Annotated in this window: 110 protein-coding genes (2 of these 110 only partly in view); 51 read left to right on the forward strand and 59 right to left on the reverse strand. The window is 66.7% G+C overall.

The window, feature by feature from the left end:
* On the reverse strand, positions 1-895 hold the beginning of the coding sequence (locus G5B40_RS17915) for a lytic transglycosylase domain-containing protein (RefSeq protein ID WP_165101547.1). The gene continues 1,046 nt to the left of window position 1, outside the view; the window shows 895 of its 1,941 coding nt (coding positions 1-895); it begins with the start codon at positions 893-895; its stop codon lies off the left edge, out of view.
* 194 nt (positions 896-1,089) lie between these two features.
* On the opposite strand from G5B40_RS17915, the gene dapA reads away from it, so the two are divergent.
* Genes dapA through G5B40_RS17940 form a run of 5 tightly spaced genes read left to right on the forward strand, consistent with a single transcriptional unit; the run spans position 1,090 to position 4,704 of the window.
* Positions 1,090-1,968, forward strand: coding sequence for a 4-hydroxy-tetrahydrodipicolinate synthase (dapA, locus tag G5B40_RS17920; RefSeq protein WP_165101550.1), 879 nt, complete (start codon positions 1,090-1,092; stop codon positions 1,966-1,968).
* Positions 1,968-2,441, forward strand: coding sequence for an SsrA-binding protein SmpB (smpB, locus tag G5B40_RS17925; protein WP_165101553.1), 474 nt, complete (start codon positions 1,968-1,970; stop codon positions 2,439-2,441). Before dapA ends, smpB begins: the two co-directional genes overlap by 1 nt.
* A complete protein-coding gene (locus G5B40_RS17930; RefSeq protein ID WP_165101557.1) occupies positions 2,438-3,169 on the forward strand; it encodes a GNAT family N-acetyltransferase in 732 nt (243 codons plus the stop codon). Before smpB ends, G5B40_RS17930 begins: the two co-directional genes overlap by 4 nt.
* A 24-nt stretch (positions 3,170-3,193) precedes the next feature.
* A complete protein-coding gene (locus tag G5B40_RS17935; RefSeq protein ID WP_165101560.1) occupies positions 3,194-3,763 on the forward strand; it encodes a peroxidase-related enzyme in 570 nt (189 codons plus the stop codon).
* Positions 3,760-4,704, forward strand: a complete 945-nt coding sequence (locus tag G5B40_RS17940) for an OmpA family protein (protein WP_165101563.1) — start codon at positions 3,760-3,762, stop codon at positions 4,702-4,704. The genes G5B40_RS17935 and G5B40_RS17940 overlap by 4 nt, the downstream gene beginning before the upstream one ends.
* An 84-nt stretch (positions 4,705-4,788) precedes the next feature.
* Here the strand turns inward: G5B40_RS17940 and G5B40_RS17945 are convergent, their stop codons facing one another.
* Positions 4,789-6,006 carry a class I SAM-dependent RNA methyltransferase gene (locus G5B40_RS17945; protein ID WP_165101566.1) on the reverse strand — a complete coding sequence of 406 codons (1,218 nt, stop codon included), beginning with the start codon at positions 6,004-6,006 and terminating at the stop codon, positions 4,789-4,791.
* A 117-nt stretch (positions 6,007-6,123) separates the two neighbouring features.
* On the opposite strand from G5B40_RS17945, the gene pgsA reads away from it, so the two are divergent.
* The 3 genes from pgsA to G5B40_RS17960 are packed head-to-tail and all read left to right on the forward strand — an operon-like array spanning position 6,124 to position 7,389.
* Positions 6,124-6,696: a CDP-diacylglycerol--glycerol-3-phosphate 3-phosphatidyltransferase gene (gene pgsA, locus G5B40_RS17950; RefSeq protein WP_165101569.1), complete on the forward strand. Its 573-nt coding sequence runs from the start codon at positions 6,124-6,126 to the stop codon at positions 6,694-6,696.
* The gene (gene moaD / locus G5B40_RS17955; protein ID WP_165101571.1) at positions 6,693-6,941 is read left to right on the forward strand and encodes a molybdopterin converting factor subunit 1; all 249 of its coding nucleotides are present in this window, start codon (positions 6,693-6,695) and stop codon (positions 6,939-6,941) included. The genes pgsA and moaD overlap by 4 nt, the downstream gene beginning before the upstream one ends.
* 10 nt (positions 6,942-6,951) lie before the next feature.
* Positions 6,952-7,389, forward strand: a complete 438-nt coding sequence (locus tag G5B40_RS17960) for a molybdenum cofactor biosynthesis protein MoaE (protein ID WP_165101574.1) — start codon at positions 6,952-6,954, stop codon at positions 7,387-7,389.
* Positions 7,390-7,402: 13 nt separating this feature from the next.
* Here G5B40_RS17960 and G5B40_RS17965 read toward each other — a convergent pair whose 3' ends face one another.
* The 5 genes from G5B40_RS17965 to dnaK form a co-directional block, all read right to left on the reverse strand.
* Entirely contained in the window at positions 7,403-10,429 is a 3,027-nt protein-coding gene (locus G5B40_RS17965; RefSeq protein ID WP_165101577.1) for a PAS domain-containing protein, read from the reverse strand.
* A gap of 261 nt (positions 10,430-10,690) precedes the next feature.
* On the reverse strand, positions 10,691-11,800 hold the full coding sequence (locus G5B40_RS17970) for a calcium-binding protein (RefSeq protein ID WP_165101580.1): 1,110 nt from the start codon (positions 11,798-11,800) through the stop codon (positions 10,691-10,693).
* Between the two features lie 97 nt (positions 11,801-11,897).
* The gene (locus G5B40_RS17975; protein ID WP_211907360.1) at positions 11,898-13,931 is read right to left on the reverse strand and encodes a M3 family metallopeptidase; all 2,034 of its coding nucleotides are present in this window, start codon (positions 13,929-13,931) and stop codon (positions 11,898-11,900) included.
* Between the two features lie 51 nt (positions 13,932-13,982).
* Positions 13,983-15,146, reverse strand: coding sequence for a molecular chaperone DnaJ (gene dnaJ, locus G5B40_RS17980; RefSeq protein ID WP_165101586.1), 1,164 nt, complete (start codon positions 15,144-15,146; stop codon positions 13,983-13,985).
* 111 nt (positions 15,147-15,257) lie between these two features.
* Entirely contained in the window at positions 15,258-17,180 is a 1,923-nt protein-coding gene (dnaK, locus tag G5B40_RS17985; protein ID WP_165101589.1) for a molecular chaperone DnaK, read from the reverse strand.
* 289 nt (positions 17,181-17,469) lie between these two features.
* Here dnaK and G5B40_RS17990 point away from each other — a divergent pair, with 289 nt between their 5' ends.
* Positions 17,470-18,066, forward strand: a complete 597-nt coding sequence (locus G5B40_RS17990) for an alpha-ketoglutarate-dependent dioxygenase AlkB (protein WP_165101592.1) — start codon at positions 17,470-17,472, stop codon at positions 18,064-18,066.
* 31 nt (positions 18,067-18,097) lie between these two features.
* Here G5B40_RS17990 and G5B40_RS17995 read toward each other — a convergent pair whose 3' ends face one another.
* From G5B40_RS17995 to G5B40_RS18010, 4 genes are all read right to left on the reverse strand, one after another.
* Positions 18,098-18,703, reverse strand: a complete 606-nt coding sequence (locus tag G5B40_RS17995; protein WP_165101595.1) for a pyridoxamine 5'-phosphate oxidase family protein — start codon at positions 18,701-18,703, stop codon at positions 18,098-18,100.
* A gap of 52 nt (positions 18,704-18,755) precedes the next feature.
* Complete coding sequence (locus G5B40_RS18000) at positions 18,756-19,424, reverse strand: nucleotide exchange factor GrpE (RefSeq protein ID WP_246209618.1); 669 nt, start codon at positions 19,422-19,424, stop codon at positions 18,756-18,758.
* Between the two features lie 22 nt (positions 19,425-19,446).
* Complete coding sequence (gene hrcA, locus G5B40_RS18005) at positions 19,447-20,520, reverse strand: heat-inducible transcriptional repressor HrcA (protein WP_165101598.1); 1,074 nt, start codon at positions 20,518-20,520, stop codon at positions 19,447-19,449.
* Positions 20,521-20,612: 92 nt separating this feature from the next.
* Positions 20,613-21,197, reverse strand: a complete 585-nt coding sequence (locus G5B40_RS18010) for a hypothetical protein (protein WP_165101601.1) — start codon at positions 21,195-21,197, stop codon at positions 20,613-20,615.
* A gap of 240 nt (positions 21,198-21,437) precedes the next feature.
* On the opposite strand from G5B40_RS18010, the gene G5B40_RS18015 reads away from it, so the two are divergent.
* The 5 genes from G5B40_RS18015 (at position 21,438) to G5B40_RS18035 (ending at position 25,353) form a co-directional block, all read left to right on the forward strand.
* Positions 21,438-21,596: a hypothetical protein gene (locus G5B40_RS18015; RefSeq protein WP_165101604.1), complete on the forward strand. Its 159-nt coding sequence runs from the start codon at positions 21,438-21,440 to the stop codon at positions 21,594-21,596.
* Positions 21,597-21,659: 63 nt separating this feature from the next.
* Positions 21,660-22,370: a ribonuclease PH gene (gene rph / locus G5B40_RS18020; protein WP_165101606.1), complete on the forward strand. Its 711-nt coding sequence runs from the start codon at positions 21,660-21,662 to the stop codon at positions 22,368-22,370.
* Positions 22,367-22,978: an RdgB/HAM1 family non-canonical purine NTP pyrophosphatase gene (gene rdgB / locus G5B40_RS18025; protein ID WP_165101610.1), complete on the forward strand. Its 612-nt coding sequence runs from the start codon at positions 22,367-22,369 to the stop codon at positions 22,976-22,978. The genes rph and rdgB overlap by 4 nt, the downstream gene beginning before the upstream one ends.
* Entirely contained in the window at positions 22,975-24,222 is a 1,248-nt protein-coding gene (gene hemW / locus G5B40_RS18030; protein WP_343040342.1) for a radical SAM family heme chaperone HemW, read from the forward strand. The genes rdgB and hemW overlap by 4 nt, the downstream gene beginning before the upstream one ends.
* 24 nt (positions 24,223-24,246) lie before the next feature.
* Positions 24,247-25,353 (forward strand): hypothetical protein, encoded by a 1,107-nt coding sequence (locus tag G5B40_RS18035; protein ID WP_165101613.1) that lies wholly within the window; start codon positions 24,247-24,249, stop codon positions 25,351-25,353.
* A 272-nt stretch (positions 25,354-25,625) separates the two neighbouring features.
* On the opposite strand, the gene G5B40_RS18040 is transcribed toward G5B40_RS18035, so the two are convergent.
* The 3 genes from G5B40_RS18040 to G5B40_RS18050 all read right to left on the reverse strand — a co-directional run bounded on the left by G5B40_RS18040 (position 25,626) and on the right by G5B40_RS18050 (position 26,895).
* Positions 25,626-25,805 carry a YdcH family protein gene (locus tag G5B40_RS18040; protein ID WP_165101616.1) on the reverse strand — a complete coding sequence of 60 codons (180 nt, stop codon included), beginning with the start codon at positions 25,803-25,805 and terminating at the stop codon, positions 25,626-25,628.
* 101 nt (positions 25,806-25,906) lie between these two features.
* A complete protein-coding gene (locus G5B40_RS18045) occupies positions 25,907-26,644 on the reverse strand; it encodes a tRNA1(Val) (adenine(37)-N6)-methyltransferase (protein ID WP_165101619.1) in 738 nt (245 codons plus the stop codon).
* 29 nt (positions 26,645-26,673) lie between these two features.
* Positions 26,674-26,895: a putative signal transducing protein gene (locus tag G5B40_RS18050; RefSeq protein WP_165101622.1), complete on the reverse strand. Its 222-nt coding sequence runs from the start codon at positions 26,893-26,895 to the stop codon at positions 26,674-26,676.
* Between the two features lie 67 nt (positions 26,896-26,962).
* On the opposite strand from G5B40_RS18050, the gene G5B40_RS18055 reads away from it, so the two are divergent.
* From G5B40_RS18055 to G5B40_RS18065, 3 genes are all read left to right on the forward strand, one after another.
* Entirely contained in the window at positions 26,963-27,988 is a 1,026-nt protein-coding gene (locus G5B40_RS18055) for a polyprenyl synthetase family protein (protein ID WP_246209619.1), read from the forward strand.
* A gap of 162 nt (positions 27,989-28,150) precedes the next feature.
* Positions 28,151-29,566 (forward strand): NADP-dependent phosphogluconate dehydrogenase, encoded by a 1,416-nt coding sequence (gndA, locus tag G5B40_RS18060; RefSeq protein ID WP_165101625.1) that lies wholly within the window; start codon positions 28,151-28,153, stop codon positions 29,564-29,566.
* Complete coding sequence (locus tag G5B40_RS18065; RefSeq protein WP_165101628.1) at positions 29,563-29,940, forward strand: VOC family protein; 378 nt, start codon at positions 29,563-29,565, stop codon at positions 29,938-29,940. The genes gndA and G5B40_RS18065 overlap by 4 nt, the downstream gene beginning before the upstream one ends.
* Here G5B40_RS18065 and G5B40_RS18070 read toward each other — a convergent pair.
* Genes G5B40_RS18070 through G5B40_RS18090 form a run of 5 tightly spaced genes read right to left on the reverse strand, consistent with a single transcriptional unit; the run spans position 29,924 to position 35,184 of the window.
* Positions 29,924-31,024: a glycosyltransferase family protein gene (locus G5B40_RS18070; protein WP_165101631.1), complete on the reverse strand. Its 1,101-nt coding sequence runs from the start codon at positions 31,022-31,024 to the stop codon at positions 29,924-29,926. The genes G5B40_RS18065 and G5B40_RS18070 overlap by 17 nt on opposite strands.
* Positions 31,021-31,614 carry a histidine phosphatase family protein gene (locus G5B40_RS18075; RefSeq protein ID WP_165101634.1) on the reverse strand — a complete coding sequence of 198 codons (594 nt, stop codon included), beginning with the start codon at positions 31,612-31,614 and terminating at the stop codon, positions 31,021-31,023. Before G5B40_RS18075 ends, G5B40_RS18070 begins: the two co-directional genes overlap by 4 nt.
* On the reverse strand, positions 31,611-32,711 hold the full coding sequence (locus G5B40_RS18080; RefSeq protein ID WP_165101638.1) for a glycosyltransferase family 4 protein: 1,101 nt from the start codon (positions 32,709-32,711) through the stop codon (positions 31,611-31,613). The genes G5B40_RS18075 and G5B40_RS18080 overlap by 4 nt, the downstream gene beginning before the upstream one ends.
* Complete coding sequence (locus G5B40_RS18085; protein WP_165101641.1) at positions 32,708-33,973, reverse strand: glycosyltransferase family 4 protein; 1,266 nt, start codon at positions 33,971-33,973, stop codon at positions 32,708-32,710. Before G5B40_RS18085 ends, G5B40_RS18080 begins: the two co-directional genes overlap by 4 nt.
* Entirely contained in the window at positions 33,970-35,184 is a 1,215-nt protein-coding gene (locus G5B40_RS18090; protein WP_165101644.1) for a glycosyltransferase family protein, read from the reverse strand. The genes G5B40_RS18085 and G5B40_RS18090 overlap by 4 nt, the downstream gene beginning before the upstream one ends.
* 206 nt (positions 35,185-35,390) lie before the next feature.
* On the opposite strand from G5B40_RS18090, the gene G5B40_RS18095 reads away from it, so the two are divergent.
* The gene (locus tag G5B40_RS18095) at positions 35,391-37,799 is read left to right on the forward strand and encodes a mechanosensitive ion channel family protein (protein WP_165101647.1); all 2,409 of its coding nucleotides are present in this window, start codon (positions 35,391-35,393) and stop codon (positions 37,797-37,799) included.
* Between the two features lie 112 nt (positions 37,800-37,911).
* Here the strand turns inward: G5B40_RS18095 and G5B40_RS18100 are convergent, their stop codons facing one another.
* Positions 37,912-39,015, reverse strand: a complete 1,104-nt coding sequence (locus G5B40_RS18100) for an alpha/beta fold hydrolase (protein WP_211907361.1) — start codon at positions 39,013-39,015, stop codon at positions 37,912-37,914.
* Between the two features lie 197 nt (positions 39,016-39,212).
* On the opposite strand from G5B40_RS18100, the gene G5B40_RS18105 reads away from it, so the two are divergent.
* The 4 genes from G5B40_RS18105 (at position 39,213) to G5B40_RS18120 (ending at position 42,649) form a co-directional block, all read left to right on the forward strand.
* Positions 39,213-40,130, forward strand: coding sequence for a sulfite exporter TauE/SafE family protein (locus tag G5B40_RS18105; protein ID WP_165101650.1), 918 nt, complete (start codon positions 39,213-39,215; stop codon positions 40,128-40,130).
* A complete protein-coding gene (locus G5B40_RS18110; RefSeq protein WP_165101652.1) occupies positions 40,127-40,912 on the forward strand; it encodes a TIGR02186 family protein in 786 nt (261 codons plus the stop codon). The genes G5B40_RS18105 and G5B40_RS18110 overlap by 4 nt, the downstream gene beginning before the upstream one ends.
* A gap of 79 nt (positions 40,913-40,991) precedes the next feature.
* Positions 40,992-41,888 (forward strand): fatty acid desaturase, encoded by an 897-nt coding sequence (locus G5B40_RS18115; RefSeq protein WP_165101655.1) that lies wholly within the window; start codon positions 40,992-40,994, stop codon positions 41,886-41,888.
* Between the two features lie 14 nt (positions 41,889-41,902).
* Positions 41,903-42,649 carry a phosphate/phosphite/phosphonate ABC transporter substrate-binding protein gene (locus tag G5B40_RS18120; RefSeq protein ID WP_165101658.1) on the forward strand — a complete coding sequence of 249 codons (747 nt, stop codon included), beginning with the start codon at positions 41,903-41,905 and terminating at the stop codon, positions 42,647-42,649.
* 47 nt (positions 42,650-42,696) lie between these two features.
* On the opposite strand, the gene G5B40_RS18125 is transcribed toward G5B40_RS18120, so the two are convergent.
* Positions 42,697-42,876 (reverse strand): hypothetical protein, encoded by a 180-nt coding sequence (locus G5B40_RS18125; RefSeq protein ID WP_165101661.1) that lies wholly within the window; start codon positions 42,874-42,876, stop codon positions 42,697-42,699.
* A 358-nt stretch (positions 42,877-43,234) separates the two neighbouring features.
* Here G5B40_RS18125 and G5B40_RS18130 point away from each other — a divergent pair, with 358 nt between their 5' ends.
* A complete protein-coding gene (locus G5B40_RS18130; protein ID WP_165101664.1) occupies positions 43,235-44,428 on the forward strand; it encodes a trans-sulfuration enzyme family protein in 1,194 nt (397 codons plus the stop codon).
* On the opposite strand, the gene G5B40_RS18135 is transcribed toward G5B40_RS18130, so the two are convergent.
* A complete protein-coding gene (locus G5B40_RS18135) occupies positions 44,425-45,183 on the reverse strand; it encodes a maleate cis-trans isomerase family protein (protein ID WP_165101666.1) in 759 nt (252 codons plus the stop codon). The genes G5B40_RS18130 and G5B40_RS18135 overlap by 4 nt on opposite strands.
* 11 nt (positions 45,184-45,194) lie before the next feature.
* Positions 45,195-46,313 carry a M24 family metallopeptidase gene (locus tag G5B40_RS18140; RefSeq protein WP_165101669.1) on the reverse strand — a complete coding sequence of 373 codons (1,119 nt, stop codon included), beginning with the start codon at positions 46,311-46,313 and terminating at the stop codon, positions 45,195-45,197.
* Positions 46,314-46,667: 354 nt separating this feature from the next.
* On the opposite strand from G5B40_RS18140, the gene G5B40_RS18145 reads away from it, so the two are divergent.
* Positions 46,668-47,456 carry an enoyl-CoA hydratase gene (locus G5B40_RS18145; RefSeq protein ID WP_165101672.1) on the forward strand — a complete coding sequence of 263 codons (789 nt, stop codon included), beginning with the start codon at positions 46,668-46,670 and terminating at the stop codon, positions 47,454-47,456.
* 12 nt (positions 47,457-47,468) lie between these two features.
* Here G5B40_RS18145 and G5B40_RS18150 read toward each other — a convergent pair whose 3' ends face one another.
* Entirely contained in the window at positions 47,469-48,632 is a 1,164-nt protein-coding gene (locus G5B40_RS18150; RefSeq protein WP_165101675.1) for an acyl-CoA dehydrogenase family protein, read from the reverse strand.
* A gap of 103 nt (positions 48,633-48,735) precedes the next feature.
* On the opposite strand from G5B40_RS18150, the gene G5B40_RS18155 reads away from it, so the two are divergent.
* The 3 genes from G5B40_RS18155 to G5B40_RS18165 are packed head-to-tail and all read left to right on the forward strand — an operon-like array spanning position 48,736 to position 51,139.
* Complete coding sequence (locus G5B40_RS18155) at positions 48,736-49,470, forward strand: TSUP family transporter (protein WP_165101678.1); 735 nt, start codon at positions 48,736-48,738, stop codon at positions 49,468-49,470.
* On the forward strand, positions 49,467-50,204 hold the full coding sequence (locus G5B40_RS18160) for a sulfite exporter TauE/SafE family protein (RefSeq protein WP_165101681.1): 738 nt from the start codon (positions 49,467-49,469) through the stop codon (positions 50,202-50,204). The genes G5B40_RS18155 and G5B40_RS18160 overlap by 4 nt, the downstream gene beginning before the upstream one ends.
* The gene (locus tag G5B40_RS18165) at positions 50,201-51,139 is read left to right on the forward strand and encodes a hypothetical protein (RefSeq protein ID WP_165101683.1); all 939 of its coding nucleotides are present in this window, start codon (positions 50,201-50,203) and stop codon (positions 51,137-51,139) included. The genes G5B40_RS18160 and G5B40_RS18165 overlap by 4 nt, the downstream gene beginning before the upstream one ends.
* Before the next feature lie 11 nt (positions 51,140-51,150).
* On the opposite strand, the gene G5B40_RS18170 is transcribed toward G5B40_RS18165, so the two are convergent.
* The gene (locus G5B40_RS18170; protein ID WP_165101686.1) at positions 51,151-51,774 is read right to left on the reverse strand and encodes a glutathione S-transferase family protein; all 624 of its coding nucleotides are present in this window, start codon (positions 51,772-51,774) and stop codon (positions 51,151-51,153) included.
* Between the two features lie 196 nt (positions 51,775-51,970).
* Between G5B40_RS18170 and xsc the strand changes: the two genes are divergently transcribed.
* A complete protein-coding gene (gene xsc, locus G5B40_RS18175) occupies positions 51,971-53,749 on the forward strand; it encodes a sulfoacetaldehyde acetyltransferase (protein WP_165101689.1) in 1,779 nt (592 codons plus the stop codon).
* On the opposite strand, the gene G5B40_RS18180 is transcribed toward xsc, so the two are convergent.
* A complete protein-coding gene (locus G5B40_RS18180; protein ID WP_246209620.1) occupies positions 53,750-54,628 on the reverse strand; it encodes a phosphate acyltransferase in 879 nt (292 codons plus the stop codon).
* Between the two features lie 36 nt (positions 54,629-54,664).
* Between G5B40_RS18180 and G5B40_RS18185 the strand changes: the two genes are divergently transcribed.
* The 9 genes from G5B40_RS18185 to G5B40_RS18225 all read left to right on the forward strand — a co-directional run bounded on the left by G5B40_RS18185 (position 54,665) and on the right by G5B40_RS18225 (position 64,828).
* Positions 54,665-55,798: a citrate/2-methylcitrate synthase gene (locus tag G5B40_RS18185; protein ID WP_165101692.1), complete on the forward strand. Its 1,134-nt coding sequence runs from the start codon at positions 54,665-54,667 to the stop codon at positions 55,796-55,798.
* Positions 55,799-56,557: a sulfite exporter TauE/SafE family protein gene (locus tag G5B40_RS18190; protein WP_165101694.1), complete on the forward strand. Its 759-nt coding sequence runs from the start codon at positions 55,799-55,801 to the stop codon at positions 56,555-56,557.
* Between the two features lie 185 nt (positions 56,558-56,742).
* A complete protein-coding gene (locus tag G5B40_RS18195) occupies positions 56,743-59,517 on the forward strand; it encodes a molybdopterin oxidoreductase family protein (RefSeq protein WP_246209873.1) in 2,775 nt (924 codons plus the stop codon).
* Positions 59,514-60,254: a 4Fe-4S dicluster domain-containing protein gene (locus tag G5B40_RS18200; RefSeq protein WP_165101698.1), complete on the forward strand. Its 741-nt coding sequence runs from the start codon at positions 59,514-59,516 to the stop codon at positions 60,252-60,254. The genes G5B40_RS18195 and G5B40_RS18200 overlap by 4 nt, the downstream gene beginning before the upstream one ends.
* Positions 60,255-61,190: a dimethyl sulfoxide reductase anchor subunit family protein gene (locus G5B40_RS18205; protein WP_165101700.1), complete on the forward strand. Its 936-nt coding sequence runs from the start codon at positions 60,255-60,257 to the stop codon at positions 61,188-61,190. It abuts the gene before it with no gap.
* Between the two features lie 160 nt (positions 61,191-61,350).
* Positions 61,351-62,352 (forward strand): DctP family TRAP transporter solute-binding subunit, encoded by a 1,002-nt coding sequence (locus G5B40_RS18210; protein WP_165101702.1) that lies wholly within the window; start codon positions 61,351-61,353, stop codon positions 62,350-62,352.
* 89 nt (positions 62,353-62,441) lie between these two features.
* A complete protein-coding gene (locus tag G5B40_RS18215) occupies positions 62,442-63,068 on the forward strand; it encodes a TRAP transporter small permease (protein ID WP_165101704.1) in 627 nt (208 codons plus the stop codon).
* A gap of 3 nt (positions 63,069-63,071) precedes the next feature.
* Positions 63,072-64,445, forward strand: coding sequence for a TRAP transporter large permease (locus tag G5B40_RS18220; protein ID WP_165101705.1), 1,374 nt, complete (start codon positions 63,072-63,074; stop codon positions 64,443-64,445).
* A 203-nt stretch (positions 64,446-64,648) separates the two neighbouring features.
* Positions 64,649-64,828, forward strand: coding sequence for a hypothetical protein (locus G5B40_RS18225; RefSeq protein WP_165101707.1), 180 nt, complete (start codon positions 64,649-64,651; stop codon positions 64,826-64,828).
* A gap of 11 nt (positions 64,829-64,839) precedes the next feature.
* Here G5B40_RS18225 and G5B40_RS18230 read toward each other — a convergent pair whose 3' ends face one another.
* The 4 genes from G5B40_RS18230 to G5B40_RS18245 all read right to left on the reverse strand — a co-directional run bounded on the left by G5B40_RS18230 (position 64,840) and on the right by G5B40_RS18245 (position 68,216).
* Positions 64,840-65,154: a helix-turn-helix domain-containing protein gene (locus G5B40_RS18230; protein WP_165101709.1), complete on the reverse strand. Its 315-nt coding sequence runs from the start codon at positions 65,152-65,154 to the stop codon at positions 64,840-64,842.
* Positions 65,155-65,868 carry a sigma 54-interacting transcriptional regulator gene (locus tag G5B40_RS18235; RefSeq protein ID WP_165101711.1) on the reverse strand — a complete coding sequence of 238 codons (714 nt, stop codon included), beginning with the start codon at positions 65,866-65,868 and terminating at the stop codon, positions 65,155-65,157.
* Positions 65,869-66,196: 328 nt separating this feature from the next.
* On the reverse strand, positions 66,197-66,817 hold the full coding sequence (locus G5B40_RS18240; protein ID WP_165097898.1) for a hypothetical protein: 621 nt from the start codon (positions 66,815-66,817) through the stop codon (positions 66,197-66,199).
* 481 nt (positions 66,818-67,298) lie between these two features.
* Positions 67,299-68,216, reverse strand: a complete 918-nt coding sequence (locus G5B40_RS18245) for a glutathione S-transferase (RefSeq protein WP_165101713.1) — start codon at positions 68,214-68,216, stop codon at positions 67,299-67,301.
* Positions 68,217-68,418: 202 nt separating this feature from the next.
* Between G5B40_RS18245 and G5B40_RS18250 the strand changes: the two genes are divergently transcribed.
* The 4 genes from G5B40_RS18250 to G5B40_RS18265 all read left to right on the forward strand — a co-directional run bounded on the left by G5B40_RS18250 (position 68,419) and on the right by G5B40_RS18265 (position 72,632).
* Positions 68,419-69,306, forward strand: a complete 888-nt coding sequence (locus G5B40_RS18250) for an RNA polymerase factor sigma-32 (RefSeq protein WP_165101715.1) — start codon at positions 68,419-68,421, stop codon at positions 69,304-69,306.
* 75 nt (positions 69,307-69,381) lie between these two features.
* Positions 69,382-70,767 (forward strand): threonine synthase, encoded by a 1,386-nt coding sequence (gene thrC, locus G5B40_RS18255; protein WP_165101717.1) that lies wholly within the window; start codon positions 69,382-69,384, stop codon positions 70,765-70,767.
* Entirely contained in the window at positions 70,764-72,017 is a 1,254-nt protein-coding gene (locus G5B40_RS18260; protein ID WP_165101719.1) for a M16 family metallopeptidase, read from the forward strand. The genes thrC and G5B40_RS18260 overlap by 4 nt, the downstream gene beginning before the upstream one ends.
* A gap of 12 nt (positions 72,018-72,029) precedes the next feature.
* Positions 72,030-72,632 carry a GNAT family N-acetyltransferase gene (locus G5B40_RS18265; RefSeq protein WP_165101721.1) on the forward strand — a complete coding sequence of 201 codons (603 nt, stop codon included), beginning with the start codon at positions 72,030-72,032 and terminating at the stop codon, positions 72,630-72,632.
* A 20-nt stretch (positions 72,633-72,652) separates the two neighbouring features.
* Here the strand turns inward: G5B40_RS18265 and G5B40_RS18270 are convergent, their stop codons facing one another.
* Positions 72,653-73,243, reverse strand: a complete 591-nt coding sequence (locus G5B40_RS18270) for a YqgE/AlgH family protein (RefSeq protein ID WP_165101723.1) — start codon at positions 73,241-73,243, stop codon at positions 72,653-72,655.
* A gap of 158 nt (positions 73,244-73,401) precedes the next feature.
* On the opposite strand from G5B40_RS18270, the gene G5B40_RS18275 reads away from it, so the two are divergent.
* Together G5B40_RS18275 and G5B40_RS18280 are read left to right on the forward strand one after the other, a co-directional pair.
* Complete coding sequence (locus tag G5B40_RS18275; protein ID WP_165101725.1) at positions 73,402-74,268, forward strand: protein-disulfide reductase DsbD domain-containing protein; 867 nt, start codon at positions 73,402-73,404, stop codon at positions 74,266-74,268.
* Between the two features lie 103 nt (positions 74,269-74,371).
* Entirely contained in the window at positions 74,372-75,547 is a 1,176-nt protein-coding gene (locus G5B40_RS18280; protein WP_165101727.1) for a DUF2333 family protein, read from the forward strand.
* 7 nt (positions 75,548-75,554) lie between these two features.
* Here the strand turns inward: G5B40_RS18280 and G5B40_RS18285 are convergent, their stop codons facing one another.
* The 15 genes from G5B40_RS18285 to G5B40_RS18355 all read right to left on the reverse strand — a co-directional run bounded on the left by G5B40_RS18285 (position 75,555) and on the right by G5B40_RS18355 (position 91,565).
* Positions 75,555-78,740 (reverse strand): efflux RND transporter permease subunit, encoded by a 3,186-nt coding sequence (locus tag G5B40_RS18285; protein WP_165101729.1) that lies wholly within the window; start codon positions 78,738-78,740, stop codon positions 75,555-75,557.
* Positions 78,737-80,194, reverse strand: coding sequence for an efflux RND transporter periplasmic adaptor subunit (locus G5B40_RS18290; RefSeq protein WP_165101731.1), 1,458 nt, complete (start codon positions 80,192-80,194; stop codon positions 78,737-78,739). Before G5B40_RS18290 ends, G5B40_RS18285 begins: the two co-directional genes overlap by 4 nt.
* A gap of 105 nt (positions 80,195-80,299) precedes the next feature.
* Positions 80,300-80,803, reverse strand: a complete 504-nt coding sequence (locus G5B40_RS18295; protein ID WP_165101733.1) for a prepilin peptidase — start codon at positions 80,801-80,803, stop codon at positions 80,300-80,302.
* A gap of 6 nt (positions 80,804-80,809) precedes the next feature.
* A complete protein-coding gene (locus tag G5B40_RS18300; protein WP_165101735.1) occupies positions 80,810-81,667 on the reverse strand; it encodes a tetratricopeptide repeat protein in 858 nt (285 codons plus the stop codon).
* The gene (locus G5B40_RS18305; protein ID WP_165101737.1) at positions 81,664-82,224 is read right to left on the reverse strand and encodes a tetratricopeptide repeat protein; all 561 of its coding nucleotides are present in this window, start codon (positions 82,222-82,224) and stop codon (positions 81,664-81,666) included. Before G5B40_RS18305 ends, G5B40_RS18300 begins: the two co-directional genes overlap by 4 nt.
* On the reverse strand, positions 82,221-83,210 hold the full coding sequence (locus tag G5B40_RS18310) for a type II secretion system F family protein (RefSeq protein ID WP_165101739.1): 990 nt from the start codon (positions 83,208-83,210) through the stop codon (positions 82,221-82,223). The genes G5B40_RS18305 and G5B40_RS18310 overlap by 4 nt, the downstream gene beginning before the upstream one ends.
* Position 83,211: 1 nt before the next feature.
* The gene (locus G5B40_RS18315; RefSeq protein WP_165101741.1) at positions 83,212-84,171 is read right to left on the reverse strand and encodes a type II secretion system F family protein; all 960 of its coding nucleotides are present in this window, start codon (positions 84,169-84,171) and stop codon (positions 83,212-83,214) included.
* Between the two features lie 6 nt (positions 84,172-84,177).
* Positions 84,178-85,587, reverse strand: a complete 1,410-nt coding sequence (locus G5B40_RS18320; RefSeq protein ID WP_165101743.1) for a TadA family conjugal transfer-associated ATPase — start codon at positions 85,585-85,587, stop codon at positions 84,178-84,180.
* A 2-nt stretch (positions 85,588-85,589) separates the two neighbouring features.
* On the reverse strand, positions 85,590-86,813 hold the full coding sequence (locus G5B40_RS18325; protein ID WP_165101745.1) for a CpaE/TadZ family protein: 1,224 nt from the start codon (positions 86,811-86,813) through the stop codon (positions 85,590-85,592).
* Positions 86,814-86,862: 49 nt separating this feature from the next.
* Complete coding sequence (locus tag G5B40_RS18330) at positions 86,863-87,462, reverse strand: TadE/TadG family type IV pilus assembly protein (RefSeq protein WP_165101747.1); 600 nt, start codon at positions 87,460-87,462, stop codon at positions 86,863-86,865.
* The gene (locus G5B40_RS18335; RefSeq protein ID WP_165101749.1) at positions 87,459-87,989 is read right to left on the reverse strand and encodes a TadE/TadG family type IV pilus assembly protein; all 531 of its coding nucleotides are present in this window, start codon (positions 87,987-87,989) and stop codon (positions 87,459-87,461) included. Before G5B40_RS18335 ends, G5B40_RS18330 begins: the two co-directional genes overlap by 4 nt.
* Positions 87,990-88,040: 51 nt before the next feature.
* On the reverse strand, positions 88,041-88,694 hold the full coding sequence (locus G5B40_RS18340) for an OmpA family protein (RefSeq protein ID WP_165101751.1): 654 nt from the start codon (positions 88,692-88,694) through the stop codon (positions 88,041-88,043).
* A gap of 5 nt (positions 88,695-88,699) precedes the next feature.
* Positions 88,700-90,109 (reverse strand): type II and III secretion system protein family protein, encoded by a 1,410-nt coding sequence (locus G5B40_RS18345; RefSeq protein WP_246209621.1) that lies wholly within the window; start codon positions 90,107-90,109, stop codon positions 88,700-88,702.
* Between the two features lie 110 nt (positions 90,110-90,219).
* Complete coding sequence (gene cpaB / locus G5B40_RS18350; protein ID WP_165101753.1) at positions 90,220-91,077, reverse strand: Flp pilus assembly protein CpaB; 858 nt, start codon at positions 91,075-91,077, stop codon at positions 90,220-90,222.
* Positions 91,078-91,292: 215 nt separating this feature from the next.
* Positions 91,293-91,565 carry a hypothetical protein gene (locus G5B40_RS18355; RefSeq protein ID WP_179961571.1) on the reverse strand — a complete coding sequence of 91 codons (273 nt, stop codon included), beginning with the start codon at positions 91,563-91,565 and terminating at the stop codon, positions 91,293-91,295.
* A gap of 411 nt (positions 91,566-91,976) precedes the next feature.
* On the opposite strand from G5B40_RS18355, the gene G5B40_RS18360 reads away from it, so the two are divergent.
* The gene (locus tag G5B40_RS18360) at positions 91,977-92,753 is read left to right on the forward strand and encodes a lytic transglycosylase domain-containing protein (RefSeq protein ID WP_165101755.1); all 777 of its coding nucleotides are present in this window, start codon (positions 91,977-91,979) and stop codon (positions 92,751-92,753) included.
* A 23-nt stretch (positions 92,754-92,776) separates the two neighbouring features.
* Here G5B40_RS18360 and G5B40_RS18365 read toward each other — a convergent pair whose 3' ends face one another.
* The 4 genes from G5B40_RS18365 to folK form a co-directional block, all read right to left on the reverse strand.
* The gene (locus G5B40_RS18365) at positions 92,777-93,403 is read right to left on the reverse strand and encodes a CoA transferase subunit B (RefSeq protein ID WP_165101758.1); all 627 of its coding nucleotides are present in this window, start codon (positions 93,401-93,403) and stop codon (positions 92,777-92,779) included.
* A gap of 3 nt (positions 93,404-93,406) precedes the next feature.
* A complete protein-coding gene (locus tag G5B40_RS18370) occupies positions 93,407-94,111 on the reverse strand; it encodes a CoA transferase subunit A (RefSeq protein ID WP_165101760.1) in 705 nt (234 codons plus the stop codon).
* 237 nt (positions 94,112-94,348) lie between these two features.
* Positions 94,349-95,173, reverse strand: coding sequence for a class I SAM-dependent DNA methyltransferase (locus G5B40_RS18375; RefSeq protein ID WP_165101763.1), 825 nt, complete (start codon positions 95,171-95,173; stop codon positions 94,349-94,351).
* Positions 95,170-95,748: a 2-amino-4-hydroxy-6-hydroxymethyldihydropteridine diphosphokinase gene (folK, locus tag G5B40_RS18380; protein ID WP_246209622.1), complete on the reverse strand. Its 579-nt coding sequence runs from the start codon at positions 95,746-95,748 to the stop codon at positions 95,170-95,172. The genes G5B40_RS18375 and folK overlap by 4 nt, the downstream gene beginning before the upstream one ends.
* 117 nt (positions 95,749-95,865) lie before the next feature.
* On the opposite strand from folK, the gene G5B40_RS18385 reads away from it, so the two are divergent.
* Together G5B40_RS18385 and G5B40_RS18390 are read left to right on the forward strand one after the other, a co-directional pair.
* Positions 95,866-96,453: a LabA-like NYN domain-containing protein gene (locus G5B40_RS18385; protein WP_165101769.1), complete on the forward strand. Its 588-nt coding sequence runs from the start codon at positions 95,866-95,868 to the stop codon at positions 96,451-96,453.
* Complete coding sequence (locus tag G5B40_RS18390) at positions 96,450-97,097, forward strand: uracil-DNA glycosylase (RefSeq protein ID WP_165101772.1); 648 nt, start codon at positions 96,450-96,452, stop codon at positions 97,095-97,097. The genes G5B40_RS18385 and G5B40_RS18390 overlap by 4 nt, the downstream gene beginning before the upstream one ends.
* A gap of 7 nt (positions 97,098-97,104) precedes the next feature.
* On the opposite strand, the gene aroB is transcribed toward G5B40_RS18390, so the two are convergent.
* Both aroB and G5B40_RS18400 read right to left on the reverse strand, forming a co-directional pair.
* Positions 97,105-98,235, reverse strand: coding sequence for a 3-dehydroquinate synthase (gene aroB, locus G5B40_RS18395; protein WP_165101775.1), 1,131 nt, complete (start codon positions 98,233-98,235; stop codon positions 97,105-97,107).
* Positions 98,232-98,816, reverse strand: a complete 585-nt coding sequence (locus G5B40_RS18400; protein ID WP_165101777.1) for a shikimate kinase — start codon at positions 98,814-98,816, stop codon at positions 98,232-98,234. Before G5B40_RS18400 ends, aroB begins: the two co-directional genes overlap by 4 nt.
* A gap of 136 nt (positions 98,817-98,952) precedes the next feature.
* On the opposite strand from G5B40_RS18400, the gene G5B40_RS18405 reads away from it, so the two are divergent.
* The 3 genes from G5B40_RS18405 to G5B40_RS18415 all read left to right on the forward strand — a co-directional run bounded on the left by G5B40_RS18405 (position 98,953) and on the right by G5B40_RS18415 (position 101,852).
* Positions 98,953-99,096: a hypothetical protein gene (locus tag G5B40_RS18405; protein WP_165093521.1), complete on the forward strand. Its 144-nt coding sequence runs from the start codon at positions 98,953-98,955 to the stop codon at positions 99,094-99,096.
* Positions 99,097-100,011 carry a site-specific tyrosine recombinase XerD gene (locus G5B40_RS18410; protein ID WP_165101780.1) on the forward strand — a complete coding sequence of 305 codons (915 nt, stop codon included), beginning with the start codon at positions 99,097-99,099 and terminating at the stop codon, positions 100,009-100,011. It abuts the gene before it with no gap.
* 62 nt (positions 100,012-100,073) lie between these two features.
* Positions 100,074-101,852 carry an SLC13 family permease gene (locus G5B40_RS18415; RefSeq protein ID WP_165101783.1) on the forward strand — a complete coding sequence of 593 codons (1,779 nt, stop codon included), beginning with the start codon at positions 100,074-100,076 and terminating at the stop codon, positions 101,850-101,852.
* Positions 101,853-102,709: 857 nt separating this feature from the next.
* Here G5B40_RS18415 and trmB read toward each other — a convergent pair.
* From trmB to G5B40_RS18450, 7 genes are all read right to left on the reverse strand, one after another.
* Positions 102,710-103,432: a tRNA (guanine(46)-N(7))-methyltransferase TrmB gene (gene trmB / locus G5B40_RS18420; protein ID WP_165101786.1), complete on the reverse strand. Its 723-nt coding sequence runs from the start codon at positions 103,430-103,432 to the stop codon at positions 102,710-102,712.
* A 30-nt stretch (positions 103,433-103,462) separates the two neighbouring features.
* A complete protein-coding gene (metK, locus tag G5B40_RS18425) occupies positions 103,463-104,629 on the reverse strand; it encodes a methionine adenosyltransferase (RefSeq protein WP_165101788.1) in 1,167 nt (388 codons plus the stop codon).
* Positions 104,630-104,730: 101 nt separating this feature from the next.
* Positions 104,731-105,147: a helix-turn-helix domain-containing protein gene (locus tag G5B40_RS18430; protein ID WP_165101791.1), complete on the reverse strand. Its 417-nt coding sequence runs from the start codon at positions 105,145-105,147 to the stop codon at positions 104,731-104,733.
* A 171-nt stretch (positions 105,148-105,318) separates the two neighbouring features.
* Positions 105,319-106,869 carry an apolipoprotein N-acyltransferase gene (lnt, locus tag G5B40_RS18435; RefSeq protein WP_165101794.1) on the reverse strand — a complete coding sequence of 517 codons (1,551 nt, stop codon included), beginning with the start codon at positions 106,867-106,869 and terminating at the stop codon, positions 105,319-105,321.
* Between the two features lie 8 nt (positions 106,870-106,877).
* Complete coding sequence (locus tag G5B40_RS18440) at positions 106,878-107,822, reverse strand: transporter associated domain-containing protein (RefSeq protein ID WP_165101797.1); 945 nt, start codon at positions 107,820-107,822, stop codon at positions 106,878-106,880.
* A 32-nt stretch (positions 107,823-107,854) separates the two neighbouring features.
* Entirely contained in the window at positions 107,855-108,361 is a 507-nt protein-coding gene (ybeY, locus tag G5B40_RS18445) for an rRNA maturation RNase YbeY (protein WP_246209624.1), read from the reverse strand.
* 7 nt (positions 108,362-108,368) lie between these two features.
* Positions 108,369-109,394, reverse strand: coding sequence for a PhoH family protein (locus G5B40_RS18450; protein ID WP_165101799.1), 1,026 nt, complete (start codon positions 109,392-109,394; stop codon positions 108,369-108,371).
* A 192-nt stretch (positions 109,395-109,586) separates the two neighbouring features.
* On the opposite strand from G5B40_RS18450, the gene aroA reads away from it, so the two are divergent.
* Positions 109,587-110,945, forward strand: coding sequence for a 3-phosphoshikimate 1-carboxyvinyltransferase (gene aroA / locus G5B40_RS18455; RefSeq protein ID WP_165101803.1), 1,359 nt, complete (start codon positions 109,587-109,589; stop codon positions 110,943-110,945).
* On the forward strand, positions 110,942-110,951 hold the start of the coding sequence (locus tag G5B40_RS18460) for a (d)CMP kinase (RefSeq protein WP_165101807.1). It continues 608 nt past the right edge of the window; the window shows 10 of its 618 coding nt (coding positions 1-10); it begins with the start codon at positions 110,942-110,944; its stop codon lies beyond the right edge, outside the window. Before aroA ends, G5B40_RS18460 begins: the two co-directional genes overlap by 4 nt.

The following is a 110,951-nucleotide window of genomic DNA, read 5'->3' on the forward strand; positions in this document are numbered from 1 at the left end:
CCATGTGGTTCTGATTGGCGAGGTTGTAGGCGTCGACAAAGCGCCCCTGCCGATAGAGCCTGCGCACCAGAAGCCGGCGGCGGTGGCCCCAGACCTCTGGGCGGCCGAGCGAGTCGACGCTTCCGGTGCGCGACTGGAGAAGAGAGCCGGCGCTGTCATAGAGATTCTTCTTCATCCGCCAGCGGAATCGCTCCCATGCGAGGCCGGGATCGTTTGCGAGTGACGCGGGCACCGCGGCGATGGCTTCGTCGACGCCATTGCCCATGGCGTGGACGCGGGCCCGGGCCTCTATCAGCGCCGCCCAATCCGCCGAGACCAGCGGCTTCATCGCCTGCGCTTCGCCGGTCAGGCCGCGCCACAACAGTTCGTCCGCCCGCGCGGCGTGATGCGGCCGGATCAGGCCGCTATGCTCCGCGCGGAACGCGGCGGTCTCGCCGGGCGTCAGCGAGAAGCTTCGCCATGCGCGAATGATCTCCTGGTCCGCTTCGGCGTTTCGGCCCGCCGCCGCGAGCGCCTCCGCCCGGCGGAGCGCGCCGGCGCCCGTTTGCGTTCCCTCGACGCCGAGGAAGGCGTCGATTTCGCCAAGCGAGGCGCCGGGCGGGATCAGCGCCTCGCCCTTCGCCCTGATCCGCGAGAGATTTGGCCAGTCGCCATTCGTCGCGACGAAATCGCGATAGGCGCGCCAGTCGCCGTCGCCGGCCGAAAGCAACCGCCATTGATAAAGGGTGAGCGCGACCGGATCGCCCGCGGCCGCGGCGCGGCTTCGCGCTTCGCCCCAGTCCCGTTTGTCCGCCGCAGCCATCGAGGCGGCGACCTCGCTCGCCGCGTCGGATCGCGCGGCTTCGGGCGAGGCGGTGATAAGCAGGATGGCGGCGAAGGCGGCGGGGCGAAACATTGGCGGCTCCGTTGCTGGTGCGGATCGTCGCGGCGGACCTTATCATCCCGTCCGCGCCGCGCCAGCCTCGTTTCGGGCCTTGCCGACGCCCGGGGACGGGCCGGGCGTTCTTGCGGAGGCGGCGCGCCGCGTATAATGTCCGCCCGCCGCAGCGGCGCGATGGTCGCACCGCCGGCCATCCTGAGGTCAGACCCATGTTCAGAGGCTCTCTTCCCGCGCTCGTCACCCCGTTTCGGGACGGAGCGGTGGACGAGAAAACCCTGATCGAACTCGTCGAATGGCATATCGACGAAGGTTCGCACGGCCTCGTCCCGGTTGGCACAACAGGGGAGAGCCCGACGCTGAGCCATCAGGAGCACGAGCACGTCATCGAACTGGTGGTGAAGACCGCTGCGAAGCGCGTTCCGGTGATCGCCGGCGCCGGCTCGAACAACACGGACGAGGCGATCCGCTTCGTCACCTTCGCGAAGAAGGTCGGTGCGGACGGCGCGCTCGTCGTGACGCCCTATTACAACAAGCCGACGCAGCGCGGGCTCTATGCGCATTTCAAGGCGCTGAACGACTGCGCCGACATTCCGATCATCATCTACAATATCCCGTCGCGCTCCGTCATCGACATGACCCCGGCGACGATGGGGGATCTGGCCAAGTTGAAGAACATCGTTGGCGTGAAGGACGCGACCGGGGATGTCTCGCGGGTCTCCGACCAGCGCGCGACCTGCGGCCATGACTTCATCCAGCTTACAGGCGAGGATCCGTCGGCGCTCGGCCACTGGTCGCAGGGCGGCGTCGGCTGCATCTCCGTCACCGCGAACGTCGCGCCGCGCGCCTGCGCAGAGTTTCAGGACGCGCTGGCGGCGGGCGAACGCGACCGGGCGCTGGCGATGCAGGATCGGCTTCTGCCTCTCCATCGTGCGATCTTCCTTGAGCCGGGAGTGGTCGGCGCCAAGACCGGACTTTCGCTCCTCGGCAAGTGCTCGGATGAGGTGCGCTCGCCCATCACCCCGGCGCTGCCCGAAACGAAAGAGGCGATCCGCTCCGCGATGGTCCACGCCGGGATTCTGAACGGCTGATGGCCCCATCGAAGGAGCCGAAGCGGAAGATCGTCGCCGAGAACCGCAAGGCGCGGCACAATTATTTCATCGAGGCCGAGGTCGAGGTCGGCATCATGCTCGAAGGGTCAGAGGTGAAGGCCCTGCGCGAAGGTCATGCGCAGATCGCCGAGAGTTACGCCAATGTCGAAAGTGGAGAACTCTGGCTGATCAACAGCTACATCCCGTCCTATGACAAGGCGCGCACCTTTGGTCACGACGAGCGGCGGCGGCGCAAGCTTCTCGCCCACCGGAAAGAGATCGCGAAGTTCTGGCAGGGTATTGGGCGCGAAGGCGCCACGCTGGTGCCGCTGAAACTCTATTTCAACGAGAAGGGTGTCGCGAAACTCTCGCTTGGAATCGCGAAGGGCAAGAAGATGTCCGACAAGCGCGAGACGGAGAAGAAGCGCGACTGGGCGCGCGACAAGGCGCGACTGTTGCGAGAACGGGGTTGAGACCGGAGCCGACGCGGCTGTTTGCGGCGCTGGAGGCGACATGGCCGCCGGCGGAGACCGTCGATGAGGCCGGCTGGCGGCTCCGGCGGGGCGGCGGCGGCGGCCGACGCGTTTCCGCCGCGACGAGGCTGCCTGACGCGCCGCCGGCGGATCGTGAAGGCGTTGCGGCGGCGGCGGCGGCGATGGCGAAATGGGGCCAGGCGCCGCTCTTTCAGGTTCGCGCGGGCGACGAGGCGCTCGACGCTCTGCTGGCCGAGGAAGGCTATCATTTGGCTGACCCAACCCGGATTTTCGTTTCCGACGCGGCGGCGTTGCTGGATGACAAACCGGAGGTCGGGCGCGTCTTGCGGGGCGCCTGCCGCGTCGCGCTGATCGAAGAGATCTGGGCGGCGGGCGGAATCGGCGCCGAACGGTTGGCGGTGATGGAGCGCGCGCCGTCGCCGCGCACATACCTGATCGGCCGGCTCGGAGACCGGCCCGCGTCCGTCGCCTTCGCCGCCACCGATGGCGAGATCACGATGATCCACGCGGTGGAGACGCTCGCCGCCCAGCGCCGGAAAGGGGCGGCGCGCATGCTGATGGCCGCCGCCGCGCGCTTCGCCGAAGAAACCGGAGCGCGCTGGCTGGCGCTCGCGGCGACAGAGCGCAACGCCGCCGCCGGGGCGCTCTATCATCGCTTGGGCATGCAGGTCGCGACGCGCTATCATTATCGTGTGAAACCCGCCTGAGAGGCGGAGCCTGGGAGAGATGCTATGAGTGACGCCAAGCTGACGGCGCTGGACCTGCCGCCCGAGACGCCGACGCCTGACGATATCAAGCGCTATTTCGAGGTCTGCGAGGAAAAGCTGGGGATGATCCCCAATGTCCTCGCCGCCTATGCGTTCTCGTCGGATCGGCTGCGCGCCTTCTCGCAGATGTATAACGCCCTGATGCTGGGCGAGAGTGAGCTTTCCAAGGCTGAGCGCGAGATGATCGCGGTCGCGGTCTCGGCCGAGAATCACTGTTTCTACTGCCTCGTCGCGCATGGCGCCGCGGTTCGGCAACTGACCGGCGATCCCGCGCTCGCGGAAACGATCGCCGCCAATTACCGCCATGCCGATCTGGAGCCGCGCCAGCGCGCGATGCTCGATTTCGCGGTGAAGATGACGAAGGCGAGCAACACGATCGAGGAAGCGGACCGCGAGGCGCTGCGCGCCGCGGGATTCTCCAATCGCGCCATCTGGGATATCGCCGAGGTTGCGGGTTTCTTCAACATGACCAACCGGGTGTCCTCTGCGGTCGGCATGCGGCCGAACGAGGCGTATCACGGCATGGCGCGGTGAGAGCGCTCGCCTTCGCTCTTGTCGCCGTCCTGACCTTCGCCGCCGCCGCCGGGGCGGCGGAGGAGGAGTTCACGCCTGAATTCGGCGCGCTCGAAGGCGCGGAGCTGAGCCATTTCCTGACCCGGAATTTCGACGCCTACAAGCTGCCTGTCGGTCAGTTCACCCGCGACGAGCAGCCGGTGAACGTGATCGAAGGCCGGATTCGCGAGTTCGTCTACCGGGCCGAGGATGAGACCTCGACGCTGGAGGCGGTGCGGAATTACCAGCGCCGGTTCACCGAGCTCGGCTACCGGACACTTTTCGAATGCGCCGGCGACGAATGCGGCGGTTTCGATTTCCGTTTCAACGCCTATCTGGTGGAGCCGCCGGCGATGCGGTTCGATCTCGCTGACTTCCGCTATCTCGCGGTCGAGGACGAAGCGCGCGAGCGCCACGCCTCCGTGATCGCGTCGCGCCAGGGCGGGCGGCTCTTCGTCCAGATCATCGCGGTCGAGGGGGAGACCGCGCCGGAGCGGATGACTGCGGCGGGGGAGGCGCCGCCGCCGCGCGTCAAACCGGGACAGGCGCGGCTCTTCGCGCTTGCGCGGCGTTTGACCGAACAAGGCCACGCGCCGCTCGACGGGGTCGCTTTCGAGGCCGGCTCGGCGAAGCTGACCGATGACTCGGCTCCGGTGTTGACCCAGGCGGCGGAGCTGTTGCGCGCACGCCCCGACCTGCGTTTCTTTGTCGTCGGCCATACCGACAATCAGGGCGGGTTCGATGGCAATCTCTCCCTTTCCCGCGCGCGGGCGGAGACGGTGGCTACGCGGCTTGCGGCGGAGGAGGGCGTGCAGCCCGGCCAACTTGTTCCGAAAGGCGTCGGCTATCTCGCACCCCGCGCGTCGAACGCGACGCCAGAGGGGCGCGCCGAGAACCGGCGGGTCGAACTGGTCCTGGAATAGGGTCGAATCAGGCCGCCGAACGCCGTCGTTCACGCGCGATCACGGTCGTGGGCCGGACCGAAGCGGGGCCGATGTGGCCCCCGCTCAATCGCGGCTGAACCGCGCGGCGATTTCGACATGCGGCGACCAGCGGAACTGATCGACCGGCTGCACCCAGTCGAGCCGGTAGCCGCCGTCGATAAGCAGTCGCGCGTCGCGGGCGAAGGTCGCCGGATTGCAGGAGAGCGCGGCGACGCGCGGCGGGCCGCCCTTCGCCAGCTCCGCGCTTTGCATCGCCGCGCCGGCTCTCGGCGGGTCGATCACCACCGCGTCGAGCCCTGTGAGTTCGTGCGACGTGAGCGGCCGGCGGAAAAGGTCGCGCCTTATCGCGACGAGTTTCTTCAATCCCGCGGTGTTGCGCCAGCCGGTCTGCATCGCGTCGAGCATCGCCGCCTCGCCTTCGATGGCGAGCACTTCCGCGCTGTCGGCCAGCGGCAACGAAAACGTCCCGCACCCGGCGAAGAGGTCGCCGATGCGTTTGGATCGCCCGATTGCCTCGCGCGTCGCCGACAGGAGCGCCGCCTCGCCTTCCTTCGTGGCCTGAAGAAAGGCGCCTGGCGGCGGCGTCACAAGCGCCGTGCCGAAGCGCTGCGTCGGCGGGCGACGCTCAGCGATAATCTCGCCGTTCCACGAAAGCCGCGCGAGATCGTGATCGGCGGCGAGCGCGGCGGCCGCGAGCAGCCCCGCGCGGTCCAGCGGTTTCGCCTCCGCGATGGCGAGATCGACGCCTGCATCCGCGAGCGTCGCCACGCCCCGTATCTCGCCCTGTCTCGACGCGCCGAGTCGCGCCGCCCCGCGCACCGCGCCGAGCGCGCCGAGCAGCGCGGGCGCGACGACTTCGCAGCGTTCCACCTCGACGATCACATCGCCGGCGCGTTCGTGAAAGCCGGCGATTACGGTTTTCCTGGTGCGTCGCGCTGAGAAACCCGCGCGTCGACGGCTCCGCGGGGGCGAGGTGATCGTCTCCCTTATCTCAACGCCGCCGATGCCGCGCGCGCGCAGCGCTTCGGCGATCCGGTCACGCTTCCAGGCGACCAGCAGCGCGTCGTCGGCATGCTGAAGGGCGCAGCCGCCGCAGGCGCCGAAATGCGGGCAGGGCGGCGTCGTGCGATGAGGCGATCGAGTCAGTATTTCGGGCGTCGCCATCCTGCCGTCCGTCACCGCGCCCCGCACCCGCTCTCCCGGCAGGGTGAAAGGTGCGAATACGCCGTCGCCCTGGCCGTCGCCTTCGGCGGCGAGGCGGTCAATGATGATCGTCTTCATTGGAACGGCATATCTCCAACGTCACCGCGCCGAAAGAGTGGCAGGACGCGTCGAGACCGCCGCTCCGGCGACGTTACGACCCTTGACCCCGGTTCGGCGATCGCGAATGTGAACGCCATGCGCCTCACCATCCCCAACACGCTCACGATCGGTCGCGTCGTCGCCGCGCCCCTGGTCGCATTCGTTTTTCTGGTGCTGGCGCGTCCGCTGGCCGATATCGTCGCTTTTCTTCTGTTCACCATCGCCGGGCTCAGTGATTTCCTCGACGGTTGGCTCGCCCGGCGGTGGGGTCAGGTCAGCGCGTTCGGCCGGATGCTGGACCCGATCGCCGACAAGGCGATGATCGCGGTCACCGGCGCGGTTCTGGTCGGGCTTTTCGATCTTTCAGCCGGGGTCACGATCCCCGTTACGGTTATCCTCGTGCGTGAGACGCTGGTTTCGGGGCTTCGGGAATATCTCAAGGGCGCGCGGGTGCTGGACGTGACGCAGCTTGCGAAGTGGAAGACGACGGCGCAGATGATCGCCTTCGGCGCGCTTCTGCTCGCCGGCGCGGTCGAAGCGCCAGACAACTGGATCAGCGTCGCCGGAATCGCGCTTCTGTGGCTTGCAGCCGCGCTGACGGCGCTCAGCGGGTGGGATTACTTCTCCAAGGGTCTCGCCTATATGAAGAGCGAGGAGGAGCGGATATGAAAGTGCTCTATTTCGCCTGGCTGAGAGAACGGATCGGGGAGAGCGAGGAGATCGTGGACGCGTCCGGCCTCGCCACCGTCTCCGACCTGGTCACAGCGCTTCGCGCGAAGGGCGAACGACATGAGGCCGCGTTCGCGGAGCCCGCCGCCGTGCGGGTCGCGGTGAACCGCAAGGTGCGGGATTTCGACGCTCCGCTCGATGGCGCGACCGAAGTTGCGTTCTTCCCGCCGATGACGGGGGGTTGACAGGTTCGCGATGGCGGTCCGGGTCCAGACAGCGGATTTCGACCTCGGGGCGGAGGCCGCGGCGCTGGCGACGGGCGCGGGCGCTGTGGTGACGTTCACCGGGATCGTGCGCGGCGAAGATGTCGAAGCGATGACGCTGGAGCATTACCCCGGCATGACCGAAGACGCCCTGACCGGAATCGAGGCCGAAGCGCGCCGGCGTTGGGCGCTCACCGACGCCCTGATCATCCACCGTGTCGGGCGGCTCGCGCCCGGCGAGCAGATCATGATGGTCGGCACAGCCAGCCGTCATCGCGCCGAAGCGTTCGCGGCCGCCGAGTTCATGATGGACTATCTCAAGACAGGCGCCCCCTTCTGGAAGATGGAGGAGACGGCGGCCGGCGCCCGGTGGGTCGATGCGCGCGAATCAGACGACGACGCCGTCCTGCGCTGGAGGCGGACTGACTGACCCTCAGACGCTGTCACGCGTCCCGTTCCCTCCCGCCAAGGCGCGCCCGGTCGAGGCAGGCGTCGATTTCCGCGAAAAGCGCGTCGCCCTGGATCGGTTTGGCGACATGGCCGTCGAAGCCGCTTGCAAGATAATCGGCGACCTGGTGCGTTAGCGCGTTGGCGGTGATGGCGATCGCCGGAACTCGCGGGGCGCCAGCCTTCGCTTCTTGATCCCGGATCGCCGCCAGCGCCTCGATACCGTCCATATCCGGCATTGAAATGTCCATCAGGATGAGATCGAAACCTGCGTCGCCGTTCACCATCCGGTCTCGTTCGTCGTTGGCCGCGGCCACCGCATCCCGTCCGCTTTCAACGACTGTCGAGGCCGCGCCAACCCGCTTCAGCAGGAGTTCGATCACCATGCGGTTGGTAGCGTTGTCATCCGCCGCCAGAATTTTCAGCCCTTCCGGAAGCGCGGCGACGGCGGCGGGCGCGGCTGGCTCGGACCGGGTGTCGACGATGGGCAACGGAAGCGAGACGCGTATCTCGGCGCCGGCGCCCGGCGTGCTGTCGATGGTGATCTCGCCCGCCATCGCCTCCACGAGGCTCTTCACGATCGACATGCCGAGCCCGGTGCCGCCGAACCGCCGCGTCGTGGAGCTGTCGGCCTGACGGAACCCCTCGAATACGCGAGCGATCTCCGCCTGGTTCATACCTACGCCCGTATCGCGGACCGCTATGGTGAGCGGCCCTCCCGGCTCGCCGCCGAATGTGACGGTCACCTCGCCGGTCTCGGTGAACTTGACCGCGTTGCCAACGAGATTATGGAGGATCTGCGACACCCGATGCGGGTCGCCGCGCCGGGTTCGCTCCGCCGCAGGTTCGACGACCAGCGTGAAGTCGAGGCCCTTCTCCCGGGTCTTCATCTCGTGAAGCGCGGCGGCGCGCCGGGCGATTAGCGCCGGTGAAAAGTCGGTCGTCTCCAGATCCAGCTTGCCCGCCTCGATCTTGGAGAAATCAAGGATGTCGTTGATCACGTTCAACAGCGTCTCGCCGGATTCGCGGATCGTCGCGACCAGCCGCCTTTCCGCAGGCTCGGTGACCCGGCGCCCCAACTCCTCCGCGACCCCGAGGACGCCGTTCATCGGCGTTCGGATCTCATGGCTCATCGTGGCGAGGAAAGCGGATTTCGCCTCGCTCGCCGCTTTCGCCCTGCGCAGCGCGTCATAAAGGGTGGTCACGTCGGAGCCGACGCCGCGATAGCCGGCGAACGCGCCCGATTCATCATGGAACGGCGCGCCGCTGATCCGCACCCAGCGCGGGCCGTCCGTGTCGCCGAACGCCCGGTAGACAAAGTCGGAGAAGGGCGCGCGCGCCGCGATCTTCTGTGCAAGCCAATCCCAGTCGGCCCCCTCTCGCGCGGCGCGGTCGGACTGTAGCAGCTCCTCCCTCGTCCGGCCGATATGCGTCTCCGGGTCGCCGCCGGTGGTGCGGGTGTAGCTGTCGGAGATGAATGTGAAACGGAGATCGCGGTCCTGCTCCCAGAACCAGTCGGTGCTGACCGCCGCGATGTCGAAAAAGCGCCGCTCGGCGCTGGCGCGACCGGCGATCGCGGCGCGCAGCTCGTCATTCGCCGCCTGGAGCGCGGCTTCATGGCGTTTCTGTTCGCTGATGTCCTGGATGACGCCTTGCAAGCGCACGATTTCGCCGCCCTCGCGGTCCGCTTCGCCGAGAATGCGAACCCAGGCGCGCCGGTCGCGCGCGGTGATCAACTCGGCCTCGACATCGAACGGCGTCGCGTCATTGAGGCAACCTGCGACCGCACTCGCCACCCGCTCACGCGACTCGGGCGTAAAGAACTTGATGGCGGACCGGAAGTCCGGCGAGAAGCCGGCGTCGGCCTCGTGAATCCGCCTGGTCAACGGATCCCACCACACGGCTTTCGTCTGCGCGTCCACTTCCCAGCCGCCGATGGCGGAGAGGCGGATGATCTGCTGGAGCCTGTCGCTCTTGATGCGCAGATCGGCTGCGACGTCCTCGATCCGCATGCGCGCCGCCGCCAGAGCGTCCCGCTGCCGTCTCAGCTCGGTGATCTCGATCCGGATGCCGACGAGCCCGCCATCGCTCGTTACCCGGTCGTTGGCCTTGAACCAGCGCCCGTCGGGCGTCCGGAACTCGGAATCGACGCCTTCCGGCGCGCCGTCTATCCGCGTTTCGACCCAATTTTCGAGATCGGCTTCCCCGTCGGGCGCATAGCCGCTCTCACGCGCCGCGAGCAGGATCTCCCGATAGGAGACCCCGGGCGTGATGCGCTCGCGTGGCAACGCTGTAAGGTTGCGATAGGCTTCGTTGCAGAAGATCATCTTGCGCTCGCGGTCGAACGCGACGAAACCGCCGGGCAGGGCCTCCACCGCCTCGCGCAGCCGGAGCTCGGCGCTTTCAGCGCGCTCGAGCGCCGCCGCGCTCTCCGTCACGTCGACGATGACCGCTCCGACGCCATCGACTGCGCCTGTCCGTGAAAAGATCGGGAACTTGACCGATTGCAGCGAGCGTGGCCCCTGTGAGGTCTCGAGCCGCACCCGCCTCGTGGTAGCGACGCCGGTCTCCAGGACTTCGAGATCATGGGCGCGGGCGTCTTCGTCCCCGGGGCCGGGATTGATATCCTCCGGGGTCAGGCCGACGCATTCGGCGTTGGTGAAGCCGAACAGCGCTTCGCAGGATTTGTTGATCTCGAGATATCTCCCCTCGCGGTCCTTCAGAAGAATCGCGGCAGGCGCGTGATCGAAGATCGCCCTGAGCCATTTGCGATTGCCGTCGAGTTTCGCCTTCATCCGGCGCAGGCGACGGCGCTGGAGAAGAATGACGAGCGCCGCGCAGGCGAGACCGGCGCAGGCCAGCGCGAGCCAGAACCCGTCGCCCGCAAGCGCCGGATCGGAAGCGCTCGCCGCAGACGCGGCCGGCGACCCGGCGAATAGGAGCGCCGCCGGCGACGCGGCGAGATGCAGCGGATGCCGGCTCTTCGGGCGTCTTCGCACGATGCGCGCCATTCTCTTTCGCACAGAGTTTCTCCGCGGGGCGAATGTTCTGATGCTTATTTGCCCGCAAACCGAAAGAATTCGCAAACCCGGAACGACGCACGCCAAGGTTGCGTCGTCTGAAGGGGCTTCGCAGCCACCCTCTTCGGCGCGCCGCGCGCCATGCTTCTCCTCAGTTTTCTTGAGCGAGAGAGGGATTCCGGAAGCCGGCATGACCGGCCGCCCTCAGCGAAATGCGATGCATGGCGTGCATCGCGTCACATTTTTCCCGACGGCGGCCCGGTGTCAAAAGAGGAAATCGGCCGCGGTGAAATCGCTCCGTTCGGCGTCCTCGATGGTGATCGTCGTGGCGCGGAAAGAGATGAGAACATCGTCGCCGTCAGGCTTGATCGAGAGGGCGCCGATGCCCGGAGCTGCCGCGATTTCGATCAGGTCCCGACCCTGTTGAAAGTCGCGGATGACGTTCTCGCCGTCATTCGGGTCGAAAACGAAGGTATCCGGCCCGTTTCCGCCTTTCAGCGTGTCATCGCCGCCGCCGGCGATCAACCGGTCGGCGCCGCCGCCGCCCTTAAGCATGTCGGCGCCGCCGCCGCCGACAAGCATGTCGTTCCCGCCGCCGCCGGCGATGATGTCGCCCGAAGCCTGCCCGAAGAGCCGATCCGCCCCGCCGCCGCCGACGATCCGGTCGGCGCCGCCGCCGCCGCGGATGAGGTCGGCCCCGGCCTGCCCGCTCAGGCTGTCCGCACCAGCCGCGCCAACCACGATATCGTCGCCGGCGCCGCCGTTCAGAGCGTCGTTTCCGCCGCCGCCGTTGAGGGTGTCGCTCCCCGCGCCGCCGGCGACGACATCGTCCGACGCCTGTCCCAAGAGCATGTCGTCGCCGCCGCCGCCAACAATCCGGTCGCCGCCGCCGCCGCCACGGATAACGTCGTCGCCCGCCTGTCCGCTCAGCCTGTCGCCGCCCCCGCCGCCGATCACGGTGTCATTCCCGATGCCGCCGGCAAGCGTATCGGCGCCGCCGCGACCATCGAGCCAGTCGTTCCCTGCGAGCGCGCTCGCCTGGTCGCCGGCGCCGGAGAGAATGAACCTGTCCCCATCGGAAAGGAGAAACGACGCCGTCGCCGCATCATTATCCGTGGAGATCAGCGCAGCGAACCTCCCTGCGTCGCGGTTCACCTGGGTTGCGGTGAACGTGAGCCGCCCGGAGTCGAACACCGAAAAAGAGTTCAGCGTCCCATCTACGCTGTTTGCGCCCGTTTGAAAGTTTCCACGGTAATCCCCACGCAGGGAATCGTCGATCACCCGGATCAGTCTCGCAGTCGAGATAACGACGTTTTCGTCAGGAAGATCGACGTCGCGCTGGATGAATCGAGATCGGGCGACAATACGTGTCATGACTTACCCACTCCAAATTGCGATATCCGGTAAAACAGAAATATGCCCGATAAGTTAACATTTGTTAAGGTAGAACATTACTCTGAGTGGCTGGCGCTCAGGCCGCTTCGTTAAGCCCGCGTTGCTTCAAGAGCGCGTCAACCTTCGGCATGCGGCCGCGAAATGCGCGATAAGCGTCTTCCGGATCCTGCCGTCCGCCCGCCGCATAGATCACATCCGAGAGCCGCCGGGCGATGGCGGGCGCGAACGCATCGCCCGCTTCTTCGAACGCGGCGAATGCGTCGGCGTCCATCACTTCCGACCACATGTAGCTGTAGTACCCGGCCGAATAGCCGTCGCCGGCGAAGACATGGGCGAAATGCGGCGTGCGGTGGCGCATGACAATCTCCGCCGGCATGTCGAGTCGATCGAGGGTCTCGCGCTCGAACGCAGCCGGGTCGAACCCGTCCGCGTCAGTCAGCAGATGCATCTCCAGATCGACCAGCGCCGAGGCGACATATTCGACCGAAGCGAAGCCCTGGCCGAAATTTCTAGCTTTCCGCACCCTTTCGATCAGAGCTTCCGGCATCGGCGCGCCCGTCTCGTAGTGCCTGGCGAAACGGGTCAGAACCTCTTTCTCCGTCAGCCAATGCTCAAAAAGTTGGCTCGGCAGCTCCACGAAATCCCGCGCGACTGAAGTGCCCGAAATCGAGGGGTAGGTCACGTCCGAGAGCATGCCGTGGAGCGCATGGCCAAATTCGTGGAAGAGCGTGCGCGCGTCGTCGAAGGTCAGCAGCGTGACGTCTTCACCCCGCGCGAAATTCATCGCATTGGAAACAATCGGCCGAACCCGCTCGTCGAGATTATGCTGCGTCCGGTAGGCGCTCATCCAGGCCCCCGAGCGTTTCGAAGGCCGGGCGAAATAGTCGCCGATGAAGACCGCGACATGCGCGCCGTCCTTCGTCGCTTCCCAGACGCGCGCGTCGGGATGCGGGCGGGGCGCGTCATACAGTTCTGAGAATTCCAGACCGAACAGCCGCTTTGCGCAGTCGAACGCGGCCGCGATCATCGCGTCGAGCGGCAGATAGGGCTTCAACTCCTCTTCATCGAGATCGTGCTCGGCCTTGCGTTGTTTCTCGGCGTAATAGCGCCAGTCCCACGGTGCGATCTCGATATTCGCGCCCTCGGCCGCGGCGATGGCGGCGAGAGAGTCGCGCTCCTCCAGCGCCCGCGCCTTCGCCGGCCCCCAGACCGCCATCAGGAGCGCGCGCACCCGTTCCGGCGTTTTCGCCATCTGGTCGTCGAGCTTGAAGGCGGCAAAATTGGGAAACCCGAGCAACTGCGCGCGTTCGAAGCGGAGCGCGACGGTTTCCGCCGCGAACGCCCGGTTGTCGGTCTCCGCCCGCATCTCGCCGCGGCCCGTCCAGGCGCGCCAGGCTTCCTCGCGCAGCGCGCGATTGGCGGAAAACTGGAGAAAGGGTGTGATCAGCGAGCGCGAGAGCGTGATGACATGCCCCTCGAGTCCGCGCTCCTTCGCCGCCGACGCCGCGGCGTCGATCAGGAAAGCCGGAAGCCCGTTCAGAGCGTCTTCGCCCTCCAGCTTCAGCATCCAGTCCTTTTCGTCGCGAAGCACGTTCTGGCTGAATCCGGCGCCGAGAGTCGCTAGCCGGCCCATGATCTCGGTCATGCGCTCGCGATCGGCGCCGCGAAGCTGGGCGCCGGCGCGGATGAAATTCGAGTAGGTCAGCTCCAGCACCCGGTCGTCCTCCGCGTCCAGGCCGAGATCGTCGCGCCGGGCCATCAGCGCGTCGATCCGTGCAAAGAGCTTCTCGTTCATCACCATTTCGGCATGGTGTCGTGAGAGGACGGGCGCTATCCAGCGCTCGATTTCCTGCATGGCGTCGTTGCTGGCGACGCCGGCGAGGTTGAAGAAGACGTTGGCGACCCGTGTCAGCGCTGCGCCCGAGCGCTCCAGCGCAACGATGGTGTTGGCGAAGCTGACGGCGGCGGGGTCGTTCGCGATCGCGTCGATCTCGGCGCGGTCGGCTTTCAGCGCAGCCTCGAAGGCCGGGCGGAAATGCGCGGGCTCGATCCTGTCGAAGGGCGGCAGCCCGAAAGGGGTGGACCAGTCTGTGAGAAGCGGGTTCGTCATGGACGCCATCCTTGGAGACAGAGGCGAATCGCGGACGCCCAAGCGCCCACTTCAGCTCGTCATACCATCCCAGAAATTCTTTACGCGCGAAAAGAAATCTTCAGTCTCTGGGCTGTTCTTCTCGCTCTCCTGCTCGAAGAGCCGCAGTAGCTCTTTCTGGTGGGCGGAGAGATTGACCGGGGTTTCCACCGCCAATTCGAGATAGAGGTCGCCGAAGCGCCCGCCTCTCAGTTGCGGCATGCCCTTGGCGCGAAGCCGGAGCTGCTTGCCGGACTGGCTGCCGGCCGGGATCTTAACTCTCGTGCGGCCGCCGTCGATCGTCGGCGCCTCGATTTCGCCGCCGAGCGCCGCGGTGGTCATCGCCACAGGTATCCGGCAGTAGAGATCCAATCCCTCGCGGGCGAAAATCTCATGCTCTGCGATGTCGAGGAAGATGTAGAGATCGCCGGGCGGGCCGCCGCGCCGACCGGCCTCACCCTCGCCGGCGAGGCGGATGCGGGTGCCGTTCTCCACGCCTTCCGGGATGCGGACGGAAAGCGTCCTCTCCTTCGCCGTCCGGCCCTGACCGCCGCAGGTCCGGCAGGGGTTCTTGATCACCTGGCCGCGCCCGCCGCAGGTCGGACAGGTCCGCTCGATGGTGAAGAAGCCCTGCTGCGCCCGAACCTTGCCCAGCCCGGAACAGGTCGGACAGGTGCCGGGCTCCGCGCCGCCCTCGGAGCCGGTGCCGGAGCAGGATTCGCACGTCACCGAGCCGGGAACGGTGATCTCCGTCTCCTTGCCGAGATAGGCGTCCTCAAGCGATATCTTCAGATTGTAGCGCAGGTCCGAGCCCCGCGTCTGCGTGCGCCCGCCGCCGGGACGGCCGCGCTGGCCGCCCATGAAATCCCCGAAAAGATCGTCGAACACATCCGAGAAGGCCGAAGAGAAATCGCCGTTCTGCGCTGCGCGCGCGCGCGCGCCGGCCGCCCCGGCTGCGCCGAAACCGCCCGCCTCGAACGCGGCGTGGCCGAACTGGTCGTAGGCGGCCTTCTTTTCAGGGTCCTTCAGGACGTCATAAGCCTCGTTGACGGCCTTGAACTTCTCGGCGGCCTTGGGGTCGCTCTTGTTTCGGTCGGGATGGAGATCGCGCGCGAGTCGGCGATAGGCTTTCTTCAGATCGCCTTCCGATGCGCCGCGCTCGACGCCCAGAGTTTCATAGAAATCTCGCTTAGCCATTGGGTTCCGCCGCGAACTGAGACTGTTCTGAATAAGCCGCGCCGATCCCGGGGCCAAGGGGAGAATTCATGGCCCCGGGAATGTCTATAGGCGTCGGACGCGATGCGCAGGTCAGGACTTTTTCTCGTCGTCCTTGACCTCTTCGAAATCGGCGTCGACGACATCGTCCTCCGCTTTCGCTTTGGGCTCTTCGCCATCGCCCGCAGGCGCGGCGGATTCGGCTTCCGCCATCTGCGCCTTGTAGATCGCCTCGCCGAGCTTCATCGACGTTTCGGTCAGGGCCTGGGTCTTCTCCTTGATCGCGTCGATATCGTCGCCATCGGCGGCTTCCTTGAGCGCCGCCACCGCCGCCTCGATCTCCGCCTTCACGTCGGCCTCGACCTTGTCGCCGTGTTCGGCCAGCGACTTTTCGGTCGAATGCACAAGGCTTTCGGCGTGGTTCTTCGCCTCGACCCCAGCGCGACGCGCCTTGTCGGCCTCGGCGTTCTCCTCCGCCTCCTTCACCATCGCTTCGATATCCTCGTCGGAAAGCCCGCCCGAGGCCTGGATGGTGATCTTCTGCTCCTTGTTGGTGCCCTTGTCCTTCGCCTTGACGGACACGATGCCGTTCACGTCGATATCGAAGGTCACCTCGATCTGCGGCATGCCGCGCGGCGCCGGGGGGATGTTCTCGAGATTGAACTGGCCGAGCAACTTGTTGTCCGCCGCCATCTCGCGCTCACCCTGGAAGACCCGGATGGTGACCGCGGACTGGTTGTCCTCGGCGGTCGAGAACGTCTGGCTCTTTTCCGTCGGGATCGCCGTGTTGCGGTCGATCAGCCGGGTGAAGACGCCGCCCAGCGTTTCGATGCCGAGCGAAAGCGGCGTAACGTCAAGAAGCGTGACGTCCGTGACGTCGCCCTTCAACACGCCGGCCTGAATCGCCGCGCCCATGGCGACGACCTCGTCCGGGTTCACGCCCTTGTGCGGTTCCCTGCCAAAGAACGACTTCACCGTCTCGATGACCTTCGGCATCCGCGTCATGCCGCCGACGAGAATGACCTCGTCGATATCGGCCGCGCTGACCCCGGCGTCCTTCAGCGCTTTCTTGCAGGGCTCGAGGGTCCGCTTCACCAGATCCTCGACAATGCTCTCCAGTTTCGCCCGGGTCAGTTTCAGCGTCAGATGCTTCGGCCCGGTGGCGTCGGCGGTGATGTAGGGCAGGTTGATTTCGGTCTGCGACGCCGACGAAAGCTCGATCTTCGCCTTCTCCGCAGCTTCCTTCAGGCGCTGGAGTGCGAGCTTGTCATCCCGCAGATCGACCGAGTTCTCCTTCTTGAACTCGTCGGCGAGATAATCGACCAGCCTGAGGTCGAAATCCTCGCCGCCGAGGAAGGTGTCGCCATTGGTCGACTGAACCTGGAACAGACCTTCGCCGATTTCGAGAATCGAGATATCGAAGGTGCCGCCGCCGAGGTCATAGACCGCGATGCGCTTGTCGCCTTCCTTGTCGAGCCCGTAGGCGAGCGCGGCTGCGGTTGGCTCGTTGATGATACGCAGCACCTCAAGTCCGGCGATCTTGCCGGCGTCCTTGGTGGCCTGCCGCTGAGCGTCGTTGAAATAGGCGGGCACCGTAATAACGGCCTGGGAGACAGTCTCGCCCAGGTAGCTTTCAGCGGTCTCCTTCATCTTCTGCAGGATGAAGGCGGAAATCTGGCTCGGGGAGTATTTCTCGCCCCGGCTCTCGACCCAGGCGTCGCCATTGCCGCCCTTGACGATGGCGTAGGGCACCATCTTCTTGTCCTTCTCGACGGCCTTGTCGTCATAGCGCCGTCCGATCAGGCGCTTGACCGCGAAGAGCGTGTTCGCGGGGTTGGTGACGGCCTGACGTTTGGCCGCCTGACCGACCAGCCGCTCGCCGCTCTCGGTGAAGGCGACGACGGAGGGCGTGGTGCGCGCGCCCTCGGCATTTTCGACGACTTTCGGGCTCGCGCCGTCCATGATCGAAACGCAGGAGTTCGTGGTCCCGAGATCGATTCCGATAACCTTGGCCATTATCTAAGTCCTTTCTTTCGGCGATGTCCGGCCGTCGGGTCCCTGAAGGCCCCCGCAGCCTATCCCTTTGGTGATCTTTGCGCAGGTCCCGTCCCGCGTGTTCCGCCGCTATATAGTTGTGACTTTTTTGCCTCGCAACGTGTTGAAGAGAGTTTGTCGCGGATTTCTGGCCGGGAGAGGCGATATTCGCGCCTTTCCGCGAAACGCGGGCTTTCTCGCCGCTGCGAAGCAAGCATATGCGGCGCGATTCGGGCTTGCCCCGCGCGGAGGAAATCCGCCGAATGGCGTCATGCTTCCGGATGGCGTCACGCTCCATGACGGGTTCCTCGACGCGGTTGCGCAGATCGCGTTGGTCGGCGCGCTTCGCACGGTCGCCGCCGTCGCGCCGCCGCGACGCATGGAGGCGCCGAACGGACGGCGCATGTCGGTTGCGATGACCTCGGCCGGGCGGGTCGGCTGGGTCACGGACCGCAAGGGTTATCGCTATGAGCCTCGCCAGATGAACGGCGCTCCCTGGCCGCCGATCCCGGCGGAGGCGCTGGCGATCTGGCGCGCGGTGTCCGGGTGGGATTCGGACCCCGATTGCCTTCTGCTCAATCACTATGCGGAGGGCGCGAAGATGGGGCTTCATCGCGACGCCGATGAAGGCGAGTTCGCGGCGCCCGTCGTCTCGGTCTCGCTCGGCGATCCCGCGCGTTTTCGTATCGGCGGGCTGGCGCGGCGCGACTCGACGAAAAGCTTCGAGCTGCGCTCGGGCGACGTTCTTGTGATGGGCGGCGCGTCGCGGCTCATCTGGCACGGCGTCGATCGGATCCGCTACGGCGTCTCGCCGTTGCTGGCGCGGGGCGGACGGCTCAATCTGACGATGCGGGTGGTGGCCGGCTGAGCGCGCGGTCGCGAAGCAGGTGAAGAGCGCGCTAATACAGCCTGTCCGCATAACGCCGGTCGAGTTCATCGGGCGTGAGCTGAGGCACGTCTTTTCGGGAATGATCCCTGATCATCTCGCCCATGCTTGGCAACTCGTCCCGCTGCGGCCATGACTCCGGCGCCCACATGCGCGCGCGCAGAAACGACCGCGAACAATGGAGAAAGACCTCCTCGACCGCGATCCTCAGCACCGTGATCGGCAACCGGCCCTTCGTTTCGAAGAGCGCGCGCAGCGGCTCGTCGTCGTGGATCGAGGCGACGCCGTTGACGCGCAGGGTCTCCTTCACGTTCGGGATCAGCGAGAGCAGGCCGACATGCGGATGCCGGACGATGTTCGTGAGCCCATCAATCCGGTTGTTGCCGGGCCAGTCGGGCACAAGTAGATGTTTGTCGTCCTCAACCTTGCAAAGTCCCGGCGCGTCGCCTTTCGGCGACACGTCGAGCTTGGCGCCGTCGGAGGTCGCGATCAGCGCGAAGGGAGACAGCTCGAACCAGCGACGGCAATGCCGGTCGAGATGGTCAATCTCCTTCGCCGCCGCGATCTCCATCGGTTCGCCGTAGATCGCGCGCAACGCGGCTTCGGTCGTTATCTGCATTCGAGTTCCCCCACGGGCCGCAACACGGACGCCGTGGGCGGCGCCCGCCGGTTCACGTGTCTGTCGGTTCGGTTGGCGCGCCGTCGTTCTCACGGCTGTCGTTCTCCGCGCCTTGCGCCGGCGCGCCGTTTTCCGGCGCCTTCGCCACGCCGACCATCGCCGGGCGCAATAGCCTGGAGGCGATTGTGAAACCGGATTGCATCACCTCGATCACCCCGCCCGGCGGCGCGCCCGGAACCTCGGCCTCGAACATCGCCTGGTGGAGGTTCGGGTTGAATTTCTCGCCGATCTCGGGCTCCACGACCTCGATCCGGTGCTTGGCGAAGGCTGCGAGCAATTCGCGTTGAGTCAGCTCGACGCCTTCGATCAGCCCCGCCGCCTGTTCGCGCGCCTTATCGTCGGCGGCGGCCAGCGCGCGGGCCAGGTTGTCATGCACCGAGAGAAGGTCGCGCGCCAGCTTGGCGCCGCCGAAGGCCTCGGCGTCTTTGCGGTCGCGCTCGGCCCGGCGGCGGATATTCTCCGCCTCCGCCAGCGCGCGCATCAGCTTTTCGCGAAGCTCATCCCGCTCCGCCGTCAGCGCGATGATCTCGGCGGCCTGCGGATCGGTCGGCTCGCCGTCCTCACCGAGTCCCGCCTCCATCGCCGTTTCCGCTTCATCCGCTTCCGTGGCCCCAGACATCGCCGCTTCCTCGATCGCGGCGTCACGCTTACCTGCAGTCATTTACTTCACCCTTTCCGCCGGTTCATCTCGGTGCGGTCTTGCCGCGCCCGGCGAGCACCTCGCCCATCATCCGGGCGGTGTAATCGACGATCGGCACGATCCGTCCGTAATTGAGCCGCGTCGGGCCGATCACGCCGATCGCGCCCACGAGCTTCCGGTCGGCGTTCATATAGGGAGAGATCACCAATGTGGAGCCGGAAAGCGAAAAAAGCTTGTTTTCCGACCCGATAAATATCCTGACGCCGTCGCCCTCCTTGGCGAGGTCGAGGAGTTGCGCGATGTCGCGTTTGCGTTCCAGGTCGTCCAGAAGATGGCGTATCCGGTCGAGATCGGCCGCCGCCTCGGTCAGGAGATTCGCGCGGCCGCGCACCAACAGCCGGTCAGGCTCTATCTCGCCCTCGCCATCCCAGACCGCCACGCCTGCCTCGACCAGCGCGCGGGCGGTGGCGTCAAGCTCCTGCCGGCGGCGTTCGATCTCGCGCGCGATCGCCTCTTTCGCATCGCCGAGCGTGCGCCCGACCAGCATGGCGTTGAGGAAATTCGCCGCCTCGCGCATCGCCGAGGGAGTCATGCCGGCGGGGGGTGCGATCATCCGGTTCTCGACCGCGCCGTCCTCGGTCACCAGGACGACGAGCGCGGCGCCGGGATTGAGCGAGACGAATTCGACATGGCGGATCGGCGCTTCGCGTTTCGGCGCGAAGATCAGTGAAGCGCACTGGCTCAACCCGGAGAGGAGCGAGCCGGCATGGTCGAGCGCGTTCGCGATGTCGCCGTCGCGGTCGCCGTTCAATTTCTCGATCTCGGCGCGCTCCTCGGCCGAGATCTCGCCGAGCTCCAACAGTCCGTCGACAAACATCCTGAGGCCGCTATGCGTCGGTATCCGTCCGGCCGAGGCGTGCGGGCTTTCGAGAAAGCCGAGCTGTTCGAGATCCTGCATCACGTTGCGGACCGAGGCGGCCGAGAGCGGCGCCTCCAGCCCGCGCGATATGGTGCGCGAGCCCACCGGCTCGCCGGTTTCGATATAGGTCTCCACCAGCCGGCGAAATATCTCGCGGCTGCGGTCGTTGAGTTCAGAGAGCGGGGCGGCGTCAGGCATATGTAGACTGGTAGGAAGCGCCAGGCGCGCGGTCAACCGGCTTGCGCCGTCTTCCCGCACGCCTGGCGCGCCGTCCCGGGACGCGCTTTACATCAGGCGGCGCGGAGCCGCGCGGCCGAGCGGAATCCGGCCACGGCGGCCACCCGGCCGAACCAGCCGCGGCGCCGCCGCTTTCCGCGAACCGCGAGCAGCAGGACCGCAGAGCCAAGCGCGAGCCCCGCCGGCGGCAAGGGCACTGTCGTGATCGGGCTCAGATCGAGCGAGCCTTCGTTGTCGATGAAGCCGTAGTTGACGGTCGGGTTCGTGGTGTAGAAGAAGAAGCGCAGATCCGTCAGCTCGCGCTGAGCATCGGTGGTTCCCGCATCGTCGTCGATCAACAGCGTCCAGACCAGTGTTTCACTTGCGCCCAGCGCCAGGAGCTGCGGCGGTGTGACCAGGTGAGAGGCGCCGGATTCGGTGAATCCGAAACCGGGCGTCAGGGTCAGTTGCGCCGGGCCGTCAATATCATCGTAGTCGACATCGACGGAGACCTCGACGGCGGAATCCGGCGCAAAAATCTGCGGCAACGCCGACGAATACGACACGCCGTCAATCGTCAGGTTGGACAGCGTGAGCGCCATCGAGGCCGATGGCGCGGCGAGGATGGCGAGAGCCAGCAGAGATCGAATGAACAACATACATCCCCCAGAAAATAGATCGGTCACCAATTGACCCACGAAGAGTCATCTTCGCCGCCAACATTCCATCGGGTCAACCTTTTTTGATTCGGGAGATGTTCCGAAGTGAGGAGACGCACATGCAGAAGCGGCCGCGCGCGCGGCCGGATATTCGCTTGTCCTCAAGCGCGGGAGACGGGGGGAATCCGCCGGCGCCGGACGGACGTTGCGCTTCGGGTTCGTGCTGTTGGGAGGCAGCCGATGATCGGTCTCTTCCTAGCGCCTGAAAACTTCGCCACGCTGGCGGCGCCGATCGCGATGGAGGTCGTGCTCGGCGCCGGCAGCCTGCTGTGCATCTCGATCGTGGCCAACAGGCTCCGGGCGCCGATGCGACGGCGGGCGCGCGTCCGGCGCGGCTGAGGGGCATTGTCGCGGCGGAGCCGAGGGATTAAGGCTCCGCGCGAACCAGAGAGAGGGATACCGATGCGCCCATCAGGCCGCGCGCGCGACGAGATGCGCGCCATTTCCATCGAAACCGGCGTTTCCCGCCATGCGGAAGGCTCCTGCCTGATCCGCTGCGGCGATACCCATGTGCTCTGCACCGCCACCGTCGAGGATCGCGTCCCACCCTTCATGCGCAACTCCGGTCTCGGTTGGGTGACGGCGGAATACGGCATGCTGCCGCGCGCCACCAATACGAGGATGCGGCGGGAGGCGAAAACCAGCCAGAGCGGCAGGACGCAGGAAATCCAGCGCCTGATAGGCCGGAGTTTGCGCATGGGGGCCGACAGGGTGGTGCTCGGCGAGCGGCAGATCACCATCGACTGCGACGTGCTTCAAGCCGACGGCGGCACGCGCTGCGCCTCGATCACCGGCGGTTGGGTCGCCTTGCGGCTGGCGGCGGACAAGCTGATCGCCTCCGGCGCTCTGAAGGAAAACCCGGTCGAGGAGCATATCGCGGCGATCTCCGCCGGCGTTCACCAGGGGCAGGCTGTGCTCGACCTCGACTACGCCGAGGATTCGGACGCCGGAACGGATGCGAATTTCGTGATGACGGGATCAGGCGGGCTGGTCGAATTGCAGGGTTCCGCCGAGGGTTCGCCATTCACCGAAGCGCAGTTCATGGAAATGCTGACGCTGGCGCGCAAGGGCGTCAGCGAGCTGGTCGCGGCGCAGAAGGCGGCGGTCGCGTGAGCCGGAAACTCGCGCCCGGCCAACTTGTCGTCGCGACGCATAACGCCGGCAAGGTCCGCGAAATGGGCGCGCTGCTCGCGCCCTATGGGATAGAAACAGTCTCCGCCGGCGATCTCGGGCTGCCCGAGCCGGAGGAGACGGAGGAGACTTTTGAAGGCAACGCGCGCATCAAGGCGCACGCGGCGGCGAAGGCCGCTGGGCTTCCGGCCTTGTCGGACGACAGCGGCATCGCGGTCGACGCGCTCGGCGGCCGGCCCGGTGTCCATACCGCCGACTGGGCGGAAACCGGTCAGGGGCGCGATTTCGAAATGGCGATGACTAAGGTCTGGACCATGCTGGAGGCGATGAACGCGCCCGAGCCGCGCCGCGCTCGTTTCGTCTCCACGCTCTGTCTTGCCTGGCCCGACGACCACGACGAGGTTTTCCGCGGTGAGGTTCCGGGCCGCGTCACATGGCCGATGAGAGGCGAACGCGGCTTCGGCTTTGACCCGATCTTCACACCGGACGGTGAGAACGAAACCTTCGGCGAAATGGACCCCGTGAGAAAGAACGCCATGAGCCACCGGGCGCGGGCGTTCGAGAAACTGGTGGAGGCGTGCTTCGGGTGAACGCGGCCGGAGACTGGAGAGCGGCGGGGTTCGGCGTTTACGTCCACTGGCCGTTCTGTCTCGCCAAGTGTCCCTATTGCGATTTCAATTCGCATGTGAGCCGCGATATCGACCAAGCGCGCTGGCGCGACGCGCTTCTCGCCGAGATGGCGGCGACGCGCGCCCTGACCGGGCCGCGCCGGGCCGATACGATCTTCTTCGGCGGTGGCACGCCCAGCCTGATGCCGGCGGAAACCGTCGGCGCGCTGATTGAGGCCGCCGACCGGCTCTGGGGCCTCGCGCCCGACGCCGAGATCACGCTGGAGGCGAACCCGACCTCGGTGGAGGCGGCGCGGTTTCGCGCCTATGCCGCCGCCGGCGTCAACCGGATCTCGATGGGCGTTCAGGCGTTGAACGATCCCGACCTTCGTCGGCTTGGCCGGATGCACAGCGCGGCGGAGGCGCGCGCAGCCTTCGACATCGCACGCGAAGCCTTCGCCCGCGTCAGCTTCGACCTGATCTACGCCCGGCAGGATCAGACAGCGACCTCATGGCGCGCGGAGCTTGAGGTTGCGCTGGAAATGGCGGTCGACCATCTCTCACTCTACCAACTCACGATCGAGCCAGGCACCCGCTTCGGCGAGTTGCACGCGCGCGGCGGTCTTCGCGGCCTTCCGCCGGACGAACGCGCGGCGGACATGTACGCGATCACGCAGGAAACATGCGCGGCGGCCGGCGTCCCGGCTTACGAGATCTCCAACCACGCGCGGCCGGGTGCGGAAAGCCGGCACAACCTGATTTACTGGCGCTACGGCGATTACGCCGGGATCGGTCCCGGCGCGCATGGGCGGCTGACGCTGGACGGACGGCGCATGGCGACCGAAACGAAGCGCGACCCCGCCAAATGGCTGGAGGGCGCGCCAATCGCGCCGGAGCCGCTCCCCGCGGGCGCAGAGGCCGACGAGTACGCGCTGATGTCTATGCGCCTCGCCGAGGGCATGGATCTCGACCGCTACGCCCGGCTCGCCGGCGCGGCGCTTCCCGAAGCCGGGCTGGCGGTGCTGGAATCCGACCGTCTGATCGCCCGTTCGGGCGGCGCGTCGCGGCGACGGCGAAGGGGCGGCCTGTGCTTAACACGCTTCTCGCGGCGCTCCTCGCCTGAGCCGGGCAGATGGGGAACGGGCAGATGGGGAATGTGCGCGAATATACAGATCGGTGCGGCGCGGACTCCGCGCGACACTCGCTTCATGGTATCATCGGCTTGAAGTCGTTACTTCAGAGGTTGCGCCATGAACGAGATGAGTCCGCCGGAGCCGGTCGCCCGCGCCGAGGGAAAATGGTGGCCGTCGGCGCTTGAACCCGGCGAAAAAACGAAATGGCTGATCTTCAGAATCTGGGACTGGCTCTCGCTTTCGCTGCCGAGCACGTCGAAGGTCATGTTCCGCCAGAAGCTGACCGGGCTGGAAGTCGCGCGTCTCGTGCAGCCCGATTCCGAGGGCAAGGTCGATAGGGCGCTGATCGAGCGACGCATCGCATCGCTTCGCGCTAAGGCGGAATCGCCGATGCACCGCGGCGAATGGCGGCTAGTGAACGAGATCGAGTTGCTAGTCGTCGGCCTCTGGGATCTGCCGACGATGCGGGTGGAGGCGAAACGTCAGCTTTTCGACGCTCAGGCGCTCTGCCTGCCGGGAGCCGCGGAATACGCGACGGAGATCGAAGCCAGCCACGATGACGAAGATGCGATGCGCGCCACGCTTTTCCGGCTTGTCCTCGACGTGCAGGACCGCTTCCGAAAGCGACATCTCCTGCGCGAATATGTCGCGGCTTACACCGCGCGGGTCAGTCTGATCTTCGGCCTCTCCACAACCTTCTTCATGGCTCTCATCATCACGCTGGCCTGGATGGCTCAGGCGCATATCACCTCGCTCTTCTTCGCCGAGCAGACCGGGATCGGCCCGCCGGCGCCGCCGCCTCCGGGCGGGATGCGGGCGTTCTCGAGCTTCTATGTCGCGCTGGCGGCGGGGCTTTTTGGCGCCGCCTTCTCGATGATGGCGCAGACCAAGAAACGCGTCGAGAAATCGACGCTCGAGAACATGCGCACCAACGCGCGGTTTTCGATGCTGTTTTTCCGGCTCGGCGTCGGCATCGGCGCGGCGATGATACTGTATTTCGTTTTCGACACCGAATTTCTGGGGCAGGGGGCGCTGACGCCGACGCTGACCGAGGTTGGCTTCGAGGTGTCGACGCAGACGACGGCGCTTTTCACATCGATCGGCGGCTTGTCGCCGAATCGCGATCTTTCGCTTCTGATGCTCTGGAGTTTCGTCGCCGGCTTCTCCGAGGTTCTGGTGCCGTCGATCCTCAAACATGCGGAGAGTTCGGTGAATCGAGGCTGACTTCGCGATCGACGCCGCAGCGTCCGATGATCCTCTGCGACCGTTCATCCTGCGCTGCGCGACCAGTCGCGACACGCCGATCATCTTTGCGCAGGGCTGCGCGAATCGACTGACGTCGGCCGGGGCAAGGCGGCTCAAGTTCTTCAACCATAAGTTGATTTGCGATCTTCCCTCGGTTCCGTGGCCGGGAAACGGCCACGGAACCCGGGTCCAATCCATCGTCTGGTCCCGACGCGCGCTTCGAGCGCGCCGTCAATTGCGGCGCAAAGGCCTCAGTGGATTGTTTCAGCCGCCCCGAGGCGGGTGATCTCATCTTTTAGTCGTAGCTTTTCTCGTTTGAGTTCAGTGATCTGCAGGTCGTCTGCCGCCGGGCTGCGAAGTTCCTTCTCAATTCTCTGCTCAAGGCTGGCGTGCTTTCTGCGAAGCTCGACCAGGTGGGATGACAGGCTCATGCGAGACCTCCATGGCATATGATCCGAACGTCAAAAGTAGAGCATTGAATGTGGTGACTGTCACGGATTAGTTGAAGAGGCTTTTCGTCGGTTGGCGCGTTTCAGAACCTGAGCGGCGCCCCCCGGCGCAGAACCGCGTCGGCCGCGGTGCTGAAATCGTCGGCGTCGCGACGGTGCGTTTCGCCATCGTGGATGATCAGCGGCGGCGCGATGCGAAACGGGCCGCGCGCGCCCTTTCGCGCCGTGACGATCACGCGCTTCGCGTCCCGGCCCGCGCGCGACTGCAGGGGCAGGACCGCGATGTCGCCGGCCCCCGCGAGCCCGGCGAGGATCTCCGGAAGTTTCGCCGCAAGGTGAATCGTCGCGAAGCGCCCGCCGGAGCGGAGCCGGGCGACCGCGGCCGCGGTCCATTCCGCGGCGCTTCGTCCCCCCGTGGCGCGCCGCGCCGCATCGCGTCCTGGATCCGGCGAGGGCGCGCCGAAGGCGTCAAAATACGGCGGATTGGTCATGACGATATCGAAACCGATCCGCCTGAGCTCTGCAGGCGGCCCAAAGAGATCCCCGTCCCAGATCGCCGCGGCGACGCCGTTCAGATCGGCGTTGCGGCGGGCCAGCCCGGCATAGGGCGGCTGCAGCTCCAGCCCATGCGTCTCCAGCCCGGGAACGCGCGCGGCGAGGCAGAGCATCGCCGCGCCCGCGCCGCAGCCTGCGTCCAGAACGCGCGCGCCGGGCTTCGCCGCCGAAGCGGCGGCGAGCAGAACCGGGTCGGTCGCCGCCCGATAGCCTGCCCGCGGCTGCAGGAGCCGGACAAGACCACCGAGCAGCGCGTCTTCGGTCAAGGCGCTATCCGCGAATCCCGCCGGCGTCGTCACGCCCGCTCGCTGAGAGAGATTCCGTTGTCGTCGAGAATCGCGCGCGCCATGAACAGATCGCGCCGCGCCACCATCAGCCGACGGGGCAGGACACCGAGAGAGCCCTCGAGGATGCTCGTGTGGACGTCGAATACGAAGCAGTCTATATCCTCCGCGCGCAGGAGGGCGGTGGCGAAACTGATGACCGTCGGGTCGTTGGTTTTAAGCAGCTCTTCCATGGGCTCCGAGAGGTATAGGCGCGCGGCGCGGTCAGGGTCGAGAGCGCCTGTTGCGACAAGGTGAGTTTTGCCCCGATCCGACAAAAGCGCCAGAGCGAACCCGGATTCGACCGAGGACGCTTTCGTCCGTCTCTCCGCCCTTGTCCGGCCGGAGCTGGAGGCGGTGAACCGGACGATCCGCAAGCGGATGGAATCGGAGCACGCGCCGCGTATTCCCGAGCTTTCCGCGCATCTGATAGAGGCTGGCGGAAAGCGGCTGCGGCCGGTGCTGACGCTCGCGGCGGCGAAACTCTGCGGCTACGAGGGCGATCATCAGATTCGACTGGCGGCGGCGGTGGAGTTCATCCACACCGCGACGCTCCTTCATGACGACGTGGTGGATGAAAGCGCCAAGCGCCGCGGCCGACCGACCGCCAACATACTGTTCGGCAATCAGCAGAGCGTGCTCGTCGGCGACTATCTCTTCGCGCGCTCGTTCCAACTCATGGTCGAGACGGGAAGCATCCGCGTTCTCGACATTCTCGCCGGGGCCTCGGCGGTGATCGCCGAGGGCGAGGTTCTGCAACTGACCGCACAGCACGACCTCGCCGGCGGCGAAGCGCGCTATTTTCAGGTGATCCGCGGCAAGACCGCGGCGCTTTTTGCGGCGGCGGCCGAGGTCGGCGGCGTCGTCGCAGCGGCGACGGAGGCGGAGATCAGTGCGCTTCGCAACTATGGTGACGCGCTCGGCATCGCCTTTCAGCTGGTGGACGACCGGCTTGATTATGGCGGCGCGGCTGCGGCGATGGGGAAGAATGTCGGCGACGACTTCCGGGACGGGAAAGCAACGCTTCCGGTTCTGATCGCGCATCAGGAAGGTGGGCCGGAAGAGCGCGATTTCTGGTCCCGCGTGATCGAGGATCACGACCAGAGCGACGGCGATCTTGAGGAGGCGCATCGGCTTCTCGGCGCGCATCGGGCGCTCGACCGGACGACCGAACGCGCCGCGGAGTGGGGCGAGCGCGCGATCGCCGCGCTCGACATTTTCGCCGACAGCGAGATGAAGCGCGCGCTGACGGATATCGTCGGTTTCGTCACTGCGCGCGCGCGGTGAAGCGGTTCCGAAACGGATTGATCGCCGCTTGCGCCAAATGGCGTTTCGTCGGATCGGGTGGCGTCGCCACCCCGATCAGCGCCGTGGATGCTGCGAATTCATCTTCGGCCCTTCCAAATCTCCGCCATTCACGGAACACTCGCTGAAAAGCGAGGGAAGCGGATGAAGGCGGATATCGGACTGATTGGCGTTGGGGTGATGGGCGCCTCGCTGGCGCTTAATATGGCGGAGCATGGATACCGCGTCGCGGCGCATGACCGCGATTTCGACAAGATGCAGGGGGCGCGCGACGCCGCCGAGGGCATGTCCGGTGTCATCGAGGTGGCCGAGGCGCCGGAAGCGCTGATCGCCGCGATCCGCCCGCCGCGCGCAATCATCATACTTGTTCCGGCCGGCGCGGCGGTCGATGCGATCATCGCGCAGTTTCGCCCCCTGCTCTCCGAGGGCGATCTTCTGATCGACGCCGGCAACGCCAATTTTCACGACACGAGGCGGCGCACGGCGGCGCTGGAGGCGGAGGGGCTGGCCTTTCTCGGTATCGGAGTCTCAGGCGGCGCCGAGGGCGCTCGCCGGGGCCCTTCGATCATGGCTGGCGGTTCGCCCGCGCTCTGGGGCCGGGTCGAGGAGATGCTGAAGGCGATCGCCGCGCGCCACGACGATACACCCTGCTGCGACTGGTTCGGCCCCGACGGCGCCGGCCATTTCGTCAAGACCGTTCACAACGGGATCGAATACGCCGACATGCAGATGATCGCCGACGGCTATGGCGTGATGCGCGATGGGCTCGGAATGGAGCCGGGCGCCATCGCCGACGTTTTCGAGAGCTGGCGTGGAGGCCCGCTCGCCTCATATCTTGTCGACATCACCGCCGAGGTGCTGGCCACCACGGACGCCGGAACCGGCCGGCCGCTCGTCGATCTCGTACAGGACCGCGCCGGGCAGAAGGGCACCGGCGGCTGGGCGGCGCTGGAGGCGCTGCGGCTCGCCGCGCCAGCGCCCGCGATCGAGGCGGCGGTGGCGGCGCGCAATCTCTCGGCCCGCAAGACCGAACGGACGCGGCTGGAGGCGATCTTCGGCCCGGCCGCGCGTCCGCTCGGAGACGCCCTGGGGACGGAGCGCGAGGCGGTGGCGGATATCCGCGACGCGATTCTCGCCGGCAGGATCGCAGCCTATGCGCAGGGCTTCGAAATCCTGCGCGCGGCCTCCGTCGAGTATGGCTGGGCGATGAACTTCGCCGCGATCGCCCGGGTCTGGCGGGCGGGCTGCATCATTCGCGCGGCGCTTCTCGACGATATCGCGGTTTCGCTGGAGGCGGCGCCGGAAACGAACCTGATTGGCGCGCCGCTTCTGTCGGAGATGATGCGCGGTGCCGAGAACGGATTGCGCCGCACGGTCTCCGCCGCCGCGGCGCGCGGGTTGCCTGCCCCGGCGCTCGCTTCGTCGCTCTCTTATTTCGATCAGCTCAGGACAGCCCGGGGGACGGCGAATCTCATCCAGCTTCAGCGCGATTTCTTTGGCCGTCACGGGTTTGAACGGCTGGATCGCGACGGCGCCGGCCTGCACGGGCCGTGGGCGTGAGCGTCCTGCGAGTCGTCGCAAATCTCCCGGCCGCCGATCCAGCGGCGGGGCGGGCGTTTTACTGCGGGGTCCTCGGCATGGAGGCGCCGATGGACATGGGCTGGATCGTCACCTTCGCGGCGCCGGGGGTGGAACAAGCGCCGCAACTCAGCCTCATGAGCGAGGGTGGCGGCGGCGCGCCGGTCCCGCCGCTTTCAGTCGAGGTGGATGATGTCGACGCCGCGTATGAGCGCGCGGTCGCCGCTGGGTTCGAGATCACCCGCGCATTGGCCGATGAGCCCTGGGGCGTCAGGCGCTTTTTCGTGCGCGGCCCGGCCGGGGAGATCGTCAACGTCCTCGCCCATATCGACGCGGGGTTCAGCCGGCCAGAATGATCCGCGCGGTCGTCTCGGCGCCCGAAAGATCAACGAGTCCCGGCGGCGGGCCGGGCGCGGCGGCGGCGGTCTCCACGGCGGCGGCGAGGGACGGGGGATCGGACGCGCAGAGACGGTGAAATCCGGGCAGGCGGGCGAAGGCGGCTGCGCGGATCAGCTGTTCCTTCTCGCCGCCCTCTTCCATCGGCGCGATCACCGCCGGGGTTCCTGCAGTAAGAAGATCGGTCGCCGTGTTGTAGCCAAGGAGGCTGACCGAACAGGCGGCCACGGCAAGCCGGGCGCGGTAATCCGCCGCCGCCGGCTCCACGATCACTGGCGCGCCTGCGGCGAGCGCCTGCAGCCGCGCCGCCTCCACCGCCGCATCCGCGCCGCCGACGCGCAGCCGCCAGCGGCGCCGTCCGCCCCGCGCGGCTTCGATCGCGCTCTCCAGTATCCCGCGCCCGATCACCCCGCCGCCGACCGCCACCAGCACGTCACCGCGGCCCTCGGGGGCGGGCGCAGGGGCGGGCGCGGCGACATAGCCGGTGTGGCGTATCATCGACGCGAACGCATCGGCTGGCGGCCAGGTTTCGGCCAAAGGAATCAGCGCGGCGTCGCCATGGACAAGCACGGCGTCGTAGAACGCGCGGAGACGCGCGGCGGTTTCCGCCGCTCGGCCGGGTTTGCGTTTCGGCTCCAGCACGTCCCGGATGGAGGCGTAGATCCGCGCGCGGCCCTTGGCGCGGGTCAGGAGCGCAGTAAATTCACCCGCCAGCGCGCGGCGGCCGAAAGGGAACAGTTCGGTCACCAAGGCGTCCGGCGCGAATGCTTCGAAGAGCGCGACGAGTTTCGCGGCGCGGGCGTCGAGGTCCGCGGCGCTCGCCACCCCGTCCGGCGTCAGCAGCCGGCTGTAATCGACGCCGTCGGACCAGACTGGCGGCAATTGTTCGACCCGTACGCCTGAAGCGTCTAGATGATCGATCGCCCGTCCGCCGGAGACGACCAGCGTCTCCGCCCCCGCCGCTCGGAGGGCTTGCGCGATCAGCAGGATGCGCGCGAGATGCCCGGCTCCCATCAGCCCGGTGACGACCAGCATCACCCTCATCGCGCGATCAGTCTCGCCTCCGGCCCATGCGCGACGGGAACGCCCGCTTCGTCGAGCGTCACGGGATAAATCCGCTCTCGTTTAATCCGGAAAGGCTCGACCCTGTCGAAATTCCATCCCCAGGCCTTGGCGAGAATCACCCGCATCACCCCTCGGTGCAGCACCATAAGGGCCGGCTGGTTTGCGGCGGCGATGCGCGCCAGCGCCGGCGCGATCCGCGCCCAGGCGTCTTCCGGGCTTTCCCCGCCCGGCGGACACTTGCCCCATCCCCAAGTCTCGACATGGGCGTAGCCGGACGAGGCGTCCGCGAGCAGGTCTGCGCCGCGCCGGCCCTCCCATACGCCCCATGAAAGCTCGATCAGCGCGGGCTCGATCTCCGGCGCGGCGCCGGTCAGGAGTTTCGCGGTTTCCTCGGACCGGGCGAGCGGCGTCGCGATCAGCCGCGCCCCGGCCCATTCGGGGGGCGGACGCAGCGCCGCCGCGCGCGCGCGCGCCGTAGCGGTCAGCGGCCGGTCCGTGCGCCCCTGTAGGCGTTTCGCGGCGTTCCAGTCGGTTTCGAAATGTCGGGTGAGGCCGATGGTTACGTTCAAATCAGCGGCTCCAGCGCTTCGTTCAGCCGCGCCGCCGCGGCGTTGACGCCGTGGCGCGCCTTCATGTGCGCGCGCGCCGCCGTCCCGGCGGCGGCCAGGCGCGCCCGATCGTCGCTCATTTCCAGGATCGCGGAGGCGAAACCCGCGGCGTCGCCGGGCGAGCAGAGGCGGCCTTGCGGGCCGATCACCTCTCTCACGCCGTCGCGGTCCTCCGCGACGCAGGCGAGCCCCGCCGCCTGCGCCTCCAGATAGACCATGCCGAAGGCCTCGTTGACGCCCGGCCAGACGAACAGTTCCGCTCTTTCATAGGCTGCGCGAATCGCGTCCCGGTCGTCGATCTGTCCATGAAACGCGATCCGCGCGCCGAACGGCGCGAAGAGCGCCTCGACCTCCGCTCGCGCCGCGCCGTCGCCGATGATGTCGAGCCGCCATTCGCCTTCCAGCGCCGCCAGCGCAGCGGACAGAGCGCGATAGGATTCGAGCTTGTCGCCCGGTCGCATCATCGCAACGCACAGCAGCCGCAGCGGGCCGTCGCCCGGCGTCTTCGCGGCCGGCTCCGCCCCGAGCGCGGTGAAGGGCGGCAAGGCGATCAGACGCTGGTTGTCAGGCCTGTCGCGCTCAAGCGCGTCGAGTCCGCGCGGCTGGAGATGGAAGATGATCCGCGCCTCGTCCAGAGCGCGCTCGGAAGCCTGCGAGAAGCGCGCGTAGGGCCCGTCGAGACGTTTTTTCGCGCGATAGCCTTCGGCGATGACGTAGGGGATCGCCAATGCGCGCGCGACCGCCGGGCCGATCAGGTCGGGCGCCTTGTAATAGCAATGATAGGTGAACCAGAGGGCGGGCGGCTCTCCCGTCCGGGCGTAGTCGGCGAGGAGCTTCACCACGATCCGCTCCGCTTCCTGAAAGAGCATGTCCTGCGCGGCCTTGTTGCCGTCGCGCTGATGCGCGCGGAGGCGCGAGGCGAGACGCACATCCCATCCCGCGCGGTCGAGCGCGCGCATCATTAGCCGGGCGATCCTGCGGTCGCCGGACGGGCTCGGATGGTCCGGCGCCTTCATCGGCGCATAAAACGCGACGCGACGACGCGAGGTCGTGCTCATGCGACTTGCGCCGCCGGCGGCTGGCTGAGCGCCGTCCGCAACAGTTCTTCGAGCATGTCTATCCCCCGCTCCATGCCGAACTCCCGCGTGAGCCTATCATATGCTGCGCCCGCCATGGATGTGCGAATCGCAACATCGCCGATTACTTCGGCCAGCCCTTTCGCGAGGGCGTCGGGCGCGTCGGGTGGAACCAGCAGCCCTTCCAAGCCGTTTCCGATGAATTCGGGAATCGCGGAAACCGTGGTGGAGACGATCGCAACGCGCTGGCTCGCCGCCTCCATCAGCACGTTGGGCAGGCCGTCGCGGTCGCCATCGCCGGCGATCTTCGACGGGAGGACGAAGACATCCGCCGCGCGCAGGGCGGCGATCACCTCGGTCTGATCGCGTTTGCCACGCCATTCGACCCGATCGGATAGACCGAGCTGCGTGGCATGTCGCGCCAGCGCGTCCTTCAGCGGCCCGCCGCCGATATGGATGAAACGCCAGTTCACCTCCGCAGGCAGGCGGCCGAGCGCCGCGAGCAGATCATCATAGCCCTTTTTCGCCACCAGCCTCCCGACGGAGAGGAGGATGACCGGCTCCGTGCGCCCGTCGCGCGCGGGGCGGCTTTCGGGCGGCGGGGGGAACCGCGACAGGTCGAGCCCGTGATAGACGAGTGAAATCTTCGCCGGATCGGACGCGAGGGCCTTCAGATGCGCGGCTCCGGAGCCGGTGCAGGTGACGCCGAAGCGGCAATCCGCGAGCTTCTCCGTCTTTTCCCACTCGGGGATCGTCCAGATGTCCTTGGCGTGCGCGGAGACCCCCCATTCGACGCCCCGGATCAGCGCCGCATAGCGGGCGACCGAGCCCGGCGTATGCAGGAAATGCGCGTAGTGAAACTGCGCGGCGGGATCGATCTCGGCGGCGAGAACCAGCGCCTGGCCCCAGCGGCGCACCCGGTTCGGCGTGCGATCGCGCGCGAGATCGCGCAGCCAGACCCGGCGCGCGGCGGCGTAACCGGGCATCGCGCGCGCGGCGCGCCAGCCGTTGAGGACGCGAAGCGGCTCCTGATACAGATATTCTGGCAGGTAGCGCGCCCTGGCGCGGATCAGGTCGTGTATCGGGTGGGTCCGGTCGTCATAAGGTTGGCGAAGCGACCAGATGTCGAACACGAAGCCGCGATCCTCCAGCGCCTTCAGTTCCTGCGCGATGAAGGTTTCGGAAAGTCTCGGGTACCCCTTCAGCACCACGGCGAGCCGCGGCGCCGGCTGCGATTCGTTCATCCGGCGGCTCGGATCGACCAGGTCGCGGCGGCGCGCTCGGTAATGGTGTCGAGCCCGCTCATCAGCCCGGGGACGGAATGCGCCGAAGGCGGCGGTTGGTCCCTGAGCCCGCGGATCGCCCGCGCCATCACCTCCGGGCTGTCGCCGTCGCGCGGTCGATGGAGCATCCGCACGAGGCCAAGGCGTTCCGCCGCCTCGGTGCGGATATACTGCTCCAGCCGTGGCTTGATCCGCGGGGCGATGACCGCAGGTTTGTCGAGGCTGAGAATCTCGCAGAACGTGTTGTAGCCGCCCATGGCGATCACTCCGGCGGCGTCGGCCAGGAGGCGCTCCATTCGCGGATCGAAACTGAACGCCGTGACCCGTCCTTCCATCGCCGCCGCGCGGCGGTCGAACTCGGCGCGCCGGTCGGCGTTCAGAAACGGCCCGTAGACGAGAACGCCGTGGAACGGGATTCCGGGATCGGCCTCATAGGCCGCCAGCGCCCAGTCGATCAGCGCCTCGCCATCGCCGCCGCCGCCGGTCGTCACCAGCACGTAAGGCTCCGGCGGGGGCGTCCCGGTCAGCGGCCAGTCCGGCGTCTCGCGCCTCAGATATCCGGTGTAGCGGATCTTCTCCGTCACGCGCCGGGAGAGCGGGAGTCCTGCGAGGGGCTCGCAAATCTCGGGCAGGCCGTAAACCCAGATTTCGTCATAATATCGCTCAATCGCCGCGACAGCGTCCTTGCGCGCCCATTCCCGGCGCAGCGTCTCACGTTCGTCCAGCACGTCGCGCACCCCGAGCACCAGTCGCGCGCCGCGCGATTTCGCGGTCTCCAGCGTCGCCGTCAGTTCGTTGCGAAAGCCCCACGGCTCCTTGTCGACAATGACGAGATCGGGATCGAAGCTCTCTTCCGCGGCGGACAGCAACGCCGCGCGAAGGTGAACCGTATCCTCGATATCGAGTCCCAGATTATGCGAGGCGTAGGTGCCGTCCGGCATCTTCACCACGCCCGGCAGGCGGACATGGTCCACCCGGTCGGCGAAGTCGAACCGCCCGGCGATCGGCGATCCGGTCATGATAAGCGCGGAAAGCGTAGGGTCGTCAGCCGCCAGTGCCTGCGCGATGGTGCGCGAGCGACGGAGATGGCCTAGGCCGAATGTGTCGTGGCTGTAAAGCACAACCCGACGCCCTTGGCCCCGGCCCGCGCCGCTCCCGGCGAAATCAGTCATCCCTCTGCTCTCCCTGCGTCGGGATTTTGCGGTCTGGCCGCTTCGTTACCAACTTTACAAGGCGAAAGTCCGAAACGCCAGCCTGCGGCGCCGCGCGGCGCGTCGGTTCCGGTCGGTTCTGTCGCGATGTCGAAATTCCGGTGAATTGAGCGGCGACAAGGGTTAGAGTCGCGCGTCCGACGCCCGAAGCCAAGCGGAGCCGCCCATTGACGCCCCAGATCCGAAATCTGCTCTCGCCGATCCTCGCTCTGATTTGCGCTTTCGTGCTGTGTGTTTCTTTCGCTGACAGGGCGGCGGCGCAGAGCGCGGCGGACTATGGCTCCATCGCGGGCGCGGCGGCGGGTGGAGCGGGCGATCCGCCGCCGGCGCCGTCCGAGCAGCCGGCGGCGGACGACGGCCCAGATATCGCCGCCTACGGCCAGGTTGCGGAAACCTACAAAGCCGCGTCCGCGCTTGAAATGACCCAACAGCAGGTCGGGGTCTTCCGGCAGAAAACCCGGCGCATTTTCGGCGCGACCGGCGAATATTTCGAACGTATTGGCCGTACACTGGATGAGGCGAGTCCGACGGGGCATCGGGGATATTTCCTCGGCGTGTTGCTTTTCACCCTGATCCTCCTCGCGATCGGCAGGGCGGGAGCGCAGATCTACGCCCTTTACGTCGCGCTCCCGGTGATGCGGCGACTGCAAAAGCCGAATCCGGTCGGCATTGTCGAGAAGCTGCCGGTTCTCGCGGCCCGTGTCGGGTTGCAGATCCTCGGCGTGCTGATCACGCTGGTGATCGCGGTCGCGGTCGGGTCCGGTTTCTATCAGGAGGACGAAGCGACGCTGAAGACGGCGATCGCGATCGCCTCGGCCTTCGCGACGCTGCAGTTGATCGACGTGCTCTGGCGCATGGTCGTCTCGCCCTATCTGCCAGACTACCGGATCCCGACGCTTTCCGACGCGGAGGCGCGAAGGCTTTATCGGTGGCTGTCGTTCAGCGCGCATTTTGGCGTCGCGACGATCTTTTTCGCCGTCTGGCTGAAGGAGGTGGGCGCCGACGAAGAGGTGATCGCGCTCACCCGTATCGGCGCCAGCGGCGTATCGGTGCTGCTCGTTCTCGGCCTGATCCGGCAGTGCGGCGGCGCGGTCACGACGGCGATGCTTGGCGGAGCGAAACGGTCTGAGGCGACGTGGATCGCGGCGATCGCGTCACTGCTCTGGCGGCCGGTCGTCGCCCTGTACATGGTCTTCGCGTGGGCCGAGATGAGCTACCGGTTGATCATGGGGCTGGAGCTCGGCGTGGCGCTTCTTGTCGGCGCGTTCACGGTGCTTCTGGCCGGGATCGTCGTTTATGCCGTCACGATCTACGTGATCGAGCGCCTGTTCCAGCGGGCGCGGGCGATCCGTGCGGCGAACGTGGCGGCCGTCCGCGCCGAGCGCCTGGAGAATGAGGCGGACGCGGCCGATATTCGCGACGCGCTTCGTGATGTCGACGATGGCGACGACGGCGATGAGGAGGGGGGCGCCGGCCCGATCGCGTTCCGCGCGGAGCCGCCGCCGCGCCGGCGGGAGATGCGGACCTTCGAGGACCTCGCCCGGCGCACGGCCAGCCTCTTTGCGCTCGGCGCGGGACTTTACGCCATGGTCCGCGTCTGGTTCGGGGCGGAGGTGTTCGCCGAGGGTGCGCCGCTCGATACCGCGCAGGACCTGATCGATGTCATGCTGATCGGCTATCTCGCGTTCCACGCCGCCCGCATCTGGATGGACCAGAAGATCGAGCAGGAGGGTGGATACGACGTTCCGGCCGAGCCGGGCGACGAGGGCGGCGCCAAGGCGGCGGCGTCGCGTCTCGCGACGATTCTGCCGCTCTTCCGCTCCTTCGTGCTGCTCGTGATCCTGGTGAGCGTGCTCTTGATTCTTCTGATGAAGCTCGGCGTCAACATTGCGCCGCTTCTCGGCGGCGCCGGCGTCGTCGGTCTCGCTATCGGTTTCGGCGCGCAGAGCCTGGTGCGCGACATCCTTTCGGGAGTGTTCTTCCTGTCCGACGACGCATTCCGGAAGGGGGAATACATCGATATCGGCGAGGTGAAAGGGACGGTGGAGAAGATTTCGCTCCGCTCGTTTCAGCTTCGCCATCACCTCGGCGCGCTCAACACCGTTCCCTTCGGCGAGATCAAGCATCTGACGAATTTCAGCCGCGACTGGGTGATGATGAAACTGCCGCTGCGGCTGACCTACGACACCGATGTCGACAAGGTGAGGAAGCTGATTAAGAAGCTTGGGGAGCAACTGCTCGAACATCCGACCGAAGGACCGAAATTCGTCCAGCCGCTGAAATCGCAAGGTGTCTACATGATGGAGGACAGCGCGATGATCATTCGGGTCAAGTTCATGACCCGTCCCGGCGATCAGTGGACGACGCGAAAACTGGTCTATCAGGAGATCCGTTCGCTCTTCGCCAAGGAGGGGATCAAGTTCGCGCACAAGGAGGTCACCGTGCGGATACCCGAGCTCGACGACCCGGCGCGCGAAGGCCAGATCTCGCATCAGGAGCGAACGGCGATCGGCGCCGCGGCTCGCCGCGCGCTGGATGAGGATACGCCGGCGAAAGCGATGGCCGACGACCGGTAAGACGATGCGCGCGCGGCATCCGCCGGCGGAGGGCATTTGCCTTTCCGGTAGCCGCGAGGCCGCCATTTCCGGCCAACCCCGCGACAGGGGCTCCAGGCGAGCGGCCGCGCGGCTAAGGGGCCGCCATACGATCGCTTCGGGCCGGGAGTTCAGCGAGAAACCGAAGGATCGCCTTCGCCGTCGCCACTGGCGCTTCCTGCTGCACCCAGTGACCGGCGCCGTCGATCAGCGTCGCGCCGCGCCAATCCGCGCAGGCCGAAGTCTCCATGGCCTCCAGCGCCCCGGGAACCTGCCTGACGCCCCAATCCCGCGCCCCGGCGATGAAGCCGCAGGGGACTTCGATCCGACGCCCGGCGAAGAGCCTCAGCTCCGCCACGCCGGCGGCGCTGATCGCGCGACGATACCAGTTCAGCCCGCCTTGAAACCCGGTGCGGCCAAATTCGCCGGCGTAATGCGCCAGGTCCGCCTCATTCATCCAGCTGCACGCCGCGGTCTCGGCCGCGTCGGGCGCCATCGCGGCGACAGTGGCGGCCATCCCGACGCCCGCCTCCATCACGTAATAGCGCGGCAGCGCCGCCAGCGATGCGGCGCTCCAGTCCTGAAGCTTGAAGGGGCGGTTGCCGGCCCAGTCGCCGCTCTTGCAATGGAAATACGCGCGAAGAAACGCCGGCAGGCCTTGCGGCGCCCGCAGCATGTCGTCGTTCGCGCCGGGGTCCGCGAACCAGTGCTGATAATGCCGGCGTGGCGGATCTAGCGCGCGAAGCGCGGTGTGAATGTCGGACGCCGTATCGGCGCGCCAGCCGGGCGGCCCGGCGAACGGCGCGCTCATGCAGAGCGCCGCCCGAAACACGTCGGGCCGGATCAGCGCGCACCAGGCCGCGACGGGCGAGCCGAAATCATGGCCGATCACCGCGTCGACCCGCGCGACTTCCAGCGCGTGGAGCAGGGCCAGCGCATCACGAACCAGCGCCGGCACGCCAAACCCGGCGAGGTCGGCGTCGTAGCCTGCCTCCGCGCCCGTGGTCCCACCGTAGCCGCGTTGATCCGGCGCGATCACTCGGTAGCCGGAAGCGGCGAGCTGCGGCATGACATGGCGCCAGCTATAGGCGAGTTCGGGAAAGCCGTGGAGGAGGAGGAGCGCCGGCGCGCCCGGCTCCCCGGCGCTCAGCACGCGCATCCGTAGCCCGCTCGGCGTCTCGACGAATTCGGTTCTCATCTCTCTCCTCCCCTGCGGGGGCATGGTGATCACACGAACGCCGGGATCAACGAAATTCGAGGCCGAACGCGCTCAGGCGGGAATTTATTCTCTGAGGAGTCGCTTTTGGTCCAAATCGCTCCGATTTGTCGCATCTGGCGCTATGGATTTGGCGCCTGCGAAGCGTAGAACCCTGCAACGCCAAGCGTGGGGTCGAGATGCAGATCTACCTCCCGATCGCCGAACTTTCGGTCAACGCCTTTTTCCTTCTGGGTCTGGGCGGGGTGATCGGCTTGCTTTCCGGTCTCTTCGGGGTTGGCGGCGGGTTCCTGATCACGCCGTTTCTGATTTTCATCGGCATCCCCCCGGCCGTCGCGGTTGCGACCGGCGCGAACCAGATCGTCGCCTCGTCCTTTTCCGGCGTTCTGGCGCATCTGAGGCGCCGCACGGTCGACATCAAGATGGGGCTGGTGCTTACGATCGGCGGCGCCCTCGGTTCGGTCATCGGCGTCTATGTATTTTCGATCCTGCGCGCGCTCGGCCAGATCGAGCTGCTCGTCTCGCTCTGTTACGTGGTGTTTCTCGGCATCATCGGCGGGCTGATGTTCATCGAAAGCGTGAACGCGCTTCGGCGCTCCAAATCCGGCGCGCCGCGCCGGCCGCGAAAGCATCATGGCTGGATCCACGGGCTGCCGTTGAAAATGCGGTTTCGCACCTCAAAGCTCTATATCTCGGCGATTCCGCCATTCGTGATCGGGATCGGCGTGGGCGTCCTCGCGGCGATCATGGGCGTCGGGGGCGGGTTCATCATGGTGCCGGCGATGATCTATCTCCTTGGCATGCCGACGGCGGTCGTGGTCGGCACCTCGCTCTTCCAGATCATCTTCGTCACCGGGCTGACGACATTTCTGCACGCCACCGAGAACCATACGGTGGACGCGCCCCTCGCGGTTCTCCTTCTTCTCGGCGGCGTCGTCGGGGCGCAGTTCGGCGCCCAGCTTGGCGTCAGGATGAAAGGCGAGCAGCTGCGCATCCTCCTTGCGGTGATGGTGCTGGCGGTCTGCTTCAAACTTGGTTTCGACCTGATTGCGCGTCCCTCGGAGTTGTTCTCCATCGGCGGTGTGGTCGTGGGATGATCAGACTACGCCATCTTCTCGCGATTCTCGTCGCAACGGTCTGTTCGGCGGCCTCGGCGGAGCAATCTCCGAACGAACGGGTGATCGCAGCGCTCAGCCAGAACGCGGTCGGCATCACCGCGGATTTCACCGGCTCGGAGATTTTCGTCTTTGGCGCGATCGGGCGCGACCGATTCCCGGACGCGCGTGACGACAACCTCAATGTCATCGTCACTGTCTCGGGGCCGAAGGAGCGGGTGACGATTCGCAAGAAAAGCCGTGAACTCGGAATATGGATCAACACTCAGAGCGTCGAGATTGACGAAGCGCCGAGCTTTTACGCCGTTGCGACCACCGGCCCGCTGGACGAGATCCTCTCGGACACCGACGATCTGCGCTACCGGATCAGCGTCGACCGCGCCGTGCGCCTGGTCGGGGAGGCCGGCAATGTCGACCGCCCGGAGGATTTTCGTGAAGCGGTGATCCGGCTCAATCGCGCCTCCGGCGTGTATTTCGAGAACATCGGCGATATCGAGATGATCGAAAGGACGCTTTTCAACACGCATTTCGAACTTCCCTCGAACATCGTCGAAGGCGATTACGTGGCGCGCGTCTATCTGCTTCGGAACCGCGCGGTGGTGGACATGTTCGCCACCGCCATCGAGGTGAGGAAAGTGGGGATCGAGCGCTGGATCTATTCCCTCGCGCATGAGCGCGCGGAGATCTACGGGCTTCTCTCGATCCTTGTGGCGCTCCTCGCAGGCTGGGGCGCGTCGGAGGCGTTTCGCCTGCTTCGGCGTTGACTTTTCGGCGGAATTGGCTTCATTGAGACTATTGTTTCGAAACATGCGCCGCCATTCACTCGGCGTCAGGGACACATCGATGCTCGCCGCTCTTCGCGCCGAAACCCCGACATGGGCGGCGCTCACAACATGTTATGCACTGTTCGTCGGTCTAACGCTGGCGGCGCCGGAAATCCCGTACGGGTTGGCCTATTTCGCGCTTGCGATCGTGATCGCCTTTCACTCGTCGCTCCAGCATGAGGCGATCCATGGCCATCCCACGCCCTGGCCCGCCGCGAACGAGGCGCTGGTCTGCCTCCCGCTCAACCTCGTCTATCCGTACCGGCGCTACCGCGACACCCATCTCTCGCATCACCTCGACGCGCGGCTGACCGATCCTTATGACGACCCGGAAAGCTGGTACCTCGATCCCGAAGCCTGGGTCCGCCATCCGTGGTGGCTGAAGCGCCTGCTGGTTGTGAACAACGCCGCGATCGGCAGGATGCTGATCGGTCCCGCGTTGGGTTTCATCCGCTTTTTCGCCGCCGATGCGCGGCGCGCGGCGTCCGGCGACAGGGGGGTGATCGCGGCATGGGCGCTGCATGGCGCCGGTCTGGTTTTTCTCATCGCTTGGCTCCGCTTCGCTGGCGTCTCGCCCTGGGGCTATGCGCTGGCCGCCTATGGCGGGCTCTCGCTTATCAGTCTCAGGAGCTTTCTCGAACATCGCGCCGACGAACGGGTGAGCGGGCGCTCCGTGATCGTCGAGGATCGCGGGCCGCTCGCCCTTCTCTTTCTCAACAATAACCTCCACGCGGTGCATCACGCCCATCCCGGCATCCCATGGGCGGCGCTGCCGAAGTATTATCGCGCACATCGTGAACGCTTCGTCGCGCTCAACGGCGGCTATGTCTTCCGCTCCTACCGCGAAGTGCTGGCTCGCCACGCGTTCCGGCCGAAAGAGCCGCCGGCGCATCCCTTGATGGGGCCGCGCCCTTGATTGCGGCGTTGCCGATGTATGACTGGCCAGAGGTTCGCGCCGCGACCGATACGCTCTGGTCGCTGATCCGCGAGCGGCTTCGCGCCGCCGCGTTCCCGGCGCCGGAGGTGCTTTCCCGGCCAGACAATCTATGGCTGCACTGGCGCGAGCCTGCTCTCCTCCTGTCGCAGACCTGTGGACTTCCCTACGCGGCGCAACTTGCCGGCGCGGTGTCTCTGGTGGGTGCGCCGAGTTACGATCTGCCCGGCTGCCCGCCCGGTTTCTATCGGAGCGAAATCCTCGTGCGCGCGGACGACCCTGTGGCGGATGTGGATGCGCTGAAGGGCGGTCGTTTCGCCCGCAACGGGCGGGAAAGCCAGTCCGGGCACGCGGCGTTCGCGGCGGCTTTCGGGCCGCCGGAAGCGTACTTCAGCGAGATTGTCGAGGCTGGCGCGCATCGCGCCTCGATCCGCGCCGTCGCTGAAGGTCGCGCAGACGCCGCGTCGGTCGACGCCGTGTCCTGGCGTCTCGCCAGGGCGCACGAACCCGCTTCAGCCCGGTTGAGGGTTCTCGCATCGACACCCCCAACGCCCGGCCTGCCGCTGATCACCGGGAAGCGATCATCGTCTGAGGTTCAGGAAATCGCGAAAGCGGTCGACGCCGCCATAGCGGAACTGCCCGACGCATGCCGGGCGACGCTCTTTCTCAATGGTTTCGAGTATTTGGCGCCGGCCGACTACGCGCCCCTCGCGGCCGGATGGCCTTCGACCGCCGAGGCCTGAACGGCTTTCGGTCTGACGCCGGATCCTCCAGCTGTGCGTTTCGCCGCCTAGCGGGCGCGCCGTTTCCAGAAGAAGAATAGCCCCTCAAACCCGATTGCGAGCGTGAGAAGCAACAACACCAACTGCGGGTCGCTCCGCTCGCCCAGCAATGTCTCTGGTGACGGGTGGGCGAGGAACAGAACAAACGCGCTCACCAACACCGCGACGGATACGACTTCGTGTCTCATGCCATGCACCCCACTGGAACAGTTCACCTTACCGCTTTTGGAACGCAAGTCGCGTGCCATTCAACACAAGCGCGAGTGAGATCGCGGTCATTAAATCATAAGAAATTGAAATAAAAAGATTATTTAGGGCCGCGGGGTCAGTCTCAGAGCGGGTGTGCGTACGTGCATTTCGCAGCCCAGGCGATTTTCAGTTTGCGAATCTTCGCAGTTTGCAATTTGGAAATGCGAAGCGCCGCGCTTGGCGCCGGGAGCGGCGCTCGATCTGCCGCGACAGGCGCCGGTTCGGACCAGCTGCATCCCGCAGACGGAGGCGCAAGGGGGCGTTGACAGCGACGCGCGGCGGGCGCATTTCCGCCGCATGAAAAACGATCACCGCTCCGTCACCCGCCGCTCATCCGCTCCCGTTTCGGTTTCGCGCCCGGTTTCGTCTCCGATCCATACGTCGGTGGTCTACCGGTCCACGGACGCGGACGAGCTCGATTCGCAATATGAGGGGCGGCTCAAGGGCTACACCTATTCGCGAGAGGGGCACCCGAACGCCACCATCATCGCGGAGAAAATCGACTGGCTCGAAGGCGTCAAGCCGGAATGGGGCGGCGGCGTCGTCACCGGCTCCGGCATGGCGGCGGTCTCCACCATGCTGCTCGGGCTGCTGGAGAAGGGCGACCATATCGTCGCGGGCGACCAGCTTTACGGCCGCTCGCTCAGGCTGATGACCGACGATCTGCTGCGGCTCGGCTTCGAGGTGGATCTCGCCGATCCGACCGATGCGGCGGCGGTGAAGGCGGCGATCCGGCCGGAGACGAAGCTGATCCTGGTGGAGACCGTCTCCAACCCCACGCTCCGCGTTGCGGACATGGCCGGGATCGCGGCGGCGGCGAAGGCGGCCGGCATTTTGCTCGCGGTCGATAACACTTTCACCACGCCGCGCGGCTGGAAGCCGTTCGAGAACGGCGCGGATATCGTCATCCATTCGCTGACCAAGCTTCTCTCCGGGCATTCCGATTCGATGCTCGGCTATGTCGCAGCGCGGGATGCGGCGATGAACAAGGCGCTCTACGACGCCGCCGTCACATGGGGATTCACGCCTTCGCCCTTCGACTGCTGGCTGGCGGAGCGCGGTATCGCGACGTTCGAGCTGCGCTACGACAGGGCGGAGGCGACCGCCGCGCGGCTCGCGGACGCGCTCGGCGGGATGAAGGGGGTGAAACGCGTGCTTTACCCCGGCCGCGCCGATCACCCGGACCACAACCGCGCCGGCGACCTGCTGAAGGGGCGGTTCGGCAACATGGTCTCCTTCACGCTCGATGGCGGGCGTGAAGTGGTGAACAGGTTTCTGCGCGCGGCCGAACATATCCCCTTCGCGCCGACTTTGGGTGATGTTGGTACCACGCTATCCCACCCCGCGTCGTCCTCGCATCGCGCGCTCGCCGCCGAACGGCGCGCGGCGATTGGCATCGAGGAGGGGTTCATCCGGGTTTCGGTCGGGATCGAGGACCCGGATCAACTGATCGGTGAGATCGAGGCCGCGGTCGCAGCCTCCCGCGCCTAAGCTGCGGCGCCCGGGGGCGCCTGGCGGAAAAGCCGGCCCGGCGCCCCCGGCGCGGGCGCCACCCCGGCGAGGGAGAGAAGCCGCCAGCAGAACGCTAGGTTGCTGGTCATCACCGGCTTTCCGAGCTGCGACTCGGCCTCTTCGATGATCCCGAAACCGCGGATATTGGTGCAGGCGACGAAGACCGCGTCGACATCCGCCGCCACGCCGACTTTCAGCGCGGCCTTCAGCGTCGAGGCCTCGGTGATCCGCGCGACCACTGCGTCCTTCTCCTCTTCGAAGGTTCCGAATGCGGCGATTTCGATTCCCGCCGCCTCAAGCGCGCGTCTGAGGGCGGCGGACACCTCCGGCAAATAGGGCGTCACGAAGCCGAGCCGTCCGACGCCGAGCGCCGCGCAGGCTTCGATGGTCGCCGTCATCGGGTCCGCGACGCCGACGTCCGGATGCGGGCCCCGGATCAGCGCCGCGACCCGCTCCGCGCCGATTACGGTCGCTCCGGAGGTGCAGCCATAGCCGATCGCGCCATACGGCCGTCGTGGCAAGAGCCCGGCGGCGCGCGGCAGGTCCTTCGCCATCCGCGCCAGGGTCTCCGGCGTCACCTCGGGCGCGAAGGGGATGCGCGCGTGATAGAGCGCGACGCTCGGCGGGATCAGCGAAGCGATTTCCGGCTCCAGCGTCTCGTCGGTTTCAAGGACGATCAGGCCGATCGCGCCGCCCGCGCCCGCGCCTTCGTCGGTCTCGAACTCGAGCTTCATGATGGGCCTCCTCAGATGACCGGCAGTTCCGGCGCCGCGCGATGCGTCAGTAGCCGCGGCTTGTCCTCGGTGACAAGGATGTTCTCCTCCTGCACCAAGATCGCGCCCGCCGCGACCTCGATCGAGGGCTCCAGCGTCAGCACCATGCCCGGAAGGAGCCGGGTCTTGTCGAACGGTGCGAGCGAAGGCGGTTCCGTCAGCTGCATGCCGAGCCCGTGTCCGTAACGCCCTACCGCGCCGCCCGCCGGCGCGCCGAGCGCGTCGCGCATGGCGCGCCAGAGCTCCGCCGCGGTCGCGCCCGGCCGCGCGGCGGCCAGGCCAGCCTCGGTCGCCGCATCAAGCCGGCGATAGGCGCGCTTCACCGCGTCGCCGGCCCGGCCGATAGCGAAATTGCGGTCGAAATCGCAGAAATAGCCGTCGCGCGCGGCGCCGGTGTCCAGCATCAACACGTCCCCCTCCCGGAGTTCATCGTCGCCCGGCGGCGAGATCACATCGGCGTAACCTTCCGGCCCCTTGCCGCCGACCAGATAGGAGACATCTTCAGCCCCTTCCTCCATGAGCGCGATGCGGAAATCGCGGAACGCCTCACGCATTGTCAGACCCTTCCGAAAGAGCGCCGGCGCCCGCGCGAAACCAGCGGAGCCGATTTCACAGATCGCCGCGATCTTCTCCTGCTCGGCGTCGGATTTCACCATCCGAAGCGAGCGGATCAGAGGCGTCGCGTCTTCGAATTCGGCGCCGAGCCGGCGAAAATCGGCGAGCGGCATCCGCAGCGCGCTTTCCGGACCCATCGGCAACCCGATGCGCCCAAAGGGCGCAAGCGCCTCCCGAAGCAGGCTCACGCCCTCATCTTCGGGTCGCGGCGCCGGCCAGGTCTTGATTTCGCCGACCCAGGACGAAGCCATCAGCGCGGCGCCGATCGCAGGGATCACCGCGACCGGGCGTGCGCCGCGCGGCAGGACCAGGAACCAGGGCCGCGTAGGGCTGCGCCAGAAAGCGGTGCGAAAACCGGTGAAATAGCGGATTTCCGCTTCGGTGGTGAAAAGCAGCGCGTCAAGGCCGGCGGCGGCCATGGCGGTGGACGCGCGCTCCGCCCGCGCTTCGAACTCCGCTGGCTGGAAATCAGCCATGGCTCGCGGCCGCGGCGGGGCCCGTTTCGCCGTCGTCGCGGGGACAATCGCCCATGAACGCCATCGCGTCCTCATCTGTTCGCCGCAGGAACGCCGCACGAAGGGTTATCATTCGCCGATCCAACCGGGAACCCGCGATCATTCCACGCGCCATCCCCGCGCCGACGCCACGCGGCGCCGCCTGGGCCGAGACCGACCCGAAGGCGGCGCCCCATGCCGGTGACGCGAATGGCGTGGCGCCGGCGCAGGCGGGAGAGGGGCCGGGTGGTTTCGCGCGCCAGCGCGTCCGGCTTCGAGGCCCCTCGCTCTCTGCGGCTTTTGTGCTAGATAGCGTCGGAATGCGGGAGACTGCCGATGAACGTCGAAACTCCACCCATCCTGTTGCGCGAGGAGCGCGCCGGTGTCGTCACACTGACGTTGAATCGCCCCGGCGCGCGGAATGCGCTCTCGCGCGGACTGATGGCCGCGCTGATCGAGGCGCTCGATGAGCTTGACGCGGATCAGACGGCTCGCGTCGTTATCATCGCCGGGGCCGGTCCGGGCTTTTGCGCCGGGCACGATCTTCGCGAGATTCGCGCCGAACCAGGCCGCGCTGCCTATGAGGCGCTGTTCGCGCAATGCTCGAAGTTGATGCTGCGCATCCAGACGCTGCGCCAGCCGGTGATCGCGCAGGTTCACGGCGTCGCAAGCGCCGCCGGCTGCCAGCTCGCCGCGACCTGCGATCTCGCGGTCGCCGATCCGGGCGCGCGTTTCGCGACGCCGGGCGTCAATATCGGGCTTTTCTGCTCGACGCCGATGGTGGCGCTGACGCGCGCCGTCGGCCGCAAGGCGGCGATGCGGATGCTGCTGACCGGCGAGATGCTGGACGCGGATGCGGCGCTTAGCACAGGGCTCGTCAGCCATGTCTCCGCGCCCGGCGCGCTGGCGGCCGAGACCGCCGCGCTGGCCGCCCGGATCGCCGCGAAATCCCCGCTCACCCTCGCCATCGGCAAGCGCGCGTTCTACGAGCAGGCCGAAATGCCGGTGCGCGACGCCTATGAACACGCCAGTGCGGTGATGACGACGAACATGCTGGCGCGCGACGCGGAGGAGGGAGTGGACGCCTTTCTCGAAAAGCGTGACCCGGTTTGGGAAGGACGGTGAGAGGCGCGCGGGTCAGAAGCTCCGCGGCAGACCGAGCGCCTTTTCCGCAAGGAAGGAGAGGATGAGGTTCGTCGATATCGGCGCGACCTGATAGAGGCGGGTTTCACGGAACTTGCGTTCGATATGATACTCCTTCGAAAACGCGAAGCCGCCGAAAGTCTGCATCGCGGCGTCGCCGGCGGCCCATGAGGCTTCGGAGGCGAGGAGTTTCGACATGTTCGCCTCCGCGCCGCAGGGGCGCCCGGCTTCGAAGAGGAGCGCGGCCTTCTCGACCAGCGCCGCCGCCGCCTCGACCTGGGCATAAGCGCGGGCGAGCGGAAACTGGACGCCCTGATTGGCGCCGACGGGGCGGCCGAAAACCACTCGCTCCTTCGCATAGGCCGACGCCTTGTCGAGAAAATAGCGCCCGTCGCCGACGCATTCGGCGGCGATGAGGATGCGCTCGGCGTTCATGCCCGTCAGGATCACCGGCCAGCCGCCGCCTTCCTTTCCGATCAGGCTCTCGGCGGGAATTTCGAGATCGTCGAAGAAGAGCTCGCAGGCGTGATGGTTGATCATCGCGTCGATGGGCCGGACGGTCAGCCCCTTCCCCCGCGCCTCGCGCAGATCGACGAGAAAGGCCGAAAGCCCCTCAGTCTTGCGTTTCGCGTCATAGGGCGCGGTGCGGGCGAGCAGCACCATCAGGTCGGAATGTTCGACCCGGCTGATCCAGACCTTCTGGCCGTTGATAACCCATTTGTCGCCCGCGCGCTGCGCCGTGGTCTTGAGCTGCGTCGTGTCGGTGCCGGTGGTCGGCTCGGTCACGCCGAAGCTCTGGAGTCTGATATCGCCGGCGGCGATCTTCGGCAGCCATACTGTTTTCTGCGCCTCCGAGCCGTGGCGGAGGATCACGCCCATCACGTATAGCTGCGCATGGCAGGCGCCGGCATGGGCGCCGCGACGGGAGATCTCCTCGAGTATCGCTGCGGCTTCGATCAGGCCGAGGCCGGTTCCTCCGTATTCCTCCGGGATCAGCGCCCCGAGGAAGCCGGCTTCGGTCATCTCGGTGACGAAAGCGGTCGGGTAGCCGCCATCCTTGTCGAGATTGCGCCAGTACTCTTCTCCATAGCCGGCGCAAAGCGCGGCGACGGAGGCGCGGATATCGGCGATGGCGGTTTCGCGGTCATGATCGATCATGGCCCGGATTTGACGGTATGGCGCGACGGAGGGCAAGGGGCCGACCGTCGCTTCGTCCGAGCGTGCTTGACGCGGGCAGGGCGCGAGGGCTCTATCCTGCGCGATGACCATCGCCGACCTTCCCCTTCCGGTATTCCTCGCCATCGCCGCCGCGATCTTCGTGGGCGTGGTGGTGCAGCGCATGAGCGGCCAGGCCTACGGCATGATCTCCGCGCCGGTGGTGGCGCTTGTCGCGCCACAGCATCTCCCTGCTTCGGTGATCCTTCTCGGCGTCGTCGTAGGGGTGGGCGCGCTCTCGATGGACTTATCCGCCGTCAACTGGCGCGAGGCGGGGCCGGGCTTCGCCGGGCGTGCGGCGGGGGCGGGCGTCGGCGCCGCGGTGGCGGCGGCGCTCGGCGATGGGACGGCGTTCGGGATCGTGGTCGCGCTGCTTGTTCTCTTTGGGGTCGGGCTCTCAGCCTCCGGGCTCAGGGCGCCGATCCGGGCGGCGACACTCGGCGCTGCGGGGCTTGCGGCGGGGGTGATGGGGACGATCACCGCCATTGGCGCGCCACCGATGGCGCTTCTTTACGCGCATGAAGAGGCGCAGCGCGCCCGCGCAATGCAAAACCTCTTTTTCGTCTGGGGGACGATCTGGTCGATCGGCGCGCTGGCGCTGGCCGGGCTGGTGAGCGCGGTCAACCTGCTTCTGGTCGCGGCGCTCCTGCCGGTGGCGCTGTTCGGGCTTCTGGCCTCGCGTCCGGCGGCGCGGGCGCTGGAGGGGCGGCCGATACGGCCGGTCGCCCTCTCGCTCGCCAGCCTCGCCGCGCTGGCCATTCTCGCGCGGTCGCTGGCGTGATCGCCTCGCTCGGCCTTTCCTCGGGCGCGCTGGCCGCGATGGGCGCGGTGGTGCTGGCCGCTTCGGCGCTGCACCGGCTTGGCGGTCAGGGATTCGGCACCGTGCTCGCGCCGTTCGCCGCGCTTGTCGCGCCCCATTACACGCCGGCGACGGTGCTTTTGCTGGGTGTTCTGGTGACGGCGATGGGCGCCGGGCTGGGGGTGCGCGGCATTCGCGCGCGCGAGATCGCGCCGGCGGTGGCGGGACGAATCCTCGGCACGATTCCGGCGGTCTGGCTCGTCGGCGCGGTGGTCGGCTCGCCCTTGCTCGGGCCGGTGGTGGCGGGCGTGATCCTCCTCGGCGTCGCGCTCTCACTGGCCGGGCTGAAGGTCGCGAAAACGCCTTCGACGCTGGTCGCCGCGGGCGCGCTTTCGGGTTTCATGGGAACGCTGACATCGGTCGGCGCCGCGCCGATGGGCCTGATCTATCAGCATGAAGCGGCGCGGACGGCGCGGAGCACCCTCAACGCGTATTTTCTCGTCGGCGTCCTCTTCTCGGTCGCCGGCCTCTTGGCCGCCGGTTTGATCGACGCCGGGCATCTCCTTCTCGCCGCGCTGATGGCTCCGGTGGTGCTGGCCGGCTTCTGGCTGGCGGGGCCGCTGACGCGACGGAGCGAAAGCATGCCCTTGCGTCCGATCTCGCTCGGGCTCGCCGTTCTCGGCGCCGCGCTTCTGATCGGGCGGAGCCTGACATGATCGGCGGGCTCACCTGGATCGGCGCGCGCGCGCGGTGGATCATGCTGGTCGGGGCGTTCGCGGGACTGGCCTTTCCGGCGGGCGCGGAAGCGCTGCGCCCGCTGCTGCCGTTCCTCGTCGCCCTCGTCTATGCGATCGCCATGCTCAGGATCGACCCGATCGCGGTTCTGAAAGGGCTGGCGGCGCCGCGCCACGCCCTGCGCGTGGCGTTCGCCGTGATTGCGATGATGATCGTCGCGCCCGTCATGGCGTTCTGGGCGGCGCGGGCGCTCGGGCTCGGGCCGGATCTCGAGTCGGCGCTGGTCTATACGATGGCCGCGCCGTCGATCGCGTCATCTGCGGCGATCTGTCTGATCATCGGCTTTCAGGGCCGGGTGGCGCTGGAGCTGACGGTGGTCTCCTCACTCGTCATGCCGGTCGCGGGGCCGGCGGTCGCCGGCGTGCTCCTCGGGAGCGCACTGGAGATCGACCCCGCGGCGCTGGGGTTTCGGGTGGCGTTGATGATCTTCGGCGGCTTCGCCGCGGCGATGGTCGGGCGGCGGATCATGGGCGAGGCGCGCATCGAACGCCATGCGCCGGCGCTCGACGGACTCGCCGCCATCGCGTTCTTGTTATTCGTCATGCCGCTCTTCGACGGGGTCGGGCCGAGCATCGCCGAGGCGCCCGTGATGAGTCTTCTCTATCTTGGCGTCGCCACGCTCATCATCCTTGGCCCGGGTGCGCTGGCGCTTCGGCTGCCGGGCGCGCCGTCGCGCAACGGCGCCATCGGAGTCGCCTTCGGCGCGCGCTCGGTCGCGATCTATCTCGCGGCGCTGCCGCCCGATCCGGTCTTCACGCTCTATGTGGCGCTCTATCAGTTGCCAATGGCGGCGATCGTCCTGGCGTTTCGCCGCTCAAGACCGCCCGATGGCGCCGGCAATGGCGCCATCAGGTGAGGCTCGGCGTTTCATGCGCCTCTCTCGGCGGCGATGGCTTTCCGGACCGCGGGCCGCTCCGCCATTCTCGCCCTGTGCTCGATTATGCGCGGAATGCGCGCCGGGTCGACGCCGTCGCCTTCAATCCATTCGGCGACGGTGAACAGATAGGGATCGGCGATTGTGTAGGTCTCCCCCATCACCCACGGTCCCCTGAACATCGTCGTTTCGATGAGGTCGTAGCAGGCGCTGATTGCGCGCGGCGCGTTCCGCTTCATGTCCTCGAAAGACGCGTCTTCGCTCGCCCAGCGTGAGCCGCGCATCCGGTGCGCGTGCGCGACGTGAAGCGTGGAGCAGAGATAGCTGTTGATGGCCTGGATCTCGGCGAAGGCGAAGGCGTCGTCGAGCGGCGCGAGCCCAGCGTCCGGGTTGATCTGCGCGATATAGGCGAGGATCGCAGGGGTTTCCGTGAGGACGCCCCTCGGCGTCACGAGGGCGGGGACCCGGGCTTTCGGGTTCACTTTCAGATAGTTGTCCGACTGCTGCTCGCTCGCGCCGAAGTCGATCTTGCGCAATTCATGGTCGACTCCCGCCTCCTCCAGCGCGATATGGGACGCGAGCGCGCAAGTGCGCGGGGTGTAGTAAAGAACGTGCATGATCCGGGCCTTTCAAACGTTTGCGGAGCGGGTTTCCGGATGCAGCATTCACCGCCCGCCGCCGCCGGCGCAAGCGGCGTTCGGGCGGGTGCGCCGCCTCTGTCCCATCGAATCGCATGTTTCTGGTTCTATCCATCTCGCGTGCGAAGGGACATTGAACACGCACGCGCGATCAAGAGCCTGAGAGGACCGACCCATGAAGATGACCACCGAAGAGGCTTTCGTCAAAACCCTGCAAATGCACGGGATAGAACATGCGTTCGGGATCATCGGCTCGGCGATGATGCCGCTCTCGGACCTGTTCCCGAAGGCGGGCATCCGGTTCTGGGACGCGGCGCATGAATGCAACGCCGGCTACATGGCGGACGGCTACACCCGCGCCACGGGCAAGATGTCCATGATGGTGGCGCAGAACGGGCCGGGCATCACCAATTTCGTCACCTGCGTGAAGACCGCATACTGGAATCATACGCCGCTTCTGCTGGTCACGCCGCAGGCCGCGAACAAGACCATCGGCCAGGGCGGGTTCCAGGAAGTCGAGCAGATGAAGCTCTTCGAGGACATGGTCGCCTATCAGGAGGAGGTGCGCGACCCGACGCGCATGGCCGAGGTCCTGAACCGCGTGATCCTGAAGGCGAAGCGCGCCTCCGCCCCGGCTCAGATCAACGTGCCGCGCGATTTCTGGACCCAGGTTGTCGATATCGAACTGCCCGCGATCGTGGAGTTCGAACGTCCGGGCGGCGGCGAGGCGGCGCTGCAGGAGGCGGCGAAGCTGCTCTCGAACGCGAAATTCCCCGTCATCCTGAACGGCGCCGGAGTCATCCTTGCGGGGGCGATCCCGGCTTCGATCAAGCTCGCCGAGGCGCTCTCGGCCCCGGTCTGCTGCGGTTATCAGCACAATGACGCCTTCCCGGGCTCTCATCCGCTCTTCGCCGGTCCCTTGGGCTACAATGGCTCGAAAGCGGCGATGGAATTGATCGCGAAGGCCGATGTGGTCCTCGCGCTCGGCAACCGGCTCAACCCGTTCTCGACCCTGCCGGGCTATGGGATCGATTACTGGCCAAAAGACGCCAAACTGATCCAGGTGGATCTGAACCCGGACCGGATCGGGCTGACCAAGCCGGTGACGGTCGGCATCGTGGGCGATGCGAAGAAGGTCGCGGTTTCGCTCCTCGATATGCTGAAAGTGCCCGATATCGCGGGCGAGTCTCAACGCCGCCGCGACCTGATCGCCGAGACGAAATCCGCCTGGGCGCAGCAGTTGACCTCCATGGATCATGAGGAGGACGACCCCGGCACCACCTGGAACGAGCGCGCCCGCAAGGCCGAACCGAATCGGATGAGCCCACGCATGGCCTGGCGGGCGATCCAGGCGGCGCTGCCGAAGGAGGCGATCATCTCCTCCGACATCGGAAACAACTGCGCGATCGGCAACGCCTATCCTTCGTTCGAGGAAGGACGGAAATACCTGGCGCCCGGGCTTTTCGGCCCCTGCGGCTACGGGCTGCCGTCGATCACCGGCGCGAAGATCGGCAAACCCGACGTCCCCGTCGTGGGCTTCGCTGGCGACGGCGCCTTCGGCATCTCCATGAACGAGATGACGGCGATCGGTCGCGGCGAGTGGCCTGCGATCACCATGGTCGTCTTCCGCAACTACCAGTGGGGCGCGGAAAAGCGGAACACCACGCTCTGGTTCGACGACAATTTCGTCGGCACCGAGCTCGACAAGAGCGTTTCTTACGCCGGGATCGCGAAAGCATGCGGGCTGAATGGCGTGCAGGCGGCGGGAATGGACGAGCTGACCGCAGCACTTTCCGGGGCGATAGACGCGCAGATGAAGAAGGGCGAGACGACGTTCATCGAGGTGCTTCTGAATCAGGAACTGGGCGAGCCGTTCCGGCGCGACGCGATGAAGAAACCAGTTGAGGTCGCGGGGATCGATCCGGCCGACATGCGAAAGCAGGCCGGAGCCTGATCAGGCGAGCGCCATGGTGACGGCGGCGGCGGCGACGATGTCGTCGACGCCGGCGCCGCGCGAGAGATCGCAAACGGGACGCCGGAACCCCTGAAGGAACGGGCCGACGGCCTGCGCGCCGGCGAGTTCCTGCGCGAGCTTGTAGGCGATGTTGCCGGCGTCGAGGGAAGGGAAGATGAGTACATTCGAAGCGCCGCCCGATACGCCCTTCGCCGCCGCGATGACGGGGTTGAGCGCGGCGTCGGCCTGTATCGGACCATTGAGAGGGCTGTCGAGGTCGGAAAGCAGCGCGGCGGCTTCGCGGACCACCTCCACCGTCGGGCCGGCGCCGGACGCGCCGGTGGAGAACGAGAGAAGCGCGGTCCGGGCTGTCCCGAGCAGAAGCGCGCCGGCTTCGCAAGCGGCGCGCCCGATGGCGGCGAGGGTCGCGGCGTCGGGCGCGAGATTGACCGCGCAGTCGGCGAAGATGAACTCCCGTCCATCGGGAAAGATCATCAGGAAGAAACTGGAGGGAACGGCGCCCTCGCCGGCCGGGCCGATGGAGAGCGCGGCGGCCTCGATCACCCTGCGGGTCGGCGTCGCGGCGCCGGCGATCAGGGCGTCGGCTTCGCCGGCGGCGACCATGGCGGCCGCCCGGACCATGGGTTTCGCCAGCAGGCGTGCGGCGATCGCCGGGCGCGTCGTGGGCCGGACCGCGAGGATATGCTCGACATATTCCTCGGCCGGGCGCGCGGCCTTCAACGTTATAATTTCGGCCAAGCCTTCGGCCTCGATCCGGCGAGCGGCGTCGGCCATGCGCGGATCGTCGATTTCGGGCGCGAGGATGCGCCCCTGGCGGGCGCGGGCGGTTTCGAAGGCGCGGTCTAGCGCGGATATCATTTGCGGCGAACTCCGATAGCGGATGGGAGACGGGACATGAGCGATGAAATCAGGATCAATCGCGGGCTGAAAGGGGTCTATTTCGAAAGATCCGGCGTTTCGCATATCGACGGCGCGAAGGGTGAGCTTTCCTATCGCGGTTATTCGATCCACGATCTCGCCACGCAATCGACATTCGAGGAGGTGGCCTGGCTGCTGATTCACGGCGAGTTGCCGACGAAGGATGAACTCGCCGCGTTCACGGCGAAACTGGTCGCGGCGCGCGAGTTGCCAGGCGCGATCCACGATGTGATCCGGGCGACGGCCTCGGGGCATCCGATGGACGTGCTGACGGCGTCGGTCTCGGCGCTCGGCGCGCTGGAGCCGGAATCGCGCGACCGGTCGGAGGCGGGCATGCTGGCGAACGGGATCAGGCTGACCTCGCAGATCCCAATGATCGTCGCGGCGCATGAGGCGATCCGGAACGGGCGCAAACCCGTTGAGCCGGACCCGAATCTTTCGCATGCGGCGAACTGGCTCTGGATGCTTAAGGGCGAGAAACCCTCGGATGACGCCGCGCGCCTGGCCGATGTCGATTTCATCCTCCATGCCGAGCATGGCGCCAACGCTTCCGCCTTCGCGGCCCGGGTCGTTATCGGCACCGAAGCGACGCTGCACGCCGCCTTCGCCGCCGGCCTCGCCGCGCTCTCCGGGCCCGCCCATGGTGGCGCGGCGGAGGATGTGATGCGCATGGTCGAGGAGATTGGCGACGCCTCGAACGCCGCCGCCTATGTGAAGGCGAAGCGCGCGGCGCGGGAGCCGGTCACAGGGTTCGGCCATCGCGTATACCGCGCCGAGGACCCGCGCGCGCGGCACATGCGCGACGGGGTCGAACGGCTGTCGAAGGAGATGGGTCAGCCGCGCTGGTATGAGATCCTCCAGGCGGTGGTCGAGGCGATGAAGCCCTATGCGCGCCACGGGCTGAACGTGAATGTCGATTTCTATTCCGGCGTGATCTACCAGCTTCACGGGATTCCCATGGACCTCTATGTGCCGATCTTCGGCATCGGCCGGGCGCCGGGCTGGGTGATCCAGTGTATCGAGCAGCAGCGGCGCAATATTCTTATCCGGCCGCTGACGCTCTATGACGGGCCGGAAATGAGGGATTACACGCCCATAGATCAGCGTTGAATGGAATGGCTCGCCGACACGCTCGCGCTGACGAAACCGCAGGCGGCCTATATGGTCCGCGTTTTCTTCGTCGCGGGCGTGTTTCGGGGGTTTTCGGGCTTCGGATCGTCTGCGCTGGCGATGGGGGCGACGGTGTTCATCCTGCCGCCGGTCGCGATGATTCCGGTTTGCTGGGTGCTGGAACTGGTCGCGAGTCTGGCGATGCTGCGCGAGGGGGTTCGCGTCGCGGACCGGAAAATGACCGTCGCGCTGACCGTCGGCCTCTTCGTCGGCGGTGGCGTCGGACTTCATCTCACCACATCGATTCCGGTCGAGATGTCGAAGCTGGTCGCGTTGTCGCTGATCTTCGCACTGGCGATCATGCTGCTGGCGAAGATCAAGCCGCGGTTTCTGGCGACCGGGCCCGGGCTCTCTGCGTCCGGCGTCGTTTCGGGGTTGGCCTATGGGCTGGCGGGGGTCGGCGGGATGGTCGTCGCGCTTTACGTTCTGGCGCGGGACATGCCGGCGCGCGTCGCGCGCGGCTCGCTCGTTCTCTACCTTCTGATCAGCGCGCCATTCGGCGGCGCGCTGCTCTTCGCTTACGGAATGCTTTCGGAACTCGCCATGACGCGGGGCGTGGTGCTGACGGTTCCGGCGCTCGTCGGCGTCATCGCCGGACGGCGATTGTTCGTTCCGCGATACGAGCCTTACTACCGGCCGTTATGTCTCGGCTTCATTCTCATCACCGCCGCTGGCGGCGTCATCCGGCTTGCGGCGTGACGCCGCGTATGTTTTTTGCCGGGCGCCGGTGTGGAAACACCATGCGCACCGGCCTATCGTCGGCGGCAGGGCGAGTCGGTTGGCGCGTCGCATCGCCGAATCTGGGGGACTATGAATTGACGCGCAGGCATAATCTCGATCTCAGCCCCAAGGTCTCTGACGAAATTCGAAAGACCACCTGTTACATGTGCGCCTGTCGCTGCGGCATCGACGTGCATATCAGGACGGGTGCGGATGGCGCGCCGAAGGTCCGTTATATCGAGGGCAATCGCGATCATCCGGTCAATCGGGGCGTTCTCTGCGCCAAGGGCTCGGCAGGGATCATGCAGCATTACTCGCCCGCTCGGCTGCGCAAGCCGCTGAAGCGGGTCGGCGAGCGCGGCGCGGGCGAGTTCGAGGAGATCGAATGGGAGGAGGCGCTGGATCTCGCGGCCGCATGGCTGGGGCCGGTGCGTGAGCGCGACCCGAAAAAGCTCGCCTTCTTCACCGGGCGCGACCAGAGCCAGAGCTTCACCGGCTGGTGGGCGCAGCAGTTCGGAACGCCGAATTACGCCGCGCACGGCGGATTCTGCTCGGTCAACATGGCGGCCGCCGGCATCTACACGATGGGCGGCGCGTTCTGGGAGTTCGGCGAGCCGGACTGGGAGAAGACTCGGCTCTTCATGATCTTCGGCGTCGCCGAGGACCACGATTCGAACCCGATCAAGATGGGCCTTGGCCGTCTCAAGGCGCGCGGCGCGAAAGTGATCGGGGTGAACCCGATCCGGTCCGGCTACAACGCCATCGCGGATGAATGGGTCGGAATCACGCCGGGGACGGACGGGCTCTTCATCCTCGCGCTGGTTCAGGAATTGCTGAAGGCGGGCAAGGTCGATCTCGACTACCTGATCCGCTACACGAACGCGCCGTTCCTCGTGAACCGCGACCCGGAATCGGCCGAATTCGGCCTCTTTATCCGCAGCGAGAACGGCAAGCCGCAAATCTGGGACAGGGTCGCGGGGCGGGCGGTCGATCATGACGCGCCGGGCGTGAAGCCGGCGATGAAGGGCGATTTTGCGACCCCGAACGGCGGACGGGCGACGCCTGTTTTCGAACTTCTGGCGCGCAAATACCTGGCAAGCGACTATGCGCCCGAAGCGGTGGCGGAGAAATGCGGGATCAGCGCGGAGACGATCCGGCGGATCGCCGCCGAACTGGCGCATGCCGCTTTCGAGGAGGAGATCGTCCTCGATCAGCCCTGGACCGACTGGAAGGGCGAGCGTCACGAGACGATGATCGGGCGTCCCGTCTCCTTTCATGCGATGCGCGGAATCAGCGCGCATTCGAACGGCTTCCAGACCTGCCGGGCGCTGCATCTGCTGCAAATCTTGCTCGGTTCGGTCGAGGTTCCGGGCGGGATGCGCTTCAAGCCGCCATATCCCAAACCATATGAGGCGCACCCGGCTCCGCATCACAAGTCGACGCCGGGCGAGGCGCTGGACGGCCCGCATCTGGGCTATCCGCGCGGGCCGGAGGATCTGGCGCTGGAGCCGGACGGAACGGCGAAGCGGATCGACAAGGCCTTCACCTGGGAGCATCCGCTTTCGGCCCACGGGCTGATGCACATGGTGATCTCCAACGCCCATGCCGGCGACCCCTACGGGATCGACGTCCTGTTCATGTACATGGCGAACATGAGCTGGAACTCGTCGATGAACAGCGGCGCGGTGATGGACATGCTGCGCGCGAAACGCGAGGATGGCGAATACGTCATCCCGAAGATCATCTATTCTGACGCCTATTCGTCGGAAATGGTGGCGTTCGCGGATCTGGTGCTGCCGGACACGACCTATCTGGAGCGCCACGACTGCATCAGCCTTCTGGATCGGCCGATCTGCGAGGCGGACGCGGCGGCGGACAGCATCCGCTGGCCGGTCGTGGAGCCGGACCGCGACGTGCGCGGGTTCCAGTCGGCGCTGATCGACCTTGGAGTGAAGTTGAAGCTGCCGGGGTTGGTGAACCCGGACGGGACGCGGAAATTCAAGGACTACGCCGACTACATGGTCAACCATCAGCGGCGCCCGGGCGTCGGGCCGCTCGCGGGATGGCGGAACGAGGATGGCTCCGGCGACGGGCGGGGTGAGCCGAACCCGAGGCAGATCGAGCGTTATATCGAGAACGGCGGCTTCTGGATCAGCCACATCCCGGACGAGGCGAAATACTTCAAGCCGTGGAACGCCGCCTATCAGGACTGGGCGGTGGAGAAGGGGCTCTTCGACAAACCGCAGCCCTATGTCTTCAACCTCTATCTGGAGCCTCTGCGGAAATTTCAGCTTGCGGCCGAAGGCAAGGGCGAGCGTCAGCCGCCGGACCATCTGCGCGGGCAGATACGCGCGACCTACGATCCCCTGCCGATCTGGTATCAACCCTTCGAGGAGGCCTCGGTGGAGGCGGGGAATTATCCGCTTCACGCGCTGACACAGCGGCCGATGGCGATGTATCACTCATGGGGTTCGCAGAATGCGTGGCTGCGGCAGATTCACGGGATGAATCCGCTCTATGTCTCCGGCGACGTCTGGCGCGAACACGGGTTCGAGGATGGCGACTGGGCGTTGCTGACCTCGGTCCATGGCGAGATCAGGGTTCCGGTGGCCCTGATGGAGGCGCTGAATCCGAAGACGGTCTGGACCTGGAACGCCATAGGCAAACGCAAGGGGGCCTGGGCGCTGAAGCCGGATGCGCCGGAGGCGACCAAAGGCTTTCTGCTGAACCATCTCATCAACGAGCTTCTGCCGCCGAAGGGCGACGGGATGCGCTGGGCGAATTCCGATCCGATCACCGGGCAGGCGGCCTGGTACGATCTGAGGGTTCGGATCAGAAAGGCGGATCCGGCCGAGCATTCCGAGCCGGCGATCCCGGCCCAGGTCTCTCCGGTCGGCGAAGGGCCTGACGAGATCGCTTACGGAAAGGAGTGGACATGACCGATCTGCCCGCCTGCGGCGACGTGAAACTGGGGCTGGTGATCGATCTCGACACGTGCGTCGGCTGCCACGCCTGCGTCGTCAGTTGCAAGGAATGGAATACCGGCGGCTACGGCGCGCCATTGTCCGAGCAGAACCCCTACGGCGCGGGGACGATCGGAACCTTCCTCAACCGCATCCATACATTCGAGTTGAAAGGCGAGAGCGGGCCGGCTCAGGTCACGCATTTCCCGAAGTCCTGTCTCCATTGCGAGGACGCGCCCTGCGTCACCGTTTGCCCGACGGGCGCGTCCTACAAGCGCGTCGAGGACGGGATCGTGCTGGTGAACGAGGACGCCTGCATCGGCTGCGGGCTCTGCGCCTGGGCCTGCCCCTACGGCGCGCGGGAAATGGACGCTGCGGCTGGGGTGATGAAGAAATGCACGCTTTGCGTCGACCGCATCTATAACGAGAACATCCCCGAGGTGGATCGCGTGCCGTCATGCGTGCGCACCTGCCCAGCCGGGGCGCGGCATTTCGGCGATCTCGGCGATGCGGAGAGCGACGTCTCGAAACTGGTCGCCGCGCGCGGCGGGTTCGATCTGATGCCGGAGCAGGGGACGAAGCCAGTGAACAAGTATCTGCCGCCGCGCCCGAAGGCGGACCGCGCCGAAGAGCCGTTCAATCTCGCGTCGCTGGCCGAACCGGAAGCGAAAGGCTTCCTCGGCTGGCTCGATCGCGCGCTGGAGCGTCTCTGAATGCATCCCGCGCCATCGATCATACTCTTCACCACAGCCTCTGGGCTGGGCTTCGGCATCATGGCGCTCATGGGCGTCGGACTGGGCCCGGAAGGGGCGGTCGCGGGGCCGCTTACGGCGCTGATCGCGCTGGCGCTCGTCGCCGGCGGGCTCATGGCCTCGGCCTTTCATCTCGGCAATCCGCAGCGCGCGCTCCTTGCGTTCACGCAATGGCGCTCGAGTTGGCTGAGCCGCGAGGGATGTGTCTCCAGCGTGGCGATGGCGCTGTTCTTTGTTTACGCCGCGCACTGGGCGCTGACCGGCGCGCCGCTGCACGCGCTCGGGTGGCTCTCATCCGCGCTGGCGGTTCTTGCGGTGATCTGCACGGCGATGATCTACGCCCAGCTCAAGACGGTGCCGCGCTGGTCGAATGCACTCACTGCGCCGATGTTCCTCGGGGCGGCGCTCGCCGGCGGCGTCATCTCGATCTCGCTGGCGGAGGTCCTGGCAGGTGAAACGCCGCCGCTCGGCTTGGGTTTCGCGCTCCTGGCCGCCAGCGCCGCAGTTCATTTTTACCGCCGCGCGTCGCGCGGGATCACGCTCGAGAGCGCGGGATCCAGTCCGGAAAGCGCCACCGGCCTCGGCGCCCTCGGCCGGGTCAGGCTGCTTGAGGCGCCGCACAGCCAGCCGAATTACCTGATGAAGGAAATGGTTTTCGCTGTCGGGCGGAAGCACGCCGAGAAACTGGGACTGGTTTCGGGGGTTGGCGGGCTGTTCGCGCCGCTTTTTCTCTTCATCCTCTGCCGTGATCCGTCGGCCTACGGGCTGCCGGCCGTGTTCGGGCCGATCGGCCTCTCGCTTGCGCTCATGCTTCATATCGGCGGGGCGCTGGTTTCGCGCTGGCTGTTTTTCGCCGAAGCCGAGCATGTCGTGGGTCTTTACTACGGCCGGCGTTGAGCGATGGGAACGAGCTGAATCTCGAAATGTGCTGATCGGCGCGGTTTCAGAGCCGATCCTCGACCCTCCCTGTTGGTTTCACTTGCTCGACGCCAACTTGGCGTCAATATGAGGCGAGGCGGCGGAGTTCGCTGTCACTGAAACCTCAAGGGAGGATCGAATGAACACCCTGACGACGCTCGCGGCCGCAGCCGCCCTCACGTTCAGCGCCGGCGCGGCGCTTGCGTCCTGTGAAGATGGCGAGATCGAAATCAAGTTCAGCCATGTCACCAATGTCGACAAGCACCCAAAGGGGCTGGCGGCGGCGCTGCTGGAAAAGCGCGTCAACGAGGAGATGGACGGCAAGGCCTGCATGACGGTCTTTCCGAATTCGCAACTCTATGATGACGACAAGGTGATGGAGGCGCTGCTGCTCGGCGACGTGCAGATGGCGGCGCCGAGCCTTTCGAAATTCGAACAGTTCACCAAGCAGTTCCGGCTCTTTGATCTGCCGTTCGTCTTCGCAAATATCGACGCGGTGGACGGCTTCCAGAATTCCGAAGACGGCCAGAAGATGCTCGATTCCATGCAAAAGCGCGGGATTCAGGGACTCGCCTTCTGGCACAACGGCATGAAGCAGATGTCGGCGAACAAGCCTCTGCTGCTGCCCGAAGACGCCAAGGGGCTGAAATTCCGCATTCAGCAGTCCGATGTTCTTCAGGCGCAGTTCGAAGCGTTGGGCGCCAATCCGCAGAAGATGGCTTTCTCCGAGGTCTATGGCGCGCTTCAGACGGGCGTCGTCGATGGGCAGGAGAACACCTGGTCGAATATCTACGGCCAGAAATTCTTCGAGGTGCAGGACGGCGTGACCGAAACCAATCACGGCGTGATCGACTATCTCGTCGTGACCTCCACCGAGTTCTGGGAGGGGCTTCCGGACGACGTGCGAGAGCAACTCGACACGATCGTCAAGGAAGTGACCCGGCAGCGGAATACAGAGAGCTTCGAGGTCAATGAAGGGGCGAAGGCGGCGATCGTCGAGGCCGGGGGCGACGTGCGCGAACTCACCGCCGAACAGCGCGCCGCCTGGGTCAACGTGATGAAGCCGGTCTGGAAGAAGTTCGAAAAGGACGTGCCGGCCGAGCTGATCGAGGCCGCGCAGAAATATAACCCGACCAACTGACGACGCGATGCGGGCGGCCCGGCCGGGCCGTCCGCGACGCCGAAGAGGCGCGCATCAGCGCCCGGCGCACCGGGGGGGGGAGCGACGCCATGTCATATCGGCCCGAAACGCGTCTTGGCCGGCTTGTGAATGCGCTTGAGGAGACGCTCATCGCGTTCATTCTCGGCGCGATGACGCTGATTACATTCGCGAATGTGGTCGCGCGCTACGTCTTCAACTCCAACATCCTCTGGCAGCTTGAGGCGACGGTTTTTCTCTTCGCCTGGCTGGTGTTGTTCGGCGTCTCCCACTGCGTGAAGGTCACCGCGCATCTGGGCGTGGACGTGGTGATCGACAGTGTCGGGAGCGGAACGCGGCGTGTGCTGGGCCTGGTTTCCGTCGCCTTCTGTCTCAGCTTTTCCCTGTTGATGCTGAAGGGCGGCTGGGACTACTGGTGGAAATTCGCATCGACCGCCTCGTTCCTTGAGGTGAACGATATACCGATGCCGGGATTTTTGCAGTTTCTCGCCGGTCTAACCAATGATGGCGAGCCCTATGAGAAGATGCCGCGTTATCTGCCTTACGTGATTCTGCCGGTGGGCATGGCGCTGCTGATCTTTCGGTTTCTTCAAGCCGGCTGGCGGATCGTCACCGGCCGGAGCGACCGCGTGATCGCCAGCCATGAGGCCGAGGAACTCGTCGAGGAAACCGCGGCCAGAACCGCGGGGGGGACCTGACCGATGTTGGCGGCGATTCTTTTCGCGGCGATTATCGTCCTCCTCCTGATCGGCGTTCCCATCGGCATCGCGCTCGGATTCTGCTCGATCATTTTCCTCCTCGTCTTCTCCGACAGTTCGCTGGCTTCGATCGCCCAGACGCTGATGTCAGCCTTCGTCGGGCACTACACGCTCCTTGCGATTCCGTTCTTCATCCTGGCGTCGAGCTTCATGTCGACGGGCGGTGTCGCAGCGCGAATCATCCGGTTTTCCATCGCCTGCGTCGGCCATGTGCCGGGTGGGCTGGCGATCGCCGGGGTATTCGCCTGCATGATGTTCGCGGCGCTTTCCGGCTCTTCGCCGGCGACGGTGGTCGCTATCGGCTCAATCGTCATCGCGGCGATGAAGCAGGTCGGCTACACCAAGGAATTCGCGGCTGGGGTGATCTGCAACGCCGGGACGCTGGGCATCCTTATTCCGCCCTCGATCGTCATGGTGGTCTATGCGGCGTCGGTCGACGTCTCCGTCGGCCGGATGTTTCTCGCCGGCGTGTTTCCGGGAATTCTGGCGGGCCTGATGCTGATGACCGGCATCTATCTCTACGCGCGTGTGAAGGGGCTGGGCGCGCAGCCTTTCGCCGGGTTCCGGGAGATATTCGAGAGCGGGATGAGCGCGATGTGGGGCCTCTTGCTCATTGTCATCATTCTTGGCGGCATCTACGGCGGCGTATTCACGCCGACCGAAGCAGCGGCGGTGGCGGCGGTCTACGCCTTTCTTATCGCGAATTTCGTCTATCGCGACATGGGGCCGCTCCGCGTCGAAGGGGAACCCAACCGGACGCTTCTCGACCGGCCGCTGGCGCTTGTCACGGCGTTCTTCCACGCGGATGTCAGGCGGGCGCTGTTCGACGCCGGCAAGCTTACCATCATGCTTCTGTTCATCATCGCGAATGCGCTGATCCTCAAGCATGTTCTGACCGAGGAACAGATTCCGCAATCGATCGCGAAGGCGATGCTGGGCGCCGGGTTCGGACCGGTGATGTTCCTCGTCGTCGTCAATCTGATCCTGTTGATCGGCGGTCAGTTCATGGAACCTTCGGGGCTCATCGTCATCGTCGCGCCTCTGGTCTTTCCGATCGCGATCGAGCTCGGCGTCGACCCGATCCATCTCGGCGTCGTCATGGTGGTGAACATGGAGATCGGGATGATAACGCCGCCGGTCGGTCTCAACCTCTTCGTCACTTCCGGAATTGCGGGAATGTCGATGATGGCGGTGGTCAGGGCGGCCCTGCCGTGGCTGGGTATCCTCTTTCTCTTCCTGATCATCATCACATATGTTCCGATCATCTCCACATGGTTGCCGACGGTGGCGATGGGGCCGGAACTGATCACGAAATAGCGCCGCGTCGGGCCGGGCGCCCGCGGCGTGGAAACGCGCGCGGCGCGCCGCATGTGTTTCTCTCGCGGCAGAGGGCGCCTGGCCGCGAGAGCCGCTCGTCGCAGCGCGCCGCGGGCAAGACCGTTCAGACAGTAAACGGCCCGACGCGGCGCACGCTACGGATCCGGGTGGAGAGTGAGGTCGCAGGTGATGAGGAAAGCGTCATGATGCGCTATTTTTCGATGTTTCTCGACATGGCTGCGCAGCATCCGCCGCCGGTGGCGCCGGACCCCCGCGACGAGTTTGCATTTCTGGTTGCGGCAGGGATGACGCCGGCGGCGCGTCACATCGCGTTTGAGGTTGCTTTGAATCCGGTGGAAACGAGGCGCGCAGCAAGCGCCTGAGACCGGCGGGGTCAGATCTTCTTGCTCCAGTTCGGGCCAAAAGCGTCGTCGCCTGTGAACGCGACCCAGGATTCCTGCTTGCGATAGATCGTCGAGGGAGAAAGTCCGAGCGCGCGTGCGGCTTTCGGCGCGCTTCCGAAACGCTCTATGGCGGCGACGATCACCAGGCGTTCGATGTCGTGGAAGGGGAGCCCGATGAGCGCGGTCGCCGCCCGTGCGGCTGGCGCGCTCGGTATGGGCGGGGGCGCCGGAGCGAGGCCGAGAAGCGCCGGGCAGACGCGTCCGCCGTCGCCCATCACCGCCGCCTGACGGATCGCGTTCCGCAACTAACGTACATTTCCCGGCCACCGGGCTGCTTCGAGAGCCGCCCGCGCGTCCGGTGTGAAACCCTCGAAGCGCTTGCCTTCCTCCAGTGCAAAACGCGTCAGCAACACCTCTGCGATCGTGGTGATGTCCTCCTTGCGTTCCCGGAGTGGCGGCGCGTGAACCGGAAGGACATGCAGGCGGTATAAGAGATCCTCCCGCAGCCGCCCGGCGGCGACTTCGGCCGTAGGGTCGCGATTGGTGGCGGAAATGATCCGGACGTCGACCGGGCGCGACGTATGATCGCCGACCGGAGCCACTGCGCCTGTCTCCAGAAAGCGCAGCAGCCGGGGCTGCAGACCCAATGGCAACTCGCAGATCTCGTCGAGAAAGAGCGTGCCGCCATCGGCGGCGGCGGTGGCGCCCTTGCTGTCGGCGACGGCGCCGGTGAAGGCGCCGCGGCGATGTCCGAAGAGCGCCGCTTCGATCAGCCCTGCAGGGATTGCGCCGCAGTTAATCGCGATGAACGGGCCGGTGGCGCGCGACGACGCGGCGTGGATCGCCTCTGCGCAGAGATCCTTGCCCGTTCCGCTCTCGCCGGTCAGAAATACGGCTGCGTTTGACCGGGCGACGCGCGCCAGGCGGCGTCGTAGCGCGCGCATCGGCGCCGAGCCGCCGATCAGGCGGGCCGCGCCGGCTTCCTCCGGCGCGGGGCCGAGATGCGGTTCCGGTTTCATCGGGACAGACTCTTTATGCGGATAGACATGAAGCCGACCTTTCCGGTTCACGCTTAAGGCGAGCTTAACGGGTTCGAGTTTTCGTGTTGACGAGTGCGCGCCGCGGTGGGTCCAAGCTGACGGTTTTCCATTTGGTCGCGATATTTCATGCAAAAGAGAAGGGTCCGGCCGCCCCACAGCGCCGGACCCTTCGGGAGGCTTCTCGACGGGGCGAAACACACACACCCCGGAGACAGCCTGAGGCTTACATACGCGCCTCGCTCCACACCCACACAGTCAGTCCCACAATTCGGCAGCTTCATCGCCGGGCCACACCCCGGAAGAAGCCTCAGGCCTTGCGCACGCGGCCCAGATACACGAACCCCAGCACGCCCGTGCCAAGCAGCAGCAGGGCGGGCGGCAGCGGAACCTGGCTCGGCGCCTGGAACGCGCCCTCGGCCGCGTTCGGGATGTCCCGCCCATCGAAACCGTTCGACGGCGTGAAGACCGCGTAGCGCAGATCCGCGCCATGCGTGAAGTTCAGGGCGAGATAGAGCGAGCCGGTGAACCGTTCGTTGAGGCTCAGGGTGAGCGTCTGGCGCGGCGAACGGTAGTCGATCTGGACTTTCTTGTTCAGCTTCTTGCCGTCCCATTCGTGGTCGAAGGGCGCGTTGTCGAAGAGCACCGTCCCGCCCGCCGAGTAGGAATAGCCGTATTTCTCGGGAGCGAAGAAGCTCAGCGTGATGTCCTGCGCGCCCGAGGGGAGCCCGGTGAAGACGAAGTAGTCGTCGCTCTTTGCCCCGCCGGTTCCCTCCAAGGCGACGATCCCGGCTTCGATCACCGTCGGCGCGCGGAAGTCGGCGCTGTACTCGCCCCCCTTCACATCCGCTTCGAGCAGCGTCGTCGCCTGCGCGGCCCCACCCATGAGAAGTCCGACCACACACCCCAGAACACCAACTGAACTTTTCATGATCCCGTCCCGATACAAGGTTTCGATACAGGGTGTGTTGCAAACGCCGTGCCAAAACCTGAGCGGGCATTGAAATTCGTCCATCCACCGGGGCGTGTGCCGCCTAAGGGTTTGCAATGGGACGGTAATTTTACCTGAAGGCGATCAACCTGAGCGGGCGCCACGCCGCCGTCCGGATATTGGCGATTTGCAAATCTGAGCGCTTCGCAAATGCGAAATGCGACTATGGCGCAGCCGCCGCACCATCGCCATCCGAGCGCCATAATGACGGAAAGAGCGCACGGTGCGCCGATAGCAGGCAGAATTATATTGCAAAAACAAACATATGCATCAGTTTCGGTTTGGCGGCACGTCATCTGCGCGGCGCGCGGCGCTGGAGGCCGGCCTTGTTCGCCGACGCACACCGCGCGGCGAAGCGGGAGCCAGTCGCAAGCCGGCGAACCCGGTTCGCCCTCAACCCGGAGGCGTGTCCAGCTTTCTGTTACCGGACCTCGCCCGCTTTCGCGCGGCGCAGCAACTCCACCGTTTCCGGCCACGCCCCGGCGTCAGCGACAGATTTGTCGCGGCAGAAACGGTTGCAATAGCCGACAATGACGCCGTCGATCTCGGCGAGGCTGTCCTCGGCGACGGGCTTGCCGGAATAGGGGCAGGAGTCGTTGATGGGCCGCACGCCCGCAACCGCCCGCGCCGGGAGCGGCGTTTCGCCAGGACCGAAAGCGCCGGTGACCGGCAGGTCGGCCACGTCTTCGACGATCACGTGCGGATTGGCGAGCGCCATCGCCCGCCAGCGCCGGAACGACGGAACGCGGTGCAAGGCGTCGATATATGCTTCGTCGTCTCTTCCCATCGGCAGATTGAACGACGCGAAGCGCGAGGCGACCGGCGTGAAGAACGCGTCCGCCGCCGTGAAGCGATCGCCGAAAAGGAAGGGCCCGTCGCCGCCGAAATTCTTGCGCGCCCACGACCAGAGTTCGCGGATCCGCGCGACATCGGCGAGCACCGCCTCGGACGGCTCGTATCCGGCGTAGACCGCCTTGAGATTCATCGGGCATGCCGCGCGAAGCGCCTGGAAGCCGGAATGCATTTCAGCCGCGAGCGCGCGCGCGGCGGCGCGCGCCGGGGGCGCCTTGGGCCAGTGGCCGGCCAGCGGATGACGTTCGGCCAGAGTTTCGGCGATCGCGAGGCTGTCCCAGCAGAGGAATGTCTGACCCGATTCCTCGATCTCCAGAGAGGGCGCGGTGCGTGACGGCGCGATGCGCGCCAGAAGCGCGTCCCATTCCGGGCCCGGCCAATTCGCCTGCACCGTTTCGTGCGCTATGTCGAAAGCCGCCAGCATCAGGTGGCCACGCAGCGACCAGCTCGAATAGGCGCGGTCCATGATGAAAAGCCGATAGGTCATCGCCGATCCTCCCGGCTTTCATAGTCGTCGTCGGAACCGTTTCTGGCAAACGCCGTTTTGTGCGCCACGCGATCACAGAGCACGATCATCGGGACACAACTATGTGAAAAACGAGGAATTCGAGCCGGAATTGGGAACCGAACATGCGGTTCGACCGTAATGTTCCAAATGTGATCCGGAAGCTGACGAAGGAGATGATGCGATGGCGAGGCTGGATACGCAGGCCGACGCGTCCTTCACCCGGACGGCGATGCGGGCCGAGTTGCTGGACGCCGAGACCGAGCGCGCGCTCGCGAGCGCGTGGCGCGATCAACGCTGCGCGCGATCGCTGCACAGGCTGATCGTGGCCTATATGCGGCTGGCGATCTCCATGGCCTCGAAATACCGGCGCCACGGCGCGCCGATGGCCGACCTGATCCAGGAGGCGAGCGTTGGCCTCATGAAAGCGGCGGAAAAATTCGATCCGGATCGGGGCGTTCGATTCTCGACCTACGCCAGCTGGTGGATCAAGGCGTCGATCCAGGATTACGTGATGCGCGACTGGTCGATGGTGAGGACCGGCTCGACATCGTCGCAAAAGGCGCTGTTCTTCAACTTCCGCCGCGTTCGCGCGCGACTCGAGCGGGAAAGCGGATCGGCGCTTGACGGGCGCGCCGCGCACGAGATGCGCGAGGTGATCGCGGCTGAGGTCGGCGTCCCGCTGCGCGATGTCGAGATGATGGAGGCGCGGCTGTCCAGCGCGGACTTCTCGCTCAATGCGACGCAATCGACCGATGAAGGCCGCGAGTGGATTGAGACGCTGGAGGATGCGGCGCCGCTCGGGGCCGAAACCGTGGCCCGCGCTTCAGACCTTTCCGCCGCGCGCGACTGGATCCGCGACGCGCTGGACGGGTTGACCGAACGAGAACGGATGATCATTCGCAGACGCAAACTCAGCGAGGAGCCCGACACGCTCGCGCGCCTCGGGGACGAACTCGGCCTCTCGAAGGAGCGCGTGCGTCAGCTTGAGGCGCAGGCGTTGCGTAAGATGAAATCACGTCTGGAGACCCGGCACGGCGCGGCGCCCGCGGCGCTCGCCTGTGAGATTTGAGACATACGAACCGGGCGAACATTGTTCCCCTCTTGCGCTCCGTTTATAGAGCCGGGCGACAAGGACGAGGACACGATGCGCTATACCTCCACCAGGGGCGGCGGCGCGCCGCTGCATTTCGAAGACGCGATGCTCGCCGGGCTGGCTCGCGACGGGGGACTTTTTGTGCCCGAAAGCTGGCCGCGAATGAACGCGGACGAGATCGCAGGGCTGGCCGGGCTCGCCTACGAGGAGATCGCTTTCCGCGTCATGCGCCCCTTCATTGGCGGCGCTTTCGCCGACGATGCGTTTCGCGTGCTGATCGAACGCGCCTACGCCGGGTTTGATCATCGTCTGCGCGCGCCGCTTCTTCAGGTCGGCGAGGAGACCTGGGCCCTGGAGCTGCATCATGGTCCGACGCTCGCCTTCAAGGACGTGGCGATGCAGTTGATCGGGCAGATGTTCGAAGCGGCTCTGACGCGGCGCGGCGCGCGCGTCACCATCGTCGGCGCCACTTCGGGCGACACCGGGTCGGCGGCGATCGAGGCGTTTCGGGGCATGGAGGCCGCAGATATCTTCATCCTCTATCCGCATGGGCGGGTCTCGGAGGTCCAGCGTCGGCAGATGACGACGCCGGCGGAAGCGAACGTTCACGCCATCGCGGTCGAGGGTGATTTCGACGATTGCCAGGCCGCCGTGAAGGCGATGTTCAACGATCACGCGTTCCGCGACAAGATGCGTCTCGCAGCGGTCAATTCGATCAACTGGGCGCGGGTGCTGGCGCAGTCGGTGTATTACTTCACCGCCGCCGTCGCGCTCGGCGCGCCCTCCCGGCCGATCAGCTTCGCCGTCCCGACCGGCAATTTTGGCGACATATATGCGGGATATGTCGCGAAACGCATGGGGCTGCCGATCGACCGACTGATCATCGCGACCAATCGCAACGACATCCTGCATCGGACGGTGCAGACCGGCGCGCATGAAAAGCGCGGGGTCGCGCCGACCACCTCGCCTTCGATGGACATCCAGGTCTCCTCGAATTTCGAGCGGCTGCTCTTCGATCTGCATGACCGGGAGGGGGAGGCCGTCGCGCGGCTGATGCGTGATCTCACCGGGAACCAGGGCGGCTTCACGCTGTCCCAAGGCGCGCTGGACCGGCTTCGGGCGGAGTTCGATTCGGCGCGTTTCGACGAGGATGAAGTCGCCGCCCTCATCGGCCGCTTCGCCGCCGAGACGGGTCATCTCTTCTGTCCGCACTCGGCCATCGGCCTCGGGGCCGCGATCGCTCACTCCGGGCCGACCGTCGGTCTCGCCACCGCGCACGCCGCGAAGTTTCCCGACGCGGTCGAGGCTGCGACCGGTCGCCGCCCGGCCCTGCCGGAGCATATGGCGGACCTTTACGAACGCGAGGAACGGATTACGGTTGCGCCTGCCGATACCGATTTCCTGAAACGACTGATCGTCGAGAAAGCCCGCGCATGACAATCCGTCTTTCTACGCTTCCCAACGGGCTCCGTGTCATAACAGAGTCCATGCCCGGTCTCGGATCCGCCGCCATCGGCGTCTGGATCGCGGCGGGATCGCGTCATGAGGAGGAGGCGGAAAACGGCGTCGCGCATTTCCTCGAACACATGGCCTTCAAGGGCACCGGCAAACGGTCCGCCCTCGCCATCGCCGAGGCGATCGAGGATGTGGGAGGTCATCTCAACGCCTATACCAGCCGCGAGGCGACCGCCTATTACGCGCGCGTGCTCAAGGAGGACGCGCCGCTCGCGTTCGATCTGATCGGCGACATTCTGACCAACGCCGTCTTCGCGCCCGACGAGATTGAGCTGGAGCGCGGCGTGATCCTGCAGGAGATCGGCCAGGCGCTCGATACGCCCGATGACGTGATCTTCGACTGGCTGCAGGAGACGGCCTATCCCGGCCAGCCGCTTGGCCGGCCGATCCTGGGGCCGGCGGAGCGCGTGCGTGGCTTCAGCGAGGACGACCTGCGTCGTTTCACCGCCCGCCATTACGCCCCGGGGAGCATGATCCTATCCGCCGCCGGCGCTGTCGATCACGACGCGCTGCTGAAGGAGGCGGAGCGTCAGTTCGGCCATCTCAAACCCGTTCCCGTTCCCGTTCGCGACGCCGCCGCCTATCGAGGCGGCGAGAGGCGCAAGGTGAAGAAACTCGAACAAGCGCACTTGGCGATGGCGTTCGAGGCGCCGTCATGGCGCGATGACGGCTACCACGCGATGCAACTGATGAGTGTCGCGCTCGGCGGCGGCATGTCTTCGCGGCTGTTTCAGGAGGCGCGGGAGAAGCGTGGGCTCTGCTACACAATCTTCGCGCAGGCCGGGGCCTATCAGGACAGCGGTCTGCTGACGATCTACGCCGGCACCGGCGGCGGAGAGGCGAAGGCGCTGGCCGAACTCACCATCGACGTGATCAAGGAGGCCGCTGACACGCTACGCCAGGATGAGCTTGACCGCGCCCGCGCGCAGATGCGCGCCGGCATCGTGATGGGGCTGGAGAGCCCCTCTGCGCGGGCCGAGCGGCTGGCGCGCTCGCTCATGATCTGGGGCGAAGCGCCGGACCTCGAAAAGACCATGGCGAAGATCGATGCGGTGACCGTCGCCGATATCCGCGCCGCGGCCGCGCGGCTCGCGAATCCGACATTGGCCTGGTACGGGCCGGTGAAGACGGCGCCGGGTCTGGATGCGCTCACCGCGCGGCTCGCGGCCTGATCCGGCGATCCGGTGTTCGGCGTCAGGCGCGAGACCCGGCTGCCGACCGAAAGGCTGATCCTGCGCCCGCCCCGGCTCTCGGATTTTCCCGCCTGGGCGCGGGCGCGGCGTGATAGCCGCGAGCATCTGAAACCCTGGGAGCCGACCTGGGCGCCCGATCATCTGACGCGCGCCGCCTTTCGCCAGCGCGTTCACTGGGCGCGGAAAGCGATGCGGCTCGGCCGGGCTTGGCCGTTCATGATCTTCACGAAGGAGGATGGCGCGCTCGTCGGCGCGGTGACGCTTGACCATGTGCGCCGCGGCCCGGCGGAGGCGGCGACGCTCGGCTACTGGACCGCGCTCGCCCATGCGCGGCGCGGCTACATGCGCGAGGCGCTGAGCGAAGTGCGCCGCTTCGCCTTCGACGACCTGCGTCTCAGCCGGCTGGAGGCGGGCTGCCTGCCGGAAAACGCGGCCTCGCGCGCGCTGCTGGAGACTGTCGGCTTCAAATACGAGGGGGTGGCGCAGGCCTATCTGCAGATCGACGGGCGGTGGCGCGATCATGTTCTCTACGCGGCGCTCCGTGGCGACCGGCGGGGCAGGGTCGCGGACGCGGCGGAGATGAGAGACACCTGAGTATCGGCCCCGAGGCGCCCTCAGGCTGAGCCGCCCGAGGCCGAAAGCAGCGCCGGATCGATCCCGAGCTTGGTCAGCGCCGAGCGCCATTTCGCGCCGTCATTGTGGCCGAAGACGATTTCTTCGTCCGCGTCGCAGGTCAGCCAGCCGTTCCGCCGCAATTCGCCTTCGAGCTGGCCGCCGCCCCAACCGGCGTAGCCGAGCGCGATCATCGAGAGTCGCGGACCGTCGCCCGCGGCGATCGCCTTCAACACGTCGATGGTCGCGGTCATCGAGATCTCGTCATCGACCTCCAGCGTCGCTTCGGGCAGACCCCAGTCTGCGGAATGCAGGACGAAACCGCGCCCTGTCTCGACCGGGCCGCCATAGTGGACATGCTCGCCGCTGGTTTCTTGGGCGCATTCGATCTCCAACTGCCGGAAGAGATCCTCGCGGCTGACATTGCCCACCCGGCGATTGACGACGATGCCGAGCGCGCCGTCCTCGGAATGGGCGCATAGATAGACCACGGTCTTTTCGAATCTGGGATCGCCCATCGCCGGCATCGCGATCAGCAGCTTGCCGCTCAGACCGGGCTCTCCCGCGTCCGCATCCTCAGCTTCGTCATCCATTGCGACCGCCTCGCGCTTTTCATCATCGCTCGACATACCCATAAGGTGCGGCCTCGGCGGGGCGCGATCAAGTCCTCCGTCGCTGAGACGTGACAATCCGTAACGTGGCGAGGGGCTATGGTGCCGCATGCCCACCCGTGATTCGCCAAGGGGACTGTATGCCTGGCCGAAAGAACCGATCGAAATGCGTCTTCGGGCGTGGCCTTCAGATATGCGCCGTCGCGCTCGCGCTGCTCGCGCCGGACGGTCGGGAAGCGACCGCCGAGGGGTTCTTCGTCGACACCGGCCCGGCGAAGTCCGAGGCGCGACTCGTTTCTGGCTGGGCGGCGTCGGACGGAACCCGTATCGCCGCGCTCCGGGTCGATCTCGCCGAGGGCTGGAAAACCTATTGGCGCAATCCCGGCGAGGCTGGAATCCCGCCAACATTCGATTGGTCAGGGTCGGAGAACCTGGCCGCGGTGAAGATCGCCTGGCCGGCGCCGATCGTCTTTGACAGCTACGGGGTGCGCACCATCGGCTATGAGCACGAGATGATGCTGCCTTTACAGGTGACGCCGGACGACCCGACGCGGCCGGTGCGGCTCTCGCTCGCTCTCTTTTACGGCGTCTGCGACGATATCTGCATTCCGGCCCGGGCCGATATCGCGCTGAATATCGAACCCGGCGCCCCGGCGGAGGGGGAAGCGGAGATACGCGCCGCGCTCGAAGCGACACCCGCGCCGGCGTCCGGCGCCGGGCTGAAAGCGGCGCATTGCGCGATCGAAGGGGTCGGCGAGGCGCAGCGCCTCACCGCTCGCCTCGCTTTCGCCGCCGCCCCCGTCCATGCCCCTCTTGTCGTCGCCGAAGGACCGGAGGGCGTCTGGTTCGGGCCGCTGGAGACCCGGCTGGAAAAGGGAGAGATAGTCGCGACGGGCGAGATGCGCGCCGCGCCCGGCGAATGGATCGACCGGTCAGCGCTGCGCCTCACCCTGCTGGATCGGGCAGAGGGACCGGCGCTCACGGTGGCGGGTTGCCCTGCGAGTTGATCCCGGTTTGCGCCCACAGGCGCGCGAGCAGAGGCTGCGTTGCGCCGCGCCGCCATGCCGCCCATATTGAAGCCATAGAGCGGATGTGGGCGAGGACCGGGCGATGGTGCGTTTATTCGATTGGCTGGTCGAGTTTTGGGACCGGATTCGCGGCTTTCTGGGCTTTCACCGGCTGACGAAGAAGGGTCGCCGGGACGATCTCGCCGGGCGCGGGCTCATCCGCCGCGTCTTCTATTTCGTTCGCCCGCTCCTCATGCTCTTCGTGCTGATCTATCTCGGGACGATGATCTGGCGGTTCTCATGGGTGAGGGGGGAAGATCTCTCCTATCCGCAAACGGTGATCGGGGACGCCGCGCCGGTCTCCGCCGGGGCTGAAACAGAGCCTGAAAGCGGAACGGCGGGGGTGAAGACCTGCGCGCCGAGCCAGATCGTGCGCGTCGAGCAGGCGCTGATCGACATGCTGGTCAACCAGAACGATTGGACGCCCGCGACTCCGCAGTACAAGTTCGGCTTCTTTTTCGTTCTGCCGTGGGAAGCGACGCCGTTCTTCGACAACAAGGCGAGTTTCCAGAAGGGCGTGCTTGGCGCGGTGCGACGTTTCTCGCTCGAACTGACCGACACGCTCGGCCGGGTCCGCGGCACTTCGGGCGCCGATCCCGATCTCGAAGCGGCGCGCGGTCTCGTGCAGCTTGACGAGCGGACATGGTTGTTCAACCCGTTCGACGCGCGGCTGCCGCTTCTGGCCACGAGCGCCGCCTCTTCCTATCGAAACGCGATCCGTCAATTTGACGCGTATAATGCGCGGCTGGCGGCGTGCGATGCGCTCTTCGACGCCCGCGCCGACAATCTTTACCAACTCCTCGACCGCATCACGAAGGAGATGGGCTCCACCGTGGATCAGATATCGCAGCGCAGCCAGAGCCGGTCCTACGACGTCAAGACGCATGAATTCATCGAGGCGACCGGCAACAGCCGCGGCTGGTTCGATTTTCGCGCCGACAATTATTTCCACGAGGCGCGCGGGCGGATGTACGCCTATCACGGGCTGATGCAGGCGGCGCGGGTCGATTTCGCCGACGTGGTGAAGCAGCGCAATCTGGACGATGTCTGGGACCGGATGGAGGCGCATATCGCCGAAGCCGCCGCGCTTTCGCCGCTGATTGTCTCGAACGGGCGGGAGGACGGCATGTTCACGCCGGCGCATCTCTCGGCGATGGCGCAGAACATGCTCCGGGCGCGGGCGAACATGACCGAACTGCGGGATATCCTCGCGCGCTGAGGCTGGCCTATTCAGCCGGCAGGCGCCGCTCGCTCAGCCCCTTACGCGCCAGCCGCGTCATGCGCCGGGCGGAGCGGAGCGCTGCGGTGATGTCGTGCTGAATTGCGACCAGCGCCGGCGTCACCAGCAAGACGAGGACCACCCCGAAGGAAAGCCCGAAGACCAACGTCACCACGGTCGGCTTGAGGAACTGAGCCTGCTGGCTCTTCTCGAAAAGCAGCGGCGTCAGCCCCGCGACGGTCGTGAGCGTGGTCAGCAGAACAGCGCGCAGCCGGTCCGAGGCCGCCGCCGCCAAGGCCGGAATGATCGCCCGGCGCTTCGCGTATTCGTCCGCCGTCGTCACCAGCACGATGGAGTCGTTGACGATGATCCCGGCCATGCCGAGCATCCCGACGATGGAGAACATGGTGAGCGGAATGGCGAACCAGTGATGACCCCAGAGCGTGCCGACGATTCCGAACGGTATCGCCAGCACGATCACCAGCGGCCGGGCCCAAGAGGCGAAGATCCACGCCAGCACCAGATAGACCCCGGTGACGCAGAAAATGAAGCCGATCGTCGCTTCGGAGAGGAAATCCCGTTCCTGCTCGGCGAGGCCGGAAAGCTCCGTTTTTACGTCGAACCGGCTTTCGATATCCGGAAGGATCAGGTCACGCAGCGTCGCCTCCGCCGCCGATGCGGCGGCTGGGTCGTCCTCGGAAATGTCGCCGGAGACGCGGATCGTCGGCAGCCCGTTCTCGCGGCGCACCGCCGAGAACCCGTATCGGGTCTCGGTCGTCACCACTTCCGAGAGCGAAAGAAAACCGCCCCCCGGCGCCCGGATCAGCGCGCGATCGAGATAATCCGCCGTCAGTTCCGCTTCCGGCAGTGAAACCTCGACCGTAGCGGTGCGCCCGTCCAGCAGATATTCCGCCGCCTCGACGCCGGATAGCCGGTTGCGCAACTCGCGGCCGATGCTCTCGGTCGAGAGCCCGAGCGCCTCGCCTTTCGGGGTCAGCTTCAGCGAAAGCTCGCCCTTGTCATAGGCGAGGCTGTCTTCGAGAGCGGAGACGACGGGTATGTTCGAGAGCGCGAGCTTCAACGCCTCCGCCGCCGCCTTCAGCGTCGCGGCGTCCGCCCCGGCGAGCTTGACGTCGATGGAATCCCCGCCGGGTCCGCTCCGCCCGCCGCGGAGCGCCAGCGTCTCCAGCGTCGGCAGGCGACGGATCTCTTCTTCCCACGCGCCGAGAAACGCCCATTGCGTGTACGGCCGCAGATCGGGGTCGATCAGCGTGACCGAAAGCCCGCCGAGAAGATCGGGATCCTTCGCGTCCGCCCCGGCGAGCCCACGCCAGCCGGCGCCCCCGCCGATCTTCGCGATGGCGTAGTCCACCGCGGCGACGCCGCGTTCGGATTCGAAACGGCGGTTAACGCGCTCCAGCGCCTCCTGCATCTCGCGGATCTGCGCCTTGGTGTCAGCCCGCGTCGCGCCTGGCAGCATGGCGATGTTGGCGTTGACAGTGCTGATCTCGGGCGAGCCCCAGAACCGCCATTTCACCGTGCCGTCGAGAAAGAGCGTCGCCGAGACCAGAACCGCCGCCACCGCAGCCGCGAGAACCGGATAGCGGGCGCGTAGAACAAGGAGCATGAACGGGTGGAAAAGCCGCTTTTGAAACCAGCCGAAGCCCCGGTTGAACGCCCGGCTCGGCGCGTCATACCAGGGCGCGCCCGCCTTGCCGGCCAGCGCATGGCGCATATGCGCGGGCAGGATCACGAAACATTCGACCAGCGAAGCGGTCAGAACCGCGCAAACGGTCAGCGGCACGTCGAGGATCAGCGAGCCGAACCGGCCGGTGACGAAGGTGATGCCCGCGAAGGCGATCATGGTGGTGATGGTGGCGGCGAAGACCGGCGCCGCCATTCTCAGCGCACCCTGCTCGGCGGCACGCGCTGCGCTGAGGCCGGATGCCGACAGATGGTCCGCGTGCTCACCGACGACGATGGCGTCGTCGACCACGATGCCGAGGCAGATGATCAGCGCGAAGAGCGAGACCATGTTGAGCGTGATACCGGCGACCCACATGAAGCCGATCGCGGCGGCGAAGGAGACGGGAATGCCCATGGCCACCCAGAACGCCGTGCGCGCAGAGAGGAAGATGAAGAGAAAGCCGAGGACGAGCGCAAGGCCCAGCAAACCGTTGTCGAGCAGGATCGCCAGCCGGTCGCTGATCTCCTCGGCCCGAACCTGCGTCAGGCGGATCTTCACGCCATCCGGTAAAGTCGCCGCCATCTTGTCCGCGATCCGCTGCACCTCATGCTGGATCGCGATCGAATCGCCGAGGTCGGCCCGGTCGACCCGAAGCGACACCGCCGGGTTCCGGTCCCAGAAATAGGCGACGCCTTTCTCCACCCCCTCGATCTCGACGTTCGCGACATCGCGGACGAGCAGCCGGTCGCCGCCGGTCCCGGTGCGGATCGGGATCGCGGCGATCTCCTCGGCGCCGCGCCGCTCCTCACCAGTCCTGATCCGCATGGCGCCGGAGGAGACCTCGCCCGCCGGGCGGCTGTCGGTCTCGGCCCGGATCGCCGCCGCGATCTCGGCCAGCGTCACGCCATGGCGGATCAGCATCGCCTCCGGCGCCGCCACGCGGATGACCGGGTTCTCCGCTCCATAGAGCCGCGTCCGGGTGATTCCCGCCTGAAAGAGCAGCGTCTGCAATTCACTGGCGTAACGGGTGAGCTGCGCCGCGCTCACCGGACCATGAATCACAACGTCGGTCACCCGGTCGCGATACGCGCCGCGCGTCACCACCGGCTCTTCCGCCGAATCCGGGAAGGTGTCGATGGCGTCCACCACCGACTTCACATCCTCGGTCGCGCGGCCCATGTCCCAGCCTTCCTCGAATTCGAGGGAGACGGTCGCGCGCCCCTCTCGCGCCGTCGAGGATGTTTCCGTGACGCCCTCGACCGTCAGAAGGGGAGGGTCGAGCAGCGCGATGATGGCGCGGTCGACGTCCTCGGGTCCGGCGCCGGGCCAGAGGACGGTGACGCTCACCCGTTCAATGACGAAATCCGGAAGATATTGGCTTCTGAGTTGCGTCGCGGAGAAAAGCCCGCCGACCAGCATCAGCAACAACAGGAGATTGGCCGCGGTGCGGTGGCGGACGAAATAACCAATGAGCCCGGCGCCAGCGCCGCCGCCGGCGGGGCTCATCCGGACCGGCCCATCCGCGCTTCGAGCCGTTCGACCATCCCGGCTGGCGCCCGGCCGGAGCGGATCGCCTCAAGCAGCCGGTCGCGGGTTTCGATCGGCATTTGCGCCGCGCCCTCGACATAGACGATCAGCCGGCGCTGGCGGTCGGGGTCGAGACTGACCAGAGGCTCCGACTTGTCGCCGTCGATTCCATCGAGCGCCTTGACCCGGACGCCGGCGCCAAGTTGCGGCGCTCGCGCGCGAAGATAGCGCGCGCCCTCCGGCGCGCCGCCGACAAGCACCTCGTCGCCCTGACGGCGCAGCACCTCCACCATCAGCGGGCGCAGCCGGTCCTCGCCATCGATCAGCAGTATCTCGCCGCCCTGATTGACCGCGCTCGCCGGCAACCGCGCCACGTCGGCGAGTTCCGGCTCCCGGATCGCGACCGAAACGAAATCGCCCGGACGCAGCAGCGCCGCGGAAGAAAGATCAAGCCGCGCATAGACCAGGCGCCCCGTCTCGCCGGCGCCGATCACTGCCCCCGCGCGCTCGATTACGCCGGGCGCGGTCAGCGGTTTCTCGTCCAGATTCAGCCGTATCTCGACCGGCAGGTGAAGGATGCGTCCGTCGTCATCGAGCAGCCGCGTGAACTCGGCGTTGGAGACGCGGAACACGGCTTCGAGTGCGCCTGGATCGATCAGTGCGCCAAGCTTTTCGTTGGCGGCGACGAGTCCGCCAAGCACGACGGAAACCTCGCTCACCAACCCGTCGAAGGGCGCCCGATGCGCGGTCTCCGCCAGGATGCGGCGCGCGTCCGCCGCGGCGATCTGCTCGCGCTCCAACTGAAGCGCGGCGCGTTCGATGCGGATCTCCGCCGCGATCAGCGCCTGCGACCGGCTCGCCACGACCTGCGCCATCGCCGCGAGCGCCATTTCCGCCTCCTCCACCTCCGCGCGCGTCGCGACGCCGCGATCCAGTAGCGTCCGCCGCCGCTCCAGGCCGCTTTCCCGGAGGGTGCGCTGGTTTTTGGCGGCCCTCTCCTCCAACCGCGCGACTTCGACCGCCTGGCGCGCTTCGGCGAGATCGGCCTCGGCGACGCGGATCGCCGCTTCGGCGTCGGCGACGCGCGCGGCGTAGTCCTCAGGGTCGATGCGAAACAGAAGATCGCCGGCCGCGACCTCGGCCCCGTCGCGGAAATGGTTGGAGAGCTCGACGACGCGCCCGGCGACGCTGGCGCGCAGTTCCAGCGTCCGCCAGCTTCTGATCTCGCCGTAGGCGGCGATGACGGGCTGCTCCGGTCCAAGCGCGACGCGACCGATATCGACGGTGAATACGCGCTCCGCCGCCGCGCCGCGCGCTGGTGCGTCGGTCTTCGCCGTCATCACCTCCGCGAACCGCCAGCCGCCCCAGGCGACGAGGCCGATCGCCGCGGCGAAAAGCGCGAACCCGGTGAGGCTTCGCATCAGAAACCGCATTCAAACATCCCCAATACGCTCAGGCGCGCGCATGATAGCGCCAATCACGCAAAACGCGCACCGCTCAAACACGGCGGCGGGCGGATTCCGGCGATCCCGGCCGCGTCAGGGTGGGATCGTCCCGCGCAGGGATGCATGATACGCGACGAGCGTCAGATAGGCGAGCAGCGCGGTCGCCAGCGCGACGCCATAGGGAAACCGCCCGCGGGCCGACCAGACCGCCCAGGTCCCGCCGCCCAGCGGCGTCAACCGCAAGAGCGAGATGACGGCCAGCCAGATGAGCGCGGAAGCGGCGAGAAAGACCAGCGCCACCCCGGCGTCGCCGGGCGCGATCATTGGCGTGAAAGCCGCCGCCGTCTTGGCGTCCCCCCCGCCGAGCGCGCCGGAGAGATAGAGGGCAAATCCGAGCGTCAGAACCAGCGCCGCGCCCGCGAGTCGCCAGAGCGCGGTCTCGAGCGGCAGCGTGAGAAAGACGAAGCCGAGAAAGACGGCCGCCGCGGCGCCGGTCAACCAGTTCGGAATGATGAGCAGCCTGAGATCCCAGAGCGCCACAGCAAGCGCGAAGGGCGTCGCGATCAGCAGCGCGGCGAGGGCGGCAAAAAGCGTCATCGCCGCTCAGTTTATCACATTGGCCGAAAGCGCGGCGAGTTTCTCCGCCGCCTCCGGATAATATCGCGGATGCGCCGCGACCGCCATGGTGAAGAGACCCTTCGCCTGCTCCCGGTCGCCGCGCCGGAGCGCGATCACGCCGATATTGTGCAGGACAATCGCCCGCTCCTCTTCGCTCATCGCCACCAGCGGCAGGCGGTATTCGCCCCGCAGCGCACGGCTGACGGCGAGATTATTCTTCGCATTGAAGAGCTGCGGGTCGTAGGACAGCGCCTCCTCGAACGTCTTCTCAGCAGCTCTGAACTCACCTCGCGACATTCGGCTTACGCCCCAGTTGTTGAGGATCGTCGCCGGGTTCGCCGCACCGCGCCGCGCCCGTTCATATTCGGCGTCCGCCGCGGCCCAGTCGCCGCGCTGATCCGCGAGCATCGCTTCGATCAGATGGCGGCGCGGCCCCCCGGCGGAGCCCGAAACGCGGTCCATGACCGCCTCCGCGTCCTCCCAGCGCTTGAGCCGCGCGAGACTGTGCGCTTCTTCAATCAGCGTTCTGTCGGTGGCGAGTCCTTCCTGATCAAGCTCTTCGAACGCCCGCACCGCCTCTTCGTGACGGCGCGCGCGCGCCAGCGCCAGCGCATAGCCGCGGCGGAACTCCGCGCGTCCGGGCTCCTCCGTCAGCGCCCGCTGGAAATAAGCGATCGCGTCCTCAGGATCGGAAAGGGTGAGCATCAGGTCGTTCAGGCTCGACTCGTCGATCACGTTCACGCCCTCGTCCTGAGGCGCGGAAAGCGCTGGCGGTTCGTCGAGCGCGCCCGCGCATCCTGAGAGGAGCAGGATGATGAGGGCGCCCGTCCGAAGAGGGATCATGAGCTGTTTTCCTCCCGGGTGGTTTCCGCCGCCCGCGGCACAAGACGATAGACGCCGTGGCCGTATTGAATCACATCATAGTCGAACGCGTCCAGTTTCGGCTTGTCGCCGGCCCGATCCTCCAGAGCGGCCGCCGCGACGCCGATATTGAGGGCGATCACCGGGTCCGCGCCGCCGGTCAACTCGTCCGCGCGGCGGAACTCGGCCAGCGCTGCGGCGTAGCGCCCGGCCTCGTAGTGATAGACGCCCAGCGCGTTCCGGGCGACGGCGAGATCGGGGTCGCGCGCCAGCGCGGCCTCTAGCAGCCGCCGCGCCTCGCCGCCTCGCCCGAGCTTCAGTAGCGAGACCGCCGCTCCTGTCAGCGCCTCGGCCCCTCCGACGTCGGAGATCCCGCGCTCGAACGCATCGAGCGCCAGGTCAGGCCGGTTCTGGGCCAGCAAACGCTTGCCGAGCTCGACCGGATCGCTCGGTTGTGGCGGCGGCGGCGCGGCTGCGTCGATCTGCGCGCATCCCGCCACGATCGCGGTCGAGAGCCAAAAGGCGGCCGCTGCTCTCATCGGCTGTTGAAATTCGCTAGCGCGCGAAGGATCTCGATCACCGACGGGCCGATGAGGATCAGCATCAGGGGCGGAACCGTGAAGAACATCGTGCCAAGCGTCAGTTTGGTCGGTAGGGTGTTCGCCTTCTCCTCGGCCCGCATCAGACGCTTGTCGCGCATCTCCGCCGCGTAGATCCTGAGCGCGGAGGAGACCGAGGTGCCATAGGTCGCCGATTGCACCAGAACGGTGACGAAAGCGGAAATGTCGGAGACGCCCGCCCTGTCGGCGAAATCCCTGAGCACCTGCGCCCGGTCCTTGCCGGCCCGCATCTCCGTGGCGATGATGTGCAGTTCCTCCGCCAGCGCGCCGTGCGACTGTCTGATCTCGGATGAGACGCGGAGAATCGACTGGTCGAGCGACTGTCCCGCCTCGACGCAGACCAGCATCAGGTCGAGCGCGTCCGGAAAGCCGTCCGCGAGCTCCCCTTGACGGCGTTGGCGCTGGCGCGCGATCCACCAGGGCGGCGCGAGATAGCCGAAGATGCCGGCCAGGCTGGACGCCACCACCAGCCGCACCGGATCGGGCTGGGGCTGCGCGATGGAGATCACCAGAAGAACGAAAGTGACCATGCCCACGGTCAGCGCGGCCCGCGTCAGGTAGAACACCCGCACGGCGGAGCGCGATCTGTAGCCGGCCCGAAGAAGCCGGGCGCGGACTTCGGAAAGCTGCCCCTCGTCCGAAGGTTCGAGATAGGGCGCAAGCGCTTCGAAACGCACTTTTTCGCGGTCGAGCCGGAGCGATTCCGCGCCGCCTGAAAGTTCGCTCGGCTCTTCGCCCCCGTCCAGCCGGTCGAGCCTCGCCAACGGATCCACAGGGCGGCGGAACAGAATCGCCAGCGCCGTCAGCGCCAGGATCAGCCCGAGCGCGGCGATTGCGTAGAACGGCCCGGAAGGGCCGAGAAGATCGACCGCGCGATCCCAGGCGAGGTCGAAGAACGCGCGCATGTCAGACCCTGATATTCACCATCCAGCGCATGAAAAAGACGTTCACGACCAGAAGGATGGTGACAATTGCAGCGCCGGGCGCGAAGAGCGGATGATCTGACACCCGGTCATAGTAATCCGGCTGCACGATCTGCACCAGCAAGAGCGCGATGATTGGAAATATCGAGAGAAACCAACCCGACCAGCGCGCCTCCGCGGTGATCGCGGCGACTTTGCGGAAAAGTTTGAACCTGGCGCGCACAACCTGGCTGAGCCCGTCGAGGATCTCCGCGAGGTTGCCGCCCGATTGCACCTGGATCGTGACCGCGACGGCGAGATAGCGCAGATCCGGCACATCCACGCGCGCCGCCAGCCTGTCAAGGCTTTCGGTCACCGGCATGCCGTAGGCGTTCTCGTCGGAGATCACGCCGAATTCTGTCCCGAGCGGGTCGGGCATTTCCTGCGCGATGATGCCGATGGCGGCGGTGAACGGATGGCCGATCCGAAGGCTTCTGACGATGAGATCGATCGCGTCGGGCAATTGCTCCTCGAAAAGCTGCAACCGCCGCTTGGCGCGGTTGCGCAGCCAGAGGAAGACCGTCGCATAGCCGAGCGCCAGCGCCACCGCGAGGCGAACGACGAGCGACGCCGAAGTGCCGATGGAGAACACGATGAAGGCGACGGCGGCGATCGCCGCCATGATGGCTACGATGGTTGTCGGCGCGATGGCGATATTCGCCTGCGCCGCCTTGTGAAAGACGATGGAGAGGAGAGGAACTCCGCGCGCGTTCTGATGGCGCTCGCGCTCCTTCCTGAGCTTGACCAGCACCTCCTCTCGGTCCGCGCCCTGCTGAAGCATCCTGAGCCGCCGGTTCACCTTAGACTCGCGGCTGTGGCTCTTGCCGTAGATCAGCAGGTAGACGCCCTCGACGATCATCAGGACGCCGATGAAGATCATCGCATAGAGAAGCGGGCCCAGCATCGCTCCTCAGCCCGCCTTGCGCCCGGCGGGGATGAAAATGTCTTGCGGGAGCTTGATGCCCCACCGCGCGAACCGCTCCGCGAAATGCGAGCGGATCCCGGTCGCGGTGAATTCGCCGATCACGCTGCCGTCGTCGCCGATCGTCTGCTGGTCGAAGCGGAAAATCTCCTGCATCGTGACGATGTCGCCGTCCATCCCGGTAATCTCCTGTATCGAGACCATGCGCCGCGCGCCGTCGGACAGCCGCGAAACCTGGACGACAACCTGGATGGCGGCGGCGATCTGCGTGCGCACCGCCTTCATCGGCATGTCGATCCCCGACATCGAGACCATGTTCTCGACCCGGCCGAGCGCGTCACGCGGGTTGTTGGCGTGGATCGTGGTCATCGAGCCGTCATGGCCGGTGTTCATCGCCTGCAGCATGTCCAGAACCTCGCCGCCGCGAACCTCGCCGACGATGATCCGATCCGGTCGCATCCGGAGCGCGTTGCGCAGAAGGTCGCGCTGGTTGATCTCGCCTTTGCCCTCAATATTCGGCGGCCGGCTCTCCATCCGTCCCACGTGCATCTGCTGCAACTGCAACTCGGCGGTATCCTCGATCGTGACGATGCGCTCGTTGTTGGCGATGAACGCCGAAAGCGCGTTCAGGTTCGTCGTTTTTCCCGACCCGGTTCCGCCCGAGACGAGGACGTTCAGCCGCGTGCTGACGACCGCCTGAAGATACTGCGCCATGTGGCCGGAGAGCGTGCCGAACTCGATCAGTTTTTCAATATCGAACGGTGTGCGCGAGAATTTGCGAATCGAGAGGAGCGGTCCGTCCACGGCGCATGGAGGGATCATCGCGTTGACGCGGCTTCCGTCCTTCAGGCGCGCATCGACCCAGGGCTGGCTCTCGTCCACCCGTCGGCCCACCGCCGAAACGATCTTGTCGATCACCCGCATCAGGTGCCGCTCGTCCTTGAACTGCACTTCGGTCAGCTCCAGCCGGCCGAACCGTTCGACGAAGCACTGCTCATGGGTGTTCACGAGTATGTCGGTGACGGTCGGATCCTTCAGCAGCGGTTCCAGCGGGCCGAGCCCCGTGACCTCGTCGACCAGCGCGTTCACCAGCGACTCGAACTCCTGCGCGTTGACGACGACGCCGATATCGGTCAGCGTTTCGCGGCTGATCGCGGCGATCTCCTGGCGCAGATCGGCGATTGGCGCATCCTCGATCGCGCCGAGATTGAGGCTCTCGAGAAGCCGCTGGTGGATCGTGACGCGAAGATCCAGAAGGCGCCGCCGTCGCCGCGCGTCGGCCTGCTCCTCGCTCGTCGGGCGCCGCGCCGCGGGCGGTTTCATGGCGACCGCAGGGGTGACGGGCTCCGGCTGTGGCCGCGCAGGCGGGGTCTGCGTCGTGCGGTATTTCTTGAACATCGCTATTTCGCCCCTCCGGTTTCGGCGCGCGCGGCGGCGGCTGCGGACTTGACCAGCCCGCGCGCGATGCGCCGGATTTCCTTTCTGAGCGCGTTCCCCTTGGCGGCGCGCGCCAGCGGCGCGCCTTGATCGCAGGCGGCGGTGATCTGCTTGCCGCCATCCGGCAGGCGGGCTGCGAAATCCACGCTGAGGCTCTGCTCCAGCCGCCGCGCGCGGGACCGACCGCTCATGTCCGTGAAGGTCGGCGCCCGGTTGAGCACGACCGATATGTTCTCGACGGGAAGATCCTCCGCCTTCAGGGCGCGCAGAAATCTCAGCATGTTCTGCGCGCTGCGCATGTCTGTCTGCATGACCGCGAAAAAGGTTTCCGCTTCAGTAAGCACCAGGTCCGACCAATGGGTCAGCGTCTGCGGCAGGTCAATGAATATGAAGTCGTAATTCGCGCGGGCGAGGCCCAGCATCGTGCGCACGTCGTCCGGTCCGATGATGTCGAGCGGCAACACATCCATCGGCGCCGTAAGCACCGACATCCGCCCGGCGTATTCCGCCAGCGCCTGACTGAAGCCTTCCTCGTCGAGCGTCGAGGTGTCCGACAAAAGCTCGTAAATCGCTTCGCGCCGCGGCAGGTCGAGATAGGTGGCGACGGTGCCGTACTGGAAATTGAAATCCAGCAACGCCACCTGCTTGCCCGCCTTCGCCACTTCCAGCGCCGTCTCCCACGCGAGATTGACGCAGAATGTCGTCGCGCCGACGCCGCCGGCGGCGCCGTAGACCGCGTAGACCGAACCGTGGCGCGAAGATCCGCCGCCGAACGACGCCGAACCGCCCGAACGCAACCGCGCGACGCTTTCGGCGAGCGCCGTCGCGGGCAGCGGCAGCGGCGCGAAATCATCCGCCCCGGCGCGCATCAGCGCATGCATTGCCGAAGGGCTGAGGCTTTCCGCGAGGAGAATCACCTTCAGTCCCACGGCCTTCGCCTGGGCGATCAACTCGCGCGCCGCCTTGATCTCCGCCTCGGCCTCGGATGTCACCCCGATGACCAGAAAACGCCCGCCCTCGGCGGCGATCTCCCGCACCGGGGCGGCGGCCATCCGAATCTCCGCCGCGATCCACGCGTTGCGCCCGAACGCCGCATCAAGTTGCGGCTCAAGCGCCGCCGGGCCGTCTCCGCCGATGAAAGAGACGACGGCGTCCGCCTGCGTCTCCCGGTTTCTTCTCAGCAGCACATCCGCTCCTTCGGGTCCGCCGTTTCCACGATAGCCGATTTGTCTCGCTTCAGTTCGTCGAACTGAGGTCTTCGGCGATCGCGGAGGCCGCCACGGCCGGCAGATTCAATTCTCGCGACGTATCTTCGCCCGAACCGAAGGCGAGATTAAAGAAGAATTGCAGAAAAAACGGTCGCTCCCGAATCGAAACTTCGACGATCGGGGTGAACGGCCCGCCGGCGAATCCCAGCGCGCCATAGGAATAGGTGACCGTGAGGTCGCTCGGATCGAGCAGATAGGCGACCCGGGCGACCTCGTCGAAGACTTGCGCGAAGGCCGTGGCGTCGCAGTCGCCGGTGAGATTGTCGCCGGAGCAGGTCCACGGGCCGTCTGCGGGCGCAAGGCAGGCGCCGAGCGCGCAGGGGTCGCCGGCCGAGAAGCCGGAGTCTGGCGCGAGCTCGTTGACCGCCGGCAGGGCCGTGTTGACCGGATCGCGCACCGCCGCGATTCGCGCGCCGAGTTCGACGGCCTTCTGCGCGGTCAGCGCGAAATGATAGGCGAGGGCGATCTGGAAGGAGAGGAACACGAGCGCGATGAGCGGCAGCAGCAGAATCACATATTCGATCGAAGCCGCGCCCGCGACATTCCTCAGGAAGCGCCGCGCGCTCATCGGCCGAAATACCTGACTGTATCCGCGGATGTGACGATCAGGCCCTCGATCTCCTTGAGCGCTAACCCGTCCGCCGTCTGGCGCGGCCCGCCGCCAAGCGAGAAAAGGCCAAGGATCGGGGAAGCGACGCCCGCTGCCGCGGAAAGCCCGACGGTCGCGAACCCGCCGGCTTCGTTGCTGGCGGCGCCGATCACCGGGTTCGAGATGGCCACATAAGACGTGTTGAGCCGCGATGTGATCAACTGATTGGCGACGGAGACGACGCTCGGCGGAAAGGCTTCCCCGGTTTCATCGAGCGGCGCGCGACTCAGATAGCGCGCCGCGTCGGCCACCGCGTTGTCGAGGGTCGCGCGCATCTGCAGCACGCGCCCGTATTCCGACGTCAGCACCAGCACTGCGAGAAGGATCGGAATCGAGATGACGAAATCGACGGTGACGCTGGCCGATCGATTTGCGAAGAAGCGCCGCAGCGTGCGTCCAATCCGGGCGCGCGCCGACGATTTCCGACAGCCTTCAGCAAGCGGCATCGCGAATCTCCAGTCAGCGCCGGCTGTGGGGCCGACGCGCTCGCGCCCTGCTCACCCGCCTCCGCTCGCGCTTACCGTCGTGGTGTTCGCACTGGCCGGCGGCTCGACCGTATCAGACGCGTAACGGCCATACATCAGATTCGCGCGTTCGCCATCCAGCCCGTCGCCGACATAGCCGCGCATCAGCCCGGTGATTTCGGTCACCGCCCGGCGGTTCAGCCGCTCCGGCGTCTCGCTTGGCACGATCGGCGCGTTTTCGCCCTCGCTTTCGACCGCGTCGATGCGTCCCGGCGCGACGCCGCGATCAATCAGAACGCGCGCGGCCGCGCGGGCGCGGGTCAGGCCGAGGCCCTGATTGTAGCGTTCGCCGCCAATGAGATCGGCATGGCCGCTGATTCGCACCCTCACATCGGGATGAGCGATGAGCCACGCCGCCTGTGCGGCCAGCGCCGCGCGGGCGGGAGGGGCGAGCGCCGCACGGTTAAACGCGAAATACACCGTATCTGGCGCCGCCGCCATGAAACGTGCGCGCTCCTCCTCGACATATCCGGCCTGACGCAACGCCGCCGATTGCGCGATGGCGTTGTTGTGTTGCGCCGCGCCGAAGCTCGTCGCGCCGGGGGTGCGGCCGGCTTCCGACGCGCAGCCGACAAGGAAAGCGAGCATCGCGAGGCCCGAAACCGGGATGGAAAGGGGGAGCCGCATCGCCGCTATTCCAGAACGTACCCGATAGCGCCGTCAAGCCCCTGCGCCGCAACTTCGTGCGTGGGCGAGTCGCCTTCCAGCTTGCCGAGGAGGAAGAGTTCGTCCTCGTTGGGGAGCTGCACCCTGTCGGTCGGCAGTTCAAGCTGCTCGCCATCGACCGGCGTCACGAGGACCGGGGTCACGATGATCACGAGTTCGGTCTGGTTGCGCTGGAAGTTGGCGCTGCGAAACAGTGTCCCGAGCACGGGAATGTCGCCAAGGAACGGCACCTGGCTCTTGCCGTCGGTGAAGTTCTCCTGAAGCAGTCCGGCGATCGCGATGCTCTGCCCATCGCGAAGCTCAACCGTCGTGCTTGCGCGGCGCGTCGTGAAGCCGGAGACTGAAATGCCGTTGGTGACGACCTGGATGGAGGTGTCGATCGCCGAGACCTCGGTTTCCAGCTCCAGATTGATCAGATCGTCATCGACCACGGTCGGCGTGAACGAGAGTCCGACGCCGAAGGGTTTGAATTCGACCGTGATCTCTCCGTCCTGACCGGCGATCGGAATCGGCACCTCTCCGCCGGCGAGAAACTGCGCGGTGTCGCCTGAAAGCGCCACGAGATTCGGCTCCGCCAGCGTTCTCGCGACCCCCTGCTGCTCCAGCGCGTTGAGCAATACGTCGAGGAAGACGCCGCCGGCCGAATAGATCAGGCGGCCGAGCCCGAACGCCTCCGACGGCACGCCGACGGTGTTGCCGACCGCCCTGTCGATCGTCGTGCCCAGATTGGAGCCGGACCGGGCGACGCCGCGCACGTCGCCTCCGCCGAAGACGGCGTTGATGTTGAAGCCGAGGCTCTTCGAAGCCGAGCGCTGCATCTCCGCGAAGCGGATCTTCAGCATCACCTGCTGTGTTCCGCCGACATTCATGAGGTTGGCGACATTGTCGCCGGAATAGGCGCGGGCGAGGCTCATCGCCGTTTCGACCTTGCGCGCGCCGGAAACCGCGCCCGAAAGCACCATGCCGCCATTCGCCTCGCGCACCTCGATCGGCTCACCCGGAAGAACCTCGCGCAGACGTTGCTTGAATTCCGAAAGATCGGGTGTGACCCGCACGTCGACATTCGTGATCAGCCGGCCATTGTCGCCGAGCAGCGTCAGCGTCGTTGCGCCGGGCGCCTTGCCGAGAATGTAGATGGTCTGATCCGAGAGCGCGGCGACATCGGCGATCTCCGGGTTCGCGATCGAGACTTCGACGAAGCGCTGCGCGCTTTCGAGAACGATGGCGCGATTGATGTAAACCTTCACGTCGCCCGAAGCGGCGCCGCGGGCGACCCTCAGAACATTGTTCGCAGCCTGTGCGGAAACGGCGCTGGGCGCGGCGCTCGCCAGCGCCGTAACCATCAGTATCGTCGTGACAATTCCGCGAGCGCGCATGGCGCAGACCCCGTTTCCCGCACGCCCGATGCGCGCGCCTAACGGCCACTCTACGGATAGAAAGATAAAACGCAAGCAAAACTATGAGTTAGGATGCGTTCTTAATGTATCTATTCAGTTTTCGGCGCGGGAGCGACATCGTCGCAGATCAGGTCGATTCCCTTCCGCACGCACAGATTCTTCACCGGCGGCGCGGGCTGGCTGGCTGCGCTTCGCGTGACGATGTCATCGATGTCTATCGGCTTCGACTCCACCGTCGTCGCGTCTTCGTCGATCTGGCGCAGGCTGAGTGAGATGCGGCCGAGTTGCTGCGCGAGCGCCAGCTTCTGCGCGTCATCCAGCGTTACCTCCACCGTTGCGGTGCGGGCGACGCGTGCGCGGTTCGAATCCTGCCCGGCGAACTGGTCGACCGCGATCACCTTGACGTTCTGCATGATGAGGTTCGTCGTAAGCCCATCCTTGTCGCTACGGGTCAGGAACACGTCGACCCGATCGTTCGGCAGCAGGAATCCGGCGACGCCTGAGACCGTATCGATACGGAGAGTGAAGGCCCGCATTCCCGGCGTAAGCTGGGCGGAAATCATCGCCTGCTCGCCAAACCCCGTTACCTTGGTTCTGAGAACCGGATCGCTCGGCTCCATCGCGCGCAAAACGATGCGCGCGCCGCTGTCCTCCTCCGCGCCGAAAAGCTCTTCCATCGTGGCGAAGCCGTTGGCGGGCGCTGCTTCCTGCGGAAACTTGACCACTTTCACCGCGTCCGCGTTCAGCGTTTCACCATAGCGCAGCGCCCTGGCGGCGACGATTATCGGCGTGGTCTCGATCTGTGGCTCTGCGACTGGCGCAGCCGCATCGGCTGCCTGCTGCGCCAGCGCAGCTTCGATTGCGGCGTACCGTTCCGAAGCGAAAAACACCGCGCCGCCGGCAAGGGCGACACCGAATATCAGGATGATCAGCGCGACAACTCGCATGGAACGCCCCTGCTTCCTCTTAACCCAAAACACCGTGATCCTGAGCCGCCACCGGCGCCGCAGAATCCCGCAAGTCACTCCTCATGCGGTTGCATTTTAAACAAAATTGTGGCAAAAAGACGAGCGAAACCTCGGGTAATGAACCGTGCCGCGCTATCGGCCGTCATGGTTGAGCAGTGACGCCATGGCTTGCCGCCTGGTCACAAGCCGCGTCCCTAACCGCCGCTGCCGCCGCCATTGCCATTGCCGCCTGCCGGATCGGGCAGAGACGTCGCGACGGCGCCGTCGATATTGGTCGCCGCCTGGGAAAGTTCGTTGGTCAGGTTGGTGACCAGGCCGCCGATCCCGCTCGTCTGATTCCCGAAGACGGCATAGGTCAGGCCAATACCGATCACCACGACCGCAGCGGTCAACGCGACCCAATCGACCGTCACCGCGCCGCTTTCGTCGGCGGCGAACCGGAGGACTTTCTTCACAGACTTCCGCATGTCATTCTCTCCACATGCTCTATCGTCGCGGGTCAGGCAGGACGCAAAGCGCCAGATCGGCTGGCGCGGACCACGCGACAACCAGCTTCGTCGTCGATCCAACCATTAGGTTCATTCATTGAACGTCAAAACGTCAGATAGCACTTCGCTGGCGGTCTTGAAAGGAAGTTATACATATCAAGAAGCGTAACTGGAATGGGCGTCATGTCTAACCGGTGGAGTGGTGGGAAAAATAATACAATATTTTCATATATTTGTAGGAGCATTGTGCTGCCTCGGCGTGGGATATCTCCATTCATGCATTCACGCCAAATGCATGAATGGCGGCGAGTTTGCGTGCTTGAACGGCATGCGAGGGTCTCGTTTGCCGCCTCCGTCTTGGCGCGGCGCGGTGATTCTGCGATGATTCGGATGAGGATTCCCGTTGCGCTCGCGCTCGCCGCGAGCCTTCTCGCCGTATCGGCGCCGCCGACAGTCGATGCGGCCGAAGTTCGGACGCGGAGCTTCAAACTGGTGAAGCCGCCGAAACTGGGGGTGCGCAGGCGCCTTACGATCACCACGACAAGGAGCGTGACGCCGCCGGGCGCGATCCGGCGCGTGGCGCGTCACGGGTGGTTCTGGCGTCAGGCCTCCGCCGACCTGAAGGCGGCTGATCCGGCGCGGCTTGTCCCGCTCGCCGCGACCGCCGGCGGGCGGCTCGGCGGGTTGTCGCGGCGCGCGCTGGTGGAGGAGGTCAGCGAAACATGGCGGGCCGAGATCGCTGCGGCCGCGCAGGGCGCGCAGATATCGGAGGCGCTGCTGATCGCAGTGATCGCCGCCGAAAGCGGGGGCGATCCGCGCGCGGTGAGCCCGGCCGGGGCGCTCGGTCTCGGTCAGCTCATGCCGGCGACCGCCCGCCGTTTCGCCGTCTCCGACCCGTTCGCGCCGGGCGACAACCTGCGCGGCGCCGCCGATTACCTGTCGACGCTGCTGACGATGTTCGACGGCGACGGCCTTCTCGCGCTGGCCGGCTACAATGCCGGCGAGAACGCCGTGCTGCGCCACAAGGGCGTGCCGCCTTACCCCGAGACGCGGGACTATGTGCCGATCGTGCTCAGCTATTATAACGAGGCGCGGACGCTCTGCCTGATGGCGCCGACGGACCCGCGCGCGCCTTGCGTCGTGGCGGCGCTTCCGCCGGTCGAGTGAGGCGCCGCCCCTGGCGGCGGCGTTCAGTCGACCAGGCTCGCCTCGGTCTTGCTGCGGATTTCGTCGATCGTCACGCCGTCTGCGATCTCGACGATTTTCAGCCCGCCTGTCACGACGTCGAAAACACCGAGATTGGTTATGATCCGATCGACGACGCCCTTCCCGGTCAGCGGCAGGGTGCATTCCTTAAGGAGTTTCGACTCACCCGCCTTGTTGGCGTGATCCATGATGACGATGACCCGGCCGACGCCGGCGACGAGGTCCATGGCGCCGCCCATCCCCTTCACCAGCTTGCCGGGGATCATCCAGTTGGCGAGGTCGCCGTTCTCCGCCACCTCCATCGCGCCGAGGATCGCGGCGGCGATCTTGCCGCCGCGGATCATTCCGAAGCTGGTCGCGCTGTCGAAATAGGCGGTGCGCTGCAATTCCGTGATCGTCTGCTTGCCGGCGTTGATCAGGTCCGGGTCCTCCTCGCCCTCATAGGGGAAGGGGCCCATGCCGAGCATGCCGTTCTCGGACTGGAGGGTGATGTCCTTGTCGCCGACATAGTTCGCCACCAGCGTCGGGATGCCGATGCCGAGATTGACGTACCAGCCGTCTTCGAGCTCTTCCGCGGCGCGCGCCGCCATCTGATTGCGGTCCCAGGGCATGGTTCAGGCCTCCTCGCGCTTGCGGCTGGTGACTTTCTCGATCCGCTTCTCGTGCTCGCCCTGGATCAGGCGGTGCACATAGATGCCGGGCAGGTGGATCTTGTCGGGATCGAGGCTGCCGCGCGGGACGATCTCCTCCACTTCCGCCACGCAGACCTTGCCGCACATCGCGGCGGGCGGGTTGAAGTTCCGCGCCGTCTTTCGAAAAACCAGATTGCCGGTGTCGTCCGCCTTCCACGCCTTCACGATGGAGAGGTCGGCGACGATGCCGCGCTCGAGGATATAATCCTGGCCGTCGAAATTCTTCACTTCCTTGCCCTCGGCGATCACCGTGCCGACGCCGGTCTTGGTGTAGAAGCCCGGGATGCCGGCGCCGCCGGCGCGCATGCGCTCGGCGAGCGTCCCCTGCGGGTTGAATTCGAGCTCCAGCTCGCCGGAGAGATACTGGCGCATGAATTCGGCGTTTTCACCGACATAGGAGGAGAGCATCTTCTTCACCTGCCGGGTCTGAAGCAGCAGGCCGAGCCCGAAATCGTCCACCCCGGCGTTGTTGGACGCGATGGTGAGATTCTTGACCCCGCTGTCGCGGATCGCCGCGATCAGCAGCTCCGGTATCCCGCAAAGCCCGAAGCCGCCGGCGGCGATGGTCATGCCGTCGAAGAGCAGCCCGTCGAGGGCGGAAGCCGCGTCATCATGGACTTTCTTCATCGGGGAGATCCTTTTCCTTCCGCAGCGCAGCAGTTCCTCTTCTCCCGCTTCCGCGCCTCGCTGTCAAACCTTGGCGCCGGCTGGACGCTGCAGGGGGCGCGGTTCGCGCAAAAAGTGCGTTATCGCACGCGATAAGGGGGTCAAGACGTTGGTATTAAAGAGAAACCAGAAAATTAGTGTTCTGTTAACCTGCGGCGGTCGCGCGAAAACGCGGCTTCGCCGCGTCCGGTCCGGGGCTCAGCCGGGCGCGCGGGCGAGGAAAAGATGGCCGTCGATCGGCGCGCCGGATTCGCGCCTGACCATGATCGAAGTCGCCTCCAGCACCTGAAAGCCGAGCGTGGTCAGGAGCGTCTCCAGCGCGCCGCGCGGGTGTGCGAAGCGCTGGTGCGGGGTGACGACCCAGCCCTTTCCGGCGATGGCCGCCTCCGGCAGCGTCTCGGTGCTGAAGACGAAGAGCGCGCCGGGCGCCGCCTGCGCCGCGACGCCGCGAAAGAGCGGCGCGACGTCGCCGAGATAGGGAAGCGTGTCGGTGGCCACGATCAGGTCCCATGCGCCGCGCGCCGCCTCCAGAAACCCTACGGCGTCGCCGACGAAAAGCTCGTCATAGAGTTCCTTCTCGTCGGCGATCTCGATCATGCCGGGGGCGAGGTCGACGCCGGTGCGCGCGCCGGTCATGTCCTCGAACGCCTCCGCCGCCAGCCCGGTGCCGCAACCGAGATCGAGCATTCGCCCGAACGGGCCGAGTCCTTTCGCCTGAACCCGTTCGCGCGCCAGCAGCGGCGCGCCGTATTCGAGCTGATCGACGAGGATGCCGTCGAACACCTCCGCGTGCTGGTCGAAGAGCGTCGCGACATAGGCGGCCGGGGCGCGGTCCGGGAGCGGCCCGGCGCGGAGCGCGGCGAGGCGGAGCGCGGCGCCGCCCGGATCGGCCGCGTCGAGCGCCAGCACTTCGGCCCAGGCGGCGGCCGCGGCGCCGTCGCCGGCCTTCTCCAGCGCCAGCGCCCGCTCATAGGCTTCGGCGAGGGCGTCTTCTTCGGCCCCCGTCTTGTCAGCGGCGTTCATGCGATCACCTCCACCTCGTCTCGCGCCGCCGCCGGCAGGGCGGCGAGCATCTCCGTCACGTTCCGCCCGGTCAGCGGGTGGCGCCAGTCCGGCGCGATATCAAGGAGCGGGGCGAGAACGAAGGCGCGCTCGTGCAGCCGCGGATGCGGCAGGATCAGCTCATCGGGCGCCGGAACCTCGCCCGCTTTCGGGCCGAGCGCCATCAGGGCGCGTAGCGTCTCCGCGTCGGGCGCGATGCGGTCGCCATGGGCGATGAGATCGAGGTCGCAGACCCGCGGCGCCCAGCGCCGGCGGCGCTCGCGCCCGAGCGCCCGCTCGACTTCGTGCAGGAGCGAGAGAAGCGCCTCGGGCGAAACGCCCGTTTCAAGCAGGGCGGCGGCGTTCACGAAATCCGGGCCGGCGCCGGGCGGGAACGCCGGCGAGCGGCGCCAGCGCGAGAGCGCCGCGACGCGCACGCCAACGGACTCGAGGCGCGCGAGGGCGGCCTCCAGCGTCGTTCTGGGCGCGCCGCTGCGCGAGGGCTGGTTCGCCCCCAGGGCGAGGATCACGCGGCCGTCAGCCGGGGGATTATTCACCGACGCCGCCATTGCATTCGTGTGACATTGACATAGGTTGCGCGGTGCTGGTGGTTATCCGGGATTTCTGTCACGCGCAGACTTATCCGAGGCCGCATTACATTTCGAGGTGTGAGAATGTTTTATCGTGACGAGCGACTGGCGCTATTTATCGACGGCTCGAATCTATACGCTGCGGCACGTTCACTCGGTTTCGATATCGACTACAAGCTTCTGCGTAGCGAGTTCATACGGCGCGGCAAACTTGTCCGGGCTTTCTATTATACGGCTTTGCTTGAGGATCAGGAGTATTCCCCGATCCGGCCGCTGGTGGATTGGCTCGATTACAACGGCTATTCTATGGTCACCAAGCCTGCGAAGGAGTTCATCGACTCGATGGGCCGGCGCAAGGTGAAGGGCAACATGGACATCGAACTGGCGGTCGACGCGCTGGAGATGGCCGAACGGATGGATCACATGGTGCTGTTTTCCGGCGACGGCGATTTCCGGCCGCTGGTGGCTGCGGTGCAACGTCGCGGGGTGCGCGTCTCCGTCGTCTCCACGATCCGTTCCCAGCCGCCGATGATCGCCGACGATCTGCGCCGTCAGGCCGACAACTTCATCGAGCTCGAAGAGCTGAGGGATGTCATCGGGCGCCCGCCCCGCCCGGCGCCGGACGGTGAATACGAGAGCGTGGAAGCGGAAGTCGAAGTCGCCGGCGAGTGAGCCCGGCGGCGGAAGCGCCGCGCGATTGCCGGCTCTGCCCGCGCCTCGCCGCGTACCGCGACGAGGTGGCGGCGGCGCACCCGGACTGGTTCAACGGCGCCGTCGCCAGCTTCGGGGACGAGGAGGCGGAGCTTCTCGTCGTCGGGCTGGCGCCGGGCGTCACCGGCGCGAACCGCACCGGACGGCCCTTCACCGGGGATTACGCCGGCGATCTGCTCTATGCGACGCTGACGAAGTTCGGCTGGGCGAACGGCGCGTTCGACGCGCGCCCGGATGACGGGTTGCGGCTGAAGAGCGCGATGGTCACCAACGCGGTGCGCTGCGTGCCGCCCCAGAACAAGCCGGTCGGGGCGGAGATCAACGCCTGCCGGGATTTCCTGAAGGCGCGCATCGCCGCGTTGCCCAATCTCAGGATGATCGTCGCGCTCGGCGTCATCAGCCATCAAAGCACGCTGCGCGCCCTCGGCGCGCGCGTCGCGGCGCATCCGTTCAGACATGGCGCGCGCTACAGCATCGGCGGGCTGACGCTGCGCGACAGCTATCATTGCTCGCGCTACAACACCAACACGCGGCGTCTGACGACGGAGATGTTCGAAGCGGTTTTCGCCGCCGCGCGCGAGGATCTCACGTCCGGCGCCGCCTGAGCGCGCGTCAGCGCCGCTCCGCCAGCGCGTCGGTCAGAACGGCTTTCACCGCCGCCATCGGAACTTCGGGCGCGATGAACGCGTCGCCGATGGCGCGGGCGAGGATAAAGACGAGCCGGCCGTCCTTTACCTTCTTGTCCTGGCCCATGAGTTCGATCAGGTCGTCCGCGCCGGGGAGGTCGCCGTCGATATCGGCGAGCGCGGTCTTCAGCCCCATTTCGCGAAAATGCGCGCGCACGCGGCTCGGCTCCTCCTGCGGGCAGAGGCCGAGGCGCATCGAAAGCTCGAAGGCGAGCGCGACGCCGATCGAGACGCCTTCGCCGTGGAGAACGCGCTGCGAATAGCCGGTCGCCGCCTCCAGCGCGTGGCCGAAGGTGTGGCCGAGATTGAGCAGCGCGCGTTCGCCTGTCTCGGTCTCGTCGCGGGCGACGATCGCCGCCTTCATCTCACAGGCGCGGCGGATCGCGGCGATCCGCGCCGCCTCGTCGCCGGCGGCCAGCGCCGGGCCGTCGTGCTCCAGCCGCTCGAAGAACGCGGCGTCGCCGAGCAGGCCGTATTTCACCGTCTCGGCGTAGCCCGCGAGAAACTCGCGCTTCGAGAGCGTGCTCAGCGCATCGGTGTCGGCGAGGACGAGGCGCGGCTGATGAAAGGCGCCGATCAGGTTCTTGCCCTGGGGCGCGTTGATCCCGGTCTTGCCGCCGACCGAGCTGTCGACCTGCGCCAGCAGCGTGGTCGGGATCTGGATGAAGCCGACGCCGCGCCGCAGCGTCGCCGCGGCGAAACCGGCGAGGTCGCCGATCACGCCGCCGCCGAAGGCGAGGATAATGTCGTCTCGCGCGATCTTCAGATCGAGCAGCGCCGAGAGCAGGCGCTCGAACCCGGACATGGATTTCGTGGCTTCGCCGGGGGGAAGCACGATCGGCTCCGCCGTCACGCCGGCGTCCGCCAGCCCGGCGCGGAGCGCGTCGAGATGCAGGGTGGCGACGGTCTCGTCGGTCACGACGGCGACGCGTTTCCGGGCGAGATGGGGGGCGACCTCCGCCCCGGCGCGGGCGATCAGGCCGGGGCCGATGCGGATGTCGTAGGCGCGGGCGCCGAGGGCGACGCGCAGGGTCTCGGTCGAAGTCTGTGCGCTCACGGTCGCGTCTCCATCAATCTGAGCGCCGGGGGGCGCGTGGCGTCATAGGCGAGAATGGCGTCGAGCGCGTCGCGCGCCACATCCTCCGCGCGTCCGGCGTTTGTGCTCTCGACGCGAATCTCCGCGCCAGCGTAAAGCGGATAGCGCGCGGCCATCAGTTCGGCGAGGATGGCGCGCGGCTCGCCGGCGTTGAGGAGCGGGCGATGCTTGCGCCTCGCGGTCCGCTGCACCAGCGTCTCCAGATCGGCGTGGAGCCAGATCGCAGCCCCCGCCGCGCTGATCGCGGCGCGGGTCTCCGGCGCCATGTAAGCCCCGCCGCCGGTGGCGAGGACCATCGGCCCGGCGGCCAGAAGGCGGGCGATCACCCGCCGCTCGCCGTCGCGAAAGGCCGCTTCGCCGTATCTGGCGAAGATTTCGGGCACGGTCATGCCCGCCGCCGTCTCAATTTCGGCGTCGGCGTCGCGAAACGGCGCGCCGACCAGGTCGGCCAGCCGGGCGCCGACCGTGGTCTTGCCGCATCCCATCAGCCCGATCAGGGCGACCGGACGGCGGAGCCGGAGCTTTGTCGCGTCGTCCAACATGCGCTGGCGTTTCTCCTCGCGTTGCGCCGCAGGCCCCGGCCCGTTAGATTCGCGATCAGGAACAGGGTGGCGCGCCGGGGTTTAACCGCTCCCGTCGACGCTGGCGAGGGCCAAGCGGGGTGATCGAGGCGATGCGATGTTGCGGCGGCTGTTCGGATTTCTCCTGATTCTTGCTGTTCTCGCGGGCGCGGGACTGGTTGGTTACGCTTATCTCGCGGACCTGCCGCCGAAGACCGGGCCGATCGAGGCGCCGGCGGTCGGCGTCGGCTTCAGCGACTAGATGGCGCCAGCGCCGGAAACGCCGCCGCGCGCGGAGCGCCTGATCGCGCTTTTCCTTGATTCAATGCGCGCGGAGCGGGGCGCCGCCGACAACACCGTGAGCGCTTACGCGCGCGATCTCTCGGCCTACGCCGCGCATGTAGAGGCGGCGGGCGGGACGTTGCTCGACGCCGGGCGGGACGCGCTGGAAAGCTGGCTGGCGGCGCTGGAGGCGGAGGGCCGCGCCCCGGCGACGCGGGCGCGACGGCTTTCGGCGGCGCGTCAGCTCCATCGCTTCCTTTATGACGACGGGTGGCGCGAAGACGACCCAGCAGCGCGGATGACGGGGCCGCGAAAGCGCCGGCCGTTGCCGAAGACGCTGTCGATGGCGGAGGTCGAAGCGCTCATCGAGGCGGCGCGCGAAGACGGGCTTCGGTCCTGTTGCCTGATGGAGCTTCTCTACGCGACGGGGATGCGCGTGAGCGAGCTCGTCTCGTTGCCGGTGGCGGCGGCGCGGGGCGATCCGCGGATGATCCTTGTGAAAGGCAAGGGCGGGAAGGAGCGGCTGACCCCGCTCTCCGCCCCCGCGCGCGACGCGCTCCGCGCCTGGCTGGCGCTGCGGGACGCGGATCCGAAGCTGAAGAAGAGCGCGTTCCTCTTTCCAGGCGGCGGCGCTTCGGGGCATCTGACGCGGGTCCGGTTCTACCAGATGGTGAAGGACCTGGCGGCGGCGGCGGGCATCAGCCCGAAGCGGGTCTCGCCGCACACGCTGCGGCACGCCTTCGCTTCGCATCTGCTGGCGAACGGCGCCGACCTGCGCTCCATACAGGAGCTGCTGGGTCATGCCGACATCTCCACGACGGAGATCTACACCCATGTTCAGGAAGAGCGGCTGAAGGCGCTGGTCACGGAAAAGCACCCGTTGGCGCGGGAATGACGCGGGTCGTCTTGACGCCCGCGCGCCGCGCCGCATGTCGAGGGTTTTGAGGAGCGCGCCTGATGACGAACGACCAGATCATCCTTTTCGTCATTTTCGGCGGGGTTTTCGCGCTTCTGATCTGGGGGCGCTGGCGTTATGATCTCGTGGCTTTCGGGGCGCTTCTGGTCGGGGTTCTCGCCGGGGTCGTGCCATCGGAGAAGGCGTTCGAAGGGTTCGGCCACCCGGCGACGCTGGTCGTCGCGCTGGTCCTCGTCGTCTCCGCCGGGCTGGTGCGCTCGGGCGCGGTCTTTCTGATCACCCGCACGCTGATCGACAGCGCCCGGCCCCTCGGCCAGCACATCACCATCATGGGCGGTGTCGGGGCGGTGCTCTCGGGTTTCATGAACAATGTCGCGGCGCTGGCGCTGCTGATGCCGGTCGATATCCAGACCGCGAAGAAGGCGAAGCGGAATGTCGCGTTGAGCCTGATGCCGCTTTCCTTCGCGACGATCCTCGGCGGCATGGTGACGATGATCGGAACGCCGCCGAACATCATCATCGCGACGATCCGGCAGGAGCGGCTGGGCGCCCCCTTCAGGATGTTCGACTTCGCCCCGGTCGGCGCGATCGCGGCCATCGCCGGGCTTGTCTTCGTCGCATTGGTGGGCTGGCGGCTGATCCCGAGGCGCGACGACGCGAGCGCCGGCGAGAGCCTCATGGATCTGAAGCAGTTCGTCGCCGAACTGAGCGTGCCGGAGGAGGCGGGGATCATCGGCAAGCAGGTCCGCGCGCTTTACGATGAGGCGGAGAGCGCCGATGTCGCCATCATCGGACTCGTGCGCGACGGCAAGCGCCGCTACGGCACGGCGCGCGACATCGTGATCCGCGCCGGCGACGCCCTGGTGATCGAAGCGACGCCGGAGGCGCTGGAGGAGTTCCGGAGCGCGCTTTCCCTCACCTTTTCCGAGGGCGAGAAGCAGGAGCGGCTCGACGCCGCCTCCGAAGGCGTGGAACTGTTCGAGGTGGTGGTGCCCGAGCAGGCGCGCATCGCCGACAAGACCGCGCAATCCATCGGGCTTTCATGGCGGCGCGACGCGGTGCTGATGGGCATATCGCGGAGCGGAAAGCGGATCACCGAGCAGGTCAGGAAGACCGTCGTGCGCCCCGGCGATATTCTGCTTCTTCTCGCCCCGGCGGAGACGGCGCGCGACGTTACGCAATGGCTTGGCTGCTTGCCGTTGGCGGAGCGCGGGCTGGCGGTGACGCAGGACGGCAAGACCTGGGCCGCGATCGGCATCTTCGCGGCGGCGGTGGCCGCGGCGAGCTTCGGTCTCGTCTACATGCCGGTCGCGCTGGGCGTCGTCGTCGCGCTTTACACGATCACCCGGATCATCCCGCTTTCCGAGGTCTATAATCACATCGAATGGCCGGTCGTCGTGCTGCTCGGCTCGATGATCCCGCTCGGCGCGGCGCTGGAATCGTCGGGCGGGACCACGCTGATCGCCGGCTGGCTCACGCAACTGACGGCGGGGGCGCCGGTCTGGGTCGCGCTCACGGTGCTGATGGTGGTGACGATGTCGCTCTCGGACGTGCTGAACAACACCGCGACCGCGATCGTCGCGGCGCCGGTCGGCATCTCGATGGCGGAATCGCTGGACGTTTCGCCCGACCCCTTCCTGATGGCGGTGGCGGTCGCGGCCTCCTGCGCCTTTCTCACTCCGATCGGGCACAAGAACAACACGCTGATCCTCGGCCCCGGCGGCTACGCCTTTGGGGACTACTGGCGCATGGGGTTGCCCCTAGAAGTGCTGGTGATCGCGGTTTCGATTCCGTCGATTCTGGTGTTCTGGCCACTTTGAGGGCGAGCCAACTTAGGAGGCTGCATAGATGCGAGACATCAATGAGGATGGTCAATTGCAGATAACCGCTGGAGCGGTGCTTGTACATCGATCCAGACTGGTGCGATGGATTCCTGATCGCTTAAAATTCGTCCCGGTGCCACGTGAGTGCTTCGAATATTCTTGGAAAATGGATATAGACCCGACCTTTGGACGCCTGATCTGTTGGATTCAGTTCTCTGCTGGAATGGAGTTTTGATTGAAGGGCCTGTGTCTCTTGAACAATATTGATATTCGTAGGTCAATATGTGTGGGGCGCTACCCCGACGCAGATATTGAGGAATGGGCGCGAGAATATAACACGTGCTGGCGCAGTTGTGGGACGGTTTCGGTATCCAGTTATAGGACGCTTGGCGATATTACGAGAATGTCGGGGAACCCTCCGACCTCTTTTCTTTCCCAGTTAATGGAAATTCGGGAATTTAGAGAAGACGATCGACAGATCGTCCGGGCAGCCTTCCATTTCCTGACAAAGACCATTCGAAACAGAGATGCCCATGGCTACGTGCCGAACGTCCGAGATTCGCACCACAATCTGGTCCCGAAGCTTTTTGTACGGTGCCTTAACATAACCTCGGCTTTGATTCCTGAAGGGCCTTCATCTCTGGATAAGTGGATTAAGGAACAAAATGAGTTGGTGGCCTCAGTTCGCAACTAATTAGTATGGAGACACAATGTCTCCCGTGGCGGTTGTTGTGCGACATCAGACAAGAACCATAATGTGGATACATATGGGGACAGCCGACATCATGCGGTCAGCCGCTTCGTTCGCAGGGCCACTGTTTCCTCGTCAAGATGAACGCTGACGGTGGCCGCCCTCAACATCTCACAAACGTCAGATAACACGGCGTCCGGCCCTCCCTGAGCGCCTTCGCTTCATAACGGGTGCCGGGCCAGTCGGGCCAGGGGCGGCGCCAGTCTTCGGGGCGCTCGGCCGTCCAGCGGAACTGGGGGAAGGGGCGCACCGCCTCCAGCGAGTGGCGGATGTAGTCGGGAATGTCCGAGGCGATGTGGAGCCGGGCGCCGGGGGCGGCGATCCGGGCGAGGTGGGGCAGGTTGTCCGGGCCGATGAAGCGGCGATTGTGATGGCGCGTCTTCGGCCAAGGGTCGGGGTAGTTGACGAAGATGCGGGTGAAGGCGCCGTCATGCGCGACGTCGAAAATCTCCCGCGCGTCGCCGGCATGGAGGCGGATATTCGTCGGGCCGGCGCGCTCTATGGCGGAAAGGCACATCGCGACGCCGTTCACGAAGGGCTCGCACCCGATCAGCAGGACATCCGGGTTCGCCGCCGCCATCGCGACCAGATGCTCGCCGCCGCCGAAGCCGATCTCCAGCCATGTCTCGCGCGCGCCGGGGGCGAGGGCCCTGAAGTCGACCGGGTGACGCTCGGGGTTTTCCGCCCAGGCGACGCCGGGCGGGGCGAGTTCGGGCAGGCGTTCGTCCAGAAGCGCCTGCTGGTGCTTTCGCAGGGTCTTGCCGTGGCGGCGCCCGTAGAAATTGCGCCAGGGCGCGCCGTCCTCACGCGGGGTGAGCTTGCCCATGCCGGTGCGGGAGTCGACGCCGGGCCCGACTCAGAGCGCGGCCCGCAGCGCCTCCGCGAGGTCGGTCCGCTCCCACGAGAAGCCGCCCTCGTTATCCGGCGCGCGGCCGAAATGGCCATAGGCGGCGGTGCGCTGGTAGATCGGCCGGTTGAGTTCGAGATGGGTGCGGATGCCGCGCGGCGTCAGGTCCATCGCCTTCGCCACCGCCTTTTCGATGGCGGCTTCGTCGGCCTCGCCGGTGCCGTGCGTGTCGACATAGATCGACAGCGGCCGCGCGACGCCGATCGCGTAGGAAAGCTGGAGCGTGCAGCGCGCCGCGAGGCCCGCCGCGACGACGTTCTTCGCCAGATAGCGCGCGGCGTAGGCGGCCGAACGGTCGACCTTGGTCGGGTCCTTGCCGGAGAAGGCGCCGCCGCCATGCGGCGCGGCGCCGCCATAGGTGTCGACGATGATCTTGCGGCCGGTCAGCCCGGCGTCGCCGTCGGGGCCGCCGATGACGAACTTGCCGGTCGGGTTCACGTGCCAGACCGTCTCATCGACGATCCAGCCCTCGGGAAGCGCCTCACGGATATGCGGCTCGACGACGGCGCGGACATCCGCTGAGGTCATCGACGAGTCGAGATGCTGGGTCGAGAGCACGATCGAGGAGACGCCGACAGGTTTGCCGTCGGCGTAGCGGACGGTGATCTGCGATTTCGCGTCCGGGCCGAGCGTCGGCTCGGCGCCGGATTTCCGCACCGCTGCGAGACGGTGCAGGATGGCGTGAGCGAAGTGAATCGGGGCCGGCATCAGTTCCGGGGTCTCGTCGCAGGCGTAGCCGAACATGATGCCCTGGTCGCCGGCGCCCTCGTCCTTTTCGGCGGCGCTGTCGACGCCCTGCGCGATGTCGGAGCTCTGCGCGTGGAGATGCTGCTCCACCTCCATGTTGGCCCAGTGAAAGCCGTCCTGCTCATAGCCGATGTCGCGCACGCACTGGCGGGCGATCTCCTCGACCTGGCGGAGCACGGTGGCGGGGCCGCGCACCTCGCCGGCGATCACGACGCGGTTGGTGGTGGCGAGCGTCTCGCAAGCGACGCGCGCCTCGGGGTCTTCGGCCAGAAAAGCGTCGAGCACGGCGTCGGAGATGCGGTCGCAAACCTTGTCCGGATGGCCTTCAGAAACGGATTCAGAAGTGAAAAGATAGTCACTGCGCGCCATCGCGTCGCCCTCCGAGGTGATGCGTCGATCCGGTTAGAGGGATCGGATGAAAGTCCCGCGCGGGTTTATGCGCGCGCCGAAGGCGGGTCAACCGACGAGGCTCACGATTCGCCGGCGACGGAACGCACGAGTTCGGCGAGATGCCGGCGCGTCGCCTGGTCGGTGATGCGGTGGAAGGAGCGATTCAGCTCCAGCCCCTCGGCGGTGGCGACGTAGTCGGCGACGCGGATATCACCGGGTTGTTCGGCCTTGCGCTTCGGCGCGTCCTTGGCGAGCCCGGCGGCGGCCTCGTCGGGCAATTCGTCGAAGAAGAACTGGATCGGCGCGTCGAGCACCCGCGAGATCGCGAAGAGCCGGCTGGCGCCGATCCGGTTCGCGCCTTTCTCGTATTTCTGGATCTGCTGGAATGTCAGGCCGAGCAGGCGGCCCAGCCGTTCCTGGCTCATGCCCAGCGTCATTCGGCGGAGCCGCACGCGCGAGCCGACATGAACGTCGACCGGATTCGGCGTCTTCAACACAATAATCCCCTTCAATTCTTCGGCGCGTCCACGTCGCCGGCGGCGCGCCGGCCGAACGGGGCGTGCGCTCACCCAATATTCGCCGGCGCCGGTCGTCGGTCCGGTTATTGCGGCCGGCAGCTAAACGCGACGAAAACAGGTTTCCAAACAGTTTCTCGCGTCGCTCGCCTTCTAGTCGTCATGGCGCCGACCCCGAGTTGAAATGAGGAGCGCGGCGCAGAGCATGAGAGTTGTAAATAGTTCATCGTGACGAAAATAAGGCGGCGGGGGAATCGAATCAGGTAAGCGCACGTTGAACGCGCCGTCGCGACCACGCCCGATTGCGGCGAGAGCGCGGCCATAGGGATCGATCATGGCCGAGCGGCCCCGGTTCGCGGAGCGGGCGACGGGCAGCCCGGTTTCGATCGCACGCATCCGCGCCATGGCGAAATGCTGCGCCGGCCCGGCCCAGCCGCCGAACCAGCCGTCATTCGTGACGAGCACGAGCCAGTCGGCGCCCGAAGCGGCGTGCGCGGTTTCACGCGGGAAGATCATCTCATAGCAGATCAGCGGCGCAAAGGGCGGGACGCCCGCGGCGCGCATCGGCGCATGGCCATCGCCCGGAACGATGCCGCCGCCGATCCCGGCGATGCTGGAGAGCCCGATCCGCGAAAGCAAGTCGCCGAGCGGCAGGTATTCGCCGAAAGGCACGAGGTGCACCTTGTCGAACGGCTCCGAAAGGCCGTCCGCGCCGAGAACGAAGAGGCTGTTGCGCCAGCGCGCGCCGCGTTCGATCTTCGCTTCGGGGCCCTTGTCGAGCCGGAGCGAGCCGAGCGCCAGGGCGCTCGGCCCCAGCGCGGCCCGGATTGCGACCTGCGCGCCGGGGGCCATGTCGATCGGGAAGGTCACCGCGCTTTCCGGCCAGATGACGAGCGCCGGCCGCTCCCCTTCGGGGTCGACGGAGAGCGCGAGAAGCCGTTCAAAGATCGGCTTCGCCTGATCCGGCGCCCATTTCTCATTCTGGTCGATGTCGGTCTGGAGGATGCGGATCAGCGGGCGCGCCCCGTCCGGGGCGGGGGCGGGGACGGGCGGGCGCGCCCAACCCCAGACCCAGAGGAGAGAGAGCGCCGGAAGTGTCAGCAGCGCCGGCGCGAAGGCGCGCGGCTTTCGCAGCAGCGCGCCCGGCGCAAGCATCCCGGCGAAGGTCAGGAAGCTCAGCGCGTAAGGGCCGATCAGCGCCGCCGCCTGCGCGAGCGGCGTCTCGACCCAGCCATAGACGGGCAGCGCCCAGGGAAAGCCGGTGAGAACGTAGCTCCGCGCGAACTCCGCCGCCGCCCAGGCGGCGGCGAGCGCCAGCGGCCCGCCGATGAAGCGCCCGAGCCGCCAGGCGAGCCAGAACCCCGCCGCCCAGAAGAGCGCGAGGCCGCCGGCCATGAGCAGGAGCGCGAAAGGGGCCATCCAGCCGTGGCGGGCGGCGTCGACCAGGAAGGGCTCGATGATCCAGTGCAGCGCCAGCGCGAAATGCGCCGCGCCCGCCGCCCAGCCGGTGAAAAAGACCGCCCGGCCGGGGCGTTCGTCCGCCCGCGCCGCGCTCCAGAGGAGATAGAGCAGGGGGCCGGCGAGGAAGAAGGCCGGCCAGAACCCGAGGGGCGGTTGCGCGAGCGCCATCAGCGCCCCCGCGAGCGCCGTCAGGGCGAGCCGGAGGCGCGGCGCGCGCGCGTCCAGTGCGCCGCCGACGCGCATGGCCGGAGCTACTCCGCCGCTTCCGTCGCGGCGCGCTCGGCATCGAAGAGCCGCACCCGCAGCCGTTTGATGCGCCGCGGATCGGCGTCGATCACCTCGAATTCGTGGCCGTCGGGGTGGCGGATCACCTCGCCACGCTCCGGCACCCGGTTTGAGAGCATGAACACCAGTCCGCCGAGCGTGTCGACCTCCTCGTCGAGATCGTCGGGCAACAGGTCGACGCGGGCTTCCGCCTCAAAATCGGAGAGCTCGGCGCGGGCGTTGGCCGCGTAGACGCCAGGGGCCTCGCGCCGCCAGGCCTCCTCGTCCGCCTCGTCATGCTCGTCCTCGATATCGCCGACGATCTGCTCGACGAGGTCCTCGATCGTGACGAGCCCGTCGACGCCGCCATATTCGTCGACCACCAGCGCCATGTGGATGCGCCGCTGCTGCATGCGCTGCAGCAGCCGGCCCGAGAGCATCGACGGCGGAACGACCAGCATCTGGCGGATGATATCCTCCAGCCGGAACGGCTTCGCCGCCTCCGCTTCGGCCGCGTCCCCGCCGGCGAAGCCGCGCGCCAGCGCGACGTCCTTCACATGGACGAAGCCGACCGGGTCGTCGAGCGTCTCGCGGTAGACCGGGAGACGCGAATGGGCGCCGGCGCGAAACGCGTCCGTCAGCTCCGCCAGGCTCGCGTTGACCTCCACCGCGACGATATCGGCGCGGGGGATCATTATGTCGTCGACCCGCTGGCCGCGCATCATGCGGACATTGGTGAGAAGGGCGCGCTCATTCGCGGTTTCGGCGGTTTCGGCGGCGCCGACCTCATGGCCGTTGCTCAGACCGAGAAGACGCGCCAGAAATCCGCGTTGTCGTCCGTTTTCGTCCTCGGGCGCTTCGTCGCCGCGTTCCTCGCCCGCGGCCGCGTTCTGGTCCCTGGCGCCCGTTTCGGGCGATCTGTCCTCTGCCATCGTCTCCAATCCGCCGCGGCGCGCCGCAGGCTTCAGCAGCGCGCGACCGCGTAGGGATCGGCGATCCCCATCGCGCCGAGCGCCCGACGCTCCAGCCCTTCCATCAGTTCGGCGTCCGCGTCGGTCTCGTGGTCATAGCCTAAAAGATGGAGAACGCCATGCGCAAAGAGGTGCGCGAAATGTCGCTCGACCGAGAGATGTTGCTCCCGCGCCTCGGTTTCAATGGTCTCGCGCGCCAGCGCGATGTCGCCGAGGGTGGCGTCGGGCGGCGGGGCGGGGTGCGCGCCGGGGCGCGGCGGGGCGAGGGCGTGCGCCGGCCAGCTCAGCACGTTGGTCGCCGCCGCCTTGCCGCGAAAGCCCCGATTGAGTTCCGAAATGCGCGCGTCGTGGCAGAGGAGAACGCTGATCTCGGCCTCCGGCGGCGTGCGCCCGGCGGCGATCAGCGCCTGTTCGGCGGCGCGAAGCGCGACTTCGCGATACCAGGGCGCGGCGTTGTCCCAGGCCGGGTCCTCGACGTTGAACTCGATGGAGATCGTCATGCCCCGCTCATGCCTCGCGCGGCGCCGCCCCGCGTTCCCCGTCCGCATCGTAAGCCTTGACGATCTTGGCGACGAGCGGATGGCGGATCACGTCCTCGGCGGCGAAGCGCACGAACTCGATGCCGGGAACGCCCTTGAGGACGCGCTCCGCCTCGACGAGGCCGGAGCCGACGCCGCGCGGCAGGTCGATCTGGCTCGGGTCGCCGGTAATCGCCATGCGCCCGCCTTCGCCGAGGCGGGTGAGGAACATCTTCATCTGCATCTCGGTGGCGTTCTGGGCCTCGTCCAGCACCACGAAGGCGTCGGAGAGCGTGCGCCCGCGCATGAAGGCGAGGGGAGCGATCTCGATCACCTTGTCCTCGATGTATTTCTGCACCTGGCGGCCGGGCAGCAGGTCGCCCAATGCGTCGTAGAGCGGCTGCATGTAGGGGTCGATCTTCTCCTTCATGTCGCCGGGCAGGAACCCGAGCCGCTCGCCCGCCTCGACGGCCGGGCGCGAAAGCACGATGCGGTCGACCTTGCCCTCCGAGAACATCGAAACGGCGGCGGCGACCGCGAGATAGGTCTTGCCGGTGCCCGCCGGCCCGACGCCGAAGACCAGTTCGGACCGGAAGAGCGACTGGACATAGGCGCGCTGCGTCGCGGTGCGCGGCTCCACCACCTTTTTCCGGGTGCGGATCTCCACCTTGCCGCCGCGGAACATCTCGAGCTGGCCGGGATCGGGCGGTTGCGCTTCGCCGCGAAGCCGGATCGCCGCGTCGACATCGCCCTTCTCCACCGGCCGGCCGGCCTCCAGTCGCTGGTAGAGCGCGGTGAGCGCCGCCTCGGCGCCCTCCACCCCGTCGGCGGGCCCGTGCAGCGAGAGCTGGTTGCCCCGCCGGGCGATGACGATGTCGAACCCCGCCTCGAGCGCCGCGAGATTGCGGTCGAAACCGCCGCAGAGGTCGATCAGGAGCCGATTGTCGGGAAACTCGATCAGGCGCTCGGCCGGGCTGGCCTCCGCCTTCGTTGGGTCGAAATTCGCGCTCGCCAAGACCTCTCCCTTGGAAGGGTGTGTTCGACTGATCGTGACGGAGCGGGCGCCGCGCCGCAAGCGATTTTCGCGCGGCGCCGCCGGTTATTTGCGCGGCCGAAGCGGGTCGCCGGGGCGCGCGGGCATGGACGGTGGGCCGGAGCGCCGGTAAGAACCGGGCCGGATAGGCCGGAACCGGGGAGAGATGCGTCGATGTCGGGAGCAGGAGAGGCGAAGCCGATGACGGCCCGCCGCAGCGGGCCGCTGCGCGGCGCGGCGACGATTCCGGGCGACAAGTCGGTTTCGCACCGCGCGCTGATCCTCGGCGCGCTGAGCGTCGGCGAGACGCGGATCGAAGGCCTGTTGGAGGGGGGGGACGTGCTCGACACCGCGGCGGCGATGCGCGCCTTCGGCGCCGAGGTGGAGCGGGTCGGGCCGGGCGCCTGGCGCGTTCACGGCGTCGGCGTCGGCGGGTTCGCGGAGCCGGATGACGTGATCGACTGCGGCAATTCGGGCACCGGGGTGCGGCTGATCATGGGCGCGATGGCGACGACGCCGATCGCCGCGACCTTCACGGGCGACGCGTCGCTTCGCTTGCGACCGATGGGGCGCGTGACGCGGCCGCTTTCGCTCTTCGGCGCCGCCGCGCATGGGCGGAGCGACGGGCGGCTGCCGCTGACGGTGATCGGCGCGGCGGACCCGGCGCCGATCGAATACCGCTCTCCCGTCGCCTCGGCGCAGGTGAAGTCGGCGGTGCTGCTCGCCGGGCTGAACGCGCCGGGGATCACCACGCTGATCGAGTCGGAGCCGACCCGCGACCATACCGAACGCATGCTGCGCGGCTTCGGGGCCGAGGTGGAGACGGAGGTTACGGCCGCCGGCCGCTATATCCGCCTGGTCGGGCAGCCGGAATTGCGCCCGGCTTCGCTCACCGTGCCGCGCGATCCCTCCTCGGCGGCGTTTCCGGTCGCGGCGGCGCTGATCGTCGAGGGTTCCGACGTGTTGGTTCCGGGCATCGGCCTGAACCCGACCCGGGCCGGGCTATACGCGACGCTGCGCGAAATGGGCGCCGATCTGACCTTCGAGAACGAGCGTGCGGAAGGGGGCGAACCGGTCGCCGATCTGCGCGCCCGGTTCTCGCCTGACCTCAAGGGCGTCGAGACGCCGCCTGCGCGCGCCGCCAGCATGATCGATGAGTTTCCGATACTCTCCGTCGTCGCGGCCTTCGCCGACGGCCGCACGGTGATGCGCGGAGTGAAGGAGCTCAGGGTGAAGGAGAGCGACCGGATCGACGCCATGGCGCGCGGCCTGGAGGCGATGGGCGTGCGGGTCGAGGAGACCGAGGACAGCCTGACGGTGCACGGGCTGGGCGCCGGCGGCGTTCCGGGCGGCGGGGTGGCGGCGGCGCGGCTCGATCACCGGATCGCGATGGCGTTCCTCTGTCTCGGGCTTGGCGCAAGGGACGGCGCGTCGGTCGATGACGCTTCGCCGATCGACACCTCTTTCCCGGGGTTCGGGGCGCTGATGGCCGGGCTCGGCGCCCGTTTCGACGCGGCGACGGCGGCGGCGTGAGGTTCA

It is taken from the genome of Pikeienuella piscinae, assembly GCF_011044155.1.
In the GTDB taxonomy this organism is placed as follows: Bacteria; Pseudomonadota; Alphaproteobacteria; order Rhodobacterales; family Rhodobacteraceae; genus Pikeienuella; species Pikeienuella piscinae.

Bases quoted from the DNA above. Each gene is read 5' to 3' on its own strand.
- G5B40_RS18290 (WP_165101731.1), bottom strand. From the start codon at position 80,194: ATGCGGTTTCTGATGCGAAGCCTCACCGGGTTCGCGCTTTTCGCCGCG.
- G5B40_RS18285 (WP_165101729.1), bottom strand. From the start codon at position 78,740: ATGAGCCCCGCCGGCGGCGGCGCTGGCGCCGGGCTCATTGGTTATTTC.
- G5B40_RS18320 (WP_165101743.1), bottom strand. From the start codon at position 85,587: ATGTTCAAGAAATACCGCACGACGCAGACCCCGCCTGCGCGGCCACAG.
- G5B40_RS17995 (WP_165101595.1), bottom strand. From the start codon at position 18,703: ATGCAGATAACGACCGAAGCCGCGTTGCGCGCGATCTACGGCGAACCG.
- G5B40_RS18180 (WP_246209620.1), bottom strand. From the start codon at position 54,628: ATGATATCCGCGCTAGACCGCGCCTTCGAAACCGCCCGCGCCCGCCAG.
- metK (WP_165101788.1), bottom strand. From the start codon at position 104,629: ATGGCGCGCAGTGACTATCTTTTCACTTCTGAATCCGTTTCTGAAGGC.
- G5B40_RS18260 (WP_165101719.1), top strand. From the start codon at position 70,764: ATGACAATCCGTCTTTCTACGCTTCCCAACGGGCTCCGTGTCATAACA.
- G5B40_RS18080 (WP_165101638.1), bottom strand. From the start codon at position 32,711: ATGAGCACGACCTCGCGTCGTCGCGTCGCGTTTTATGCGCCGATGAAG.
- G5B40_RS18145 (WP_165101672.1), top strand. From the start codon at position 46,668: ATGAACGTCGAAACTCCACCCATCCTGTTGCGCGAGGAGCGCGCCGGT.
- G5B40_RS18190 (WP_165101694.1), top strand. From the start codon at position 55,799: ATGGAATGGCTCGCCGACACGCTCGCGCTGACGAAACCGCAGGCGGCC.
- G5B40_RS18070 (WP_165101631.1), bottom strand. From the start codon at position 31,024: ATGAGGGTGATGCTGGTCGTCACCGGGCTGATGGGAGCCGGGCATCTC.
- G5B40_RS18115 (WP_165101655.1), top strand. From the start codon at position 40,992: ATGCTCGCCGCTCTTCGCGCCGAAACCCCGACATGGGCGGCGCTCACA.
- G5B40_RS18400 (WP_165101777.1), bottom strand. From the start codon at position 98,816: ATGTTGGACGACGCGACAAAGCTCCGGCTCCGCCGTCCGGTCGCCCTG.
- G5B40_RS18110 (WP_165101652.1), top strand. From the start codon at position 40,127: ATGATCAGACTACGCCATCTTCTCGCGATTCTCGTCGCAACGGTCTGT.
- G5B40_RS18105 (WP_165101650.1), top strand. From the start codon at position 39,213: ATGCAGATCTACCTCCCGATCGCCGAACTTTCGGTCAACGCCTTTTTC.
- G5B40_RS18155 (WP_165101678.1), top strand. From the start codon at position 48,736: ATGACCATCGCCGACCTTCCCCTTCCGGTATTCCTCGCCATCGCCGCC.
- G5B40_RS18130 (WP_165101664.1), top strand. From the start codon at position 43,235: ATGAAAAACGATCACCGCTCCGTCACCCGCCGCTCATCCGCTCCCGTT.
- G5B40_RS17935 (WP_165101560.1), top strand. From the start codon at position 3,194: ATGAGTGACGCCAAGCTGACGGCGCTGGACCTGCCGCCCGAGACGCCG.
- ybeY (WP_246209624.1), bottom strand. From the start codon at position 108,361: ATGACGATCTCCATCGAGTTCAACGTCGAGGACCCGGCCTGGGACAAC.
- G5B40_RS18135 (WP_165101666.1), bottom strand. From the start codon at position 45,183: ATGAAGCTCGAGTTCGAGACCGACGAAGGCGCGGGCGCGGGCGGCGCG.
- G5B40_RS18250 (WP_165101715.1), top strand. From the start codon at position 68,419: ATGGCGAGGCTGGATACGCAGGCCGACGCGTCCTTCACCCGGACGGCG.
- hrcA (WP_165101598.1), bottom strand. From the start codon at position 20,520: ATGCCTGACGCCGCCCCGCTCTCTGAACTCAACGACCGCAGCCGCGAG.
- G5B40_RS18405 (WP_165093521.1), top strand. From the start codon at position 98,953: ATGTTGCGGCGGCTGTTCGGATTTCTCCTGATTCTTGCTGTTCTCGCG.
- G5B40_RS18355 (WP_179961571.1), bottom strand. From the start codon at position 91,565: ATGCGGAAGTCTGTGAAGAAAGTCCTCCGGTTCGCCGCCGACGAAAGC.
- G5B40_RS18295 (WP_165101733.1), bottom strand. From the start codon at position 80,803: ATGACGCTTTTTGCCGCCCTCGCCGCGCTGCTGATCGCGACGCCCTTC.
- G5B40_RS18085 (WP_165101641.1), bottom strand. From the start codon at position 33,973: ATGAACGAATCGCAGCCGGCGCCGCGGCTCGCCGTGGTGCTGAAGGGG.
- G5B40_RS18185 (WP_165101692.1), top strand. From the start codon at position 54,665: ATGAGCGATGAAATCAGGATCAATCGCGGGCTGAAAGGGGTCTATTTC.
- smpB (WP_165101553.1), top strand. From the start codon at position 1,968: ATGGCCCCATCGAAGGAGCCGAAGCGGAAGATCGTCGCCGAGAACCGC.
- G5B40_RS18210 (WP_165101702.1), top strand. From the start codon at position 61,351: ATGAACACCCTGACGACGCTCGCGGCCGCAGCCGCCCTCACGTTCAGC.
- G5B40_RS18360 (WP_165101755.1), top strand. From the start codon at position 91,977: ATGAGGATTCCCGTTGCGCTCGCGCTCGCCGCGAGCCTTCTCGCCGTA.
- G5B40_RS18410 (WP_165101780.1), top strand. From the start codon at position 99,097: ATGGCGCCAGCGCCGGAAACGCCGCCGCGCGCGGAGCGCCTGATCGCG.
- G5B40_RS18225 (WP_165101707.1), top strand. From the start codon at position 64,649: ATGATGCGCTATTTTTCGATGTTTCTCGACATGGCTGCGCAGCATCCG.
- rph (WP_165101606.1), top strand. From the start codon at position 21,660: ATGCGCCCATCAGGCCGCGCGCGCGACGAGATGCGCGCCATTTCCATC.
- G5B40_RS18370 (WP_165101760.1), bottom strand. From the start codon at position 94,111: ATGAAGAAAGTCCATGATGACGCGGCTTCCGCCCTCGACGGGCTGCTC.
- G5B40_RS18385 (WP_165101769.1), top strand. From the start codon at position 95,866: ATGTTTTATCGTGACGAGCGACTGGCGCTATTTATCGACGGCTCGAAT.
- G5B40_RS18275 (WP_165101725.1), top strand. From the start codon at position 73,402: ATGCCTGGCCGAAAGAACCGATCGAAATGCGTCTTCGGGCGTGGCCTT.
- G5B40_RS18240 (WP_165097898.1), bottom strand. From the start codon at position 66,817: ATGAAAAGTTCAGTTGGTGTTCTGGGGTGTGTGGTCGGACTTCTCATG.
- G5B40_RS17975 (WP_211907360.1), bottom strand. From the start codon at position 13,931: ATGACGAACCCGCTTCTCACAGACTGGTCCACCCCTTTCGGGCTGCCG.
- G5B40_RS18335 (WP_165101749.1), bottom strand. From the start codon at position 87,989: ATGCCGCTTGCTGAAGGCTGTCGGAAATCGTCGGCGCGCGCCCGGATT.
- G5B40_RS18200 (WP_165101698.1), top strand. From the start codon at position 59,514: ATGACCGATCTGCCCGCCTGCGGCGACGTGAAACTGGGGCTGGTGATC.
- G5B40_RS18310 (WP_165101739.1), bottom strand. From the start codon at position 83,210: ATGCGCGCGTTCTTCGACCTCGCCTGGGATCGCGCGGTCGATCTTCTC.
- G5B40_RS18015 (WP_165101604.1), top strand. From the start codon at position 21,438: ATGATCGGTCTCTTCCTAGCGCCTGAAAACTTCGCCACGCTGGCGGCG.
- G5B40_RS17960 (WP_165101574.1), top strand. From the start codon at position 6,952: ATGGCGGTCCGGGTCCAGACAGCGGATTTCGACCTCGGGGCGGAGGCC.
- G5B40_RS18375 (WP_165101763.1), bottom strand. From the start codon at position 95,173: ATGAACGCCGCTGACAAGACGGGGGCCGAAGAAGACGCCCTCGCCGAA.
- G5B40_RS17945 (WP_165101566.1), bottom strand. From the start codon at position 6,006: ATGAAGACGATCATCATTGACCGCCTCGCCGCCGAAGGCGACGGCCAG.
- G5B40_RS18365 (WP_165101758.1), bottom strand. From the start codon at position 93,403: ATGCCCTGGGACCGCAATCAGATGGCGGCGCGCGCCGCGGAAGAGCTC.
- G5B40_RS18195 (WP_246209873.1), top strand. From the start codon at position 56,743: ATGTGCGCCTGTCGCTGCGGCATCGACGTGCATATCAGGACGGGTGCG.
- G5B40_RS18165 (WP_165101683.1), top strand. From the start codon at position 50,201: ATGATCGGCGGGCTCACCTGGATCGGCGCGCGCGCGCGGTGGATCATG.
- G5B40_RS18305 (WP_165101737.1), bottom strand. From the start codon at position 82,224: ATGAGAGCAGCGGCCGCCTTTTGGCTCTCGACCGCGATCGTGGCGGGA.
- G5B40_RS18100 (WP_211907361.1), bottom strand. From the start codon at position 39,015: ATGAGAACCGAATTCGTCGAGACGCCGAGCGGGCTACGGATGCGCGTG.
- G5B40_RS18345 (WP_246209621.1), bottom strand. From the start codon at position 90,109: ATGCGCGCTCGCGGAATTGTCACGACGATACTGATGGTTACGGCGCTG.
- G5B40_RS18215 (WP_165101704.1), top strand. From the start codon at position 62,442: ATGTCATATCGGCCCGAAACGCGTCTTGGCCGGCTTGTGAATGCGCTT.
- G5B40_RS18050 (WP_165101622.1), bottom strand. From the start codon at position 26,895: ATGGAAGAGCTGCTTAAAACCAACGACCCGACGGTCATCAGTTTCGCC.
- G5B40_RS17990 (WP_165101592.1), top strand. From the start codon at position 17,470: ATGCTTCCGGATGGCGTCACGCTCCATGACGGGTTCCTCGACGCGGTT.
- G5B40_RS18440 (WP_165101797.1), bottom strand. From the start codon at position 107,822: ATGGCAGAGGACAGATCGCCCGAAACGGGCGCCAGGGACCAGAACGCG.
- G5B40_RS17970 (WP_165101580.1), bottom strand. From the start codon at position 11,800: ATGACACGTATTGTCGCCCGATCTCGATTCATCCAGCGCGACGTCGAT.
- xsc (WP_165101689.1), top strand. From the start codon at position 51,971: ATGAAGATGACCACCGAAGAGGCTTTCGTCAAAACCCTGCAAATGCAC.
- thrC (WP_165101717.1), top strand. From the start codon at position 69,382: ATGCGCTATACCTCCACCAGGGGCGGCGGCGCGCCGCTGCATTTCGAA.
- G5B40_RS18330 (WP_165101747.1), bottom strand. From the start codon at position 87,462: ATGAGCGCGCGGCGCTTCCTGAGGAATGTCGCGGGCGCGGCTTCGATC.
- moaD (WP_165101571.1), top strand. From the start codon at position 6,693: ATGAAAGTGCTCTATTTCGCCTGGCTGAGAGAACGGATCGGGGAGAGC.
- dnaJ (WP_165101586.1), bottom strand. From the start codon at position 15,146: ATGGCTAAGCGAGATTTCTATGAAACTCTGGGCGTCGAGCGCGGCGCA.
- G5B40_RS18035 (WP_165101613.1), top strand. From the start codon at position 24,247: ATGAACGAGATGAGTCCGCCGGAGCCGGTCGCCCGCGCCGAGGGAAAA.
- G5B40_RS18220 (WP_165101705.1), top strand. From the start codon at position 63,072: ATGTTGGCGGCGATTCTTTTCGCGGCGATTATCGTCCTCCTCCTGATC.
- G5B40_RS18140 (WP_165101669.1), bottom strand. From the start codon at position 46,313: ATGGCTGATTTCCAGCCAGCGGAGTTCGAAGCGCGGGCGGAGCGCGCG.
- G5B40_RS18245 (WP_165101713.1), bottom strand. From the start codon at position 68,216: ATGACCTATCGGCTTTTCATCATGGACCGCGCCTATTCGAGCTGGTCG.
- G5B40_RS18125 (WP_165101661.1), bottom strand. From the start codon at position 42,876: ATGAGACACGAAGTCGTATCCGTCGCGGTGTTGGTGAGCGCGTTTGTT.
- lnt (WP_165101794.1), bottom strand. From the start codon at position 106,869: ATGCGCGTCGGCGGCGCACTGGACGCGCGCGCGCCGCGCCTCCGGCTC.
- G5B40_RS18415 (WP_165101783.1), top strand. From the start codon at position 100,074: ATGACGAACGACCAGATCATCCTTTTCGTCATTTTCGGCGGGGTTTTC.
- G5B40_RS18040 (WP_165101616.1), bottom strand. From the start codon at position 25,805: ATGAGCCTGTCATCCCACCTGGTCGAGCTTCGCAGAAAGCACGCCAGC.
- G5B40_RS18235 (WP_165101711.1), bottom strand. From the start codon at position 65,868: ATGAAACCGGAACCGCATCTCGGCCCCGCGCCGGAGGAAGCCGGCGCG.
- G5B40_RS18280 (WP_165101727.1), top strand. From the start codon at position 74,372: ATGGTGCGTTTATTCGATTGGCTGGTCGAGTTTTGGGACCGGATTCGC.
- trmB (WP_165101786.1), bottom strand. From the start codon at position 103,432: ATGGGCAAGCTCACCCCGCGTGAGGACGGCGCGCCCTGGCGCAATTTC.
- G5B40_RS18000 (WP_246209618.1), bottom strand. From the start codon at position 19,424: ATGACTGCAGGTAAGCGTGACGCCGCGATCGAGGAAGCGGCGATGTCT.
- G5B40_RS18205 (WP_165101700.1), top strand. From the start codon at position 60,255: ATGCATCCCGCGCCATCGATCATACTCTTCACCACAGCCTCTGGGCTG.
- dapA (WP_165101550.1), top strand. From the start codon at position 1,090: ATGTTCAGAGGCTCTCTTCCCGCGCTCGTCACCCCGTTTCGGGACGGA.
- G5B40_RS18170 (WP_165101686.1), bottom strand. From the start codon at position 51,774: ATGCACGTTCTTTACTACACCCCGCGCACTTGCGCGCTCGCGTCCCAT.
- G5B40_RS18090 (WP_165101644.1), bottom strand. From the start codon at position 35,184: ATGACTGATTTCGCCGGGAGCGGCGCGGGCCGGGGCCAAGGGCGTCGG.
- G5B40_RS18340 (WP_165101751.1), bottom strand. From the start codon at position 88,694: ATGCGGCTCCCCCTTTCCATCCCGGTTTCGGGCCTCGCGATGCTCGCT.
- dnaK (WP_165101589.1), bottom strand. From the start codon at position 17,180: ATGGCCAAGGTTATCGGAATCGATCTCGGGACCACGAACTCCTGCGTT.
- G5B40_RS18315 (WP_165101741.1), bottom strand. From the start codon at position 84,171: ATGCTGGGCCCGCTTCTCTATGCGATGATCTTCATCGGCGTCCTGATG.
- aroA (WP_165101803.1), top strand. From the start codon at position 109,587: ATGTCGGGAGCAGGAGAGGCGAAGCCGATGACGGCCCGCCGCAGCGGG.
- pgsA (WP_165101569.1), top strand. From the start codon at position 6,124: ATGCGCCTCACCATCCCCAACACGCTCACGATCGGTCGCGTCGTCGCC.
- G5B40_RS18300 (WP_165101735.1), bottom strand. From the start codon at position 81,667: ATGATCCCTCTTCGGACGGGCGCCCTCATCATCCTGCTCCTCTCAGGA.
- G5B40_RS18120 (WP_165101658.1), top strand. From the start codon at position 41,903: ATGTATGACTGGCCAGAGGTTCGCGCCGCGACCGATACGCTCTGGTCG.
- gndA (WP_165101625.1), top strand. From the start codon at position 28,151: ATGAAGGCGGATATCGGACTGATTGGCGTTGGGGTGATGGGCGCCTCG.
- G5B40_RS18150 (WP_165101675.1), bottom strand. From the start codon at position 48,632: ATGATCGATCATGACCGCGAAACCGCCATCGCCGATATCCGCGCCTCC.
- G5B40_RS18010 (WP_165101601.1), bottom strand. From the start codon at position 21,197: ATGTTGTTCATTCGATCTCTGCTGGCTCTCGCCATCCTCGCCGCGCCA.
- G5B40_RS18270 (WP_165101723.1), bottom strand. From the start codon at position 73,243: ATGGATGACGAAGCTGAGGATGCGGACGCGGGAGAGCCCGGTCTGAGC.
- cpaB (WP_165101753.1), bottom strand. From the start codon at position 91,077: ATGCGAGTTGTCGCGCTGATCATCCTGATATTCGGTGTCGCCCTTGCC.